99 protein-coding genes and 1 tRNA gene (2 of these 100 running past the window's edge) are annotated in these 115,343 nt (G+C 42.6%); 46 read left to right on the top strand and 54 right to left on the bottom strand.

Annotation, left to right across the window (positions count from 1 at the left end):
* Positions 1–596: the 5' portion of an HDOD domain-containing protein gene (locus LPA49_RS06285; protein ID WP_036966295.1), read on the bottom strand. The gene continues 247 nt to the left of window position 1, outside the view; the window shows 596 of its 843 coding nt (coding positions 1–596); its start codon is at positions 594–596; its stop codon lies beyond the left edge, outside the window.
* Between the two features lie 269 nt (positions 597–865).
* Here LPA49_RS06285 and LPA49_RS06280 point away from each other — a divergent pair, with 269 nt between their 5' ends.
* Positions 866–2,569, top strand: a complete 1,704-nt coding sequence (locus LPA49_RS06280; protein WP_065979727.1) for a Zn-dependent hydrolase — start codon at positions 866–868, stop codon at positions 2,567–2,569.
* A gap of 83 nt (positions 2,570–2,652) precedes the next feature.
* Here LPA49_RS06280 and LPA49_RS06275 read toward each other — a convergent pair whose 3' ends face one another.
* A complete protein-coding gene (locus LPA49_RS06275; RefSeq protein ID WP_180311056.1) occupies positions 2,653–3,432 on the bottom strand; it encodes an ABC transporter substrate-binding protein in 780 nt (259 codons plus the stop codon).
* Positions 3,433–3,464: 32 nt separating this feature from the next.
* Positions 3,465–3,869, bottom strand: a complete 405-nt coding sequence (locus tag LPA49_RS06270; RefSeq protein ID WP_036966288.1) for an HIT domain-containing protein — start codon at positions 3,867–3,869, stop codon at positions 3,465–3,467.
* Between the two features lie 112 nt (positions 3,870–3,981).
* On the opposite strand from LPA49_RS06270, the gene LPA49_RS06265 reads away from it, so the two are divergent.
* Together LPA49_RS06265 and LPA49_RS06260 are read left to right on the top strand one after the other, a co-directional pair.
* Positions 3,982–6,207 (top strand): S9 family peptidase, encoded by a 2,226-nt coding sequence (locus LPA49_RS06265; RefSeq protein ID WP_036966286.1) that lies wholly within the window; start codon positions 3,982–3,984, stop codon positions 6,205–6,207.
* 150 nt (positions 6,208–6,357) lie between these two features.
* Positions 6,358–7,995 (top strand): methyl-accepting chemotaxis protein, encoded by a 1,638-nt coding sequence (locus LPA49_RS06260; protein WP_036966284.1) that lies wholly within the window; start codon positions 6,358–6,360, stop codon positions 7,993–7,995.
* A 62-nt stretch (positions 7,996–8,057) separates the two neighbouring features.
* On the opposite strand, the gene LPA49_RS06255 is transcribed toward LPA49_RS06260, so the two are convergent.
* From LPA49_RS06255 to LPA49_RS06240, 4 genes are all read right to left on the bottom strand, one after another.
* The gene (locus tag LPA49_RS06255) at positions 8,058–9,581 is read right to left on the bottom strand and encodes a leucyl aminopeptidase family protein (protein ID WP_180311057.1); all 1,524 of its coding nucleotides are present in this window, start codon (positions 9,579–9,581) and stop codon (positions 8,058–8,060) included.
* 95 nt (positions 9,582–9,676) lie between these two features.
* On the bottom strand, positions 9,677–11,359 hold the full coding sequence (locus tag LPA49_RS06250) for a carbon starvation protein A (protein ID WP_036966280.1): 1,683 nt from the start codon (positions 11,357–11,359) through the stop codon (positions 9,677–9,679).
* 108 nt (positions 11,360–11,467) lie between these two features.
* Entirely contained in the window at positions 11,468–12,520 is a 1,053-nt protein-coding gene (gene dinB / locus LPA49_RS06245) for a DNA polymerase IV (protein ID WP_036966279.1), read from the bottom strand.
* 70 nt (positions 12,521–12,590) lie between these two features.
* A complete protein-coding gene (locus tag LPA49_RS06240; protein ID WP_075594054.1) occupies positions 12,591–12,797 on the bottom strand; it encodes a hypothetical protein in 207 nt (68 codons plus the stop codon).
* Positions 12,798–12,948: 151 nt separating this feature from the next.
* On the opposite strand from LPA49_RS06240, the gene LPA49_RS06235 reads away from it, so the two are divergent.
* From LPA49_RS06235 to LPA49_RS06225, 3 genes are all read left to right on the top strand, one after another.
* Positions 12,949–13,377 carry a thioesterase family protein gene (locus LPA49_RS06235; RefSeq protein WP_036966275.1) on the top strand — a complete coding sequence of 143 codons (429 nt, stop codon included), beginning with the start codon at positions 12,949–12,951 and terminating at the stop codon, positions 13,375–13,377.
* 12 nt (positions 13,378–13,389) lie between these two features.
* Positions 13,390–14,442, top strand: coding sequence for an aldo/keto reductase (locus tag LPA49_RS06230; RefSeq protein ID WP_036966273.1), 1,053 nt, complete (start codon positions 13,390–13,392; stop codon positions 14,440–14,442).
* Between the two features lie 136 nt (positions 14,443–14,578).
* Complete coding sequence (locus LPA49_RS06225) at positions 14,579–15,493, top strand: hypothetical protein (protein WP_051501720.1); 915 nt, start codon at positions 14,579–14,581, stop codon at positions 15,491–15,493.
* Here LPA49_RS06225 and LPA49_RS06220 read toward each other — a convergent pair.
* Positions 15,456–16,067 (bottom strand): fumarylacetoacetate hydrolase family protein, encoded by a 612-nt coding sequence (locus tag LPA49_RS06220; protein ID WP_036966270.1) that lies wholly within the window; start codon positions 16,065–16,067, stop codon positions 15,456–15,458. The genes LPA49_RS06225 and LPA49_RS06220 overlap by 38 nt on opposite strands.
* Before the next feature lie 317 nt (positions 16,068–16,384).
* On the opposite strand from LPA49_RS06220, the gene LPA49_RS06215 reads away from it, so the two are divergent.
* From LPA49_RS06215 to LPA49_RS06200, 4 genes are all read left to right on the top strand, one after another.
* Positions 16,385–19,333, top strand: a complete 2,949-nt coding sequence (locus LPA49_RS06215; protein WP_036966267.1) for a TonB-dependent receptor — start codon at positions 16,385–16,387, stop codon at positions 19,331–19,333.
* A gap of 90 nt (positions 19,334–19,423) precedes the next feature.
* Positions 19,424–20,965, top strand: coding sequence for a tryptophan halogenase family protein (locus LPA49_RS06210; protein ID WP_180311058.1), 1,542 nt, complete (start codon positions 19,424–19,426; stop codon positions 20,963–20,965).
* A gap of 20 nt (positions 20,966–20,985) precedes the next feature.
* The gene (locus LPA49_RS06205) at positions 20,986–21,711 is read left to right on the top strand and encodes a SapC family protein (RefSeq protein WP_180311059.1); all 726 of its coding nucleotides are present in this window, start codon (positions 20,986–20,988) and stop codon (positions 21,709–21,711) included.
* Complete coding sequence (locus tag LPA49_RS06200; protein WP_065979718.1) at positions 21,711–22,721, top strand: cupin-like domain-containing protein; 1,011 nt, start codon at positions 21,711–21,713, stop codon at positions 22,719–22,721. Before LPA49_RS06205 ends, LPA49_RS06200 begins: the two co-directional genes overlap by 1 nt.
* Positions 22,722–22,786: 65 nt before the next feature.
* Here LPA49_RS06200 and LPA49_RS06195 read toward each other — a convergent pair whose 3' ends face one another.
* Genes LPA49_RS06195 through LPA49_RS06185 form a run of 3 tightly spaced genes read right to left on the bottom strand, consistent with a single transcriptional unit; the run spans position 22,787 to position 27,602 of the window.
* Positions 22,787–23,818: a family 16 glycosylhydrolase gene (locus tag LPA49_RS06195; protein ID WP_075594049.1), complete on the bottom strand. Its 1,032-nt coding sequence runs from the start codon at positions 23,816–23,818 to the stop codon at positions 22,787–22,789.
* Positions 23,809–26,325: an exo 1,3/1,4-beta-D-glucan glucohydrolase gene (locus tag LPA49_RS06190; protein WP_180311060.1), complete on the bottom strand. Its 2,517-nt coding sequence runs from the start codon at positions 26,323–26,325 to the stop codon at positions 23,809–23,811. The genes LPA49_RS06195 and LPA49_RS06190 overlap by 10 nt, the downstream gene beginning before the upstream one ends.
* Before the next feature lie 11 nt (positions 26,326–26,336).
* The gene (locus LPA49_RS06185) at positions 26,337–27,602 is read right to left on the bottom strand and encodes a sugar MFS transporter (RefSeq protein WP_074988914.1); all 1,266 of its coding nucleotides are present in this window, start codon (positions 27,600–27,602) and stop codon (positions 26,337–26,339) included.
* A gap of 234 nt (positions 27,603–27,836) precedes the next feature.
* On the opposite strand from LPA49_RS06185, the gene LPA49_RS06180 reads away from it, so the two are divergent.
* Genes LPA49_RS06180 through LPA49_RS06170 form a run of 3 tightly spaced genes read left to right on the top strand, consistent with a single transcriptional unit; the run spans position 27,837 to position 31,549 of the window.
* Positions 27,837–29,171 carry a GH1 family beta-glucosidase gene (locus LPA49_RS06180; RefSeq protein WP_118844594.1) on the top strand — a complete coding sequence of 445 codons (1,335 nt, stop codon included), beginning with the start codon at positions 27,837–27,839 and terminating at the stop codon, positions 29,169–29,171.
* A gap of 18 nt (positions 29,172–29,189) precedes the next feature.
* Complete coding sequence (locus LPA49_RS06175; RefSeq protein WP_036966243.1) at positions 29,190–30,521, top strand: glycoside-pentoside-hexuronide (GPH):cation symporter; 1,332 nt, start codon at positions 29,190–29,192, stop codon at positions 30,519–30,521.
* A 23-nt stretch (positions 30,522–30,544) separates the two neighbouring features.
* Positions 30,545–31,549, top strand: a complete 1,005-nt coding sequence (locus LPA49_RS06170) for a LacI family DNA-binding transcriptional regulator (protein ID WP_036966238.1) — start codon at positions 30,545–30,547, stop codon at positions 31,547–31,549.
* Here the strand turns inward: LPA49_RS06170 and LPA49_RS06165 are convergent.
* Genes LPA49_RS06165 through LPA49_RS06145 form a run of 5 tightly spaced genes read right to left on the bottom strand, consistent with a single transcriptional unit; the run spans position 31,536 to position 37,041 of the window.
* Complete coding sequence (locus LPA49_RS06165) at positions 31,536–33,503, bottom strand: response regulator (protein ID WP_180311062.1); 1,968 nt, start codon at positions 33,501–33,503, stop codon at positions 31,536–31,538. The two genes, LPA49_RS06170 and LPA49_RS06165, sit on opposite strands and share 14 nt — an antisense overlap.
* Positions 33,504–33,513: 10 nt before the next feature.
* Positions 33,514–33,975 (bottom strand): response regulator, encoded by a 462-nt coding sequence (locus LPA49_RS06160; RefSeq protein ID WP_036966232.1) that lies wholly within the window; start codon positions 33,973–33,975, stop codon positions 33,514–33,516.
* On the bottom strand, positions 33,976–35,454 hold the full coding sequence (locus tag LPA49_RS06155) for an ATP-binding protein (RefSeq protein WP_036966226.1): 1,479 nt from the start codon (positions 35,452–35,454) through the stop codon (positions 33,976–33,978).
* Positions 35,455–35,476: 22 nt separating this feature from the next.
* A complete protein-coding gene (locus tag LPA49_RS06150) occupies positions 35,477–35,686 on the bottom strand; it encodes a histidine kinase (protein ID WP_036966223.1) in 210 nt (69 codons plus the stop codon).
* Positions 35,687–35,700: 14 nt separating this feature from the next.
* Complete coding sequence (locus LPA49_RS06145) at positions 35,701–37,041, bottom strand: sigma-54 dependent transcriptional regulator (RefSeq protein WP_036966220.1); 1,341 nt, start codon at positions 37,039–37,041, stop codon at positions 35,701–35,703.
* Between the two features lie 220 nt (positions 37,042–37,261).
* Here LPA49_RS06145 and LPA49_RS06140 point away from each other — a divergent pair, with 220 nt between their 5' ends.
* Positions 37,262–37,774, top strand: a complete 513-nt coding sequence (locus LPA49_RS06140) for an NUDIX hydrolase (RefSeq protein WP_036966217.1) — start codon at positions 37,262–37,264, stop codon at positions 37,772–37,774.
* A 60-nt stretch (positions 37,775–37,834) separates the two neighbouring features.
* Here LPA49_RS06140 and LPA49_RS06135 read toward each other — a convergent pair whose 3' ends face one another.
* Genes LPA49_RS06135 through LPA49_RS06125 form a run of 3 tightly spaced genes read right to left on the bottom strand, consistent with a single transcriptional unit; the run spans position 37,835 to position 39,979 of the window.
* Positions 37,835–38,329 (bottom strand): YgjV family protein, encoded by a 495-nt coding sequence (locus LPA49_RS06135; protein ID WP_180311063.1) that lies wholly within the window; start codon positions 38,327–38,329, stop codon positions 37,835–37,837.
* A gap of 49 nt (positions 38,330–38,378) precedes the next feature.
* Positions 38,379–38,954 (bottom strand): Crp/Fnr family transcriptional regulator, encoded by a 576-nt coding sequence (locus LPA49_RS06130; protein ID WP_230235944.1) that lies wholly within the window; start codon positions 38,952–38,954, stop codon positions 38,379–38,381.
* Positions 38,942–39,979 carry a nitronate monooxygenase family protein gene (locus LPA49_RS06125; protein ID WP_036966208.1) on the bottom strand — a complete coding sequence of 346 codons (1,038 nt, stop codon included), beginning with the start codon at positions 39,977–39,979 and terminating at the stop codon, positions 38,942–38,944. Before LPA49_RS06125 ends, LPA49_RS06130 begins: the two co-directional genes overlap by 13 nt.
* Positions 39,980–40,147: 168 nt before the next feature.
* Here LPA49_RS06125 and LPA49_RS06120 point away from each other — a divergent pair, with 168 nt between their 5' ends.
* Positions 40,148–41,524, top strand: coding sequence for an NAD-dependent succinate-semialdehyde dehydrogenase (locus LPA49_RS06120; RefSeq protein ID WP_180311650.1), 1,377 nt, complete (start codon positions 40,148–40,150; stop codon positions 41,522–41,524).
* 31 nt (positions 41,525–41,555) lie between these two features.
* Here LPA49_RS06120 and LPA49_RS06115 read toward each other — a convergent pair whose 3' ends face one another.
* From LPA49_RS06115 to LPA49_RS06105, 3 genes are all read right to left on the bottom strand, one after another.
* Positions 41,556–42,629: an endonuclease/exonuclease/phosphatase family protein gene (locus tag LPA49_RS06115; RefSeq protein ID WP_180311065.1), complete on the bottom strand. Its 1,074-nt coding sequence runs from the start codon at positions 42,627–42,629 to the stop codon at positions 41,556–41,558.
* A gap of 18 nt (positions 42,630–42,647) precedes the next feature.
* A complete protein-coding gene (locus LPA49_RS06110; RefSeq protein WP_036966198.1) occupies positions 42,648–42,968 on the bottom strand; it encodes a hypothetical protein in 321 nt (106 codons plus the stop codon).
* Positions 42,969–43,066: 98 nt separating this feature from the next.
* Positions 43,067–43,501 (bottom strand): hypothetical protein, encoded by a 435-nt coding sequence (locus tag LPA49_RS06105; RefSeq protein WP_036966195.1) that lies wholly within the window; start codon positions 43,499–43,501, stop codon positions 43,067–43,069.
* Between the two features lie 260 nt (positions 43,502–43,761).
* On the opposite strand from LPA49_RS06105, the gene rhlP reads away from it, so the two are divergent.
* The 3 genes from rhlP to LPA49_RS06090 all read left to right on the top strand — a co-directional run bounded on the left by rhlP (position 43,762) and on the right by LPA49_RS06090 (position 48,046).
* Positions 43,762–44,580 carry a rhombotarget lipoprotein gene (gene rhlP, locus LPA49_RS06100; protein WP_180311067.1) on the top strand — a complete coding sequence of 273 codons (819 nt, stop codon included), beginning with the start codon at positions 43,762–43,764 and terminating at the stop codon, positions 44,578–44,580.
* 76 nt (positions 44,581–44,656) lie between these two features.
* Positions 44,657–46,717, top strand: coding sequence for a TonB-dependent receptor (locus LPA49_RS06095; RefSeq protein ID WP_180311068.1), 2,061 nt, complete (start codon positions 44,657–44,659; stop codon positions 46,715–46,717).
* A 96-nt stretch (positions 46,718–46,813) separates the two neighbouring features.
* The gene (locus tag LPA49_RS06090) at positions 46,814–48,046 is read left to right on the top strand and encodes an MFS transporter (RefSeq protein WP_051501717.1); all 1,233 of its coding nucleotides are present in this window, start codon (positions 46,814–46,816) and stop codon (positions 48,044–48,046) included.
* A gap of 9 nt (positions 48,047–48,055) precedes the next feature.
* On the opposite strand, the gene LPA49_RS06085 is transcribed toward LPA49_RS06090, so the two are convergent.
* The 5 genes from LPA49_RS06085 to LPA49_RS06065 all read right to left on the bottom strand — a co-directional run bounded on the left by LPA49_RS06085 (position 48,056) and on the right by LPA49_RS06065 (position 54,130).
* Positions 48,056–48,472 (bottom strand): GFA family protein, encoded by a 417-nt coding sequence (locus LPA49_RS06085; RefSeq protein ID WP_180311069.1) that lies wholly within the window; start codon positions 48,470–48,472, stop codon positions 48,056–48,058.
* A 1-nt stretch (position 48,473) separates the two neighbouring features.
* Entirely contained in the window at positions 48,474–49,481 is a 1,008-nt protein-coding gene (locus tag LPA49_RS06080) for a fatty acid desaturase (protein WP_036966182.1), read from the bottom strand.
* 46 nt (positions 49,482–49,527) lie between these two features.
* A complete protein-coding gene (locus LPA49_RS06075; RefSeq protein ID WP_036966180.1) occupies positions 49,528–51,699 on the bottom strand; it encodes a bifunctional diguanylate cyclase/phosphodiesterase in 2,172 nt (723 codons plus the stop codon).
* A 517-nt stretch (positions 51,700–52,216) separates the two neighbouring features.
* Positions 52,217–52,301, bottom strand: a tRNA-Leu gene (locus LPA49_RS06070).
* A gap of 170 nt (positions 52,302–52,471) precedes the next feature.
* Positions 52,472–54,130, bottom strand: coding sequence for an acyl-CoA dehydrogenase family protein (locus LPA49_RS06065; protein ID WP_180311070.1), 1,659 nt, complete (start codon positions 54,128–54,130; stop codon positions 52,472–52,474).
* 140 nt (positions 54,131–54,270) lie between these two features.
* Between LPA49_RS06065 and LPA49_RS06060 the strand changes: the two genes are divergently transcribed.
* Entirely contained in the window at positions 54,271–54,771 is a 501-nt protein-coding gene (locus LPA49_RS06060; RefSeq protein WP_036966174.1) for an RDD family protein, read from the top strand.
* Positions 54,772–54,885: 114 nt separating this feature from the next.
* On the opposite strand, the gene lptG is transcribed toward LPA49_RS06060, so the two are convergent.
* Both lptG and lptF read right to left on the bottom strand, forming a co-directional pair.
* Positions 54,886–55,953 carry an LPS export ABC transporter permease LptG gene (gene lptG, locus LPA49_RS06055; protein ID WP_036966171.1) on the bottom strand — a complete coding sequence of 356 codons (1,068 nt, stop codon included), beginning with the start codon at positions 55,951–55,953 and terminating at the stop codon, positions 54,886–54,888.
* Complete coding sequence (gene lptF, locus LPA49_RS06050) at positions 55,950–57,062, bottom strand: LPS export ABC transporter permease LptF (protein ID WP_180311071.1); 1,113 nt, start codon at positions 57,060–57,062, stop codon at positions 55,950–55,952. Before lptF ends, lptG begins: the two co-directional genes overlap by 4 nt.
* 322 nt (positions 57,063–57,384) lie before the next feature.
* On the opposite strand from lptF, the gene pepA reads away from it, so the two are divergent.
* From pepA to LPA49_RS06035, 3 genes are all read left to right on the top strand, one after another.
* Positions 57,385–58,899, top strand: a complete 1,515-nt coding sequence (gene pepA / locus LPA49_RS06045; RefSeq protein WP_036966165.1) for a leucyl aminopeptidase — start codon at positions 57,385–57,387, stop codon at positions 58,897–58,899.
* A 126-nt stretch (positions 58,900–59,025) separates the two neighbouring features.
* Complete coding sequence (locus tag LPA49_RS06040) at positions 59,026–59,472, top strand: DNA polymerase III subunit chi (RefSeq protein WP_036966161.1); 447 nt, start codon at positions 59,026–59,028, stop codon at positions 59,470–59,472.
* A gap of 23 nt (positions 59,473–59,495) precedes the next feature.
* Complete coding sequence (locus LPA49_RS06035) at positions 59,496–62,351, top strand: valine--tRNA ligase (RefSeq protein WP_065979700.1); 2,856 nt, start codon at positions 59,496–59,498, stop codon at positions 62,349–62,351.
* Between the two features lie 127 nt (positions 62,352–62,478).
* On the opposite strand, the gene LPA49_RS06030 is transcribed toward LPA49_RS06035, so the two are convergent.
* Positions 62,479–63,756: an outer membrane protein transport protein gene (locus tag LPA49_RS06030; protein WP_036966153.1), complete on the bottom strand. Its 1,278-nt coding sequence runs from the start codon at positions 63,754–63,756 to the stop codon at positions 62,479–62,481.
* Positions 63,757–64,090: 334 nt separating this feature from the next.
* On the opposite strand from LPA49_RS06030, the gene LPA49_RS06025 reads away from it, so the two are divergent.
* Positions 64,091–64,414 carry a hypothetical protein gene (locus LPA49_RS06025; protein ID WP_036966150.1) on the top strand — a complete coding sequence of 108 codons (324 nt, stop codon included), beginning with the start codon at positions 64,091–64,093 and terminating at the stop codon, positions 64,412–64,414.
* Here the strand turns inward: LPA49_RS06025 and LPA49_RS06020 are convergent.
* The 10 genes from LPA49_RS06020 to LPA49_RS05975 all read right to left on the bottom strand — a co-directional run bounded on the left by LPA49_RS06020 (position 64,374) and on the right by LPA49_RS05975 (position 74,840).
* Entirely contained in the window at positions 64,374–65,591 is a 1,218-nt protein-coding gene (locus LPA49_RS06020; protein WP_074988927.1) for an HD-GYP domain-containing protein, read from the bottom strand. The genes LPA49_RS06025 and LPA49_RS06020 overlap by 41 nt on opposite strands.
* Positions 65,592–65,849: 258 nt before the next feature.
* A complete protein-coding gene (gene rraB / locus LPA49_RS06015) occupies positions 65,850–66,185 on the bottom strand; it encodes a ribonuclease E inhibitor RraB (protein ID WP_036966145.1) in 336 nt (111 codons plus the stop codon).
* Complete coding sequence (locus LPA49_RS06010) at positions 66,185–66,898, bottom strand: 1-acylglycerol-3-phosphate O-acyltransferase (RefSeq protein ID WP_036966142.1); 714 nt, start codon at positions 66,896–66,898, stop codon at positions 66,185–66,187. The genes rraB and LPA49_RS06010 overlap by 1 nt, the downstream gene beginning before the upstream one ends.
* Positions 66,899–67,038: 140 nt before the next feature.
* Complete coding sequence (gene parC / locus LPA49_RS06005; RefSeq protein WP_036966139.1) at positions 67,039–69,336, bottom strand: DNA topoisomerase IV subunit A; 2,298 nt, start codon at positions 69,334–69,336, stop codon at positions 67,039–67,041.
* A 10-nt stretch (positions 69,337–69,346) separates the two neighbouring features.
* Positions 69,347–70,447 (bottom strand): sorbosone dehydrogenase family protein, encoded by a 1,101-nt coding sequence (locus tag LPA49_RS06000; protein ID WP_036966136.1) that lies wholly within the window; start codon positions 70,445–70,447, stop codon positions 69,347–69,349.
* 49 nt (positions 70,448–70,496) lie between these two features.
* Entirely contained in the window at positions 70,497–72,386 is a 1,890-nt protein-coding gene (gene parE / locus LPA49_RS05995) for a DNA topoisomerase IV subunit B (RefSeq protein WP_036966132.1), read from the bottom strand.
* 33 nt (positions 72,387–72,419) lie between these two features.
* Positions 72,420–72,980 (bottom strand): YqiA/YcfP family alpha/beta fold hydrolase, encoded by a 561-nt coding sequence (locus LPA49_RS05990; protein ID WP_036966129.1) that lies wholly within the window; start codon positions 72,978–72,980, stop codon positions 72,420–72,422.
* Complete coding sequence (locus tag LPA49_RS05985) at positions 72,965–73,747, bottom strand: metallophosphoesterase (RefSeq protein ID WP_036966125.1); 783 nt, start codon at positions 73,745–73,747, stop codon at positions 72,965–72,967. Before LPA49_RS05985 ends, LPA49_RS05990 begins: the two co-directional genes overlap by 16 nt.
* Complete coding sequence (locus LPA49_RS05980; protein WP_036966122.1) at positions 73,734–74,192, bottom strand: DUF1249 domain-containing protein; 459 nt, start codon at positions 74,190–74,192, stop codon at positions 73,734–73,736. Before LPA49_RS05980 ends, LPA49_RS05985 begins: the two co-directional genes overlap by 14 nt.
* A gap of 15 nt (positions 74,193–74,207) precedes the next feature.
* A complete protein-coding gene (locus LPA49_RS05975) occupies positions 74,208–74,840 on the bottom strand; it encodes an NUDIX domain-containing protein (protein WP_036966119.1) in 633 nt (210 codons plus the stop codon).
* Positions 74,841–74,991: 151 nt separating this feature from the next.
* On the opposite strand from LPA49_RS05975, the gene tolC reads away from it, so the two are divergent.
* The 3 genes from tolC (at position 74,992) to LPA49_RS05960 (ending at position 78,001) form a co-directional block, all read left to right on the top strand.
* Entirely contained in the window at positions 74,992–76,332 is a 1,341-nt protein-coding gene (tolC, locus tag LPA49_RS05970; RefSeq protein WP_036966116.1) for an outer membrane channel protein TolC, read from the top strand.
* A gap of 107 nt (positions 76,333–76,439) precedes the next feature.
* Positions 76,440–77,366 (top strand): LpxL/LpxP family Kdo(2)-lipid IV(A) lauroyl/palmitoleoyl acyltransferase, encoded by a 927-nt coding sequence (gene lpxL, locus LPA49_RS05965; protein ID WP_180311072.1) that lies wholly within the window; start codon positions 76,440–76,442, stop codon positions 77,364–77,366.
* Between the two features lie 59 nt (positions 77,367–77,425).
* The gene (locus LPA49_RS05960) at positions 77,426–78,001 is read left to right on the top strand and encodes a TcpQ domain-containing protein (protein ID WP_180311073.1); all 576 of its coding nucleotides are present in this window, start codon (positions 77,426–77,428) and stop codon (positions 77,999–78,001) included.
* Here LPA49_RS05960 and glnE read toward each other — a convergent pair.
* A complete protein-coding gene (glnE, locus tag LPA49_RS05955) occupies positions 77,990–80,782 on the bottom strand; it encodes a bifunctional [glutamate--ammonia ligase]-adenylyl-L-tyrosine phosphorylase/[glutamate--ammonia-ligase] adenylyltransferase (protein WP_180311074.1) in 2,793 nt (930 codons plus the stop codon). The genes LPA49_RS05960 and glnE overlap by 12 nt on opposite strands.
* Before the next feature lie 73 nt (positions 80,783–80,855).
* On the opposite strand from glnE, the gene LPA49_RS05950 reads away from it, so the two are divergent.
* From LPA49_RS05950 to ruvX, 6 genes are all read left to right on the top strand, one after another.
* Entirely contained in the window at positions 80,856–81,749 is an 894-nt protein-coding gene (locus LPA49_RS05950; RefSeq protein WP_036966104.1) for a hypothetical protein, read from the top strand.
* A gap of 28 nt (positions 81,750–81,777) precedes the next feature.
* Positions 81,778–82,242, top strand: a complete 465-nt coding sequence (locus tag LPA49_RS05945; RefSeq protein ID WP_036966101.1) for a hypothetical protein — start codon at positions 81,778–81,780, stop codon at positions 82,240–82,242.
* Positions 82,243–82,301: 59 nt separating this feature from the next.
* The gene (rsmE, locus tag LPA49_RS05940) at positions 82,302–83,036 is read left to right on the top strand and encodes a 16S rRNA (uracil(1498)-N(3))-methyltransferase (RefSeq protein WP_036966098.1); all 735 of its coding nucleotides are present in this window, start codon (positions 82,302–82,304) and stop codon (positions 83,034–83,036) included.
* Between the two features lie 69 nt (positions 83,037–83,105).
* A complete protein-coding gene (gshB, locus tag LPA49_RS05935) occupies positions 83,106–84,059 on the top strand; it encodes a glutathione synthase (protein WP_075594030.1) in 954 nt (317 codons plus the stop codon).
* Between the two features lie 25 nt (positions 84,060–84,084).
* Positions 84,085–84,642: a YqgE/AlgH family protein gene (locus LPA49_RS05930; RefSeq protein ID WP_036966093.1), complete on the top strand. Its 558-nt coding sequence runs from the start codon at positions 84,085–84,087 to the stop codon at positions 84,640–84,642.
* A gap of 27 nt (positions 84,643–84,669) precedes the next feature.
* Entirely contained in the window at positions 84,670–85,119 is a 450-nt protein-coding gene (ruvX, locus tag LPA49_RS05925; protein WP_075594029.1) for a Holliday junction resolvase RuvX, read from the top strand.
* On the opposite strand, the gene LPA49_RS05920 is transcribed toward ruvX, so the two are convergent.
* From LPA49_RS05920 to LPA49_RS05910, 3 genes are read right to left on the bottom strand one after another with little or no spacing between them, the layout of a single operon-like run.
* On the bottom strand, positions 85,116–85,982 hold the full coding sequence (locus LPA49_RS05920; protein WP_230235942.1) for a hypothetical protein: 867 nt from the start codon (positions 85,980–85,982) through the stop codon (positions 85,116–85,118). The genes ruvX and LPA49_RS05920 overlap by 4 nt on opposite strands.
* Positions 85,983–85,987: 5 nt before the next feature.
* Positions 85,988–87,121 carry a PilT/PilU family type 4a pilus ATPase gene (locus LPA49_RS05915; RefSeq protein WP_036966084.1) on the bottom strand — a complete coding sequence of 378 codons (1,134 nt, stop codon included), beginning with the start codon at positions 87,119–87,121 and terminating at the stop codon, positions 85,988–85,990.
* Positions 87,122–87,135: 14 nt separating this feature from the next.
* Positions 87,136–88,176: a type IV pilus twitching motility protein PilT gene (locus tag LPA49_RS05910; protein ID WP_036966081.1), complete on the bottom strand. Its 1,041-nt coding sequence runs from the start codon at positions 88,174–88,176 to the stop codon at positions 87,136–87,138.
* A gap of 2 nt (positions 88,177–88,178) precedes the next feature.
* Here LPA49_RS05910 and LPA49_RS05905 point away from each other — a divergent pair, with 2 nt between their 5' ends.
* The 9 genes from LPA49_RS05905 to LPA49_RS05865 all read left to right on the top strand — a co-directional run bounded on the left by LPA49_RS05905 (position 88,179) and on the right by LPA49_RS05865 (position 96,449).
* The gene (locus tag LPA49_RS05905; protein ID WP_065979691.1) at positions 88,179–88,892 is read left to right on the top strand and encodes a YggS family pyridoxal phosphate-dependent enzyme; all 714 of its coding nucleotides are present in this window, start codon (positions 88,179–88,181) and stop codon (positions 88,890–88,892) included.
* 17 nt (positions 88,893–88,909) lie between these two features.
* On the top strand, positions 88,910–89,731 hold the full coding sequence (gene proC, locus LPA49_RS05900; RefSeq protein ID WP_036966075.1) for a pyrroline-5-carboxylate reductase: 822 nt from the start codon (positions 88,910–88,912) through the stop codon (positions 89,729–89,731).
* Positions 89,732–89,755: 24 nt separating this feature from the next.
* A complete protein-coding gene (locus LPA49_RS05895) occupies positions 89,756–90,289 on the top strand; it encodes a YggT family protein (RefSeq protein ID WP_036966072.1) in 534 nt (177 codons plus the stop codon).
* A 56-nt stretch (positions 90,290–90,345) separates the two neighbouring features.
* On the top strand, positions 90,346–90,786 hold the full coding sequence (locus LPA49_RS05890) for a DUF4426 domain-containing protein (RefSeq protein WP_065979690.1): 441 nt from the start codon (positions 90,346–90,348) through the stop codon (positions 90,784–90,786).
* Between the two features lie 7 nt (positions 90,787–90,793).
* Positions 90,794–91,393, top strand: a complete 600-nt coding sequence (locus tag LPA49_RS05885) for an XTP/dITP diphosphatase (RefSeq protein ID WP_065979689.1) — start codon at positions 90,794–90,796, stop codon at positions 91,391–91,393.
* On the top strand, positions 91,390–92,526 hold the full coding sequence (gene hemW, locus LPA49_RS05880) for a radical SAM family heme chaperone HemW (RefSeq protein ID WP_036966064.1): 1,137 nt from the start codon (positions 91,390–91,392) through the stop codon (positions 92,524–92,526). Before LPA49_RS05885 ends, hemW begins: the two co-directional genes overlap by 4 nt.
* 43 nt (positions 92,527–92,569) lie before the next feature.
* Positions 92,570–94,405 carry a DUF885 family protein gene (locus LPA49_RS05875; RefSeq protein ID WP_036966060.1) on the top strand — a complete coding sequence of 612 codons (1,836 nt, stop codon included), beginning with the start codon at positions 92,570–92,572 and terminating at the stop codon, positions 94,403–94,405.
* Positions 94,406–94,504: 99 nt separating this feature from the next.
* Positions 94,505–95,191: a hypothetical protein gene (locus LPA49_RS05870; RefSeq protein WP_036966057.1), complete on the top strand. Its 687-nt coding sequence runs from the start codon at positions 94,505–94,507 to the stop codon at positions 95,189–95,191.
* A 1-nt stretch (position 95,192) separates the two neighbouring features.
* Positions 95,193–96,449 (top strand): lipopolysaccharide biosynthesis protein, encoded by a 1,257-nt coding sequence (locus LPA49_RS05865; protein ID WP_180311075.1) that lies wholly within the window; start codon positions 95,193–95,195, stop codon positions 96,447–96,449.
* Here the strand turns inward: LPA49_RS05865 and LPA49_RS05860 are convergent.
* On the bottom strand, positions 96,438–97,154 hold the full coding sequence (locus tag LPA49_RS05860) for an SIMPL domain-containing protein (RefSeq protein WP_036966051.1): 717 nt from the start codon (positions 97,152–97,154) through the stop codon (positions 96,438–96,440). The genes LPA49_RS05865 and LPA49_RS05860 overlap by 12 nt on opposite strands.
* Positions 97,155–97,300: 146 nt before the next feature.
* Between LPA49_RS05860 and LPA49_RS05855 the strand changes: the two genes are divergently transcribed.
* Both LPA49_RS05855 and LPA49_RS05850 read left to right on the top strand, forming a co-directional pair.
* Positions 97,301–99,970, top strand: a complete 2,670-nt coding sequence (locus LPA49_RS05855) for a bifunctional acetate--CoA ligase family protein/GNAT family N-acetyltransferase (protein ID WP_230235940.1) — start codon at positions 97,301–97,303, stop codon at positions 99,968–99,970.
* A gap of 15 nt (positions 99,971–99,985) precedes the next feature.
* Complete coding sequence (locus LPA49_RS05850) at positions 99,986–100,933, top strand: ion transporter (protein WP_036966045.1); 948 nt, start codon at positions 99,986–99,988, stop codon at positions 100,931–100,933.
* A gap of 35 nt (positions 100,934–100,968) precedes the next feature.
* On the opposite strand, the gene LPA49_RS05845 is transcribed toward LPA49_RS05850, so the two are convergent.
* Genes LPA49_RS05845 through LPA49_RS05835 form a run of 3 tightly spaced genes read right to left on the bottom strand, consistent with a single transcriptional unit; the run spans position 100,969 to position 106,118 of the window.
* Positions 100,969–105,474 carry an EAL domain-containing protein gene (locus tag LPA49_RS05845; protein ID WP_180311076.1) on the bottom strand — a complete coding sequence of 1,502 codons (4,506 nt, stop codon included), beginning with the start codon at positions 105,472–105,474 and terminating at the stop codon, positions 100,969–100,971.
* Positions 105,475–105,489: 15 nt separating this feature from the next.
* Positions 105,490–105,915 carry a GNAT family N-acetyltransferase gene (locus LPA49_RS05840; protein WP_036966040.1) on the bottom strand — a complete coding sequence of 142 codons (426 nt, stop codon included), beginning with the start codon at positions 105,913–105,915 and terminating at the stop codon, positions 105,490–105,492.
* A gap of 2 nt (positions 105,916–105,917) precedes the next feature.
* On the bottom strand, positions 105,918–106,118 hold the full coding sequence (locus LPA49_RS05835; RefSeq protein WP_036966037.1) for a DUF3283 family protein: 201 nt from the start codon (positions 106,116–106,118) through the stop codon (positions 105,918–105,920).
* Between the two features lie 134 nt (positions 106,119–106,252).
* Here LPA49_RS05835 and LPA49_RS05830 point away from each other — a divergent pair, with 134 nt between their 5' ends.
* A complete protein-coding gene (locus LPA49_RS05830) occupies positions 106,253–106,954 on the top strand; it encodes a transporter substrate-binding domain-containing protein (protein WP_230235931.1) in 702 nt (233 codons plus the stop codon).
* On the opposite strand, the gene LPA49_RS05825 is transcribed toward LPA49_RS05830, so the two are convergent.
* The 4 genes from LPA49_RS05825 to zntR all read right to left on the bottom strand — a co-directional run bounded on the left by LPA49_RS05825 (position 106,951) and on the right by zntR (position 110,326).
* Positions 106,951–107,196: a DUF1289 domain-containing protein gene (locus tag LPA49_RS05825; protein ID WP_036966031.1), complete on the bottom strand. Its 246-nt coding sequence runs from the start codon at positions 107,194–107,196 to the stop codon at positions 106,951–106,953. The genes LPA49_RS05830 and LPA49_RS05825 overlap by 4 nt on opposite strands.
* Positions 107,197–107,358: 162 nt before the next feature.
* Positions 107,359–108,489: a 1-acyl-sn-glycerol-3-phosphate acyltransferase gene (locus LPA49_RS05820; RefSeq protein ID WP_180311077.1), complete on the bottom strand. Its 1,131-nt coding sequence runs from the start codon at positions 108,487–108,489 to the stop codon at positions 107,359–107,361.
* A gap of 153 nt (positions 108,490–108,642) precedes the next feature.
* Positions 108,643–109,929 (bottom strand): SO_0444 family Cu/Zn efflux transporter, encoded by a 1,287-nt coding sequence (locus LPA49_RS05815; RefSeq protein ID WP_230235929.1) that lies wholly within the window; start codon positions 109,927–109,929, stop codon positions 108,643–108,645.
* Entirely contained in the window at positions 109,913–110,326 is a 414-nt protein-coding gene (gene zntR, locus LPA49_RS05810) for a Zn(2+)-responsive transcriptional regulator (RefSeq protein WP_083202809.1), read from the bottom strand. The genes LPA49_RS05815 and zntR overlap by 17 nt, the downstream gene beginning before the upstream one ends.
* A 92-nt stretch (positions 110,327–110,418) precedes the next feature.
* On the opposite strand from zntR, the gene LPA49_RS05805 reads away from it, so the two are divergent.
* Together LPA49_RS05805 and LPA49_RS05800 are read left to right on the top strand one after the other, a co-directional pair.
* Positions 110,419–111,363, top strand: a complete 945-nt coding sequence (locus LPA49_RS05805; protein WP_036966023.1) for a D-2-hydroxyacid dehydrogenase — start codon at positions 110,419–110,421, stop codon at positions 111,361–111,363.
* A 160-nt stretch (positions 111,364–111,523) separates the two neighbouring features.
* Positions 111,524–111,907 carry a DUF3192 domain-containing protein gene (locus LPA49_RS05800; RefSeq protein WP_036966020.1) on the top strand — a complete coding sequence of 128 codons (384 nt, stop codon included), beginning with the start codon at positions 111,524–111,526 and terminating at the stop codon, positions 111,905–111,907.
* 36 nt (positions 111,908–111,943) lie between these two features.
* Here LPA49_RS05800 and LPA49_RS05795 read toward each other — a convergent pair whose 3' ends face one another.
* On the bottom strand, positions 111,944–112,861 hold the full coding sequence (locus tag LPA49_RS05795; protein WP_036966017.1) for a diguanylate cyclase: 918 nt from the start codon (positions 112,859–112,861) through the stop codon (positions 111,944–111,946).
* On the bottom strand, positions 112,830–115,343 hold the 3' portion of the coding sequence (locus tag LPA49_RS05790) for a PAS domain-containing hybrid sensor histidine kinase/response regulator (protein ID WP_180311079.1). Its footprint extends 927 nt past the window's final position; the window shows 2,514 of its 3,441 coding nt (coding positions 928–3,441); its start codon lies off the right edge, out of view; it ends in the stop codon at positions 112,830–112,832. The genes LPA49_RS05795 and LPA49_RS05790 overlap by 32 nt, the downstream gene beginning before the upstream one ends.

Raw genomic sequence — 115,343 nt, 5'->3', positions numbered from 1 at the left:
CACGCTCGCATAATAGCTCCCCCTACTTTGCCTCCCAATTTTTGAATTGCATGCGCAAGAAAGCTCGGGTTCGCAAATACTTCGGGGTGTTTTTCGGCTTCCGTTAAAATGGGTAACACGCCAATGTTATACACTAAAGCCGCTAGCGTAATGGTGTCGCGATTTAATGACGTCTTCTTATTATCACGTAGGAAAAAATCCATTAAGGTAATTGAGTGGCAAGCCACCTTCAGCGTTTTTTGCCACGCTTTATCCATGTAGCCTTTAATCAACTCATTGTGCGATACAAACAGTTGCTCCATTGCCATGGCCGTTGCAATGTTTTTAATTTGCCGTAAACCTATCCGCGTTACAGCTTGGTGTAGGTTTGTCACCTTAACCGAGCGCCCCATAAAGGCACTGTTCGCCACCTTAATCATGCGGGCAGAAAGCGCGGGGTCGTGTGAAATCACATCGGCCATTTGCATCAAATTGACATTAGGATTGTCTGCAGCTTGTCTGACTTTTACAGCCACTTCAGGTAAAGTAGGCAACACTAGGGTGTCATTATTAATTCGGTCGACCAAAATGGTCAGTAGTGCATTTTCTGTTGACATATCTTTGCCATCCTCTTGAATTAGCTTGCTTTTATAAAACCAAACTAATGACTGACATTGTTAGATTAATTATTGTTTTAGTATTGTCTAAGTTAGCGCTAAAGTTAAGAAATTCACAGTAATAATCTACTTTTATATTTTAAGACACCGATTTAATTGCTTAAAATCATATACTGCGCAGTAAACTTGCCATTTATATGTTAGGTTTGCTTTAATGCTTACACATTTATTTTCAAAGCAACGACTCTCTCTTTTTAACGGGCAAAAAAATGACATTAAATAAAATTAGCCACGCACTTATCTTATCTGGTGCAGTTTTTCTAGGTGCATGTTCTGACCAACAAGCGACCCCTTCTCAAACAAAGCCTGCTGCAGAGCAAACGACTCAAAATACTGAAGAAAATAATCCGCAACTAATCAATGCAGACAGAAACCGCTTAGATATCTATACAGACTTTACATTAACCTCAGACTTAAGCCACTTAAGCGATAACCAAAAGCAAATGGTTGGCAAACTTATTGACGCATCAAAAATCATGGATGCATTATTTTGGCGTCAAGCATTTGGTGAAAACAAAGAAGCATTTTTGGCAAAAATTAATGACGAAAAAGTGCAAAAATTTGCAGATATCAACTACGGCCCATGGGACCGTTTAAACGGCGATCAGGTGTTCTTATCTGGCTATGAAGAAAAGCCACTTGGCGCAGAGTTTTACCCAAGCGATATCACTAAAGAAGAGTTAAACAACGCAACAGTTGAAGATAAAACAGGCCTTTATTCAGTTATTAAACGTGATGAAAATGGCAAACTATACAGCGTGGCTTACTCAGTAGAATACGCACAGGAACTAGAAAAAGCGGCAAACTTACTCCGTGAAGCAAGTAAACTTGCCGATGACAAAGAATTTGCAAACTACTTAAGCATGCGTGCTGATGCACTTGTTAGTGATAACTTCCAACCCTCTGACTTCGCATGGATGGACATGAAAAACAACCCAATTGATGTTGTTATTGGTCCAATCGAAACCTACGAAGATCAACTCTTTGGTTACCGTGCCGCTTACGAGTCTTACGTGTTAATTAAAGACCTTGCGTGGAGTGAGCGTTTAGCTAAGTTTGCAGCTTTCTTACCAGAGCTACAAAAAGGCTTACCCGTAGACGATAAGTACAAGCAAGAAGTACCGGGTTCAGACGCTGACCTTAATGCATATGATGTTGTTTACTATGCGGGCCACTCAAATGCCGGCAGCAAAACAATTGCTATTAACTTGCCCAATGATGAGCAAGTACAGCTTGAAAAAGGCACCCGCCGTTTACAGCTTAAAAACGCGATGCGCGCTAAATTCGACAAAATCTTAGTGCCAATTTCAGAGCAATTAATTGTGCCTGAGCAGCGTAAACACATCACCTTTGATGCGTTTTTTGCAAACACCATGTTCCACGAAGTCGCACATGGCTTAGGAATTAAAAACACTATCACCAACAAAGGGACTGTGCGTCAATCACTGCAAGAGCATGCCAGCGCGCTTGAAGAAGGTAAAGCAGATATCCTTGGTCTTTACATGGTTGAGCAGTTACTTAAAAAAGGTGAAATCACTGACGGTACGCTAGAAGATTACTACATCACCTTTATGGCTGGTATATTCCGCTCAGTGCGTTTTGGTGCATCAAGTGCACATGGTAAAGCAAACATGATCCGTTTTAACTTTTTTGCCGAAGAAGGTGCATTTTCTAAAAATGCAGATGGCTTATACAGCGTAAATATGGAAAAAATGAGCTTAGCGATGGCAAAACTATCGCGCCTTATCTTAACGATTCAAGGTGACGGCGATTATCAAAAAGTCGACCAATTAATCGCGACTCATGGTGAAATTAAAGCCGAGCTTGCTAAAGATTTAGAAAAGCTAAGCCAAGCAAACATCCCTGTTGATGTGACCTTTAAACAAGGTAAAGAGGTATTAGGTTTAAACTAAACGCACTCTCATCTGAGTAATAACGAGTTTAAACAAAAAACGCTGCTTTCGAGCAGCGTTTTTTTATGCTTAAACAACAGTCATTAATGCGCCACAAAGCTCAGCCCATATTTATTGTTTAGTTTTACGATTTCCCCATTTAGCAACATTTTTTGAAACTCAGCATTAAACTCATCAATAAATTGCGCTAAATCTCGCTGCTTAGTAAAACCAAAATAGCCTTGATTAACCGTTAAAATAGGAGAAAGTATGATCACCTTATCGGCAATACCCAAACTTTCTATCACCGGCCTTGCTGCGCGGGGGTGAGTTAGAATTAAATCAACCCTGTCATACATTAATTGTAAAAAACTTGCCCGCACATTGGCGACTTCCGATAACAGTAAACTCGATTCATGGCGCTTAAATTCAACCCCATAATCCCAGCCACGAATAACCCCTATTACATCTTTTTTTAAACTGGCGAAGTTTCCTCGCCAAGTAACTTCATTATTCGGTTTGGTATAAAAAACAATAGGGTCTTCATAAAAGGGTAATGCACTAAAGAGCATGTATTGGTTACGCTGAAACGATTTATAAGGGCCAATAATGGCATCGGCATCACCTTGCTCAACCATTTTTAAAGCCCGTTTAAGCGGCATAATATCAATCACAATAGTATGCCCCAATCGCTTGCCTATTTCATAAACGATGTCAGCCCCGAGTCCTGTTGGAGAACCGTGCTGATCCTGTTCTAAAATGGCAGGAAAATGACTTCCTACAAAATAATAACTTTTTGCCACACTCTCAAAGGCACTCAAAGATAACATCGTCACAAAAAAACAACGTGTTATTATTGCCGCGCTAACGTGCCACTTTTTCATATTTGCTGGACTATATTTTCGATATTCACCGTTTAAAAATACGCTTTAAGCGAAGTAATCTGCTCATCAGAATACGGAACCGCCGGTAACTTACCCCACACAGGTGCAGGCCAAGCAGCATCTGTTTTAAAGCGTGCGATATGATGAATATGCAGTTGTGGCACCATATTTCCCAAAGCAGCCACATTGAGCTTGTCTGGATTAAAAACCTGCTGTAATAATTTACTTAGTTTGGCCGACTCGCGTAAAAGTGTCACTTGCTGCGCTTCACAAAGGTCGATAATTTCTTTTAAACCCGCTTCTCTCGGGACTAAAATAAACCACGGATATTGGCTGTCATTCATTAGCAATACTTTACACAGTGGCCAATCTGCTAATTCAATACAATCACGCTGTAATTCAGGTGCCAAGGAAAATGGCATATCAGCATTTTTCATCAATAAGTCCTTAAATCTAAGTTGTACCCCTGCTACTTTATAGCATTTAGTTGCAGTTGCCTAAGCTTACCATTAACATCGTGGCAGTTTTTATTCGAGCGAAGGTACCCCTGTGCTAAAAAAAATTAAATCTCTCTCACTTGCCTTACCAATAGTGGCAACAGCACTGAGTGTGAATGCTGAACCACTATCACTAGAGCGTATTTTTGACGATCCTAGTTTAGCAGGTAAAGCACCTGTACAACTTAAATTCTCACCCGATGGTAGCCGCGTTACCTACTTACAAGGTAAAACCGACGACTACAACCGTTATGACTTGTGGGAATACAATTTAAAAGATAACAAAAACCGCTTATTAGTTGACTCTGCGGCACTATTCTCAGGCCCAGAAAACCTATCAGATGAAGAAAAAGCACGACGTGAGCGTCAGCGTATCTTTGGTAAAGGGATTTTAGAGTATAAATGGTCAAAAGATGGTAAAGCACTGCTTTTCCCACTGAATGGCGACCTTTATTACTACGAACTTGCCTCAGCTAAAAGCCGCAAACTGACCGATACCGAAGCATTCGAAACCGATGCACGTTTTTCACCGAAAGGTCATTTTGTATCGTTTATTCGCGAGCAAAACCTTTACGCACTGAACTTAAAAACGGGTCAAGAAATCCAGTTAAGTAAAGACGGCGGTGGCGTTATTAAAAACGGCATGGCTGAATTCGTGGCTCAAGAAGAAATGGGCCGCATGACGGGCTACTGGTGGTCAGGTGATGAAACAAAAATTGCCTATACGCGTGTCGATGAAAGCCCTGTAAAAGAAGCGATTCGAAACGAAATTTACGCTGATGAAGTAAAGCTTTTCAACCAGCGTTACCCGTTCACGGGTACAGACAACGTTAAAATTAAACTCGGTGTTGTTAGCATTAACAACCAACAAACTGATTGGGTTGATTTAGGCGAAGACGAAGATATCTACATTGCTCGCGCCAACTGGTTAAAAGATAACAAAACGCTATCTTATCAATGGCAAGACCGCTCACAGCAAACGTTAGAGCTGCGTTTTTACAACAGTGAAACGAAAAAGCAAAAGGTCGCCCTAACAGAAAAAAGCGATACATGGATTAACTTACACTTTGATCTACAGTTCCTAAACGATAAAAAACACTTCGTGTGGGCCTCTGAACGTGACGGCTTTAAACACCTTTATTTGTACCGCACAAATGGCGAGATGATCCGCCAAATCACGCAAGGTGACTGGGTGGTTGATAGCTTAAAAGGAATCGATGAGAAAAAAGGCATTGTGTATTTTGCAGCGCGTAAAGACACCGCTCTTGAAAGCCATTTATACAGTGCACCGTTATTCAAAAAAGGGGATATTAAGCGCATAACAGAGCTTGGTGCTTATCATAATGTGGTTATCGCCAAAGATAATAAAACCTTTATCGACAACAGCTCATCGGTTAATAAACCAGGTTCAGCCGCACTTCGTAAAATTAACGGCGAGTTTATTACCTGGCTTGAAGAAAACAAACTCGATAAGTCGCATCCACTTACACCGTACTTAGACGATTTAATCACTCCTGAATACGGTACATTAACAGCTGAAGACGGCCAAATAATGCATTACCGTTTATTCAAGCCGACTAACTATCAAGATGGTAAAAAGCACCCTGTTATTGTAAACGTATACGGCGGCCCACATGCCCAACGAGTGACAAATAGCTGGCGCAGCAAAAACTTGTATTTCCAATACATGGCACAGCAAGGCTACGTTATTTTTCAACTCGATAACCGTGGCTCTTACAACCGTGGTAAAAAGTTTGAAGACGTTATCTATAAACACTTAGGGGTTGCTGAAGTCGCTGACCAAATTAAAGGGGTTGAGTTCTTACGCACTCTTGATTACGTTGATCCTGAGCGCATAGGTATTTACGGTCACAGTTACGGTGGCTATATGGCACTGATGACCATGTTTAAAGCCGGTGATTATTTCAAAGCGGGTGTATCGGGCGCGCCAGTGACCGACTGGGCACTTTACGACACACACTACACAGAACGCTACGTAGGCCACCCTGCAACAAATGCAAAAGGCTACGAAGCAAGTGCCGTTTTCCCTTATGCTGAAGGCTTAAAAGGACCGCTAATGATTTACCACGGCATGGCTGATGACAACGTGTTATTTACTCACGCCACGAAGTTATTTAAACAACTGCAAGATCAAGAAAAGCAGTTTGAGATGATGACGTACCCAGGTTCTAAGCACAGTTTACGTGGTAAGAGTGTGCAAACACACTTGCACCAAACTATCACAAGCTTTTTCAACCGTCACTTTAACGTACAATAGTTAAATTTAAATTCGGTAACTTAGACTAAAGGCTGATTGTCCAATCAGCCTTTTTTTTGTCTCAATGTATTCCATCCACAACTAGATTTAATACCTGTTTTAACTACACTTAACATATTGCTTTTAGACAAGCATGACCAAGGAATACACATGAACTACTTACGCCGTTTTACAATCTTACAACGCCTTGCCATGTTGGTTAGTGTAGTGGTGGTTGGATTGATCTTTTTAAGTATCTCAAGCTTAATGAAGCAATATGATTCTTTAGAACAAGAACAATACACCAAAACTCAAAACCTAGTGGAGTCAGCCCACAGCATTATTGAACACAATTATGCTTTATTCCAACAAGGTAAACTCAGTGAACAACAAGCAAAACAAGCTGCGCTGGATACTATCGCTGCACTTCGCTATGACAAAAGCAATTACTTTTGGATAAACGACTATCAACCTGCGATGGTTATGCACCCATTCAAACCAGAGCTTGAAGGTAAATCACTTGCCAACAATAAAGACCCCGACGGGGTACACCTGTTTGTTGACATGGTGAACGTGGTTAAACGACAAGGCGAAGGGTTTGTTCCATACAAATGGCCTAAGCCTGGAAAGGATCAACCCGTTGACAAAATTGCCTATGTTAAGGGTTTCACACCATGGCAATGGATTATTGGTTCGGGTGTCTACATTGACACCATTGAAGATGCATTTGCTTCACTACGAAATCACGTCATTATCACTGCGGTGGTTATTATTGGTCTGTTAATTGCGCTCAGTTATTTAATTGCAAATAGTATATTACGACCAACTCAATTGGCTGCTGATATGATGAAAGACATTTCGCAAGGTGAAGGTGATTTAACCCAACAACTTGATGAAAACGGCAATGATGAGGTCTCTCGGCTATCGCGTTACTTCAACCTATACACTGCAAAAATGCGAGAGTCACTCAAGCAAGTCGCGCAAAATGCTCAACAGGTCAATCAGTACGCCCACAATGTGGATGATGCCACTAAAACCAATCATTCTTTTATTGAACTGCAAAATGACAGCTCAACACAAGTTGCCACCGCAATGGAAGAAATGACTCATCAAATTCATGATGTTAGCCAAAATGCAGATCAAGCTGAGCATGCAGCAAACGACGCGGCGCAAAATGCTTCAACCGGTAAACAGGTGCTCAACAAAACCATTACCGCTATTGAAACTCTGTCGCATAATATTGAGCAGGTTAGTAAGGTAACCACTGACCTTGCAGCAGAGAGTAACAATATAGGCTCTGTACTGGATGTTATTCGCAGCATAGCAGAGCAAACAAACTTACTTGCGCTTAATGCCGCGATTGAAGCGGCGCGCGCGGGAGAGCAAGGGCGCGGCTTTGCTGTCGTAGCCGATGAAGTGCGTACACTGGCTAGCCGTACCGGTAAAAGTACTGATGAAATTCAGGCCATGATCAGTAAGTTACAAGCAGGTGCTAAAGCTGCGGTTGATGCGGTATCTGCCAGTCAACAACTGTCGAGCGAAACCGTCTTACAAGCAGGTGAAGCAAGCAGCTCACTCAGTGAAATTGAGCGTTTGGTCACAATTATTAAAGATATGAATAGCCAAATAGCCCGCGCCACAGAACAACAAACGAGTGCGGCAGATGAAGTTAACTTACGTATCAATGAGCTGTCACAATCAACCGAACAGTCACTATCTAATACCCAAGGGCTATCAGATGCCAGTGAAAGCTTAAAGCAAAGCTCACAAGCACTGAGCGATGTGGTAAATCGCTTTAGACTTGATTAAGCTAAATTTTAACGAAAAAAAGCCCCGCTTCATTTTTGCGGGGCTTTTTTAATGCTTAAATATTACAAGCAATAACGTGCAAATAAACTGCTGACAGCTGCTGCGGTTGGCTTACCATGTTGCCAATCACCGCCTTCTACACCACTGCCCGCGATGTCCATATGAACATACGGTAATGGGTGTGCTGATTCAGTGCCATGCTTATCTAAACCACCTACAATCGCTAAGAATGCCATTGGGAACTGGTGTCCACGTGCAGTCACAGCTGACGGTGCATTGTTACTCGAAAGTACATCATCGGCTAATGTACGAGGCTTAACAAAGTCGTAGTCTTCACGACGGCTGCGAGAGACCTCTGCGCCATCAGCCCATAAATCACCTAAATCAGCAATTTTACGTGAAACCTGCGCTTGACGAGCGGGTCCATTTTCAACATAAGCGCTGTAAGGACCCATCGCACGTGCTGCGTGACCTGTTAGCGTTGCAACAGTGAATAGCTCTGGATTTACTTCATTTAATGCGCGGTCTTTCATTTCACTGAGTAAATCACCCATTGCTAAACGCCCCTCTGCGTCGGTATTACCGATGCGTACACGAACGCCTTCACGGCACGTAATGATTTCGTCAGGCACGAAACAATCAGAACCAATTGAGTTTCGAACCACGGCTAAGTAAGCAATCACCTTGACACCTTTAGGTGCATAATCAGCCACTGACTTCATAAAACCAGCGACCGATGCTGCGCCACCTTTATCGCGGCTCATACCCGCCATAAAGCCACCCACTTTAAGGTCGGCACCACCGGTATCATAAACAAGCCCCTTACCAACGAACATTAACGTACGCTCAATGTCACCCTCAGGAACATATTCAAGCTTAACAACACGTGGATGATGACGCTCAACAGCGTATGATGCACGCGCTACAGTGCTCATCATTGGGTAATCTTTATCGATAGTGTCGATATCTGAAATCACATCAACAGACACTTTACTGCCCGCAAATAACTCAACACAATAATCGGCAAAACGTGGCGGTGCCATGCGCTCAGGCTCTGTACCGCATAAGTCACGCGCAGCATATTGGCCTGCGGCAATTGCATTCAATGCTTTAACCATGGCCTCATCAGCACCCACTAAGCTAATTTGACTGATTGGCTCAATCGCTTGGCCATGAAACTCACGCGCTTCAAGTGGCTGCCATAATGCTTGGCAAGCACCTAAAAAGGCAACTTCAAGTGCATGTTTGTAACGCGCATCGTGGTGTGCACTCGCAAGTAAAATAGCAGGCTTGGTGCTGCCCGAAGCTTTTGCTTCTAGCACGGCTAATTTAGCAGCATCAAAATAACGACGTACATCGTCATAATCGCGATTAAGCGGACCTGTAGGCGCTAAAATAACGCGCTTTGAGTCAATCACAAGTAATGTGACTTGCTTAGAGATACGTGCATCAATGGCTTGTTGAGCACTGATAGCGTGGCTTAAGCTTGCATCGGCTAAAGACGAAAAATTATCACCGATAATAATCAATGCATCGTGATCTGCATCAGCTAATTGAGAGGCGACAACTGCATGAGGGTATGCCATAAAAAAAGGTCCTGCTGTTAGAAACATAGGACCTTATTATCATTGATTTAACGCGCTATTGCCAGCCGTGCAAATGAGCGGCTGGCAAGCAAAGTTTACTGCTCTGACACAGATTGGTTGTCTTTGCGATGTTTCACAATGACAGACCATGCTTCTAGCATCACCAGCACACTGATCACCAGTACCAGTAAATCGAGTGTTACAAGTAACCAGTTGCCTTGTTGGTAATATTCACCTAGCTTAATCACACCCGCGAAAAATGCCATTACCAGTACAAAGCTCATCGGTATTAACGTGTACTTCGCTGGACGATTCGCTTTGATTAACATTACCGAAATAACCAGTAACGTTAAACTTGCAAGGATTTGGTTGGTAGAGCCAAACAGCGGCCAAATGATCATTCCGCCGCTGCCATCGGCACCACCTGCACCAAAGGCAAGTAGCAAGCAGCACAGCACAGCGACGAGCGTTGCGACAATCCCATTGCGAATAATACTGATATTATAAATATCACCCCACTCTTGAATAATGTAGCGTTGTAAACGAACGCCAGAGTCCATTGTCGTGCCTGCAAATAGCACCACCATTACCGCAAGTAAGGTCGACGCGACTTCTTGTGAAATACCCCAACCACTTTCGATTAAGTTTGCACCCCCGTTGATAAAGGCACTCACGCTCCCCGCTCCTAAGTGGCTGTAAATTTCATGCCATTCTTCAGGTGATACAGCCAATGCGACACCACTTACCGCTACCAGCGTAATAAGTGCAAGCATGCCTTCGCCCACAGCACCTAAATACCCAACAAAGCGACCGTCAGTTTCTTTGTTTAACTGTTTAGAGCTGGTACCTGATGACACGATTCCATGGAAACCCGATACTGCACCACAGGCTATGGTGACAAACAACAGCGGAATAATACTCGGCGTATCCACTGCCGTTTGCGTATTAAATGCAGGTGCGGTGATATCTGGCATTGAAATAAAGACCGCGCCATATAAAAGCACTAAACCAACCAGCAACTGCATACCATTAATAAAATCGCGAGGTTGTAATAACATCCACACAGGCAGTAAAGAAGCAATTGCAGCGTAGATGAACAAGATAATGATCCAGTTTGCGTTTGCACTTAAGCCAAACATCTCATCTGGCAACGCAATGGGCATACTACTGCCAAGATAAATGGTGTAATAAAGGATACCGACACCAATTAAACACAGAGGAATTAAAGAAACTTTACGGCGCAGTAACTGGCCTATAACAAGGGCCACAACAATGGCTGACCAAGCAGGAAAAACCGCATTTGGCTGGGATACAAATGATTTAGCAATAACAACCCCAAACACCGCATTCACCATCAGTAGCACTAAAAATACCACAATCATAAATAACGCACGGGTACGCTTACCGATGACGCTTTCAGACAAAGCCCCCATCGACTTACCTTTGTTGCGAGCACTGGCCCAAAGAGCCCCCATATCATGGACGCCAGCAAAAAAGATTGTTCCAAATACGACCCATAACACGGCAGGCACCCAGCCCCAATAAACAGCAATAGCAGGACCGACTATCGGTGCCGCACCTGCTACAGACGTGAAATGGTGGCCCCACAACACGACCTTATTGGTGGGTACATAATCCACACCATCCTCAAGCTCATGAGCAGGTGTGACGAAGTTATCATCCATTTTAAAGATTTTTTCGGCGATGAATTTCGAATAAACAAACCATCCGAATAACATACCGACTATTCCGAGCAGCACGATCACGACCGATTGCATAGTCATCTCTCTTATGTAGTTATAATGTTGTCTAGAGGCCGTGAACACAAATGGTTCAACACCCCACACTAAACACTAACAAACTTTAAACAACCTAGGTGTTAACCTTTAGTCTAATATACTTAACTGAAAATGCTCGTGGGCTTCACTCTTTATTCCCACACCAATGCCCAAGAGTCTGACGGGTTTATTATTTCCGCGTTCATACGCTTTACTCATTAACTCTGTAAAAATGCTGTCATCTAACTGATGATGACTTTGGTCGGCACTGGTCACTGTGAAATTTGCGAACTTCACTTTAACTGATAATTTGTTGATTCTGTTACTCAGTTGCTGCCTTTCTAAACGGCGTACTAACTCTGTCATTAAACGGGGTAACTCAGATAAACACTCAGCTAAGCTATTTTTGTTGAATTCATAAGTGTGTTCTACACTCAGCGATTTACGTACGCGTTCCGTAGACACTTTACCTACGTATTCTCCTGCGCATTTTTGATAAAGCGAAACACCAAAGTTCCCCACGTGTTGCTGCATCCAATTAACCCCTTTTTCGCGAACATCAGCTCCCGTGTATAAGCCTTTAAGTTGCAATTTTTCAAGCGTCACCTTCCCTACACCTGGGATCTTGCCTAGCGGCAACTTGGCTAAAAAGCTATCCACTTGCTCAGGCAGTACCACGCACTGACCATTGGGTTTATTCTCATCACTGGCTATTTTGGCAATAAATTTAATCGGTGCGATACCCGCCGATGCAGTTAGGCCTGTTGTGGTAAAAATTTCTTGTCGAATTTGCTCAGCCATTAGAGTCGCACTGCCTCTGCATGCACTGCTTTGGGTAACATCTAAATAAGCTTCATCAAGCGATAAGGGTTCAATCAGGTCAGTGTATTTAGCGAAAATTTCACGGATTTGTTGAGAGACTTCTTTGTATACATGCATTCGTCCGGGCACAATGACTAGATCAGGACACAATTGTTTAGCATGGTAGTTAGACATAGCTGAACGAACGCCATATTGGCGCGCAATATAGTTGGCCGTAGAAAGCACACCACGGCGACTGTTCCCACCAATCGCAAGAGGCACACTGGCAAGTGCAGGATTGTCACGCATCTCTACTGCAGCAAAAAAGCAATCCATATCAATATGAATGAATTTTTTCATCAGGCATACAACAACTGTTCATTTATACAGTTATTATTGTTTAATCTACCTGATAGTGCAAGCGAACATACTAAGAGGTTTGACGTGTTTGCTCGCGTGTTTTTTTGCGATTAAACAGCCGTGCTCCAAATAACCAAAAGGCGGCTTCGAGAAAAAGTCCCAAGACAATTAGTACGATAAACCCAGACATTGTGCCCATACTGTAGCACAGTAGAGCCAGAGCCAGTAAGATGAATAATACTGCCCACTTTATCATTTTCGCTGTTAGTTGCTGCATAACTAGGTCCTTCATGTGTGTTCGATTTACTCACACTTTACGTAAGCGTGAACTTATAAAGTTAGCACAATATACTTAGTTTTCTAATTTTCTTGAGCTAAAAGCAGCATGTTGCTAACCTAGCTTTTCTCACAATTAACCTGGATTTGCTATGCAATCGTTTATAGAACAACACCCTATCAGAACAAAAATTAATGTAGCATGGGGTGAAATGGACGCCCTTCAGCATGTGAATAATGTGGTCTATTTTCGTTACTTTGAAACCGCTCGTATCGACTTTTTTACACAATTAGGCTTTCTTAAAGATTTACAAGCAACAGGCGTGGGTCCGGTGATCAGCGAAAACAATGCTCGCTATAAACGCCCCGTGACGTTTCCAGATTCCGTGCATGTTGGTGTAACCATAAGTGACATTGAAAAAGATCGCTTTATGATGCACTACACCGTATTCAGTGAGAGCCAAAAGGCAGTTACCACTGTTGGCTCATCACACGTTGTCATGTTTAACTTTACTACGGGTAAAAAAGCAGAACTAAGCGATGAGCTTTTAGCTGCACTTAAAGCCCACTCTAACGATTAACAAGGAACTAATATGCTTTATAGCCCACTTGGCCGAAGTGGTATTGACGTCTCCCGTGTTTGCTTAGGAAGCATGACATGGGGTATGCAAAATAACCAAGCTGATGCCGATGAACAAATTGCCTATGCGTTAGATAAAGGCGTTAATTTTATCGACACGGCAGAAATGTATGCCGTACCGCCCTCGCCCGACACCTATGGTAAGACCGAAGAGATTATTGGTCATTGGCTTGCACGTAATAAAGATAAACGTGAAAACCTCGTTATTGCGACTAAAATTGCCGGTAATGGTTTACCTTGGGTTCGTGAAGGCGAAGATATCACTCGTCAAGCGGTGGTTAACGCCGTTGATGCCTCATTAAAACGATTACACACTGATGTTATCGACTTATATCAGCTTCATTGGCCTAACCGCACCTCGCCGCATTTTGGTAAACAATGGCCCGGCATTGTGCGTTTTTCAGATGCCGACACCGAGCAAAATATTGCAGGTATGCTCGATATTCTTGAAGGCCTGAATGACTGTGTTAAAGCCGGTAAAATTAAACACTGTGGTCTTTCTGATGATAGTCCATGGGGTATTAGCCAATACTTGCGTTTAAGTGAGCAACATAATTTGCCGCGCATGGTGTCTATTCAAAACGAATTTAGTCTACTGCATGCCAAAGACTGGCCTTACTTAATCGAGCAATGTATTCACGAAGATATTGCGTATTTACCTTGGTCACCCCTTGGTGGTGGTATGTTAAGTGGTAAATACCTTAATGGTGCGCGCCCTGAAGGTAGCCGCTGGACACTGGTACAACGCAATGGCCTATTTAGAGACACGCCTCAGTCGCAACAAGCTATCGCAGAGTATGTAGAGATAGCGAATGCCTTTAATCTAACCCCTTCACAACTTGCGCTTGCATGGTGTGATCAGGTCGATGGTGTCAGTTCAACCATCATCGGTGCCACGTCAATGTCGCAGTTAAAAGAAAATATTGATGCTTTCTCAGTGACGCTCACCGATGAGGCACTTGAAAAAATAGCACAGGTATTTAATCGCTACCCAATGCCATTTTAATGCTGTAAAGCCTATCGTTTGATAGGCTTTAATCCCGCCAAAACCAATACTATATAACCATTTTTAATTGCTGTTTATTTTATTTTCAATACTTTGGTGTATAGTTAATCATCGTTATTGAGTTGTAAGGTAAACGATGAGAAAACATCTAAAAAAAGCATTCTATGTTATTTCTAGCTTATTACTTGGCTCGTATGTGCATGCTTCTGAACAACTATCAATTACATGGCTCGAAAACGATAGCGGGCCTTTTTATATCGAAAAAAATGAAACAACTCCTCACGCGGGTTTATGTAACGAAATAACCGATTTACTCATCACCGCCCTGCCACACATAAAACATACCAAGGTGACAATCCCACAAAAGCGAGCAAGTAAATATTTAGATGAAGGCCACATGGCTTGTTATGCGTGTATGATTCATCGTGAACAAAAAACACATCGCGTTACTTACTCTATTCCGACCACGGTTTACCCACCGTTTACTATCTTAAGTAATAGCGAGCAAGCTGAAAAAATTTATAAAGCTCACGGTAATCCCGTGTCATTAATTTCGCTGTTAACGGATGCACACTTTATGTATGGTCAAAATGATGCACGCAAGTTTGGCAACACACTGGATAACATTGCAAAAAACATTAAGCTTTATGACTATGCAGCACTGAGCAGTACCGGCAGTCAAGCAAGTTATGCACTACTCACGCAGCTTGAGCACGGCTATATTGACTACACCATTGATTACCCATTTGTGGCAGACTATTACAATAATAAATACCAGCAAGATATAAAAAAACTCGCCATCGGTGACCCTGAACAGCATGTTGTGCTGGGTGCGATTGGCTGCTCAACCAGCGCCCCCAATAATTATGCACAACGCGTGTTAGTCGACATTAATAACGCGCTTAAAAACACCGTATTACCAAGTGAAAAATATCAACAAAACCAACGAGCTTGGTTAGAGGAAAGTTTTCCTGATTTTTTAAATTACTACCAACGATTTATCTTAGCGCCACTTAAATCGCCTGCCATTGATGGGTTAGAACTTGAGTAGAGCCATCTTTTAGCGCCACATTAAAAGTGGCACCTGAAATAACTTTACCCACTCCCTCAGGGGTGCCTGTCATAATGATGTCACCATCCTGTAAACTCATAAATTCATTGATCTCAGCTAAAATCTGCTGAGCAGTGTGGATCATCAACTGAGTGTCGCCAAGCTGGGCTAATTTACCATCAATGTGTAGACTAAATTGATACTGCCCTGACTCATTGACTGGCACAAACTCTGTAAAAAGTGCAGCTCCATCAAAGGCTTTAGCACGCTCCCAGGGTAAGCTTTTTTGTTTTAGCTGAGTTTGTAAATCGCGTTTGGTTAAGTCAAGTCCAAGGCCAACACCAGCAAGCTGTTTATTTTTAACTAAAAAACACAACTCTGCTTCGTAATGTAATTGCTCAGAACCGTGCTTAGCATACAGCGACTGCGTTAATGCGCTGTTCGGTTTTACAAATAACACCATACTGGTCGGTGTTTCGTTATTGAGCTCTGCGATATGAGCGGCATAGTTTCGACCAACACACACCACTTTACTTGGTGTCACTATTTCGTTAACAAATTTGACTGAGTGCATTGTGGGTTCCTTATAATCTACAACACCTTTTGTACTATATTAACATTAATTGAATTATCTAATTTTACCTAAAACAGCTGCAAAACCCGTTAAAAAGCCAAAAAGTTACACTTAATTATTCCTTATAATAACATGAACATACATATTAATTGCCAACTAAAAAGTGATTTATATTGACCATTGTTTAACTTTCTAATAACTTATTGTAAGCGGTTACATTTATAAAAATCGGGTTCGGCGATTTTTTTTGCAATAGAATGTAAGCGCTTACATTTAGACAACAAACACGAAAAATAAAACCAAATCTGGAGATTTGCATGAACCACACACTATTCAAGAAAAAGCAGCTTGCCATTAGCCTTTCCATGGCAATGGGATTAAGCGCGCTAGTTCCTCACTCAGCTGCTGCCGAAGAAAAATCCGAGAAAGCGAGTGATATTGAAGTAATACAAGTATCGGGGATCCGCGGTAGCCTTGTAAAATCAATGGATATCAAACGTCAATCTGCAGGTGTTGTTGATGCAATCACGTCAGAAGATATCGGTAAGTTTCCAGACACAAACTTAGCAGAATCTCTGCAACGTATTACAGGTGTGTCTATAGACCGCAGTAACGGTGAAGGCAGTAAAATCACTGTACGTGGCTTTGGTCCTGAGTTTAACTTAGTCACGTTAAACAACCGCCAAATGCCAACAACGGGCGGCCGCTCATTTGATTTTGGTGATATCGCGACTGAAAGCGTCAGCGGTGTTGAAGTATACAAAACAGCTCGTTCAGACATACCTAGTGGTGGTATCGGTGCAACCGTTAATATCACTACAGCAAAACCATTATCGAACCCTGGTCTTAAGGCATCAATTGGTGCAAAAGCGGTTCATGATACATCAAACGAAACTGGCGATAATATTACACCTGAAGTTTCTGGCATTTACAGCAACACTTTCAATGATGACCGTTTTGGTGTTTTAATTTCAGGTTCAGTGCAAGAGCGTAACAACCGCGAGCAAGCAATGGCGGTTGATAACTGGATCCCGAATGTTGATATTTCGTCATCTCCAGATTTAGCATTAACAGACAACAATCAACGTGCCGATGGGGCAACATGGTATCCACAAAATGCCGGTTATGCCTTCTCGGACAACACACGTAAACGTACTAACGGTCAACTTGTATTGCAATACGCGCCAACAGACCGTATTACAGCAACACTCGATTACACCTACTCAAAACTTGAATTTGAAAAAGACGGTCGTAGTTTCGGTGTGTGGTTCAATAATGGTGGTAACGTAAGTTCAGCGAACATCAACGAAAATGGCACTTACACAAAAGTTACTGAAATTGGTGGTGATTATTCGACAAACCTTAACCGTGGTGCCACAGAAAACGAAAACAAATCACTGGGTTTAAACATTGATTGGCAAGTAACTGATAACTTAAACATCGAGTTTGATGCTCACAACTCATCAGCAGAAAGTGCTGGGGTTGGTCTTGGCCATGATGCATTTATGATCATTGGTAATACATCGTGTTCATGGTGTGAAAACCCAACAGTGAATATTGATGAGAAAATGGCTGACTTCAGCCAAGGAGAAATCCCACTGATCGATATGACATTGACCAACGGTCAAGCAGAGCTATTACCAAGCGATATGGGAACCCTATTCGCTGGTGTTAATAAAGACACGAACACTAACGATCTAGACCAGTACCAGTTAAAAGGTACTTGGTACAATGAAAACACAGGCGCGCTTTCAAGCATTAACTTTGGTGTATCACATACAAAAGTTGATTTCCGTACTACCACGGCTTATTCAGGTCAGTTAGCGGCTGGTTGGTGGCTAAATTCTGCTGATTGGTATGATGACAGCATGTTTACGCGTGTTGACAGCTCTGGTTTACTTGATGGCTTCTCTGGTGGCGGTAGCGACAAGCTATTAAACTACTACTACGATGCTGACTTTGATGAAATCGTTGCAATCGCCGAAAGCATTGACTGTGACCACCCTGATGGCGGCATTGGTGCATGTAGTTGGCCAGCGGATGTAAACGGCAAGGTGCAAGCGGGTCCAATTGATGATGACCACCGTGTTAGCGAAGAAACGACGGCATTTTATGCACAAGCTAACTTCGAAACAGAATTCAACGGCATGCCAATTAACATTACCGCAGGCTTACGTTACGAATCAACAGATGTTACAGCAAACAGCCTAGAGCGCCCTGCTGTTGCAATGGAATGGGTAAACGGCAACGAATGGTCATACATTTATGCTGATGAGCGTACATTCTCAAACGGTGAAGGCAGCACGAAAGAATTTTTACCAAATATCGATATGAACATCGAAGTGGTTGAAGATGTGATTGCTCGTTTCTCATATAGTCGTACCCTAGCTCGCCCACCTGTTGGCGCACTGCGTTCAACAACGTCTTTCTTGGGTAACCCCAAAGTGGGTCAACGTAAAGTTGCGGTAGGTAACCCGAACTTAAAACCTTATACAGCCGATAACATCGACTTATCACTTGAGTACTACTACGGTGAAGGCAGCTATGTTTCTGCTGGTTACTACCGTAAGCAAGTTGATAACTTCTTAGTGAACATCACCACAGAAGAAACAATTGACGGCATCACAGACCCATTCATTGGTGACCGTGCTGAGCAAGCGCGTGAAGACCTAGCTGCGGCAGGTGAGCAACCGTCTGACCAAGCAATTCACGATAAAATCAACGAAAACCAAGGCACTGAAGAAGGCACACCGATTGTGGGCAATAGCACTGACCCACTGGCAAACTTCTTTGTATCTCGCGATAACAACGTTGAGACCGCTAACCTTTGGGGTTGGGAGCTTGCTGCACAGCACATGTTTGGTGAAACTGGATTTGGTATCGCAGCCAACGCAACGTTTGTATTTGGTGATGTTGAAGCAGACAGAGATGCTATCGGTTATCAATTTGCCTTACCGGGCTTAAGTGATTCAGCAAACTTCTCAGCTATTTATGATTTAAACGGCTTATCGGCGCGTATTTCATATAACTGGCGCGATGAATTCTTAACAGGCTTTGATCAACACTCATCACCTGTTTTTACTGAGTCTTATGGCCAGTGGGATATCAACGTGAACTACGCCGTGAACGAAAAGCTAACGGTGTTTGTTGAAGGTCTAAACCTGACAGATGAAACGCAACGTACCTACGTTCGTTACTCTGAGCAGCTGTTACGTGCAAACCAGTACGGTGCGCGCTACAACATCGGCTTCCGCTACTCGTTCTAGCATTTTGTTGTCAAAAAAGCCGCTCAACAGCGGCTTTTTTTTTCACAAATATGCTAGTTTGTCTTTATAGCGTTTAAGGTAGCTTTGAACATGCAACAGAATAATGTAAAAAAAGTGGTCATTTTAGGAGGGGGAACTGCCGGTTGGTTAACCGCGGGTTTAATTGCCGCACAGCCACATTTAACCCATAACGCACAGATCACCCTCATTGAATCCCCTTATATTGCCACCATTGGTGTTGGTGAAGGTACCTGGCCGACAATGCGCCAAACACTGAAAACCATCGGCATTAGTGAAAGTGACTTTATTCAAACCTGCGATGCTTCATTTAAACAAGGTTCACGCTTTGATGGCTGGTGCGAAGATGATGGCAGCACCCATTATTACCACCCGTTTAGTTTGCCTGTTGCCTATCAGCAGCTAAACATTGCTCCCTATTGGTTCGCCAATAAAGAGGCCGTAAGTTTTAGCCATGCCGTCGCAAGTCAAACCTACTTATGCGATCACCACAAAGCCCCAAAAAACCACCTACACAGCGCCTACCAAGGCGAAGCAAACTATGGTTATCATTTAGATGCTGGAAAGTTTGCGATGTTATTGCAAACTCACTGCACCACTCAACTTAATGTCGAGCATATTGTAAGCCATGTTGAAAGCATTAATAACGATGATGAAGGCTACATCAGCTCATTAGAAACACGCGATCATGGAATAATTACCGGCGACTTGTTTATTGACTGCTCGGGGACACACGCAAAGCTCTTACATCAACATTACGGCGTTGAATTAATCGAGCAACAAGATGTGCTATTTAACGACCGCGCAGTGGCAGTGCAAGTACCTTATGCAAGTCCACAACAAGACATTTTGTCTTATACCAAAGCCACCGCTCAAGATGCGGGCTGGATTTGGGATATTGGCCTACAAAGTCGTCGTGGGCTTGGTATGGTTTACTCAAGTCGTTTTGCCAACAGTGATGATGCCAAACAAGCGCTTGGCCGCTACATTGAAAGCACCCAGCCAGGCACAGACCAAAGCCAATTAACATTTCGCGAGATTCGTTTTACACCCGGCTACAGGCGCACTTTTTGGCATAAAAACTGTTTAGCAATCGGAATGTCAGCAGGCTTTATTGAACCGCTAGAAGCCTCTGCACTCGTGATGGTGGAGCTTGGTCTTAATAATTTACTGGCTAATTTCCCCACACACCGTGCAGCGATGCCTACGCTTGCCAAACGCTTTGATGACCAATGCCATTATCGCTGGCAGCGCATAATCGAATTTTTAAAACTGCATTACGTGTTATCAAAACGGACCAGTCCATACTGGCAAGCACATAAAGAAGCCGCAAGTGTACCGGCGCAACTGCAAGAGAATTTAGCGCTGTGGCAGTATCAAAGTCCATGGCTCAACGATTTTGATCGTGCCCAAGAGGTATTCTCTGCGGCCAGTTATCAGTATGTGCTCTATGGCATGAAACAGCTGCCTAAATTTCCAATCATGGCAATGCCTGCTGCAATTGTTGAGCACTTTACTGCTAATCAACAACATGCCAAACATGCTTTACAGCAGCTACCAACAAATCGTGAGCTGCTAAACCATATTCAGCAATTTGGTATTCAACCTATTTAATATCAGCATTAGGAGGCCCAATGGCCAATCACGTTTTACTTGATAATATTAGCCATAAAGACCTGAAAGTGATCACCGCACGCGGTGCCGACTGGGGCGATCAAATTAGCTGCGCCACTATTTTCCCAAGTGAGTTTGCAAAAGTACAAGCAAACCAACCTATCGTATTTCGTAAGCAACCACAAACAGGCCAGTTTGAAGCATTGGCATTATTTGGTTTTGAAAATAGTGAAAACCTACTGCTTGATGAAAAAGGCGAATTAAAACTAAGTTACTTACCGCTTAGCATGCAGCGCCAACCGTTTTTAATAGGCCAACAGACGCAATATAACAATGGAATTCCTGAGCAATCATTAGTGGTGCATATTGATTTAGACAGCCCTCGTGTTAGTACAAGTCAGGGGGAAGCCATTTTCCTTGAGCATGGCGGTAACAGTGATTACTTAAATCACATTGCTCAAGTACTGAATACCCTGCATCAAGAGCATCAAACAATTAATGGTTTTTTTGAGCGCCTACTTGCCGCCAACCTGCTGGAAGCATTCAGTATCGAATATGCCCAAAAGAATGGCGAAAAAGTTACAGTGACAGGTTTTTATACCATTAATCAACACGCACTAAATGATTTAACACCGCAACAGTTAAAACAGTTGCAACAGCAAGGCGACTTACAAGCCATTTATATGGTACTTGCATCAATGGAACAGATCCCACACTTACTGAATAAGAAGTGGGCGCAGCAGTAATGTTTAGCGCAGCGCCAATTAATGAGTGCAATGCCTCAGAGATTACCAACCTTAAAGCGTTTTTAGCCGACTTAACTGAGCCTTTGGTGATAAGAGAGCTGTGTGCTCACTGGCCTCAGGTTGCAGCAGCCAAAAAAGGCGAAAAACAGGCATTAAGCTACCTTTTAGAGCTGGCCAATAATGCGCCTGTTCGCAGTTTTAGTGCCGATGCTATGCATCAAGGCCGCTATTTTTATAATGCTGATTTATCGGGACTTAATTTTTCACAACACGCCGACTCACTTAAAAGCGTGCTAGACAAGTTAGTCGATAAATTAGCGCACACACAGGCTGACTCGTTGTATATGGGGTCAACCGCTGTGGAATACTGCGCGCCGGGCTTTAGCCTCGACAACCCATTAGAGGTGACCGATTATAACTGCCTAACAAGTCTCTGGGTCGGAAATCACAGTCATATTGCGGCTCATTACGACAATGCCGATAACTTGGCGTGTGTTGCTGCGGGTAAGCGCACCTTTACCCTACTACCCACTGAGCAGGTAAATAATTTATATGTTGGGCCTCTTGAGTTTACACCCGCGGGTCAGGCTATTAGCTTAGTCGATTTTAATAACCCTGATTTCACGCGTTTTCCACGTTTCAAAGAGGCAGCAGAAAAGGCGCAAACAGCGACATTAACACCTGGGGATGCTATTTATATTCCTGCACTTTGGTGGCACCAAGTCAGTGCAACACAGCCATTTAATGTGTTAGTTAATTATTGGTGGCGACAAGCTCCGGAGTATTTGGCCAACCCCTTTGATGCTATGTTGCATAGCATGTTGGCGATAAAGGACTTACCAAAAGAGCATAAACAAAAATGGCAGCAATTGTTTAATCACTATGTATTTGCTGATGAGCTCGATTTAACCAGCCATATTGCACAGCCTGCACACGGTATTTTGGCTGATATTGATGAATTAACCGCAAGAAAAATAAGACAATTATTACTGCAAAAACTCAACCGATAGAATGAGCCAAAAGCCAGCAGATGCAACGAGTTCGGCGAAACACCTGCAGGCTCTTGGCTCATAATTCACTGACGTTTGCCTTTTATGTGCACTGCTGATGGCTGCACAGAAGCGCACCCCTTGCCCGTTTCACTGTTTTGACTACACTGAAAAACACGCACATAATCCACTAGCATTTGCTTTGGATAACCACTCATATCAACCCCTTTGTCATTGACATTGGCGGGCCAATTACCCCCAACTGCAAAGTTGAGTAATAAATGAAAACGCTGATCAAAAGGGGCAAAACCGCTGTTTTCTACAAATGAGCCATCGGCTTGCTGTGATGTTGAATACCACTGGTCATGGCGAAACGTTGCATAGTGCACATTATCAACATACCAACGAATTTCATCTTGCTGCCATTCAAGCGCATAAACATGAAAATTATCAGCGGGGTTATCTGCATCACTAAAACGATAAGGCGTGCCACTGTAAACATTTTCAGGAGCAGGTCCACCGTAATGCAAGGTGCCATGCACGCGTGTTTCTAAGCTACCAGCTGGGGCTGTTTTATCATCAGTTTGAGTGTTTAAATTAACCGCTTCCATAATGTCAATTTCGCCTGATGACGCCCAGCGACCATAGTGCCAATCCGTAGGCAGCATCCAAATAGCAGGCCACGCCCCTTGTCCTGCTGGCAATTTAGCGCGAACTTCAAAGCGTCCATAACGCCAATCACCTAAGTGCTTAGTACGAAGCCGTGCCGATGTAAATGGCTGAGTAGCCACCAACGCTCTTTCAGCATCGCGAGTAACTTCATCTGCGTTATGTAAAGGCCCAGTGTATTGCTCTTTACGCGCAACAATATGCAACAAGCCAGATTCAACAAAGCTGTTTTCGCTTCGGGCGGTATAGCATTGCTGCTCATCATTACCACCACCACGGCAATTAACTTCGTGCTGCCACTTAGTTGGGTCAATGGTGTTTTGTTCAAACTCATCGTGCCAAACAAGCTGCCAGCCTTCACCTAGGCTGGCTTTAATGGGTTCTGCTGTTTGCTGACAGGCACTCAATGCGCCTGTTAGCAAAATAACAGCATAGGTTTTTACTGACATGAAATTGTTGAGTCCTGTGCGTGTGAACTGCTCACACTAAGTTTAGCAACAGATACATGCCACGCACCGTCAGTTGCAAGCTGCCACGGTGAGAATATTTGTCCAAGGTTAACGCCTTGCTCAACAAAACAGTTCAAATCAACCGTGAGTGTTTGCCACTCAGACGTGCGTGTTAGCTGTTTGCTAATATCAAATTGACCGTCACAATTTTCACCACACTGCATCCCTAACATCAATGGTGCATCTGCTGCTTGGTCTATCTTAATTTGCATTTCAAGCTGACCCGCTTTTTCAACATATGAACGCAAATCTGACGGGAACGCAGCCATTAAACGTACCGCAGCAAGCTCTTTACCATTAAAGGTAATCGCACGCGCGTCTTCTTGTACGTCTTTATCAAAGGTTTTTACGCTTACCGCATTGAGTGATGCACGGCTACTTGTCATTGTTTGTTGCTCATTACCACTTTGCAGTTGCAATGACCAAGGGGCTTTTACTGCGCGTTCAAATAACACTAAATCTTCTAATTTAGTGGCCACGTCAGATACCTCGTTTAGTTCATCAGTTAAGGTATTGGCATCTTGGTAGGTTAAGCCAAAGCCATACGGCAGCAGAGGTGCGTAGTTTTTATCGCCACGATTATAATTTTCTACCGGATTATTTGGCCAAGAGAACGATAATTTCCCTTTAAAATCATGATTAATTGAACCGTCAGCCTGTTTAAAGATAACATCGCTAATGGCATCACCTTCACTGCCTACAAGCCAAGTTGCTACAAACGCATCACTGGCATTAAGCTCAGCATTCACCCACATTGGGCGACCACTAATAAACAGAGATACCACTGGAATTCCGGCTTGTTTCAACTTTTTAAGTAAGGCTAAATCTGATTTATTACCACGCTGATATTCAAGGTTATCTAGGTCACCATTGCCTTCTGCATATGGTTGTTCACCAAACACCACAATGGCCACATCAGGTTTTGTTGTATATTCACCATTTAAATCGTATTGAACCTGTCCACCGGCTTGCTCAACCGTGTGTTTAATACCATCGTAAATTGATGATCCACCCGGAAAATCACTGTTTTCATTACCAGTGCCTTGCCACGTAATTGTCCAGCCACCCGACTGCATACCAATGTTGTCAGCACCCAGACCTGCGACAAGTACATTTGCTTTAGGCGATAATGGCAACAGCTGTTGCTTATTCTTTAATAACACTAACGATTCACGCACCGCTTGCTTGGCAATTGCACGATGCTCCGCACTGCCAATGATGTCTGTTTTGCCTGAAAGCGGACGGTTTGCCGGGCTTGGTTTATCGAATAAACCGGCACGCATTTTAACGCGCAGAATACGCGTTACTGCATCATCAATTCGGCTTTGGGCAATGTCGCCACTGTTAACTTGTTTGATTAAATTTTCATACAATGGCTTCCACGCATCTGTTGGTACCATGTAAACATCAAGACCCGCATTCGCAGCTTGTGCACAATTACCATTTGTACAACCCGGAATTTGACCGTGACCATTCCAGTCTCCAACAACAAAGCCATCAAAGCCCATTTTACCTTTTAACACATCGGTAAGTAGGTACTTACTGCCATGAATTTTCTCTCCATGCCAGCTATTAAACGACGCCATCACGGTTTGTGCGCCGGCACCTAGCCCACCGACATAGCCTTGGGCATGAATATCAAATAACTCTTGCTCAGATGCCGTGTTATTACCTTGATCGTCACCCCCTTCAGTCCCTCCATCACCTAAGAAGTGCTTAACGGTACTGATCACGCGCTTATCCGATAAAAAGTCTTCATCAACTGCGCCTTGTAACCCTTTTACAATTGCTGCTGAGTAAGCTTTAACGATTTCAGGGTCTTCAGAATAGCCTTCATATGTACGTCCCCAGCGATCATCACGAACCACGGCAACGGTCGGTGCAAACACCCAGTCGATACCCGTTACCATCACTTCTTGTGCGGTTGCCGCTGCAATTTTCTCAATTAAGGCGGGGTTGTTTGTCGCCCCTAAGCCAATGTTGTGTGGGAATAAGGTCGCCCCAATTACGTTATTGTGACCATGCACAGCATCGGTGCCCCACATAGTAGGGATTTTGCTGCCATCAAGTGAATCGTCAATTGATGCTTGATACATTTTTTCAGCTAAGTCTATCCAATCAGCGGCGCTGGCGTGTTTATCATTATTAGGGAATGCGCCTCCACCATTTAGGTAAGAACCAAACCCGTATTTACGCATATCTTCAACCGTAATATCTCGAATTTCAGGTTGAATCATCTGCGCCACTTTTTGCTCAAGCGTCATGTCTGCCAAAAGAGCAGCTATTTGCGCTTCCATTTCTGGGTCTGCGTTAATGCCCGTTTCGATACGAGGCCAGATTTCATTCTCAGCGTTCATTTTTGCCACCTTATCTTGCCCTGTACAGCCAAGAATGCTGATGCTGGCAATCATTATCGAACACAGCGTTAATGGTTTTTTTATTGTCATAGTCTGCACCTTTAAGAATGACGGTTCTGAGACACTACTTTTGAGCCAGAAAGCGCAAAGTAAGTAATATATAAATAACAAGCGATTGGCAGTAGTAACGCGAGCTGTACACCGATTGAATCAGCCAGCATACCTTGCATAAGCGGTATAATGGCGCCGCCAACAATCGCTAAACATAAAATACCTGACCCTTTTGAAGTGTATTTACCCAGACCATGCAGTGCCAAGCTAAAAATGGTTGGGAACATAATTGAATTACATAATCCAACCAGTAAAATCGCCCACATTGCAAGGCTGCCCTCGCCGGTCATTGCAACAATAATCAATACAACAGCCAGTAATCCATGACACGCAAGCACTTTACCTGCATTGAACTTTTGCATTACCAGCGCGCCGATAAAGCGGCCGATCATGGCGCCAGCAAAATAGTAGCTAATGTAATGAGCGGCTTCTTTATCAGTTAAGCCTGCAATGTTATCAAGAGTTAAAAAGCCAACTAAAAAGCTGCCAATGGCGACTTCAGCACCGACATAAACAAAAATACCCACAGCACCAAGAATCAAATGGCGATACTGCCAAACGCTGCCTAAATCAACAAAGTCTTCAAGGTCTTGATGCTCCGCTTCGTTATCAGCTTCTCTGCCTAACTTAGGTAATTTTAAGAATGCAAAAATGAGGGCAAGAACCAGCAAACTGGCAGACAACATTAAATAAGGAAACTTCACTTGTTCCGCAGTCGCATGACTCACTTCCGTTAAAATTAACCACCCACCAAAAATAGGTGCAACCGTGGTGCCTAGCGAGTTGAATGCCTGGGTCATTGTTAAACGTGAAGACGCGGTTTTTTGTGGTCCAAGTACACTGACATACGGATTAGCAGAGACTTGTAAAATAGTGATGCCTGATGCAAGCACAAACAAGGCAAGTAAAAACAACTCATACACATGTGCGACAGCCGCAGGGTAAAACAGTGCGCATCCAATTGCTGCTACAACCAGCCCTACAACAATACCAAACTGATAACCAATACGACTTACAAGCTTACCGGCGGGAATAGACATCACAAAGTACGCGCCAAAAAAGCAAAACTGAATCAGCATCGCTTGCGTGTAGTTAAGTGAAAACATGCCTTTTAGATACGGGATCAGAATATCGTTTAAACACGTGATGAATCCCCACATAAAAAACAAAGTGGTTAATGATGCCAGTGCAAAAGTTTGCTTGGGCATCGCCACTTGACTTGATGTTGCCGCAACAGGCGTTGAAACATGAGCCATAATTTTATTCTCTAGTTATTTATATTTATCAGTTTGTTACAGCAAATATAGTGCTTTTTCATGGTTAAAGAAAAAACAAAAAAGTGTTGCAACATAAAATGTAAGCGCTTACATTTATAACATATAAATCATATTAAGCAATTTATTTGCAGAAAAACTGTAAGCGCTTACAACTGACTACTATGCTGTATGCCAGCCGCCTTACACAATCAATGCGAAGGAAGACTATCCACTGTGTTTAAAACTATTTCTCTTTTGCCCGACTCGTATTTACTCAAGCCCGAGTTTACCTTTGGTGTTGCTACTGCCTCATTTCAAATTGAAGGCGCACGGGATACACGCTTAGCGTGTATTTGGGACACTTTTTGCGAAAAACCTTCCGCCATTGCCGATAACAGTAACGGTGATATAGCGTGCGATCATGTTACACATTGGCGACACGATATTGAGATGATTGCTGATTTAGCCGTTGATGCCTATCGTTTATCTATTTCATGGCCTCGGGTAATCAACGAGGATGGCTCTGTAAACTCACAAGGCATGGCATTTTATACTGAGTTACTCAGCGCACTAAAAGCACGCAATATCAAAACATATGTCACCTTATACCACTGGGATTTACCCCAGCACCTTGAAGACAAAGGGGGCTGGCTGAATCGCGAAACAGCCTACAAGTTCCAAGACTATGCCGACAAAGTCAGTCGTCACTTAGGTGACTTGGTTGATTCTTTTGCCACGTTGAACGAACCGTTTTGTAGTGCGTATTTAGGCTACGAAATTGGTGTGCATGCACCGGGCATAAAAAGCCAGCAAGCAGGTCGTCAAGCGGCTCATCATCTATTACTGGCTCATGGTTTGGCTATGCAAGTATTACGCAAAAACTGCCCTAATACCGAGGCAGGTATCGTATTAAACTTCAGTCCAACCTACCCACTGACAGAGAATGATTGCAACGCAGCAAAGCTTGCTGACCAATACCATAATCAGTGGTACATTAAAGCGGTTTTAGAGGGATGCTATCCCCCGCTTTTTGATGACTTAGCGGCGGATGTAAAACCCATTATCGAAGCCGATGATATGGCAATTATTAGTCAATCTGTCGACTTTATTGGCGTTAATTACTATACCCGCATACACTACAAAAACACGCCTGATGGCTGGTTTGAAGAAGCCCCGCTGACCGATGTGCGTGTCACCGATATGGGCTGGGAAGTTTACCCAGAAGGCCTGACTGAGCTGCTTGTTTCATTACATCAGCACTATAATTTACCCAAAATGTATATCACCGAAAATGGTGCAGCTATGGCTGATAGTTTAGTAGATGGTGAAGTATACGATATTGAACGCGTTGATTATTATCACACTCATTTAAATGCTGTGTGTAATGCAATTCGCCAAGGCGTTAATATTCAAGGCTATTTTGCATGGAGCTTAATGGATAACTTTGAATGGGCATATGGTTATGAAAAACGTTTTGGGTTAGTTTATATCGACTATCAAAGCCAACAACGCATTTTAAAAGAAAGTGCAAAGCAGTATCGCGCACTGTTAAAGCAGCGAAAAAAATAATAACAAACGAGAACACACATGCTGACAACAAAAGAAAAGATAGCTTATGGCTTAGGAGATACAGCGAGTAACATTATCTTTCAAACGGTGATGTTATTTTTAACTTTTTTCTATACCGATATTTTTGGTATCTCGCCAGCAGTTGTCGGCACCTTGTTCTTAGTGGTAAGAGTCGTTGATGCGATTACCGATCCACTTATGGGCGCATTAACCGACTCGACACGCACTAAATATGGCAGTTACCGGCCTTATTTGCTGTGGCTGGCTGTGCCATTTGGGGTGATTAGTATGATCACCTTCACAACCCCCGATTTACCCGAGTCGGGCAAGGTCATTTACGCCTTTATCACCTACACACTCCTTATGCTTGTGTATACCGCTATCAATATCCCTTACTCTGCTTTAGGGGGCGTATTAAGCCCAGACCCTAAGCAACGCGTATCTATACAGTCTTATCGCTTTGTATTCGGTATGTTAGGAGGATTGATTGTCAGTGCCTGTACTTTACCGCTGGTAAATTGGTTAGGTAAAGGTGACAACGCCCTAGGTTATCAGCTTACTATGGCACTGATGAGTGGCTTGGGTGTGGTGTTATTTTTAATCTGTTTTCGCTTTACCAAAGAGCGTGTTATAGCCGAGCATAACAGCTCTCTGAGCTGGAAAAGCCGCATGAGCACCTTATTGCAAAACGGCCCGTTTAAGGTACTTTGTTTTGCCGCCGTTATGCTTTTAACCAGTATGGTACTTCGTACTACCTTGGCAATTTATTACGTCAAGTATGTTCTTGGCGAAGCTGAACTGGTCACTTACTTTATTACAATTGGCATGATAGGTAATATTTTAGGCTGTGCTTGTGCGCAACCACTCAGTAAACGTGTCGATAAAAAAACGGCCTATATTCGCTTACAATACATCTCGGCCATCATTAGTTGCGTGGCATTTTGGTTACCGAGCGAACAGTTAGCACTTGCCTTTATTATTTACTTTTTATGGTGCTTTTTCACCCAAATGGCCACCCCGTTACTGTGGGCCAAAATGGCCGACACAATTGACTATGGTCAATGGAAAACCGGTGAGCGATTAACCGGCCTAGTGTATGCCAGTGTGGTGTTTTTCATTAAGCTTGGCCTTGCTTTGGGTGGGGCTATTGCTGGCTGGTTACTCGCATTTTACGGTTACGAAGCAAACACAACGCTGAGTAATCAAACACTGTCGGGAATTTTGATTTCATTTACGCTATACCCTGCAATTGGCAGCGTGCTTGTCGCCTTAATCATGAAAAGGTATATTCTCGATAATAAAACAGTTGAGCAGATCAGTGCTGACTTGTCACTGAAAAATCATCCATAATTTGGGTTTTAAAAAGGAATAACATGGCCACCATTTACGAGGTGTCGAAACTAGCGGGTGTATCACTTGCGACTGTTTCAAGAGTAATGAATAACAACGCTAATGTTAGTGATGCCACTCGCAAAAAAGTCACCGCAGCGATGGATGAACTTGGTTATAGACCTAACTCAATCGCCCAATCATTAGCGTCGAATTGCTCAAACAGTGTTGGCCTTTTGGTATCTGAATTACATGGTCCCTTTTATGGACCGATGATGAGCGGTATAGAAAATACTTTTCGCAATCAAAAAAAGCACTTAATTATCGCCGCAGGCCACAGTAATGAAGAGCGTGAAAAACAAGGCATTGAATTCCTTATTAGTCGTAATTGTGACGGGCTTATTTTACATGTTGAAGCCGTAAGTGATGACTACCTTATAAAACTCAGTAAAAGCCAAGTACCCTTTGTGCTAATCAATCGCTTTATTAGTGAATTAAGCGATCGGTGCATTATTTTAAACAATATTAAAGGTGGCTACCTTGCAACGAAACATGTGCTTGAACAAGGCCATAAACAGATTGCATATATTAGTGGTCCACTTTGGAAAAAAGACGCGCAAGACCGTCTTGAAGGCCATAAAAAAGCACTCGCAGAGTATGGGTTACCCTTTGATGAACAATTACTTTATCAAGGTGACTTTATGGAAGCCAGCGGGTTTACAGGCCTAAAAACGCTTTATCAACACGCTAAGCCGTTTAGTGCGGTTATTTGTGCCAATGACGAGATGGCAACCGGTGCTATGGCGAGCGCCAGAGAGCTCGGTCTCACACTCCCTGATCAACTTTCTATAATGGGTTACGATAATGTGTTTTTTACACGCCATGTTTACCCCCCTCTCAGTACCATAAACTACCCTATTAACGAAATGGGCAAAATGGCGGCAGATTGGGTGTTGAGCCACGTTTATCAAAAGCAAACGGCTCCTTTGCAAACCGTATTTGAACCTGAGCTGGTTGTAAGGCAGTCGATAACAACTAACCCTCAATAAGCTGGGTTAACAAGCCTAAGTTAATCGGCTTTAACAGCACTTGATCAATATCTAACTGTTCAATTTTTTCTGGTTCTGGCTCAGCCCCACTGACAATAACTAACGTTAAGTTGGGGTAAAGCTGTTTAACTTCGCGTGCTAAATCAAGTCCTTCACCATCAGGTAGGTGCATATCAAGTAACACTTTATCGAAGTGTTGGTCCGTGTGTAAGGTTTGTAGGCACGCCTTATAACTGGCTGCAATCACCGTTTCGACACCCAAGCTTTCTAACAATAGCTGCGTAATTTGCGCGGCATCACTATCATCTTCCACCAGCAAGTAGCGCGTACTTTGTTGTGTTATGGCGGGGCAATCATCACGTGCCACGACGGGGTCGGTTTTTCCTTGGCAAATATAATGGTTAAGCACATGGTAAAGTAGACCTGAATCAAGGGGTTTCGCTATCATGTCATTAAAGCCAAGCGCGGTAAGTTCGCTTTTAACGCCTTTCATTGTGGCGGCTGTTAACGCAATAATAGGACCTTGGTAACCCATTTTTCTGAGCTCTATGGTTGCTTCTTTGCCGCCCATAACAGGCATGTGCAAATCGATAAAAACAATATCAAACGTCTTACCATTTTTTTCAGCAGCGGCCACTTTTTCAATCGCTTGTTTGCCGTTTTCAGCGTATTCAACATCAGCCCCTGTGCTGGCGATCATATGGCCCACTAAAATACGCAAATCTTTTAAATCATCTACAACTAACACACGGCCATGGGTGGTCAAGGTCGTTAACTTTTGTTGGTAATCTGGATTCGAATCAAAGCGAAGTCGTTGGCGTTCAACATCGCGAATATTGCCAGGGTAAATCGACAAGGTGAACTCAGACCCGACTCCCTGAGTTGACTCCAAACTGATTGACCCCTGCATACGCGTTAACAGCTCAGAACAAATAGCAAGGCCTAGGCCTGCTCCGCCCACATCGCGTGATTCAACATCGGCAATTTGTTCAAACGGTTTAAAGATAATAGCTTGCTTTTCTGGTGCAATACCCAGCCCTGTATCTTTAATACTAAAAAACAGCATTTCGCGCTCATTAACCCACGCAGTCCATGCACGCACGACAATTTCACCGTGGTTCGTAAACTTAATCGCGTTATTAATAATATTAATTAAAATCTGTCGTAAGCGCGTGGCGTCTGAATTAATGATCAAAGGCAGGGCTTGCTGCGATTCAAATCGCAATGATAACCCCTTATCAATCGCAGATACCCGCATCAGCGTGTACACATCAGCCATCAAGCTATCAAGGTTTACATCACTGCAGTTCAACTCAAGTTTATCTGCAGCAATTTTAGACAAATCAAGTACATCGTTTAACAAACTCAAAAGGTGCTTACCGTTTCTGTAAATCACCCCGAGCTCATTCTGCGCATGCTGGTTTTTTTCACTTTGCATTAATAGCTCAGTGTAGCCAAGAATTGACGACAAAGGGGTGCGTAACTCATGACTTAAGTGCGCCAAAAAACGGTCTTTCGAGCGGTTTTCAGCTTCGGCTTTTAAACGCTCAACACGTTCATCTTCGACTTCTCGTCGCGCTAGTGCGTAACGTATCGCGCGCGCAAAACGCCCTGAGCTCATTTCGCTTTTGACTAAGTAGTCAACAGCTCCCGCATCGAGCGCAGCGGAATCAAGCGTTTCGTCAGACTGCCCCGTAAGCATGATTATCGGGCCGCGAAAACCATTCGCAACAGCCCGTTTTAGCACTTCTAATCCGTCCGATGCCCCTAAGCGATAATCTAACAAACAAATATCATGTTTGTTCTCACTCAGTACACCAATCGCCTGCTCAGGGCAGCTTAACCATTCAACATCAAATGTATGGGAACCCAGTTGCTCTAAGTAATCACAGGTCAGAATATAATCATCTTCATCGTCTTCTACTAACAGTAATCGGGTTACCTTATCTAACATTGCTTATCCTTTAATCATTATTTGATGGCGGTAGTTCAACAAACTCGACCCAGTATTTTCCTAAGGTTTTCATGAGCTCGACTAATCCATCAAAAGTAACCGGTTTGGTGATATAAGAGGCTGCACCTAAGTCGTAGCCTTTGATCATATCTTCCTCTTGCTTTGATGTAGTAAGAATAACAACCGGAATCCCTTTTAAATTAGGGTTAGACTTAATCGCTTGTAACGCTTCACGTCCATCCATGCGAGGCATATTTAAATCAAGTAATATGAGCCCTGGACGCGGCGAGTTTTCTTTCTCACTGAACTTGCCTTTTCGTTCAAGGTATTCAAGTAGCTCAACACCATCTTCAACAAAAAACAGCTCATTGAGTACGCGACTTTCAGCTAAAGCGTCTTGGGTTAATAAACGATCGTCTTCATCGTCATCTGCCATTAAAATGGTTATGGGTTTTACTTTATTAAGTGGCATCTAAGCCTCTCCTTGCAATGTGAAAAGTGATGTTTCCACAGGTAGTTTAATAGTGAAGCTTGCACCCTCACCCACTTGACTGGTTGCTGTAATTTCACCACCGTGGCGTTCTACGATTCGTCGGCATACAGACAAGCCAATTCCAGTGCCTTTGTATTGCGAACGACCATGAAGGCGCTGAAATGGAACAAATATTTTTTCTAGGTACTCTTCAGAGAAGCCAATACCGTTATCTGAAATAGTAATAATTTCCCACGCAACATCGCTGTTGTGTGCAGGGCTAAACTCTTCAGTTCGTTGATAGGAGATGGTAATGATAGGTGGCACATTTTCACGTCTAAATTTAACGGCATTAGAAAGAATATTTAAAAACAGTTGCAGCATCTGACTCGGATCAGCTTGAATATGCGGTAACGTATCTAAGTTTACCGTTGCCTCTGACTCTTTAATGGCAATCTCAAGGTCATCTAACACTTCATGAACGACCTCGTTAAGGTCTGTATCAATAAAGTCTTTGCCACGGGTTGTAACTCGCGAAAACTCTAATAAGTCATTAATCAAATTAGACATGCGCTGCGCCGCATTTTTCATACGATTAATATAATCGAGGCCTTTTTCACCCAAATCGTCTTTGAACATACTTTCGAGCCGATCACTAAACGCCTGAATTTTCCTCAGAGGCTCTTGTAAATCATGGCTGGCGACAAACGCAAACTCTTCTAGCTCTCGGTTCGAGCGACTTAATTCGTCTGAATAAATGGTTAACTCTTGGGTACGTTCTGACACTTTAGCGGCCAATGTTTCATTTTGCACTTCTAAATCTGCACGGTATTTTGCTGCATTAAGTGAGTTGATCCGCGTCAAAATAAACATGCCAATGATCAATAGCGTACTGGTCACCGCAGTGATCACAAAAGTCAGTTTCGCGTCGTTTTTGATTTGCGATAATTTAGCGAACTGTTCGACTTTAAAATTAAGTTCGCGCATATGAATTTCATCAACAGCAGCGCGAATGTCTTTGTAAAGTTCGCGCCCTTTATCTGTTAAAAGCAAACGCCGAGCTTTCACGTTTTTATCGGCCAAAGCAAGATCCGTAATTTGGCTCATTATTGCGATTTTGTCATTCACTAAAAAAATAAACCGCGCAATACGCTCAGCCTGACCGGGTATCTCAGAATGTAAACTTTTAACCAGCATAATTTGCGCTTGCATAGACGCAATCGCATCATTGTATGGCAGCAAATAATCTTCACGGTCTGTCAGTAAGTAACCTCGTTGACCCGACTCAGCTTGCACCACCGATAAATGTAATCGTTCAATGGCAGTATTTAGCGAATTGGTGTTATCAAGACTATTTTGTGTCTCTGTCAGTGAGCGAATCGTGTTTACTGCCAAAATGGCATTGGCTATCACAATACACAGAACAATCGCTATAAAGCCTGCCCAATTTAATGTGATTTTTCCCTTTTGTTTATGCATTTTCTTCCCAATGGCTTATTCGTTAATCGCTGGTATGCGTATCACTAATTTGCTGAAGTTGCTCACTACATTGCTGGCAATTGGCGATAATCTTATCAAGCGCGGCCAATGCTTTTTCTTTAGGCATATCGTTTTCTAATACGAGCTTAACTAACTCTGCATTCATTGAAATACGGTTAAGTGGTGCGCGAGCATCGTGTACCAACTGACGTAAAGACTCGTGATTATTCATTTTTTATCCTTTTTTTATTTGTATTCTCCGATGCCGCCATAAGCATTTAAACGGTTATAGAGTGTTTTAGTACTGATCCCCAGCATTTGTGCTGCGATGGTTTTATTACCTTGTACTTTATCCAAGGTTGCGTGGATCAGCTCTTTTTCGACTTCTTCTATGGTTTGTCCGGCCATAACCTGGCTGGTCTGTGTTTCTTTATTGACGCGAGAAAATGGTGATTCGAGCGATTCAGGTAAAGTAATAGCACTGCCTTTAGGGTCGCTCATTATAAAAGCACGGTGAATAGCATGGCGAAGCTCTCGCACATTACCGGGCCAATCATGACTTTCAAGTTCTTTTAGCTGACTTGCTTGCCATTTAAAGTCTGTGCCATTTTCTTCGTTTAGTTGCTCTAAAAATGCGTTCGCAAGTAGCGGGATATCTTCTTTGCGCTCACGTAGCGCAGGAATATCAATCGGAAAAACAGCTAAGCGAAAATAGATATCTTCACGGATCACGTTATTCTGCGCAAGGTCATCCAACGTCCTGTTGGTTGCTGAAATCACACGGCAGTTCACCGCTTGCTCTTTTGTCCCCCCGACACGGGTCACTCGTTTATTTTCGAGGACACGCAATAAATTTGGTTGCATATCAATGGGCATTTCGGTGACTTCGTCTAAAAATAACGTACCACCAGCAGCTTGCTCAAACACCCCTTCTTTGCGTGCAACAGCCCCTGTGAAAGCGCCTTTTTCGTGGCCAAATAATTCGCTGCCAATCAACTCTTTAGAAAATGCACCGCAGTTTGTAGCAACAAGCGGGCCATCGCAGGCTGTCGCATTGTGAATCGCTTGTGCGACGACTTCTTTACCAGCACCACTTTCCCCCATGAGCATGACATTGGCAGAGGTTGCTGCGACACGTTCAATCATGGTGTAAAGCTTATGCATAACATCAGATTCACCAATGAGCGTGCCAAAATGACGTTTAATACTCGGTGCTGACTTTTTCTTTGTATTTGCTTTTTTAGGGTTGAGAACCCTTTCGATGTCTTCGCGCTGAAGGGGTTTAACTAAGTGCCCTACATTCGCCTCACACATTTCTGCTAATTTCCCCTTCACCGAAGGGTGGCCAGAAATGAGAGTCACTCGCGGGGATTGACCAATTTTTTTAAGGTGTTCAAGTAGGTGCAGACCACTGCCATCTGGTAACATAAAATCTAAAAAGACGTGGTCGAATGTATTGTTTTCGAACCATTGCTCTGCTTCTGCAAGGTTTGCAGCTGTATTTATATTATGCCCGAGGAATTCTACAATGTGACACACGACATCACTAAACTCACTGTCATCATCAACTAAAAGCACATTTAACATATTCTTTCCCTAAGCCTTTTTTTACCATTCTACGCACAGTTTTTCCGAAAATAAAACAACGAGCGTTAGGTAGCTAAGTTATTATTAATTACAACTATATTATCGCAATAAGTTTCAATTTGGGGTAATTATAATGAATTAAATATTCATAACACGTTATCATAACTCACCAAATATTAAGCTAAGCTGTACTTTAGCGAAGTTGCTACGTTGTAATTAAATGAAATTATTAAGAAAAGTTATTCATCCAAGCCTAAGTAATGATTATGGTTCGGTATTTATTCGCAACACCGCGCGTGCAATCGTGCTAAAAGGTGAACACATACTGCTTTTATACACCGCACGCTATGATGACTATAGTCTACCGGGTGGTGGGGTCGATAACGGTGAAAGTATTGAACAAGGCCTGTACAGAGAGCTTTCAGAAGAAACCGGTGCACAACAGATAAACATAACGCACCCACTAGGCTTATACGAAGAAATTAGGCCGTGGTATAAAGATGATTTTGATTGTGTGCATATTAAATCTTACTGCTACTTTTGCGAGATCAACGGTGAGCTAGCCGCGCCCAAAATGGAGCACTACGAAGTACAAAATGGCATGCAACCAAAGTGGATTAATATTTATGACGCCATCGCTCATAACGAGACCACCTTGGCTATGAGCGAAAAACAAGGTTTATCTATTCAACGAGAAACCTACTTACTCAAGCTGATTGCTAACACGCTTTGAGGTTTTTTCGATGGAAAAGCACGGTATGCCTATAATGCCGTGCTAATACCTTACTGATACTCATACAGCTTTAGGCGGCGCATAATAGCGCCATATTCCGACTAAATTACTCAATAAAAATACCGTTTCCATCACCACTGCGACTGGCGAAAACAAGAGCGCGTTATGTGTTATCCAACATAGCGTACCTACCACCATCATCAGCCGTAATGATAAGTCTTTACTTTGGAACGAAGCATAAGTCTGAATTAAGGTTGCGGCGAGGGCTATAACACTCACCCAGTTATACCAAGTCAGGCTTACAGCAGCCATACTCAGCAACATGAAAACAACCATCATCCTGGTTTTACGGGCAAAAATACAATATACGTAGCGCACTGCGGCTATGAGCATTAAGCTTGCGGCACTTAAATTATCAAGTAGCAAAAAGTGCACAGAAGTGAGCAACACAGAACTAAACAAACAGGCTAAAATAAACTGCCTTTGCTTAAATTGAAATGACGCTAAATCGAGTAATGTGGCAATCGCGACCAAGCATTGCGATAAAATAAACATACCAACTCCTGAAAAATCAGCAGTGTAATGTTCCTTAAAATCGCGCACATTAACTTAAGTTAAGGCGCCCTCTAATTCGCGATAATGAAATAGCTGAAATACCTAAATACATTGCGACCTCATTTAAACTCAATTGTGCGAGCCAATGCGGTTTGTTATCCAGCAAATATTTATACCTTTGCTCTGGCGTATTCAGTAATAAAAAGGCTTCTTTTGCCTCTTTAAATAATAGCTGTTGAGTGATTAATTTATGCTTCATTGCTTGCCAATCTGGGTTATCAAATAAAGTCAGTGGCACCTTGATAAGCTCAGCGTCCCGCATTACTTTAAGTTGGTAAAACGCATTAGTTTCGGTTAGCCAGTTGCCATAAAGCAGTGCAAACTCATCCTGAAAGTAAAACTCTTTGCACTTTTGAGCGCCCTGCTCTGATACATGTAATGCGCTAAGTACTCCAGATACAATTAAATACCCCGCTTGTTGTTGCTCACCTTGCTGTAGCAGCACATGCTCTTTAGCGTACCGCTTGAGTGCAATCATGCCCGCAAGCTTATTACGAAACTCATTAGCAAGGTAATGGTAACTATCACCCAAGGGCAGTAACTGAGTATCCGTCAAGATTGCCACCCTTGCATTAATAGCGCGGTTATTTGTTTGGCGTTAATGCCTTCTCTGGCTTTAAAATGCTCACCACACCACAGCGGTGAAAAACCACTGCTTCCTTGTGCTTCTGCTCTCGAGCGCAGTGCTGTTAAGGCTATCGAGGCATAAGGAAAAGCAGGCGCTTGCATTGGCATTGCGCCAAGCTCTTGCATAATTCTGTTTCGTATCCCACGCGCAGGACGACCCGAGAAAAGAGTGGTGAGCTCAGTATTATTTGCCGCTGTCGTTTTTAATGCTTCACGGTGTAATGCGCTTGTCGTTGCTTCTTCACATAACAAGTAGGCACTGCCAACTTGTACTGCCGCCACGTTGAGCTCTTTAAACATTTTTACCTGTTCTGGCGTACTAATGCCCCCAGCCGCAATTATCGGTATATCCAAACATAAACAATCATGAACGAGCTGTTCGGTGCTGGGCTGTAACGATAAATCCATCGATAAAAAGCATCCTCGGTGTCCACCCGCTTCTTTGCCCTGTGCAATGATTGCATCAACACCACGCTCTTTTAACCAACGAGCTTCGTCTAAAGTCGTTGCTGATGACAAAACCTTGCCACCCCATGCTTTGATTTGCGCGATAATTTCTTGATTAGGTAAGCCAAAATGAAAACTAACCACGGGAGGTTTATAAGTCGCAATTGTATCAATTACCTGCTGATCAACGGGCTGTCGTGAGGCTTTGCGACTGAATTGCGATGCATCTATTTCAAACTCAGCAAAATATGGGCTTAATAGTTCATGCCACTGCTGTTGCTCAGCTTCGCTGTACGGGCTGACTTGATGACAAAAGAAGTTTAAATTATATGGCTTATTAGTATGGTGCGTTAAATAGTCTAACTCGTTAATCAGTTGCTCTTTCGAGAGCATGGCACAAGGTAACGACCCCAAACCTCCCGCTTCACACACCGCAACCGCCAGTTGTGCATTTTGCACCCCTGCCATGGGCGCTTGGATAATCGCAAGCTCTGTATTAAACAATGTATTACTCATAGCCTATCCTTGTAAGTTTTGCAGCCTCTTGCAGTTTTTACATATTTCCACACACACAGAAACCAGATAAAAACAAATAAAAGCCAATAAAAACAAAAGCCTAAAAAGCATTTAAAAAGCTGGTGTTAGCTTTGCACAAGGTCATGTACATTTTGTAAGGAGATAATGATGACTGATACAGTAACTACAATCAATCCAACAAACGAGCAAACTTTAAATACCTACACTCTCTTGTCTTTACAAGAAGCTAAGGCTGAAATAGATAAATGCCATAAAACCTTTTTATCATGGCGCGAGACATCTTTAGTAGAGCGAGCTAAATACCTTAATCAACTTGCAAAATTGATTGACGATAATAAACATGAATTAGCACAGTTAATGACTGACGAAATGGGCAAGCTTTATCAACAAGGCTTACAAGAAACGGAACTTTGTGCTGCTATATGTCGCTACACAGCCGACCAAGGCCCTGAGGTCCTCGCCGAAGAAAAACGCGATATGCAAGGTGGCCGCGCCATCATTAGCTACCAACCTATCGGTGTTATCTTAGGTATTCAACCTTGGAACTTCCCTCTTTATCAGGTTATTCGTTATGCCTGTGCTAATGTTATGGCTGGTAACACGACCGTGCTAAAACACGCCGGTAACGTATTTGGAATGGCTGAAAAAATTGAGCAGTTATTTAACGAAGCTGGTTTTCCAACCCATTGCTTTAAAAACTTATTAATCGACGGTAAAACAGCCAGCGAATTAATTGAGCATACCGCTATTCGCGGTGTCACATTTACTGGCAGTGACAGCACGGGTAAAAAAGTGGCAGAGCGTGCCGGTAAGCATGTCAAGAAAACCGTGCTTGAGCTTGGCAGTAATGATGCTTACGTTGTCCTTGATGATGCCGACCTTAATACCGCCATTGAAGCATGTACCCAAGGTCGTCTTATCAATAATGGCCAAACATGTGTCGCGGCGAAACGCTTTGTGGTGGTTGACGCAGTATATAATGACTTTAAAGCACGTATTAAAGAACAGTTTGAGCAAGTAAAACTGGGTGACCCTAATGATGAAAACACAGGGCTTGGGCCAATGGCACGTGAAGATTTACGCGCACAGCTTCACCAACAAGTACGTGACTCTATTGATGCTGGAGCGAAGGCGATTGTCGGTGGCAGCATGCCAACAGGCACTGGTTTTTACTACCCAGCGACCTTACTTGAAAATGTAAAACCAGGAATGCCAGCCTACGATGATGAGCTATTTGGCCCCGTGGCCTCTCTGATCCGCGCCAAAGATAATGACGACGCAATGCGTATAGCCAATGACTCGCGCTATGGATTAGGAGGAGGTATTTTTTCTAGCAACGAGAAACAGGCTGTTGAACTGGCTAGGCTGCATTTTGATACAGGAATGGTAAATATAAATGGCTATGGACTCGCTCAGCCAAACTTGCCGTTTGGTGGAGTGAAAGACAGTGGCTATGGCCGAGAGCATGGTGGTTTTGGCTTACGCGAATTTGTAAATATTAAAACCATTATGATCAACCAATAATACACACTAAAAGGGCTCATTGAGCCCTTTCTCATTCATCAAAGGTCGGAACTTGCTGCTTTGATGCCATAGGCATTTTTAACTCTTTAATCGCCTTATCTTTATCAATATCCTCATGTTGTTTTTGATTTGAAGCAGCGGGGTCATAAGTCAATTCGGTTAATAGTGCAAAATGATCAGAGCCATACTTAGCAAGGCGTTCAATTCGTTTTACACTGAATTCATCACTGTGGAATAAGTGATCAAGCGGCCAACGCATAAAAAAGTAACCCGCATGAAATGTATTAAAAAAGCCGCGTCCTTTACGCGGGTCTAACAACTTAGAAACTCGCATAAACAAACGCGTGCTCCGTGACCAAGCAACATCATTCAGATCGCCTGCAACGATGCAAGGGCGCGTTCTATTTTTAAGGGCTTTGGCCAGAATAATAAGCTCGGTATCACGAGGACGCGAGGTGTCTTTTTCGGTGGGACTAGGAGGAGCTGGGTGAATAAAGTGCGCCTCGACTTCTGTGTTATTGGCATCTACAAATACGATATGAATCGAGGGAATATCCGCTTCGATTAATTCACATACCTGTTGGTGTTTAATTTCAAACTTACTGTATAAATGCATACCGTAACGATTATCTTTAGGGCAATAGATACGATATGGGTAATCTGCTTCTAGACAACTGAGCTGCTGTTGCCACGTTTCATTAGATTCAAGCGTGATGAGTAAATCTGGTTGGTGGTTTTTTACCAGTTTAATAAGTTTGCCGTAGTGCGTATTCGACATCAGCACATTCGCAGACATTATGCGAATACTGTGAGCATCATCTTTACTACTTGAGACAACTTCTTTCTTAGCGAACCATGTGTAGGGGTAAATCCAGTTCGCTTGCAGTAGCAAAACCACAAAGCTTATAACAATACAACCGAGTAAATAATGGCTGTTGGAGAGGTAAAATAACACGCTTGCTCCCAGCAAACATGCAACTGCAAGATACGCTACTTGCAGCCGCACAAAATCACAACTTCGAATTAAATAATGCTGGGAGTACGAAAATGGCAATAGTGAGACAATAAGCAAAAGTACAGACAGTACACTCAATGCATGGCTCATATAACTCATTGGCACAATTTATCGGCTCAGAATCGAGACTATTTCGCGGGTATCCTCTACCAAACGAACAATGGTGCCATCAACCTGAATTGAAATTAACCCGTCGTTATTACGCGATTTAATCACCTTACCTCGACGATAAATATCGCGGTCAAGTATGTCACCTTTTCGGTATTTCTTTTGCCAACCAGGCGGAAGATCTCCACCATTTTCAAGTTTTTTCTCTAGACCAGGCGGTAAGCTTTTTCCTTTGTCTTTGTCCTTATCTTTGTCTTTTGCTAAAGCGCCTGTCGCAACAATACTAAGCCCTAAAACAGCCACTGTTAAAAATGTTTTCATACGAACTCTCCTTTTTATGTATTCTACTAAGCGTAGCAACTATTTCTGAACTGGGAATGAAAGAGTATAAAAAAGCCGCAAAGCGGCTTTAAACAGGATTAACGATGACGCGACACGATGGATAAAATTTCTCGTGTGTCATGTACTAAGTGTATTAAGCGGTCATCAATTTCAATGGCAATAATGCCATTTCTATCGCGACGCTTTATTACTCGGCCGTGGCGATAAATATCTCTGTCGAGAATATCACCATGATGATACCGTTTGTACCAACCTGGCGGTAATCCACCGCCATAACCTACTTTTTTGTATAAACCGGGTGGTAAATCACGGTAGCTATAGCGGTCATACCTATCGTGATGACAATCACGGTCATGGCGATGATGCTTATGATGCTTTTTATGTTTATGGTGCTTTTTACGTTCGTGTTTGTACTCGTATCTGTCATGGTCACGATCATGTTTAGCACTCGCTTCTATAGGCACCAAACTCAAACCTAGCACGGCTAACGAGATAGTAATTATTTTATTCATAATAGAGACCCTCTGCATTTGCTCTTGTTGAAAAGCCTATCAAGCAAGCCTGAATCATAGATGAAGGGTTACAATTAAAAATAACAAGTTCATAAATAACAATACGTTATAAAAACAATCTTTACATTTCTTTAAACTTCTTTGGCACTTTTCATGACTTTCTCTGTCTGAATGAAAGCTTCAATTAGGAACAATGACTGTGATTAAAAAACCAAAATTACACCCATTGTTTTCGAACACGTTATAAAAAAGGATCGTTTATGAATTCATTAAAGTGGTGTTTGATCATTGTGATATTTACGCTAACTGGCTGCAGTACCATGTTGAGTCAACACGGTAATCAGCAAACTCAATCTAGCTCATTGGTTGACTATTTATACCCAGATCAACAACAACGAGCAGCCGAACAAATCAGTGTGCCCACTCTAAACTTACCCGCCACAGTGGGTATTGCCTTTATTCCTAACAAATACAACAACGGCCTCCATCATAGTGACGAAATAGCACTACTCAACAAAGTAAAAAAACAATTTATGCAGTATGACTATATTGACCGTATCGAAGTCATCCCAAGTACCTATTTAAAGGGAGGCGAGGGGTTTACTACTTTAGAGCAGGTATCACGCTTATACGATGTGGACATTATGGCGCTGGTGTCGTATGACCAAGTGTCACAAAGTTTAGAAAATAATGCAGCCTTCTTATACCTCACCATTGTTGGTCTCTATGTCATTCCGGGTAATGAAAACACGGTGCAAACATTCGTCGATACCGCGGTATTTGATATTAAAAGCCGAAAAATGTTGTTCCGTGCGCCAGGCATCCATAAAGCAGAGAAACGAAGTACAGCAATTGGTATCGATGAAGTCGCGAAACAGCAATCGCTAGCAAGTTTTAATGCTGCTGTTGACGACATGATAGGAAATCTAGATACCGAATTAGGTCAATTTAAAATTCGCGTTAAAGACGAGAAAATTGCCAATGTCAGCCATAAAAAGGGGCACAGTGGCAGTAGCCTATTTTGGCTTATCGCTTTACTTTTGGGGACTGTGTGTCTGCGACGAAAAGCAATTCATTAATCGCGAAAGCTTTTACACACCGTTAAAAGCAGTTACCCTTTGATTCTCGTTGTCGTTGTTTAATCAAAGGGTTTTCATGAAGTTGTCATTAATCTCAGCGCTTATTGGCTCTCTTTCAATTAGCTGCCATACATTTGCCGCAACAAATGAACTTGAGCATATCACTACCACCGCCTCTCGTACTGAAGTGCTTGCTGATCCACTTCCTGTGGTTGTAAGCAGTATTTCTAAACAACAATTATCACTCATTGCACCCACGCATATTCAACAAGCCCTTAAACAGGTTGCAGGTGCAAACTTACAACATGGTAATGGACAAGAGTACTTACCCGCTCTTCGCTCGCCAGTGCTATCGGGCGCTGGGGCCTGCGGTGGGATACTCACAGCAGAAGATGGTATTCCCCTACGTGCCGCTGGTTTTTGTAATATCAACGAATTATTTGAAGCGCACACAGAAATGGCTGAGCGCATTGAGGTATTAAAAGGCCCAGGCTCAGCTCTTTATGGTTCCAATGCAGTCCATGGGGTTATTAACGTTATTACGCCCGATACAACCTATGATCACACCACACTTGGTTTAGACTACGGTTCTTTTGGCTATAGCCGCTATAAATTGGGGCAAGGTCACGACTTTGGCAAACAAGGCCTTGGTATTAATGTGAGTATCACTCGCGACACAGGCTACCGTGATGATGAAGGGGTTGACCAAGAAAAAGTGACCATGCGTCATCGTTATGATGCTGACAATTTCACGCTCAATAGCGGCCTTACTTATACGCACTTAGATCAACAAACCGCAGGCTATATTGAAGGCTTTGAAAGCTACAAAGATGAAGACATTGCACAGTCAAATCCAAACCCCGATGCCTTTAGAAAAGCACAATCGATGCGTGTGTGGTCCAAGTTAAATTGGACAAAAGACGACAACAATAGTTTCACGCTAACCCCTTACCTGCGCGACCAAAGCATGACCTTTTTTAAACACTTTTTACCCGGCACACCTTTGGAAGAAAACGCGCAACAAGGCGTAGGTATACAATCAATGTGGCAGCACCAATTTGCAAACGCAAGTACGCTTACCGTGGGCTTTGATGGTGAGCTTACCGATGCCGATTTTTTACAATACCAAGATAAGCCAACAGAGGGGTCTGCTTTTTTGGTTGCAACAGTCCCTCAGGGTAAACATTATGACTATCAGGTTACGAGTCGCTTACTGGCACCATTTATAAACCTAGACTGGCAACATGATGAACTATTAGTCACTGTAGGGGGCCGATACGAACACATGCGTTATGATTACACGAACCATATGCTCGCAGGACGCACGAAAGAAGATGGCACCCCGTGCGGAATGGGTGGCTGTCGCTATTCTCGCCCAGAAAGCGGTATTAATAGCTTTGCTAATTTCTCACCTAAACTTGGCATAAGCTACCAATTTACCAATAATCACTTTATTTATGCCAATGCGTCTGAAGGCTTTCGAGCGCCGCAAGCGGCTGAGCTTTATCAGCTTCAGCGTGAACAAAGCGTTGCTGAGTTAAAATCAGAAATTGCAAAAAATCTAGAATTTGGCTTCAAAGGTCAGCAAGCACAACTCCATTACGTGATAAGTGCTTATGCTATGAATAAAGAAAATACGATTTTCCGCGACAGTGACTTTTTCTATGTCAATGATGGGCAAACTCAGCATCGCGGCATTGAGCTTGAACTCGCCTACGCCATTACGCCCACTATCTCAATGCAATTAGCTGCAACGCACGCTAAACATACCTACAGCTATGACCAACTATTAGGTGAGGTTAATATCAATGGCAATGAGGTCGATACCGCCCCGCGTAATATCGCTAATTTACAATTACTTTGGCAGGCTAATGATATGACACGAATAGCGCTTGAGCTCTACAACACCAGCGGCTATTTTACCGACCCTGAAAATCTTCATCGTTACGAAGGCCACTCGCTGGTTAATTTAACAGCAGCTTGGCAGCTTACCCCTACGTTTGCTGTCACTCTGCGCGTGAACAACTTAACCGATGAGCACTATGCTGAACGAGCAGACTACACGAGCTTTAACGGCGATCGCTATTTTCCAGGAAGACCCCGTAACGCAATGTTATCAGCACGTTATCAGTTTTAAGTGACCGCATTATTTGGTGAGCTATCTCATAGTTCACCCACGCTGTTTAGTATTTAGGTATGATAGTTTTATCTCTTACTTAAGTGTCTAAACAGCGTGCCATCTTCTCAAAACGCAATTCGCACCCTTTTATTAGTGCTTGGCATTTTTCTTATTGCAGCCAGCTTACGCGCGCCCATCACAGGCATTGCGCCAGTACTAGAACAGATTATTGAGCAATTTAAGCTCACAGCATCGCAAGCCGGTATGTTGACCACTTTACCCCTGATAGCCTTTGCCATTGCCTCCCCCATGGCAGCAAGCCTGGCTAAAAAATATGGTCTGGAACTGTCGTTGTTTATCGCTCTGCTCCTGATTGGAGTGGGTGTTTTGTCTCGCCTGATTGATTCTGCAAGTGTTTTATTTATTGGCACCGCCGTGATTGGCGTTGGTATTGCGATTGGTAATGTATTATTGCCAAGTCTTATTAAGCGTGATTTTTCGCATAAAGTGGCGGTAATGACGTCAAGCTACGTACTTGCAATGGGCATATTTGGCGGGAGTTATTCAGCACTGATCACTCCCCTTGCAGAATACAAAGAAATAGGCTGGCAAGTGGCTTTAGCCAGTTACTCATTACTGGTGTTACTGGCCATTGTTGTTTGGCTTCCTCAGTTAAAACAGCATACGATGCCTGGCAAAGCACAGGTATCGCACACCACTCAGGCGAAAGTTTGGCATTCCCCTTTAGCGTGGCAAATAACACTATTACTCGGTTTTAACTCATTTTTTACTTACATTATGCTTGGTTGGCTGCCGAGTATTTTGATTGAGTTTGGTCATACAGCTGAACACGCTGGAGCCTTGCAAGGTGCGTTTCAAGTTGCCTCAGCATTACCCGGTATCGTGCTTATACCCTTATTAGCAAAACTAAATGATCAGCGAATACTCACTTTTAGTTTGGCCTTATTAGGTGCGCTATGTTCATTTGGATTATTGTACGCCCCAAGCTTCGCTATGCTTTGGTCTGTCACCTTAGGATTTTGCTCAGGTGCTTGTTTTATTTTAGGTTTATCGTTTGTGAGTTTACGTACTCATAATGCGCAGCAAGCTGCTGCTTTATCAGGTATGGCGCAATGTATCGGCTATTTACTGGCCGCAACAGGGCCAATCTTGGCCGGTACATTACATAGCTTTTTTAATAATTGGGCTGGCGCGCTATGGCTATGTATTGTATCAAGCCTGTTATGCGCGCTATTTGGTTACTTGAGTGGCCGAAACGTGACTATCAATGACGTGACTATCAATGACGTGACTATCAACAATGACGTAACTATCAACAATAAATAGTACAGCCCCTTATTGACTGGCTGCCGTGATTTCAAATGTGCTCATATCCGCTAAGTTATCAAGCCATGGTTTATGAGAACGATACCAAATATGTGTGTTTGGGATAAGCTCAGCGGCTTGCTCAACAGCCCCTAAACGTAAGCCATAAATGCGCTCGCCTTCACCGACTGAGGTCGCGTACAAAGCAGTACCACAATTAGCACAAAACCCCTGTGCTCTTTGATTACCGCTTTCAGCGATTTTTATATATTCTTTTGGTGTAGCACCCGTGAATGTAACAGCATCGGGCATTGACATAACAACGGTACGAAATGGTGCCCCTGAAATTATTTGACAGTCGGTACAATGACAGTTAAATACTTTATTTTCATCAACTTGCGCTTGGTAAGTTACCTCACCACAGTGACAACGACCCGTGATTTGCATATTAAACTCCTTCTTGTTTAGTTTCGTATAGATTCGCACGCTTGATACTGCGTAAGTCATTAAATCTTACCCCGTGCTGCGCCATAATAGGCAGTATTTTTTGACTAATAAGTTGGCGAATATAAAACGGCTGATTTGGCACAAAATGATGAATAGTATGGGTACGACCAAAGTCAAAACAAAATAATTGAAAAGGTATAAACCAGCGACTATTAATCACGTGAGTTTGCTCAATCACATTGTTTACACCACCGTAGTAATGCATCGATGAAGTAATAAAATTGAGCGATGATGAACGAATAATATTTGGTATTATTAACACTACCATCAAAAACTCAGCAACCGCCAGCACATCTAACCCCCAACTAGGTAACATAGATTCTAACGGCATAAATAACTGCAGTAAGTAGTACGCGATTACCCCATATAAAATAACGAAATAGGCGGTCGCAATTGGAAACCCCGCGTTAAATACGGTCAAAAACTTAAAGCCTTTAATTTCTTTATTAAAGCGCTTACTGTTGATTACTAATCCCAACAAACCATCAACAATCACCACAGCCCTAACAAACGGGTTTTTTATGCCATTACCGACCAAACGTTCTTCTAAGTCTTGATTGGTTCCTGAGACCTTATGATGGTGCAAATGAATTTTACGTCGATACCACGGGTTCACCGTATTTGGTCGCATTAACCACACAACCAGCATCATAAAATTATGAAGCCAAGGACGCTTACTAAAATATTGCTTATGAATAAGGTCATGTTCAAGTTCGTGAGAAATAGACGTAATCACAGCCGCTAAAATAATACACAACCACGCGGGAATGAGGCTCATATAATAAAGTGACGCGACACCAATTAATGACAATAGTGACAACAACAAAATAACCAAAGCAATACTATTTTGTTGATTAAGAACAGGGTATTTCGCTCTCAGTGCTTGTTCTTCTGTTTTAATAGCACTGACAATCGCCTGAATATTTTGCTTAGCGGTTAATTTTGGCATAGTTACGTTTGCTCGTTTGTGTATACCAAAATCATACCGCGAATACTCAGCGGTCTCTAGCAAATTGCTCTAAAAAAGGAAGTATCTCACTGGGTGGCAAAGGTTTTGAAAAGTAATAACCTTGAATATAGTCACAACCAGCATCCGTTAACACTTCAAGTTGAGCGTATTCTTCAACCCCTTCAGCAACCACTTTAATACCCAGTACACGACTCATTTGAATGATTGACCTAACTAAGGCTTCGTCAGCTAAATCAACATGTATTTCATCAATAAACGACTTGTCGAGCTTGAGCACATCAACCGGAAAACGACGCAGGTAACTTAACGATGAGTAACCAGTACCAAAGTCGTCTAACGAAATTAAACACCCTGCTGCTTTAAGTTGAGTAAGCACGTCGAGGTGATTGGTATTTTCGGGGGCAAGTACACTTTCAGTTAATTCAAACGATATTTGCGAAGGCTTAACACCTTGACTCTTTATGATGTCAATCCACACATTGCGTTCAGGGTTGTACTCTGCAAACTCAAATAATGAACGGTTAACATTAAATACCAGCTGATCATACCCTTGTGCTTCAAGTGCCTTAATTTGCTGACACGTTTTTATTAACACCAATTCACCGAGTGGAATTATGACACGCGACTCTTCAGCTAATGGTATAAACTCTACAGGCGACACCCACTGCCCTTGGTTTTGCCACCTGACTAAACTCTCAAATTTAGCAACTGTGTTATTTTCAATATCAATAATTGGTTGAAAATAAACCTCTATCTCGTTGTTCTTAACAGCCTGTGTCAGTTGCTCTACCAGTAAATTGTGTTTTTTAACTTTGTCGTCCATTTCAGTACAAAAGTGTAAATATGGATCCGCTGTTTGTTTTGCGTTTAAGCTAGCCAGCTCAGCTTGCCTAATAAGACGACGGGCTATTTTTTCAATTTTAACCTGCGATGTCAGTACATTATTATATTCATAATGACTGATACCCAGTGTCACTGTTACATTTTGACGAATACCGCCAATAGAAAAAGGCTCAATCAATAAAGCATTAATTTGTTTACAGACAAGTTCAAGCTCATGGCTATCCTGATAGGTCTGTAATATTGCAAAGCTGTCTCCATCGATGCGTGAAAATGCACACTCTTTAAAGGTATATGCCAGCCGATTTGCTATTTCACATAGCAGTTTATCCCCGAAGGTTAAGCCATATACGGTGTTAATGTCTTGAAATCGATCAACATCAAAATAAATCACTGCCAAGTGCGTATTAACATCATTTTGATACGACGGTGCCGAAATTAAATCACAAATACGTTCTTTAAAATAAAAGCGATTTGTGAGGCCCGTCAGTTGGTCATGATTTGCATGAAAATAAATTTTCCGCTCAGCTTCTTTTTTCTCTGTGATATCGAGAATGAAGGCGACGTAACACACCTCACCATTGTTAACCATTTTAGTAATTGATAAAAACTGGGTGTATAAGTCCCCTTGCTTGTTCTTATTCATGATCTCACCAGACCATTTACCTTCGGTATCAATGTGATGCCACATGGCACGATAAAAATGCGATGCATGCTTATTCGAACTCAATATTTTAGGATTTTTTCCTATAATCTCGTCGAACGAATAGCCAGTCATATTCGTAAATGCAGTATTTGCGTATATGATCTCGACATTTTCATTGCAGATAAAAATAGCTTCGTGACTTTGTTCTATCAATTGATTGGCAAAATCTAACTTGGCAATAAAGCGATCTTTTTCAATCTCTCGTTGAATAAGGCCTGTAAATAAGGAAAAGAAAGACTCAATTTGCATGGCATCACTGATCGCATGCTGAAAAAGTGCAACGAGAATGGTATCTGTTTTGCCAGACATACTCTGCAAGGGCACCCCGACATACGCTTCAATACCCATATCAACGAGTAATTTATCGTCTGGAAATAATTGCTGTACGTCTGAGCTATAGCTCGAGATACCGCCGCAACTTACATCGTTGCAAGGCGTGCAGCGAATATCATAACTAATGTTTTCGACGATTTCGTCATTGGCCACCAACGTTAGCGTTGTTGCCTGCATGGTGTCTTCATCAACATGAGCTAAAAAAACGTGTGACGCCCCCACCACTTCTGACAAAGAGAGGCATATAGCATTATAAAAGTTTTCACTTTTAAGATTAGATATACTTTCAACAATACGTTTTAGGTCGAATGTACCCACGCTTCCCGCCTTATCTTATATGCACTAAGTGTTTGACTTAACTTAAAGTTAAGGTTTCAAATTGTATTACATGAAGCCTATAAATACCATGCTACTCTAGTCCATTATGATTAATTTTCAATCAAGTAGACACACAAAATCAGGGGTTATTTAATTACTCAACATTGTTTGAACACCTGTGATTAATAATAGAACAAAAAGGATTTTATAGGGGCAATCAGAGCATGCCAGAAGAAAATGAATGAAAGGTTAGCCATGGAATTATACTGAAAGCTGTCTTTATCCCTCCTCTTGCAAAAGGCACGAATCTTTAAAGTTACGATGGTTAAAAGATACGATGGTTAAAAGATGCAGTGGTTAAAAGGTACGGTGACAAAAAGACACGGTGCGCAGACTTTACTTGCCTAATTGCCACGCCCCGTGTGTTACTCAAAAACGCGAACACACAACATAAGACACATAACTGATTTATTTCAGGCATAAAAAAACCCCAGCAAAAGGTGCTGAGGTTAAAAAGTGGTACCAGTGGGCGGACTTGAACCGCCACGCCCGAAGGCAACGGATTTTGAATCCGTCATGTCTACCAATTCCATCACACTGGCTTCATTTTTCTTTAACCTTCTAAACACGAGAAGATAAAGAAAAACCACTTTAGAGCAATAAGCTTTTTAACTGCTTTTGTCTCTATGCCAAGCATTATACAAAGAATGGGTGAGGCAGCAAGCGTTTTATGCGGCCTGATGAATCAACCGCACAATTATTAAACAAGTTGTTAACCAGTGTGCTTTGGCATCATTCGAGAAACAATGGCCTGACAGTCTATTTCATGGCTTAAACAACCATACTGCGAAAAGTGAGGACCTTTCAAACGGCTTGTTACAAATGCGTGTGCGATAATGGGTTCACCAAACTGCAAGAACGTTGCGGCTTGCCAAAGCTGTGCTAAGCGCTCAATGATCCGCCGAGCCTGTATTTCTAAATGTGACGTATCGGTTAGTAATGCCTGCAATTCATCAAGCTTATCGGCGTAATCACTGTTTAGTGCACGTGCTTTTTCAAGCTCCTTCATAAGCGCCGTTAACGATTCTGGCTCGCGGTTAAACACGCGCATTAGATCTAAGCATTGCACGTTACCTGACCCTTCCCAAATTGAATTAACAGGGGCTTCTTTATAAAGGCGACTGGCAATATTGTCTTGCACATAACCTACTCCACCAATGCATTCCATCGCCTCGAAGGTGTGCTGAACTGCACGCTTGCAAATCCAGTACTTTCCAATCGCAGTCGCACTGCGAACGAGTGCAGCTTCGCTATCATCGTCTTGTTTATCAAGTGCGTGGGCAATCCGCATCGAGATTGCCAACGCGGCCTCTGCTTCCAAGGCTAAATCAGCTAAGACATTCAGCATTAATGGCTGTTGATGCAGTTTTTTTCCAAAAACAGCGCGCTCTGATGTGTGCCATACCGCTTCTTTTACTGCTTGCATCATCAATGAACTTGAGCCGAGCATACAGTCATACCGTGTGAGTGCGACCATTTGAATAATCGTCTTAATACCACTGCCTGGTTCGCCCAACATCCAGCCATGCGCTGATCTAAACTCGATTTCAGAACTGGCATTTGACTGATTTCCTAATTTATTTTTTAAACGCTGAATATAGACGGCATTTTTTTCACCACTTTCAAGCCAGCGCGGCACTAAAAAGCACGACAATTGTGAATTAGGGGCATAGGCGAGCACTAAAAAAGCATCGCTCATGGGGGCTGAACAAAACCATTTGTGTCCTTCAAGCACGTAAAGCTGCCCTGCACCGCCTTCATTTAGTGGTGTTGCTTTGGTGGTATTTGCTCGTACATCGGTGCCTCCTTGCTTTTCGGTCATGGCCATACCAATCGTAACACCTTGTTTTTCAAACCACGGCTTGTTGTCGCCATCATAATGATTGGCCAGTATTTTTGGCAGCCAAACTTCAGCGATATTGGCTTGACTGGCAATAGCGGGCACACTCGCAAAGGTCATCGTTAGCGGGCAACCTGACCCTGGGTCAGCATGATTATGTAGTACAGCCATCACCGCGCGTACAACATGACTGCCTTGCTTTTTTTGCTGCCAAGGTAAGGCACAGTGTCCTTGCGCTATGGCATGCTGCATAAGCTGATGATAACTTGGATGGTAATCAACATGGTCAATACGCTCACCAAAGCGGTTATGTGTATTAAGTTCAGGCAAATGCTTATTTGCCAAGAACCCAGCTTGTAACAGTTCCCCTCCCACCTGTTGCCCAAAAGCAGAAAGATGCGCTGTTCCCCATTGTCCCGCAAAACAATTTTGCCAATACTGCAACACGTCGTCAGCCTCGTACGCGTTATAGTTTTCAAGCGGTTTGGGTTGATTAAATACCACGTGGGTTTCACTCGAAGAAACAGACATAGAAGGGCTCTCTTTTTTATTATTTTTTCAACTATAGCAGGTCAGACCTGTTTGTCGACAAGCGAAACCCTCGCTAAGTATTTCTTGTTTGCTAAGGACTTTGCTAAACTACAGCGCAATTTAATAGGATGAGAGTGTTTATGTCAGCTGAGTTTCCTCGTGCCGGTTTTTGGCGCCGTTTTGCCTCGTTAATTTACGACACCTTGGTTGTGATTGCCTTTGCAATGCTCACAACTGTGCTATACCTACTGGCTGTTCAGGGACTTATTTCACTTGATGTGTTGAGTATTGGCAATGCTGAGGATGTCTCAGCGTATATTCAAAACTCCCCTTTGCTTTATGGCATCCGTAGTGGATTACTGGTGTTAGTGAGCGTGGCATTTTTTAGTTACTTTTGGGCTAAAAGCGGGCAAACCATAGGCATGCGCGCATGGCGCTTAAAAGTACAAACCCTCGATGGTAAGCTGATTAGCTGGCAACAAGGTGCGCTAAGAGCAATATGTGCTTTATTAGGTTTGGGTAATTTAGTGGTGCTGATTGATTTTAAAAACAAACGTGCACTGCAAGATTACATAGCTAAAACAGAAGTAATTACGCTCACAAAAGAAGAAAATAAACGCATTTATCGCTCATTGGATTAGGCGCAGTTCGCTTAATTAAGCTTATTGGTGTAATCACTGATTGGTAAAGCGAGACAGTAGATACAAAAAAGCGTGACTAAATGGTCACGCTTTTTTTGTAATTAAGTACGTTTACTACACACGCTTATTTAGCAAGTAGGTCGCAAAACCAATAAATAGAATGCTTGGCAACACCGCACCGACAACCGCTGGAATTTGATATACCATCACCACAGGGCCAAATATTTCATTGGTTAAGTGGAAGGTAATGCCGGTTATAACCCCCATAATGATTCGAGCGCCCATTGTAACGGTTCGCAGTGGGCCAAATATAAACGACAACGCCACTAATAACATCACCGCGATAGACACAGGCTGCATTACTTTGCGCCACAGTGCTAACTCATAGGTGCTGGTATCTTGTTCATTTTGTTTTAGGTAACTCAAATATGACCAAAGCCCAGTAAACGATAACGCTTCTGGTTTTACCGATACAACCCCTAATTTTTCTGCTGTTAACTGTGAATCGTAAAACTCTTCAGTTTGCTGTTCAGTGCTAATCTGTTCTGGCGTGATTTTAACTTTATTAACGCCACGCAACAGCCAACCATCTTTTCGGTTTACGGCTTCTTTTGCTTTCGTTATTTGAGTTAATTGCAATGACTTATCAAAATGATACATATGTACACCACGCAATACGCCTTGCTGATCAACATCTTCTATATTTATAAAGTTGCTGCCATCTTTTGCCCATACACCTTGTTTGGCATTAAAGACATCGCCCCCGTTAATAGCGTGGTTGCGTATTTCTTTCGCTTTAAGCTGTGCTTCGGGCGCTCCCCACTCACCAAGCGCCATCATACAGATAGCCATAAACATGGCAGTTTTCATTACCGAGGCAATAATCTGTAAACGCGACATGCCCGCGGCCTGCATCACCACCAACTCACTGTTTGATGCTAAAGCACCGAGTCCCGTTAAGCCACCAATGAGCGCTGCCATCGGAAAGAAAATAACCAAGTCTCCCGGCATGCTGTACACAGTGTAAATCAGTGCTGTCGCAATATCATAACTGCCACGCCCTACCGATTTTAACTGTTCAATAAATTTAATAAGGGTACTGATACCAACCAGCACCATTAATGCAAATCCTGTAGTTTGAATAATGCTGCGGCCTAAATACCAGTCGAGTGTTTTCATCATGCGCTTAACTCCCGCTTAGTCACCACTGCTTTTAACCATGCGCCGAGCGGGCGGCCTTTAATAATCAATAAACCACCAATAAACAAGGCAGATAAATGAATCCACCACAGCCCAATTGAAGGTGGTATTTTACCATCTTCAACAGCAAATTTAGCGGCATTAAGAAGGATGAAATACCCTAAATACAAGCTGATTGCAGGCACTAATTTAGCAAATTTACCTTGTCGTGGGTTAACCACACTAAGCGGAACGGCCAGTAAAGTAAGCAGTGGAATCGAAAGCGGTATTGCAATACGCCACTGCCACTGAGCAACCGCTTCTACACTTTTCATTTTAAATAAATCAAACGTTGGTACGGCTTCTAATTTACGGCGTTGATGTTCAATTTCTTGGTCTTGGATTTGTACGCTATAACCATCAAACTCTGTCAGGTTAAGCGCCGCAGATTCACCGTCTGTTTCATAACGCTTACCATCATTCAAAATAAGTTGTTGCTCACCGTTATCTTGTTCAATCACGACACCACGCTCTGCGTAGACTAACCGTGCCAAATCACCTTTCTCACGGTCAGGTAACTGGGCAACAAAAACTTTGTGAAGTTCTTTACCACCGTTTTCAATATTATGAATAAAGACAACGGCTTTTTCGTTGCCTGTTTGCTGAAAACGACCCGCTCGAAGCGTAGACAAACCAGCATCGGCTTTTGCTTGTTCTTTTAATTGATACTCTTGCTCACTCGCCCAAGGTGCAATGTACAGTGTTAAGGCACCCGCAAGAATGGCCATCGCTGTACTTGAAATAAGCGTGACGCGCACAACATACCATTCACTGACGCCACAGGCTCTAAACACCGTCATTTCGCTATCGGCATAAATACGACTATAGGCCAAAATAATGCCTAAAAAGATACTCAAAGGGAGAATAAGCGACGCAAGCTGCGGTAGTTTTAACGCGATCATCGAAAGCACAAGCTTTGCAGGAAGTCCTCCATCTGAGGCATCACCTAAAATCACCACAAACTTTTGCGACACAAAAATGGTCATTAAAGTTAAAAATACGGCGACCTGCGACTTTAAGACTTCAGTGGTCAAATAACGGAAAATTAGCAATGCTCGCCCCTGTTAAACATCGTGTTTCACTGGAATAGTAAGAAATTTTGAGTAAACTAGTTATTTTACTCACTTTATTATATGCCATCACAATTAAATATCATACCTAGCAAGAACATATAATCTTGCATTTATAGTACAGATGGCATCTATTATGTGATATTGATATTCACAATAAGATAAAGTTCAAAAACACGTAAATAGAGTCATAGTTTATGAGCTAATATTAGTGTTAATAAACTAAAAAATGTAAGAAAGGACTCGAAAATGAATTTCTTACCCTTATTTACTAAGGTTATACGACTCAAAATCAGGAGTGACAATGGAATTTAGCGTAAAAAGTGGTAGTCCAGAAAAACAACGTAGCGCATGTATTGTAGTTGGCGTTTATGAGCCACGTCGTTTATCGCCCATTGGTGAACAGCTAGATAAAATCAGCGATGGTTATATTTCAAATTTACTGCGCCGTGGCGACCTTGAAGGTAAGCCTGGTCAAGTATTGTTGTTGCATCATGTACCCAATGTACTGAGCGAACGCGTTTTACTTGTAGGCTGTGGTAAAGAGCGAGAGTTGGACGACAAACAATATAAACAAATCATCTCTAAAACCATTAACACGCTGAACGAGACAGGCTCTATGGAAGCGGTATGCTTTTTAACAGAGCAGCACGTTAAAAGCCGTGATACTTATTGGAAAGTACGTCAAGCCGTTGAAACGACACAAGATTGTTTATACACATTTAATCAGCTTAAAAGTAAAAAAAGCGACCCTCGTCGACCATTACGCAAAATTGTCTTCAATGTACCGACACGCCGTGAACTCACGATTGGCGAAAGTGCAATTGAGCATGGTTTAGCTATCGCAGCCGGTAGTAAATTATGTAAAGACGTTGCCAATATGCCACCTAATATCTGTAACCCAGCGTATTTAGGTGAGCAAGCACAAGAGCTTGCCGACAACTTTGACAATGTCACGGTTGAAATTATTGGTGAAGAAAAAATGGCTGAGCTTGGCATGAATTCATACCTTGCTGTCGGCCGTGGTAGTGCGAACGAGTCTGTGATGTCGGTAATTAAATACCAAGGTGCCGACAAAGACCAAGCCCCTATCGTACTCGTTGGTAAAGGTTTAACCTTTGATTCTGGCGGTATTTCAATCAAACCAGGCGAAGCCATGGATGAAATGAAATACGACATGGGCGGTGCCGCTGGGGTTATTGGCACAATGCGCGCATTGGCTCAAATGCAGTTACCTATTAATGTGGTTGGTGTGCTTGCTGGTTGTGAAAACATGCCTGGTTCAAATGCTTATCGTCCGGGTGATATTTTAACGACAATGTCAGGTCAAACTGTTGAAGTATTAAATACGGATGCAGAAGGCCGTTTAGTGCTGTGTGATGCACTCACCTATGTTGAGCGCTTTGAACCCGATACCGTGGTCGATGTAGCCACCTTAACGGGTGCCTGTATTATTGCGCTTGGTTCGCATGCAACGGGGTTACTTTCAAATCATAACCCGCTTGCCCATGACTTACTTAAAGCATCTGAGCAAAGTGGCGACCGCGCATGGCAGTTGCCACTGTGGGATGATTATCAAGAACAACTTGAAAGCCCATTTGCTGATTTCACCAACTTAGGTGGCCGTGCAGCTGGGACAATTACTGCTGCGTGTTTCTTGTCTAAATTCACCAAAAAATACAATTGGGCGCATTTAGATATCGCTGGTACAGCATGGCGCAGTGGTGGTAAAAACAAAGGTGCAACGGGTCGTCCGGTGCCAATGTTGACACAGTATTTACTAAACCGTGCTGGCATTAGCGAAGCAAGCCACGACTAAGCACGTTATTTACAGAGTAAGTAACGCTAAATAAGGCGCCAAATGGCGCCTTATTAATTGAAGCAATACGCGTTCTATGTCAAAATCTCTGCTTTGATCTGTGTATCTGTGGGGACGCCCGTCACAATGAGCATGAACGCACAATTTTACGTTCTAAAACAAGATGATAACAGCCAACAAGCTGATAAAGCGTGTTTTGATCTTGCCGCTAAAATCGCTGCGGATCAGTATCGTCTTGGTCATCGCGTATTTATTTACGCCGATAACATCGACACGGCCCACACAATCGACGACATCATTTGGTCATTTGAACCAGATAGTTTCATACCACACAACCTACAAGGTGAAGGCCCTAAAGGCGGCGCTCCAGTAGAAATTGGTATGACGCCACCTGTCGGCAACAGAAAGATATTAATCAACTTAGCTGAACACCTGCCGGATTTTATTCGCCGTTTTCAGCAAGTTTTTGACTTTGTTCCCGTTGAGCCAACCGCTAAACAAGCTGCCCGTGAGCGGTTTAAAAAGCTTCGCCAACTGGGCGCCCATATTGCAACGCAAGAAATTGACATTTAAGCATTTATTTAAGGTTCTGTGTAATGGATAAAACCTACAATCCGCAAGATATTGAACAGTCTTTATATCAAGACTGGGAAGAAAAAGGCTACTTTAAACCATCTGGCCAAGGTGACGCATACTCAATCATGATCCCGCCACCAAACGTCACGGGTAGCTTACACATGGGCCACGCATTCCAAGACACTATCATGGATACGCTAACACGTTTAAAGCGTATGCAAGGCAACAACACATTATGGCAAGTAGGTACCGACCACGCAGGTATCGCAACACAAATGCTGGTTGAGCGTAAGCTTGCTGCTGAAGAAGGTAAAACACGCCATGACTTAGGTCGTGATGCATTTATCGACAAAATTTGGGAGTGGAAAAATCACTCTGGCGGCACAATTACCAAACAATTACGTCGCTTAGGTGCGTCAGTCGATTGGGACCGTGAACGTTTCACTATGGACGAAGGTCTATCTGAAGCCGTAAAAGAAGTGTTCGTACGTCTTCATAAAGACGATTTAATCTACCGTGGTAAGCGTCTAGTAAACTGGGATCCTAAGTTACACACAGCCATCTCAGATCTTGAAGTTGAAAATAAAGACAAGCAAGGCCATATGTGGAACCTTCGCTATCCACTCGCTGATGGCGTAAAAACACAAGACGGTAAAGACTACATCATCGTAGCAACAACGCGTCCAGAAACCATGTTAGGTGATACTGGCGTGGCTGTTAACCCTGATGATGAGCGTTACCAAGACCTGATCGGCAAAGAAATTTTATTGCCTATCGTCAATCGTCGTATTCCTATTGTTGCCGATGAACATGCCGACATGGAAAAAGGCACGGGGTGTGTGAAAATCACGCCAGCGCACGACTTTAACGATAACGAAGTAGGCAAACGTCATCAACTGCCTATGATCAACATCTTCAACAAAGATGCGGCAGTATTAAGCCAAGGCGAAAGCTATACTTTCGACGGTAAAGAGCTGGCGCTTGATGCACCTATTCCTGAACGCTTGCACGGTCTTGACCGTTTTGATGCGCGCAAGGCAATTGTGAGCGAATTTGAAGAACTGGGTTTATTAGAAAAAATTGAAGACCACAGCCTAACGGTTCCTTACGGTGACCGCTCTGGTGTGGTAATTGAGCCTCTACTAACAGACCAATGGTACGTGCGTGTAGCACCGCTTGCAGAACCAGCCAAAGAAGCCGTTAAAAACGGTGACATTAAATTTGTACCACAACAATATGAGAACATGTACTTCTCGTGGATGAACGACGTACAAGACTGGTGTATTTCACGTCAACTTTGGTGGGGTCATCGTATTCCAGCTTGGTACGACAACGAAGGTAACGTGTATGTTGGCCGTGACGAAGCAGAAGTTCGCCGCGACAATAACATTGCTGATAACGTGGCGCTTAAACAAGACGAAGACGTACTTGATACATGGTTTTCATCAGCACTGTGGACCTTCTCAACACAGGGTTGGCCTGCAAACACAGATGATTTAAAAACCTTCCACCCTTCAGATGTATTGGTAACCGGTTTCGACATTATCTTCTTCTGGGTTGCGCGTATGATCATGATGACCATGCACTTCATCAAAGATGAAGACGGCAAGCCACAAGTTCCATTTAAAACCGTTTATGTCACCGGTCTTATCCGTGATGAAAACGGCGACAAAATGTCTAAATCAAAAGGTAACGTACTTGACCCAATCGATATGATTGACGGTATCGACCTTGAAAGTCTCGTTGAAAAGCGCACTGGCAACATGATGCAGCCACAGCTTGCGAAGAAGATTGAAAAGAATACCCGTAAAACATTCGAAAATGGTATTGAAGCACACGGTACAGATGCCCTACGTTTCACATTAGCGGCAATGGCTTCAACAGGCCGTGATATAAACTGGGATATGAACCGCCTTGAAGGTTATCGTAACTTCTGTAATAAACTATGGAATGCGAGCCGTTACGTATTAATGAATACGGAAGAGCAAGATTGTGGTTTTAATACTGAGGCTGAAAAGCAGTATTCACTGGCTGACCGTTGGATTTTAGGTCAATTTGAAGCCACGGTTAAAACCTACACAGAGCACCTAGAAAACTACCGTTTTGACCTTGCTGCAAACACTATCTACGAGTTCACATGGAACCAATTCTGTGATTGGTATTTAGAGCTTACTAAGCCGGTATTATTCAAAGGCAACGAAGCACAACAACGTGGTACGCGTCATACTCTTATCACGGTATTAGAAAGCTTACTGCGCTTAATGCACCCAATGATGCCTTATATCACAGAAACAATCTGGCAACGTGTTGCTCCGCTGGCGGGTATTGAAACTGCAAACACCAGTATTATGGTGCAAGCTTTCCCTGTATACACAGCTGCAAACGTCGACAGCCAAGCAATGGACGACCTAGAGTGGGTTAAACAGTTCATTCTAGCTATCCGTAATATCCGTGGTGAAATGGATATTAGCCCAAGTAAACCATTGTCGGTTTTACTGGCTAATGCATCAGATGAAGACACGCGCCGTTTAGCTGATAACGAAGCATTCTTAGCATCACTTGCTAAGCTTGAAGCGTTCACGCTGCTTGAAAATAAAGACGATGCGCCAGCGTGTGCAACATCGTATGTTGGCAACTTGGAAATCATGATCCCAATGGCTGGCTTAATTGATGTTGAAGCTGAGCTTGGTCGTATTGCTAAGCAGCTAGAAAAAGCTGAAAAAGGCTTAGCGCAAGTACAAAATAAACTTGCCAACGAAAAGTTTGTGAACAACGCACCTGAAGCAGTTCTTGCTAAAGAGCACGCTAAGCTTGCTGAGTTTACAGATGCAAAAGACAAACTATTAGCGCAAAAGGCGAAAATAGAGAGCCTATAACGCCATACACTAAGCGCGATTAATTCGCGCTTACAAAAAAGCCGCATCATGGTATTTCATGATGCGGCTTTTTTAATTTCTAATAAGTATCAGCGATTTTTACACAGTATAAAAATCGCCTTAAATATTAAAATGTGTAGTTATACTGAGCACCTAATAGTACAGCATGACCTTTTGATTCATATTCCCATGAAACATTTTGGCCAAGTGACGCTGCTAAACTATCTTTTTCAGTGAAGTTTTGTGTTTTACCACGAAGAATACTCACACCTAAGTCGATATTTGAGTTTTCGCTAAATGCGTAATTACCACCGAACGAGAACCAGAAACGGTCTGTATCAGGAATAGAGATTGAAAGGTGTGATTGATCAGCTGGCGATTCATCGTAGGCAATACCTGCACGAAGTAATAACGCATCGCTGTACTGATAGTCAGTACCAATTGAGTAACGCATTGAATCAGAGAAATTCTCTTCTTTAGAGAAAACAGGCGTTTCACGGCTTGGTGTATACGCTTCTAATTTCTGGAAGCTATCCCAACCAGTCCATAAAATGCTGTAGTGTACGCCTAGCTTTTTGTCTAATTGGTGTGAACCAGAGAACTCAGCAATCGCTGGTAATGTTAATTTTAGCTCGCCAGGTACAGTCATGCCCGCTAAACCACCCACAGCTGCAGGTAATTGGTTTGAGTACTCACCTTCAAAATCGATATCTGTTTCGCTGCGGTAGCTAAAGCCAAAGCGGTTATTTTCATCAAGTTGGTACATTGCACCCACGTTCCAACCAAAACCGTAATCGTCACCTTCAAGGTGAGCAATTTGCGTATTCGCAGGGATACCAAATGGGTTAGCACCGGCATTACGAACTACTTTTGCATCAGCGTAAACATAGTTTAAGCCAAGACCTACGCTGAACTGCTCGTTGATTTTGTACGATGCACTGGCATTCATGTTAACAGTTACGATTTCAGTTTCACCCGCAATCGAGCCTGCCGCATAGTCGTCATTAAACTCAGTTGAAAGACCAAAGTTAGAAAAAGCACCAAAACCTAACGACACTTTGTCATTTAATGGCATGGTGAAGTAACCCGCAGGAATAAATGCAGATGGAGCGATGCTATCATCATCAATTGAGTTTGCATCTAAACCATATGCAGCGCTCTGGCCTTTTAAGCTTACGTCTGGAATAACAGCAATGCCTGCCACTGAAATTTGCTTGTCTTTGAATAAAGACATAAGTGCAGGGTTACGAGCTACAACTGAAGCATCATCAGCAACGGCTGCTTCACCTGCGTATGCACGGCCTAAACCCGATACATTTTGCTCTGCTAATTGGAAAGCTGCAGCAAAGCTGTCAGCAGAAACAACAGCAAGTGATGCTGCAATTAATGTTTTAGTGAACTTCATAAATCTGTGTCCTCTTGCAATCTAATGCGTTAGCGATACCAATTTATAGTGCAACCAGCTAGTTAGCTTTTAAAGTTAGCGCTACATGTTGGTATTAGATGTTTTATTCTAATAATTACAAACTTTCGAACATTACCTTAATTAAGATCAAAAAACTGTAATTTTTCGTTAGAAATAGGTAAAAAACCCACATTTTAACAACAAGATAACAACCTATTAAAACTCATCAGATCTCTAGTAACAAACAGCAATTGATATCAATTATCATTTGCATTGACATCTTTTTAGCATCGCTTTAGACTAAAAACAGTGTGTTAATGGATTAGGCGTGGTTATGGAAATCGCTTTTATTTTTACTGCATTGCTCTTATGTGGAGTCAGTGTTTACTACTTCTGTAAAGCAAACTACTGTGCTTGTACCAAAGCCGGTGAGTGCGATAACCCCGTTAATCAGTATTGGTTAGGTGCGATGTGCAGCGCGGTTCTGTCGTTATTGTTGTGTTGTGTTGCTTTGCATGTCGAAAAAGGCACATTATTGTGGTTGGTATTAATGGTAAGTTGTTTTAGTGGTGCATTTATTTCAGCTAAACGTAATGCCAAAAAGCGCTGCACTAAAGCTAAACAAGCAAATGCTCTTTTAACAAACGAGCCAAATTAAGCTGGTAATCAAGCGGTTTGATACTAGCAACAATCTTTAATTCATGGTTTTCGCTTAAATTAACATCTTTAGCGGTAATATGGTGCTTGTGTTTAGCATTATAGAATATTTTTACTTTAGGCTTTATAGGGTTCTCGTGATTCCCTTCCATCACTAACGCAAGGCGTTCATTGTTAAGCTTAACAATTGTGCCAACTGGATGTACTCCCAAGCACTTAATAAACCGCTGTACAAGTTCTGAGTCAAACAGGTGCTTATTAGCCAACAAGTAACGTAATGCCGAGATAGGCTCTTCGCCTAATTGATGAGGGCGGTCTGCTGTCATTGCATCATACACATCGACTATAGCCATCATTCGCGCTGGCCGACTCAGCTTTTCAGCGCCAATGCCACGCGGGTAGCCACTGCCATCTAAGCGTTCATGATGATTAACGACCATATCAAGCATTAACGGGCTAATTCCCTTTTCACCTTTAATCACACCTAAGCTTTGTGCGACATGTTTTCTAACAACCTGCATTTCTGTGTCATTCAATGCACTGGGCTTTGATAGCACTCCTTGCGGCATTTTTGCTTGCCCTATATCATGCAAAAGCGCTCCCATAGCAAGTTCTTTTATCGTTTTTTCTTTGTAGCCTAGATACTTAGCAAACACACTGACTAAAATTGCGGTATTAATCATATGACGCCAATTATAGATATGCTTGTCTTTAAGACGCGTTAATATCGTCAGCGCATTGTGATTCCGAAACACAGAGCCGACAATATCAACCGCAATATCATCTAATAAACTCATATTCATTTTCAGACCCGCGGTGATGTCTGAGTAAAGTGCTTGTAATTTACGGCTGTACTGTTCGTAGTGAACACTCGCCTTAAGAAACTCCTGCTCAACCGTTACAGCGTGCGACTTAGTATTAAGGGCGTCAGTTTGCTCTACAATGGGTTTGCTTGGTTCTGCAACTGGTTGGTATTTTTTAGGAAGCGCAACATCACTCTGAGCAAAATCGATAAGGAGTTCTTCAACGCCCTCAGAAATTAAACGCTTAATAATGGTTTTATCACGCACTAAACCACGCGTTTTTATTTTAATGCTGTTTATGTGTTCTTGTTGCTTACTGACACTGTCAACAAACATCCCTGGTACAAGTTCGGCAATCGGTAAGGTGATTAACATAAAAAGGTTAGTGCATAAAAAATCGAGTTTTCATTATCGCCCAACCGAAAAAAATGTCTATAGATCAAGTCTCGAATACGAAATAGGTATGAGTTAATTTTAGAAGTTAGAAGTTAGAAGTTAGAAGTTAGAAGTTAGAAGTTAGAAGTTAGAAGTTAAAGGTTAGAGGTTAGAGGTTAGAGGTTAGGAAATTATAAGCGCGATTGTATATCGCGCCATAATTCAAACAGTAACGCGGGGTAAACCCGCTGCTACATTTTATTCCTGAAAGTATGTGCCCCAACCGTCATACTCAACGTCACATTGCTGTGCAAGGGCTTCTAATTTATCAACATCTTCCATTATGACTTCAACGTCAAGCTCAGCTTCAACAACGACGTCAAAGCTCCATACTTTTTGGCCATCTTCTAGCTCAAGTTCTGCAGGTTCTTCAACATCGTAGCCAAGTTTAAATGCGGCTAGCGCAGCTTGCTCTAATTTTTCGAAGTTTTCACTTACGAAGTGATGTTCAACTTCATACAGTACTTCAGGATCTGAGCCATCTTCAAGGAGTGAAGTAACAATGTCTTCACTAATTTCGCGCCAATTTTCCATTATTTATTTCTCACTTGAGCATCTAATTCAGTTATTTTAGCAGCCATAATATTATGAACATGCGACGCATGCTCACGTGCAGTTACGTCTTTATCAAGATAAATCGGCGCTAACATTTCAAGGTAAATTGTACCATTGTCTAAGCGGTTTAGCTTAATAGTTTTATGCGTGGTACTCATACAAACAGGCACAATGGGGACATCGGCACTCATTGCGGTATGAAATGCCCCCGTTTTAAAAGGCAGTAAACCGCGACCATAACTCCGAGTTCCCTCTGGGAACATCCACACAGACAGACCTTTTTGCTTTATTTTTTCGGCTGATTTAGAAATGGTACCCGCTGCTTTTGAGCGGTTTGCACGGTCAATTAAAATATTACCTGAAAGCCAGTATAGCTGACCAAAAAACGGAATCCACTTTAAGCTTTTCTTACCAAGGCTGACACAATTTTCTGGCACCATCGCGGGTAAGGTGAATATGTCGTAGTTGTTTTGATGATTTGCTACATACACTGCTGGACCCACATTTTTAGCGTCAGGGTGATAAGTCAGCTCAAGCTTAACGCCTAGCAACACCGCCATTTTACTAAACCAACCTGAAACAATGTGCACATTATTATTGTGAAATGGTTTAAAAATGCATAAAAGCAAACCAAACACACAGCTTAAAACAATAAATAACGCCATGATAATAATACGAAAAACAGCTAACAAACGGATTCTCCTCGAGTAAATCAGCGCGCATTATAACGTGAAATATGTCATTACCATAGCTTTTGGCGTACATGTGTGCGCTAAGATATTAATCTCTTTTCGTTGCAATAAAAAAGGCCTGCTTAGCAGGCCTTCTTAATTTATTCACTCAAATCTGTTGAGGATTCGTCTGGTTCATCGGTGTGTGTTATTTCTACCACCGCTTCATCTACACGCTGTAACCCTCGTGGTAGCTTATTACCTCGACGACCGCGCTCACCATGATAATGCTCAAGATCACTTGGTTTTAAGGTTAATTTACGCTTGCCTGCATGAAGTGTCACACTGCTGCCCTCAGGCACCACCGCAAGTACTTTTACAAACTCTTCACGGGCTTGTACTTTTGCACTAGGAATAGAAATAATCTTGTTTCCCTTGCCTTTGCTTAGCTTAGGTAAATCACGTAATGGGAATAACAGCATACGGCCTTCATTTGAAATCGCCATACAGTAATCTGTCGCAACATCACTCACACGGATAGGAGCAAGTAGCTCTCCGCCTTTAGGCACGCTAACCAGCGCTTTACCATTCTTGTTCTTACTAACAAGATCTTTAAAGTCGCTAATAAAGCCATAACCTGCATCTGAAGCCATCAATAATACTTGATTGTCTTCTGCCATCACCACATGTTCAAAGTTAGCCCCAGAGCTTAAATTAAAGCGCCCTGTCATTGGCTCACCTTGGCTTCGCGCTGACGGTAAGCTGTGCGCATCCGTGGCAAATGCTCGACCACTTGAGTCAAGGAACACCGCAGGCTGGTTGCTCTTACCACGCGCCGATGCTTTATAGTTATCGCCTGATTTATAACTGAGTCCTTCCACATCTAAATCATGGCCTTTACCGACACGTGCCCAGCCTTTTTCAGACAGCACAACAGTGACTGATTCTGATGGAATAAGATCTTTCTCGCTCAATGCTTTTGCTTCAACACGCTCAACAACAGGTGAACGACGATCGTCTCCGTACATTTCAGCAGCTTCTTGAATTTCTTTCTTCATTAACGTCGACATACGACGATCTGAGCCTAGCGTTTGCTCTAATTTATCACGCTCTTTGGCAAGCTCATCCTGCTCGCCTTTAATTTTAAACTCTTCAAGTTTCGCTAAGTGACGTAGTTTTAATTCTAAAATCGCTTCGGCTTGCGTGTCTGTTATTGCGAAACGCTCCATCAGCACTGGCTTTGGCTTATCTTCAGTACGGATGATTTCAATCACTTCATCAATATTTAAGAAAGCAGTTAATAAACCTTCTAAAATATGTAAGCGCGCAAGTACTTTATCTAAACGGTACTGTAAACGACGACGTACTGTTTCACGGCGGAACGTTAACCATTCAGTTAAAATGCTGAGTAAATCTTTTACTTGTGGGCGTCCATCTAAACCCAGCATATTTAAGTTTACGCGGTAGTTCTTTTCTAAATCGGTTGTCGCAAATAAGTGGGCCATTAATGGCTCTGCTTTAATGCGATTTGAGCGCGGTACAATAACGATACGCGTTGGGTTTTCGTGATCAGATTCATCACGTAAATCTGCCACCATTGGCAGCTTTTTCGCATTCATTTGCGCCGCTATTTGTTCAAGTACCTTAGCACCTGAACATTGATGCGGTAGCGCCGTAATAACAATATCACCGTGTTCTTCGGTGTAGATTGCCCGCATTTTAATTGAACCACGACCAGTTTGATAAATTTTACGAATATCGTCTTTTGGTGTGATGATCTCAGCTTCTGTTGGGTAATCAGGCGCATGCACTAATTCCAGCAGTTCTTCGATTTCAGTTTTTGGTTTATCGAGTAATAAACAACATGCACTCGCCACTTCACGCACATTGTGTGGTGGAATATCGGTTGCCATCCCCACCGCAATACCCGTCACACCATTAAGTAAAATATGCGGTAAACGAGCAGGCAGCACCATCGGCTCATCTAATGTGCCATCAAAGTTAGCCGTCCAATCAACAGTTCCCTGCCCAAGCTCTTTAAGTAAAACTTCTGAGAACTTTGATAAACGTGCTTCGGTATAACGCATTGCAGCAAATGACTTAGGATCATCCGCGGCCCCCCAGTTACCTTGCCCATCCACCAGCGGATAACGGTAAGAAAACGGCTGCGCCATTAAGACCATGGCTTCGTAACATGCGCTGTCACCATGTGGATGGTATTTACCTAAAACATCACCCACGGTACGCGCTGATTTTTTATATTTTGCTTGTGCCGATAAGCCCAGCTCACTCATCGCATAAATAATACGGCGCTGTACAGGTTTTAGACCATCGCCTACATGCGGTAAGGCGCGGTCCATAATGACGTACATCGAATAATTTAAATAGGCGTCTTCAGTAAAGCGCCCCATTGTTTGTTGTTCTATGCCCTGCATCAGCAAGGTATCTGTATCACTCATTAACGCTTACCTATTTTTTCTTAGCGCTAACGCGGTAAATCGCATTAGCGTAATCGTCTGAGATCAATAAGCTGCCATCTGCAAGTTCTGCAAATGCAACTGGGCGACCAAATGTTTCTTCATTTTGCATAAAGCCAGTAATGAATGGGGTGTACTTTGTAATACGGCCTTGTTCAACATTGGCTAGCATGACTCTATAACCCGACTTTTTCGAACGATTCCACGAACCATGCTCAGCAACAAATAACTGTTCTTTGTAGTTGGCCGGAAATTGCTTACCGTTGTAGAAATGAATACCGAGTGGTGCAACATGCGCCCCCAGCGCCAGTGCAGGTGATTTGTAATCAGCAATACGCTTACCTTTGCCAAATTCAGGGTCTAAAATAGCCCCTGCATGCACATAAGGGAAACCGTAATGAGCGCCTTCTTCTCCTTCACCTACTCGGTTAATCTCGCATGGAGGCATGTCATCGCCCATCATGTCACGGCCATTGTCACTGAACCAAAAAGCATGGGTAGTTGGGTGATAATCAAAGCCCACTGAATTACGTACACCTTTGGCAATCGTTTTAATTTCTTTGGTATCAACATCCAAAGAGAAAATACGGCCGTACTTGTCATCTTCTGCACAAATATTACACGGTACACCAACAGGAACAATTAACTCCCCCGTTGGCGCAAAGCTAATAAACTTCCAGCCATGGTGACGATCGGTTGGGAACTTATCGTAAACCACCTCAAATTTGGGTGCTTTTAAATGTTTATCAATTTCTTTAAAACGAATAATACGTGACACTTCAGCAACGTATAAATCGCCGTCTTTTATTGCTAAACCCGACGGCATTTCGAGCCCTTTGGCTATCACAATTTTCTTATCTGCTACACCATCACTGTTATGATCGATAAGCGCATAAACATTGCCCGCTTTTCGCGAGCCGACATACACAATGCCTTTTTTAGAAACGGCAATTTGACGCGCATTCTCAACATCATCTGCAAATAAACTAACGTTGAAGCCATCTGCAACCGTTAGTTTATCTAAAATATCTTTTGCCATCACTGGCGCTGACAACAAGCTCAGTGATAATAATGAAGTCAGTATTTTTTTCATTTTTCTTGCCTTTTAATTCATTTTCAGCAACTAAGTTGCAGCTCTATATTTAAACTTGTGCACGATTACCGTGATCTTCTAGCCACTGACGACGGTCTGAAGAACGCTTTTTAGCAAGCAACATGTCCATCATTTCCATGGTTTGCTCTTCTTCATCAAGTGTTAGCTGCACTAAGCGACGTGTATTAGGATCCATGGTGGTTTCGCGTAATTGCAGCGGATTCATCTCACCAAGACCTTTGAAGCGTTGTACATTAACTTTACCGCGTTTTTTCTCTGCTTCTATCCGGGCTAAAATGCCATTTTTTTCGTCTTCATCAAGGGCGTAATACACATCCTTACCAATGTCGATTCGAAATAAGGGGGGCATTGCCACGTACACATGGCCTTTTTTGATAAGCGCAGGAAAGTGACGCACAAACAATGCACACAACAAGGTGGCAATGTGTAATCCATCCGAGTCAGCATCCGCTAAGATACAGATTTTATTGTAGCGCAGACCTGATAGGTCACTTGAATCAGGGTCAATGCCGAGTGCCACCGAAATATCATGCACTTCTTGCGATGCCAAAATTTGCCCAGACTCAACTTCCCACGTATTTAAGATTTTACCTCGCAGCGGCATAATCGCTTGGAACTCGCGATCACGTGCTTGTTTAGCCGAACCACCCGCCGAGTCACCCTCAACTAAAAATAGTTCAGTGCGGTCATTATCTTGCGCGCTGCAATCGGTTAATTTACCAGGTAATGCGGGGCCAGAGGTAATGCGTTTACGCACTACTTTTTTGGCTGCACGTAAACGACGTTGCGCATTAGAGATACATAAATCGGCAAGTAACTCGGCAGTTTCGGTGTGCTCGTTTAACCATAAACTAAATGAGTCTTTCACCACACCAGACACAAATGCAGCACATGAACGCGAAGACAGCTTTTCTTTTGTTTGACCTGCAAATTGCGGGTCTTGCATTTTAACTGACAGCACATAACTACAACGCTCCCAAATATCATCTGGGGTCAGTTTTACACCACGTGGCAGTAAGTTTCTAAACTCACAAAACTCACGCATCGCCTCTAAAAGCCCTTGGCGCAAGCCGTTTACATGGGTTCCGCCCTGTGCGGTTGGAATTAAGTTTACATAGCTCTCGGCAATCGATTCACCACCATCAGGTAACCACACAACTGCCCAATCAGCGCCTTCTGTTGAGCTGGCAAACTCACCTATAAACGGCTCTTTAGGCAAGACATCAAAGCCTTTTACAGCCTCATTTAAATAGTCTTTTAGGCCTGTTTCGTAGTACCACTCGAGTGTTTCTTTAGTTTGCTTATTGGTAAACTTGATGCGCAAACCTGGGCATAATACGGCTTTGGCTTTTAATAAGTGATTAAGCTTGGTGATCGAAAAGTTCGCTGAGTCAAAATAGCTGGCATCAGGCCAAAAACGAACCGTTGTCCCGGTGTTACGCTTACCAACCGTGCCAATTACGTTTAAGTCTTCGACTTTATCGCCGTGTTCAAAGGCCATTCTAAATTGCTGCGCATCGCGGCGAACAGTCACTTCAACACGAGTAGATAGCGCATTCACAACCGAAATACCTACGCCGTGCAAACCACCTGAGAATTGATAGTTCTTATTTGAGAACTTACCACCTGCATGTAGCTTGGTAAAAATAAGCTCTACCCCGGGAATTCCTTCTTCAGGGTGAATATCGATTGGCATCCCTCGGCCATCATCAATGACTTCTAATGAGTTATCTTCATGAAGAATGACATCTATTTTTGTTGCATGGCCTGCCATTGCTTCATCGACACTGTTATCGATAACCTCTTGGCCTAAGTGATTAGGACGCACCGTGTCGGTATACATACCAGGGCGGCGTTTAACAGGTTCTAACCCGTTTAAGACTTCAATTGCTTCGGCGTTATAATTTTGCTGACTCATAGTTTTTATATCTTTTATGCGCTTAGCTATGTTTTACGTGATTTTAAGAAAATCTACAATACTTGCAAAGGTTTGTTCGAAGCCGATAAAACTATGATCGCCTCCAAATTCAACGCGTTGCTTACACTGAGAATAATATTTAACCGCCTCTTGATAAGGCAGTACTTCGTCGCCTGTTTGCTGTAACAAATAGAGTAATGACGGCGTTTTTATTTGCGCTAAATACAAGCTGCGCAATGCATCCATATGCCGCTTATCAAGCTCATAATGAACATTTTGATACGGGTTATAGTTTGGTCCCAAGAGATTATCAAGCAGCTCAAAAGGACGAACCGCGGGATTAATGACAACAGCAGGGAGGCCATAACGCTGCGACAAATACGTCGCATAAAACCCACCAAGCGAACTGCCTAACAACACGGTATCTGCCGTGATGAGCTGCTCTAGCTGTAGCATGGCATGCAATGGCTCATGGGTTAAACGAGGCACTTGATAGTCAACATCAAATTGCGCCATATGCTCACCAAAACGCACCGCTTTATAAGACTTTTCAGAGCTGTTAAAGCCATGAATATAAATTACCCGTTTAGCCATACTACATCCGTTGTTAACTGCACGCTATGCGTATCATCAAAGTTTAGGGTAATTAAACGAAAAGCAGGCCCTAAATCCTCTTGCTGCCACTGTGTAGTTTGCTTGGTAAACTGGATGGAGCTTGCGGGTGTTGCGTATATATTCAAGCCGCGAAATGCATACTTATAATCATGATGAACGTGACCATGAAACAACGCGATGCAGTGATGAGTGTTCACCAACGCATTTAACAATTGCGGGCCATTTTCAAGGAGGTGTTTATCGAGATAACCGTTTATAGGTAATGGGTTATGATGACAAAACACCACACTAGGTGTGTCATCCACTCCCTTACTAAGCTCCTCTAAATGCGCCTGCTTTACCCACCCCGCAGGTGTTGCACCTTTCGAGTTAGCCAACAATAATTGCCCACCCTGAAAAGTAATTCGCTTATGGCTTAAAATGTGAGAACCCGCAATCGCATGGTATTCCTGTAACTCATCGTGATTACCCGGCAACCAAAATACGGGACACAACAACGGTGAATCCGCAATTAGTTTAGCGAATAACTGGTATGAATCGCTGCTATGATCTTGCGTTAAGTCACCACCAAATACAACGCAGTCGACTTGATGTTCTGCAATTGCGGCTAAACAACGTGCAAAATACTCTGCGGTATTAACCCCAAAGTACTCGCCACTTTGATCTTTAAATAAGTGACAATCTGTAATATGGGCAACCGTTAACTGCGATTTTTCAAAATGGTAAGCGTCGCTAAACCAAGCCATTGTTAACATCCCAATTTAATACTGCGCGACCATTTTCAACACAAGCCACTAACCAGTCATATAAAAAAGCATTCAGCTGATATTTCTCGTCTTTTTGATGCATATTTGGATTAGGATAAGCATACGAAGGTTTAATGCGCTGATGAAAATCATGATGAATTATTTCGGCGACTTTCGCATCATGGTACATACGAACGGTTAAATACAGCGGTTTAACCGAATGTACGTGTCCCGCTTCCTGACTAATCGAGATATCCATGGTGTACTTTGCTGTATTGTCAATTTTGACCACAAAGGTACTACTTCCCAACTGAACTTTGCGTTCTTGGTCAACTTGACGCTCTTGAGGAAGTAACTTTAATGCACGCACATAATTGTGCTCACACAAAGTTAAGTACTTAGGTAAGCTCTGAATGTAACGTTGTTCAGCCGTGACGTACGTCAAAATGCCCCCTACTCGTTAGTCGTTTTGCAAATCAGACACTATACGTTGCCTGTTCAGTGCTAACCATTGAAGCGAAATAACCGTTGCAGCATTGTCTATTTCACCTTGCTCCAATCGCAGCATGGCTTCATCATATGACATTATATGTGTTTTGATGTCTTCATCTTCGTTATCAAGACCAAAAATACCACCTTGGTATTGAGATAGGTCAGTATAGGCTAAATACAAGAACAAACGCTCTGTTGTTCCACCCGGACTTGAAAGATACGACATCATGAATTCAAGTTTATCAAGCTCAATCCCCGCCTCTTCAAACGCTTCGCGTTTGGCGACTTCTTCATAGTCAGTACTGCCATCAGCCATACCCGCTATGCATTCAAGTAACCAAGGAGAGTGTTTTGAGGCCAATGCCCCAATGCGTATTTGCTCAATTAACAGCACCTGATCAGTCACCGGATCATAAGGAAGTACGGCAACCGCATGGCCTCGTTCTAATATTTCACGCTTTACTTCGACAGACTGTCCACCGGCAAACAGTGCATGACGAAAGCAATATAAATTTATCTTAAAAAAACCATCATAAACACGTTCAATAGGCTTTAACTCTATGTCGTCATGGCTAAATTGTGAGATTGCGGTTATTTTCATTCTCTATTTCCTATACATTATGCGTAAAAAATACGGCCAATTATATTCTGTTACACTTGGACATGCAGATTTACGTATTTTTTTTTTGGTTATTCATTAAAAAAGAGTACCATGGTGACAGTACGAAAATTGTCTAAGGACTGAACGAACAATGAAAAAAACACTACTCGCTGCGCTTATCGGTTTTTCAAGCGCATTGACTGCAACAGCAAGTTACGCTGAAGACCTACTTCAAGTTTACGAGATTGCAACAGCAAACGATCCTACCGTACTTAAAGCAAAAGCCCAAGCAGATGCGCAAGCTTATGAGAGCGATCGCGCGTTAAGTGCACTATTACCGCAAATTGGTCTTAGCCTTGGCTATGAATCAACAGATTCAACCTTATACGAAGGCACTGATGCGACAGGTTATGCTGAGTTTAGTCGCGATACAGATGTATTCAGCCGTGGCATCAGCTTAAGCCAAACATTATTTGATTTAGGTGCTTGGAATACCCTAGGTATTGCTGATAAACAGGCTTTACAAGCATCTGCACAATACGACTTTGCAAAACAAGATCTTATCGTGCGTGTGGCTGAAGGCTATTTCAATGTATTGAGCGCGATTGATAACTTAGAGTTTGTGCAAGCTGAGAAACGTGCCATTGAGCGCCAACTTCAACAAACAAAAGAGCGCTATGCAGTGGGTTTAACCGCGATAACTGACGTTCATGAAGCCCAAGCTCAGTTTGATAACTCAGTCGCAAAAGAAATTGTTGCTAAGAACAGTGTCGAAACAGCGCGTGAGCAACTTCGTGAAATCACGGGTAAATATCATGCTAAGTTAGACATGTTGAACACGGACACTTTTTCAACGGTTGCACCTAGTAAACAATCAACTGATTACATAAAAATCGCTGAAGAGAAAAACTTAAATCTGCAAGTGTCAAAAGTGACTGTCGATATTGCAAAAGATCAAATCGACTTAGCAAAAGCAGGACACTACCCTAAGCTGACACTCAACGCATCGTACAGTGACGGCCTAGAGGATTTAAATAAAAACTCACATGAGCCACGCACAGATACGGCCAGAGTGGGCGTTAATTTCAGTGTACCAATTTACTCTGGCGGAGCAACCGTAGCTGCGACAGATCAAGCGCGTGCATTCTACGTTGCAGCAAGCGAAGATTTAGAAGCAAGTTTACGTGCAGTTACACGTTCTGTTATTACGTCTTATAACCAAGTGGTTTCAGATATCGCTACATACAAAGCACTTCAACAAGCGGTTGTGTCAGCCGAAAGTGCATTAAAAGCGACTGAAGCAGGTTTTGAAGTTGGTACACGTACCATTGTTGACGTACTGATCAGCACGCAAAATCTTTATAACGCGAAAAGTAACCTTGCCAACGTACGTTACCGTTATGTTGTTTCTACATTACGCTTGAAGCAAGCTGCGGGTACATTAACAGGTGAAGACCTCGTCGCGATTAATCAAGGATTAAAAGAAATCTAAGTATTTCTTATCATTCTTGACAATTCTATAAGCCAGCTATTGCTGGCTTTTTGTATTTTTAAACACTTACAGTTAAACTAGCTTTTTTATTTTTAGAGATAATTTTTGTGGTTAGTTCATCTCCCTTTAAAGCGTCTTTTTTAGGCCCTCGTTATTGGCTTACTTGGGTTGGCGTGTTTTTTCTGTATTTAATTTCTTGGTTACCACATAAATTCCAATTATTTCTCGGCAAACTCATCGGCCGTTTAGTGCATCGCTTTATGAAGCGCCGCCGCCATATTGCAGAAGTAAATATTCGGTTATGTTTTCCTAATATGCCTGAACACGAGCAACGTGAGTTGGTACTAAAAAACATGGAAAACACCGGCATAGCCATGATGGAAACAGGCATGGCTTGGTGGTGGCCAGAGTGGCGAATTAAAAAAGTGTTTGGTTCAGTAACAGGACTTGAACACTTTGAAAAAGCGCAGCAATCGGGTAAAGGAGTTTTGTTACTGGTTCCACATTTTTTGCATTTAGAAATGGCCAGCCGAATCATGGGAATAAAGCACCAAGGCATAGGCTTTTATCGCCCACACAATAACCCATTGATGGAATACTTCACCACCAACGGGCGGTTGCGTTCTAACGAATACCTAATTGGCAAACGCGATGTAAAAGGCTTACTACAAGCGCTTAAAAACAAAAAAGTATGCTATTACTTACCTGATCAAGATTATGGCCGTAACCGTTGTGAGTTTGCGCCCTTTTATGCTGTTCAAGATGCAGCAACCACCACGGGAACATTACTTTTTTCAAGCAGTAAATACTGTGAAACGGTGAGCTTGACCAGTCGCAGAGATGAGCAAGGGCGTTATCATTTAACGGTACTGCCGGCTCTTGAAAATTTTCCATCTGGCGATAACCTGACAGATGTGACGCGTGTTAACCAACGTATGGAACAGGCAATCGACTTAGCGCCCGAACAATACATGTGGTTACACCGCCGTTTTAAAACACGCCCTGATGAGAATGCCCCTTCTTATTATAAGTAGAGTGACAATTTTTAATTTGTATGGTTTTATTAAACGAGTAAACAACAAGAGAATTAGAAATGTGGTTTTGGGTTAAGCATTTATCATTAGCTGTAATTTTAATTGCTGCTGCGATTTATTTTTTATTTGGCAGCGGGCCAGTTCTTGATATCAAGGATACTCAGAATGCTGCAGCACAGGGACTATCCCGTTTTTACGCTGCCCTTAGAAATCAAGTGAACAGTAAAGACAACGAGCGTGATAAATACGTGCTCAAGTTGCCCGCACCTGAAACAAGCCTTGATATGGCGTTGTTTGAACGAGAAAAAGTCGTTGAGCCCTCTTCACCTAACTGGACGGGTGATGTGCAACCGCGTCGCTTTGAAAACGGCACAACCCTCAAGGATGTGTTGTCCGATTACGCACGTAACGAAGACATTGTGTTGTATTGGTATTTAAGCAAAGATTACGTTGTTAAAGATCACTTTCGTGTTGATAGTAATTTTGTCTCTGCCCTGTACCAAGTAGGCAGGGCAATTAACGACGACTTTGAAAACGAGGTGTATACATTTTTCTGCTTTAAGCAAAGAGCAGCGGTGATCACTGAACTGCCCTCTGCTTATGTACGTGAAAACTGCCGTCGTTTAAAAAGCTAATACTTGCTGCCACACCTGCTTTACAAGTGCTATGTGCTGAGTTAGCTCAGCACGAGGGGCACAACGGCCTTGCTGATTTAAACTCATCATATGATAACGCGAGCGATACTCAATGTATGCAGCGACTAAATCGCGCTGCATACGTTCTGAAATACACCCAAAACGAGCGGCATCAGCCAAAATGCGCACATTATCAGACCAATATGTCAGCGCACGGTGCTGATGCGCATTTTTGAGCACAACATATTGAGTGATAAATTCAATATCGGTTATACCGCCTTGGTCTTGCTTTAAATCAAATAACTCTTCGGTCCCCTTGGCAAGATGGGCACGCATTTTTTCGCGCATTTCAACCACGTCTTTTTGTAATTTGTCTGCTTCACGCGCTTGGCACAATACATCTTGACGAATTTCTGCAAAACGTTCACTCAACGATGCCTGACCGTAGATCATACGCGAGCGTACAAGGGCTTGATGCTCCCATGTCCATGCCTGCGTTTGCTGGTAGTGGTAGTAGCTTTCAAGATTAATTGCGAGTAACCCCGACGCCCCTTCAGGGCGCAGACGCGTATCCAGCTCATACAATATGCCTGATGCTGTACGAGTATTAAATAAGTGCATTAATCGCTGAGCGAGTTTTAAATAAAATTGACGCGAATCAATCGACTTGTCGCCATCGGTGTAGCTGCTGCCATCGTGGTTGTGAACAAACACTAAATCGAGATCAGAGTCGTAGCCCACTTCAAATCCCCCCGTTTTTCCATAAGCAATGACTGCAAATCCTTTTTCTTGCTCCGAGGTATTTGTTGGTCGGCCAAAACGCTCAACACAAGCATGCCATGCAATATTAACCGCTTGCTCTACAATCGCTTCTGCAAGCGCAGTTAAGTGATCGCTTACTTTCATGACATCAAGAACACCTGTGGCATCGGCCGCGGCAATCCGCAATTGATGAGTTTGCTTAAACTGGCGTAAAGCTTCCATTTGCAACTCAAGATCGCCATGCTCAATGCGTAGAAAATACTGCCTAATTTCATCTTTGTAAGCAGATAACGGCGTTGGTTTGTAAAGCACCTGGGGATCAATTAATTCATCAAGCAAAATTGGATAACGAGAAATATGTTCGCCAATCCATTTACTATGACAACACAGTGCAACCAATTGATTAAGTGCACCTGGGTTTTCATATAAAAGCTCTAGGTAAGCCGTTCGCGAGATAATTTTATTCAGCACTTGGCAAATCATGGTAAAGGCATCGCTACTCGCTTTCGTTACCGTAAGTTGCTTAAGCAATAGTGGCATGAGTTTATCGAGAATATCACGACCACGGGTGCCTATTTTGGCTTTTGTTAAGCGTGCTTTAAAATCATCAAGCGCAGTCTGCCAATCTAGATTAGGCTCGCACATCAAACTGACGTCGGTCATTTCCCATGCACTGATAAATTCACTTTCACATGGGTCTGCACTGTCACTTTCAAAGCCTATCACCTGCTCAAACTCACCGTGCACGTCGGCCATTATTTTATTAATAGCCACAAGACAGCTATCAAAATCGGGCTGCTTAAGTAAGTAGCATAAACGCTGCTGATTTTGCGCGTCATCTGGCAATGTTTGTGTTTGTTTGTCTGCGAAAATTTGTAAGTACTGTTCAATACGACGAAGCGCTAAGTAATTATGCTTAAGTAAATCAGCTTCTTTTTTCTCAATCACTTGATTATTAACAAGCTCTTGCAAAGCTAATAAGAGCGACTGAGTTTGCAAGTTAGCTTCGCGCCCGCCGCGAACCATTTGCAGTGCTTGCACCACAAATTCCACCTCACGAATTCCGCCTGCGCCAAGTTTTATGTTATTAGTTAAACGTTTTCGGCGTACTTCTTGTGCGATCATTTGTTTCATTTTTCGTAAAGATTCAATCACCGAAAAATCGATATAACGTCGGTATACGAAGGGCCTTAGTAGCTCATAAAACTCTTTCCAGTAACCATTTTCAGCGCCAATTAAACGCCCTTTAAGCATGGCGTAACGCTCCCATTCACGCCCTTGTTCTTGGTAATAATCTTCAAGTGCTTGAAAGCTCATGACCAGAGGGCCACTTTCGCCAAATGGGCGCAGACGCATATCAACACGAAAAACTTGGCCATTAACGGTGGTTTGATTTAGCGCCATAATAAGCTTTTGGGCAACCTTTGTGTAAAAGACCTGTGCTTCGACAGAGCGACGTCCACCTTGGGTTGCGACATCTCGCGGGTATGAAAAAATCAAGTCAATATCAGACGAATAATTAAGCTCTTTGCCCCCTAATTTCCCCATGCCAAGTACCATCATAGGAATGGCCTCTCCAGCACTGTTCAGCGGTGTGCCACTCACGTTTGCTACTTGTGCAAATGCCCACTGATTCGCACTGTCGATAAGTTGATCTGAAAGCTCGGAGATATAAGCAATGCTGTCATCAATCGGGTTTTGGCAACATAAGTCTAAATAGGCGACTTTTAGCCAATATTTTTCTCGGTATACACGCAATTTTGCCATTGCCGCCGCATCATCAAGGGTTGAGAGTTCATTGCTATTGAGGGGCGGTTCTGTGGTGCGATTAGCAAGTTCATCGGTATCTAACAACCACGCTTTTAATGTTGGTTGCGATTGTAAGCAGCTCCAGGCAAAGTCACTTAAAGACAATAAGTTAACAATACTTGGTTCAACATCTTGGCCTGGATACAAATCAGCAAAGCGTGTCTGACCTAGCTGCTGAAGCGCTTCTGGAAGCGGGTGTAAATTACTCATTAAATACTCTCTTTTAACTTACCTGTAACCGTACTAGAATGATTATCAAAGAATCTTTTTAGCAGGGATCTGCATGCAATATTTATCACTATCTAACACTAGTTTACTTGCGATTGCCATTAGTTTCGCTGTAATTTGCATCACCATCGTGCTCCTACGCATCCTAACGCAAATCAAAGCAAAACAAGCGCTTAAGGAAGAACTAGCCCAGCATGATAACTTTGCAATGGGGATCAGCTTTGCCAGTGAAATCTTAGTAGTGATCGCGACTATCGCGTACATTTTTGATGAAATTAGTTTAAGTGCAGCCCAGTCTAACCCACTCAAGGTGGTTATTTTAATCGCGTTATTATTTGCCTTTATTAAAGTCGGCCACTTAATTCATCGCAAATGGATTCTACATCGCTTTAACGAAGAGGCCGCCATTCTCAAGCAAAACGTGTGTGCCGCGCTTGTTGACTCCGGTATGTTAATCGCAAACTGTATTATCAGTTTAGGACTTTACAACTGGTGCCATACTCAAGGATACAGTAGTTTATTAATCGCAACGGTCAGCTTTTTTGTATTACAAGGGATGTTTGCGCTGGACAGTAAAATTCGTGAATACCGCTTTGCTAAAGCAAATCAAGGTGCCTCATTACAAAGTAACTTTAATCTAGAAAACACCTCTATTGGTATTCGCTATGCGGGTAAGTCTATTGGCCTTGCATTGGCGGGTTACGCTGGTCTTGCCAGTGCTTCATTTATTAGTGGTAAGATGGTTGAAAACTTATTTACTTTAGTGTCTCACTGTGGTGCGATGTGGGTATTGTTATATGTGCTAAGCTACATAATTAAATATATTTCACTACCCAATATAGATACATCATTAGAAGTGGATCACCAAGATAACATAGGTATTGCATGCATAGAGTTTGCCGTTTTCGGCGCGATAGGCTATTTACTAATTAGTATGTTTTCAATTTGATACGGAAGTACGTACATCGTGAGGCACCATGCCATTTAAAGTAAACAATTACTTACTTGTTGATGTAGACAGTGACTTTAGTCGCGCATTTACGCAACATTACTTTGCCAACGCACAAGGGTCTACCCTTGTAGTAGCAGGTGCGAATAGCCGTCATATGGTCAAACTGATGTTTGAACAACTCATCAAAGATTATTGCTACTGTGATTTTAGTAATGAAATAAGTGTCTCTGAGCTTGCCAGCTATTTACATGAACACCATAACATTCAAGGTGTTTTAATTAATCAAACCGATTACCAATTAGCAGACGACGCGCAAAAATTTATTTATAACTCACTGCATAAAGTACGCTTTTTAGTAAACCAAGACGAGCAAGGCTTTGATTTCATTCCCTGCCCTGATCCCGCACATATTAACCACCTATCTTGCCAAACAGATATTGCCGAAACACGCGCTGAAATCCTCACTTTAAGCGAAGATTTAAATAAATAATTGCACCTAAGCCGCTGCTTACTTACCATATCGCTAAATTATTTTATAAGTGACAGCCCATGCGAGTTCCTCATATTTATCAACCTTCTGTTATCACATTAGATAACCCCGTCACCCTTGATGAAGATGCTGCTGGCCATATTGGTCGCGTACTTCGTATGAAAGTCGGTGAGCAGGTGTCAATATTTAATGGTGAAGGTGGCGAATACCTCAGTGAAATCATTGAAGTAAGTAAAAAGAACGTCGTTGTACAACCACTCGAGTTTATTGATCATGACGTAGAGTCTCCACTTAAAATCCACCTAGGTCAGGGGGTTTCACGAGGTGACAAAATGGACTTTACTATTCAAAAATCAGTGGAGCTGGGGATCACTGAAATCACTCCTATTTTTAGTCAACGATGTGGTGTCAAACTCAGCGGTGAACGTTTAGCTAAAAAACACCAACAATGGCAAAAAATAGCCATCGCAGCTGCTGAGCAGTCTGGACGAAATTTTGTCCCTGTGGTGCACCCTCCAATTGATATCAAAGAGTGGTTAGAACAAAGCAGCGATGCCATAAAGTTAACCTTGCACCCACGTGCAGAGCACAGCATTAAGACCATTCAAGTTCCTTCGTCAGGCGTGCGGTTCTTAGTGGGCCCTGAAGGAGGATTTACCGATGAAGAGCTTGAGATTGCGAAACAACAAGCGTTCGTTGATATTCGTTTAGGCCCACGTGTACTGCGCACCGAAACCGCGGCATTAACGGTACTGAGTGCATTGCAATTACAGTTTGGTGATTTAGCGAATTGAAAATCGTAAAAACACCCATATATCAAGATCACTAACCACAGTATGGCAATACCATTGAAAGGCAAAAACATGGCAATTAAGTTAGGCATAATCTCTGATCCTATTAGTGGCTTTAATATTAAAAAAGACACTGGCTTCGCAATGATGATAGAAGCACAAAAACGCGGTTACGAACTTTACTACATGGAAATGGACGACCTGTCACTGCGCCAAGGTCAAGGCTATGCCACAGCAGCAAAAGCCCGTGTATTTGATGATGTAAATCATTGGTATGAGCTTGAAGAAAAAGCCTCCATTGCCCTTGCTGATTTAGACGTAATTTTAATGCGTAAAGATCCTCCTTTCGATACCGAATATATTTACGCAACTTATATTTTAGAGCGTGCAGAACAAGCAGGCACTTTGGTTATCAACAAACCACAGAGTTTACGTGATGCCAATGAAAAACTGTTCACCGCTTGGTTTAGTGAGCACACTCCAGATACGCTCGTAACACGAAGCCAAGCCGATATTCGTGCATTTTTAGCTGAGCATAAAGACATTATCTTAAAGCCATTGGACGGTATGGGGGGAGCGTCAATTTTCCGCGTTAAAGAAGATGACGCGAATATTGGTGTTATTTGCGAAACGTTGACTGAACATGGTAGCCGTTTTGCCATGGCACAAAACTATATTCCAGAAATAAAACAAGGCGATAAACGCGTATTAGTCGTTGATGGTGAAGTCATGCCATACTGCCTTGCTCGCATTCCTCAAAATGGCGAAACGCGCGGCAATCTTGCGGCTGGCGGGCGTGGCGAAGCACGTCCTATTAGTGATTCAGACCGTAAAATTGCTGAAGCTGTCGCACCGACACTAAAAGCGAAAGGGCTTATTTTTGTTGGTTTAGATATTATTGGCGACCGCCTAACAGAAATCAATGTGACGGCACCAACCTGTGTCAAAGAAATTGAAGCCGCTTACGACATTTCAATTACTGGTCACTTATTTGATGCCATTGAGAGAAAACTGAGCCATACTTAATTAAACCTAACAAAAGGGGCGACCTATGCAGTCATTAGAGAACCATTTCTTAATCGCGATGCCAAGCATGCAAGACCCTTTTTTCAAGCGTGCTGTTACTTATATTTGTGAGCATAATCAAGATGGTGCGATGGGCTTGGTGATTAACCAGCCTATCAATATCACGGTGGGTGAGTTACTCGATAAAATCGAGATTGATAACGACAAGACGCAACAAGCCGCAGGCCGCGCAGTGTTCGCCGGCGGCCCCGTGAAAACGGATCGCGGCTTTGTACTGCACTCGCCTAAGCCGGGCTACACGGCGAGTCAAAAGCTCAGTAGTGATATTATGATCACCACCTCAAAAGATGTGCTCGCAACTCTCACCACAGCGCAAGCACCCGAGCAGTTTATTATCACCTTAGGTTATGCCGGGTGGGATCAAGGACAACTTGAACAAGAACTACTTGAAAATGCGTGGCTAATCATTAAAGCTGACCCTGAGATTATTTTTAATACCCCCGTAGAAAAACGCTGGGAAAAAGCGGTTTCTATGCTGGGTTTTGATGTCAGTCAACTAAGCTCTGAAGCCGGTCACGCTTAACCTAAACGCACTAATTAAACGGCAACTATGACAAAACGCACTTTTAAGCCCATCGGTGAACGCACTGTAATGGGCTTTGACTTTGGTACCAAAAGCATTGGTATCGCCATAGGTCAAGAGTTAACAGGGACAGCCTCTAGCTTACAAGCAGTGAAAGCAAAAGACGGCATCCCAGACTGGCAACTTATTAAAAAACAGGTCGATGAGTGGCAACCTGATTTGATGGTTGTTGGCTTGCCACTCAATATGGATGGCACCACGCAAGATGTCACATTCAAAGCCAAAAAGTTTGCAAACCGACTACACAATCACTTTGCGATTCCGGTTGAAACCCAGGATGAAAGACTCACCACGGCAGATGCCAAAGCGCGCTTATTTGAACAAGGCGGTTACAAAAATCTAGGTAAGGGTAACGTGGATAATATGTCTGCGGTGATTATTCTTGAAAGTTTCTTTGAACAGTTTTATGGCGACTAAGGTTGTTTATTAATAACCGTATAGTGTGTTAAATCAGGAATAAAGCCTGCCTCGCGGTAGGCTTTTTCTATTGCACCCGCCTCGCGTAATTGCTGCAAGCCTTTTTGCAAAGCCGTATACGCTGCTTTGCCATCGGGGTGTTTCTTCGAAATAATAAAATGACGACTATCATTTAGCTGCAGTAGCACATCAGGCACCGCGACAAGGTTAATATCTTCCAGAATATAGCGATTATTTAAACTTGGCATTAAGGGCATCATCACAAAATCAACCCATTGCATTGATACCATTCGGACTTGGCTCAGCCACTCATCTTCGCGCAGTAATTCTTTTAGCGGTAACGCAGACAGTGTCTGCCAATCGGTTTGCCAGCGTGGTGTAGAAACCGCCGTTAACTGAGAAAAGTCAGACAGCTGGTTTATCTTAAATACTTTTTCATTACGAGGCGAAGTATATACCCCCGCAAAATACTCCCCTTCGCGGATCACCGGGGCTGACACATACACATCCCGTGTCAACTTATTTGCATCGAGTGACCACACACTGTCAAAACTAATAAGCAACTTACCATTTTCTAACAGTTTGGTGTTTCGGTAATTGATATTGCCTTTGTGATATCGAAAAGGCTTGGTAAATCCCCCCAATATCAAAGCTTGCTGGGCAATGATCATATCAACCACATCACGACGAATATACGCGCCGCTAAAGTCTTTTACTTCAATAGGCTCTCGCCCTTTTAAAAACCGGCTGTAATCATCAAACACATCATCGCGAATAAATATAACCACTTCATTTGCATCAATACTGTGCGCGGGCAGCGCACAACTCAACAGCAATAACACAGCGATTAAATTTATTCGCAACAACATCAGTCCTCACTCTTACCATCAAGGCCATCAATGGTGACGCCCTGTAAGAATCCAGCGCCCTTTTGTTCATTATTTTGCAGCTTAATCATCAAGCGTAAGTCGTTTGGTGAATCAGCATGATGCAAGGCATCGGCATAATTGATGCGATGTTGCTTGTAAAGTTCGAACAAAGCTTGGTCGAAGGTCTGCATTCCCATTTCTTTCGATTTTGCCATGGTCTCTTTTATTGAGCCAATATCGCCGCGCTTAATAAGCTCCGCAACCATAGGAGAATTAAGTAAAATTTCAATGGCAGCAACGCGCCCTTCCCCATCAGAGGTCGGCACTAATTGCTGCGCGACGATGGCACGTAAGTTAAGTGCTAAGTCATACTTAAGCTTATCGTGCTTTTCTTTTGGCACTAAATGCATGATACGGTCAATGGCTTGGTTAGCATTATTAGCATGCAGTGTTGCCACACATAAATGCCCTGTTTCAGCAAAGCTTAATGCGTACTCCATGGTTTCTTGCGAGCGAATCTCACCAATCAAAATGACATCTGGCGCCTGACGCAGTGAGCTTTTCAACGCCGATTCGAAACTCTCGGTATCAAGGCCCACTTCACGTTGAGTAATGATACTTTTACGATGTTCATGGACAAATTCAATCGGGTCTTCAATAGTTAAAATGTGCCCGCGCTGGTTTCGATTACGATAACCTAGCAGTGCCGCAAGCGAGGTTGACTTACCCGTTCCCGTGCCACCTACAAACAGAACTAAACCCCGTTTCGCCATGATCACATCGGTAAGAATAGAGGGTAAGCCTAAATCAGTAACATCAGGGATGGTGGTCACGATTCGACGAATAACCATGCCAGCCCGATCGCGCTGCCAAAATGCCGAAACACGGAAACGGCCTTCATCGTTAGCAATCGCAAAGTTACACTCTTTGGTGTCGTGAAACTCTTTGCGCTGCTTCTCGTTCATCGCTGACTCAACCATAGCAAGTGCGCTTTCATCAGAAAGTTTCTCGTCACTTAACGGGATGAGTTCACCATTAATTTTCGCACTTACTGGCAGCTCACTTGAAACAAATAAGTCAGAGCCGTTTTTAGTAATCATCACTTTTAAGTAATGATTTAAAGGTAAAGACATGTCAACTTTCTCCGTTAGCCACCAAATTGGGTTTTATCTTGCGCCTTCGCGCGCGCATCCGCGTTTGTAACAATCCCATAGTTCACTAGATTTGCTAAACATTGATCCATGGTTTGCATACCATGAGATGCTCCCGTTTGAATCGATGAGTACATCTGCGCAATTTTATCTTCACGGATCAGGTTTCGTATTGCAGGCACACCAATCATGATTTCATGTGCAGCCACTCGCCCGCCCCCTACTTTTTTAAGCAGTGTTTGCGAGATAACAGCCCGTAATGATTCAGACAACATTGAGCGCACCATGTCTTTTTCTTCACCTGGGAAAACGTCAATAATACGGTCGATTGTTTTTGGTGCCGAGGTCGTATGCAAGGTGCCAAAAACCAAGTGACCCGTTTCGGCCGCGGTCATAGCAAGACGGATAGTTTCTAAGTCACGTAGCTCACCAACCAAGATAACATCTGGGTCTTCACGCAACGCACTGCGCAGCGCATTCGAGAAACTGTGAGTATCACGGTGCACTTCACGTTGGTTAATCAGACTCAGTTTGTTATCGTGAACAAATTCGATAGGATCTTCAATCGTGAGAATATGATGATGCTTAGTTTGATTAATGTAATCAACCATTGCCGCTAAGGTAGTTGATTTACCCGAACCCGTAGGCCCAGTAACCAACACTAAACCACGCGGGTTATCGGAAATGGTTTTAAAAATATCTGGCGCACCTAAATCATCAAGCGTTAATACTTCGCTGGGGATAGTACGGAATACCGCCGCAGGACCACGGTTTGAATTAAATGCATTAACACGAAAACGCGCAAGATTAGGGACTTCAAATGAAAAATCCACTTCTAGGTTTTGTTCATAGTCCTTACGCTGATTATCGTTCATAATATCGTAAACCAGACTATTTACATCTTTTTGTTCTAATGCTGGAATATTTATACGACGCACATCGCCATCAACGCGTATCATAGGTGACACACCCGATGATAAGTGTAAATCCGAGGCTTTGTGTTGCACACTAAAGGCCAATAATTCGGTAATATCCATTTATGACTCCACAACCAACTGATAATTATATGGTTACAATAGCAGAACGACTCAAATCCGCCTACGCAAGAATTGCCCTAGCTGCAAAAAATAATCAACGCGATGAACACGCTATTAGCTTGTTAGCAGTTTCAAAGACTAAACCAGTCGAAGATATTGTGGCTGCCTACCAGCACGGCCAACGCCAATTTGGTGAGTCTTACGTGCAAGAAGCCGTGACAAAAGTCACTGAACTTGCCCACTTAACAGACATAGTTTGGCACTTTATTGGCCCCATTCAGTCCAATAAAAGCGCCCAAGTGGCCACACATTTTGACTGGGTACAAAGTGTCGACCGTACAAAAATAGCCAAACGTCTTAGCGAGCAAAGACCAAAAGACAAAACACCACTGAACGTATTAATCCAAGTTAATATCAGTTTAGAAGAGGCTAAGTCAGGCTGCCACCCTGATGAGCTAATGTCACTGGCAGAATTTATTAGTGGCTGCGATAATTTATGTTTGCGTGGCGTGATGGCTATCCCAGCCAAAACCGACGATGCACAGCAACAATTACAATATTTTGAGCAATTAAGCGCTTGCTTTGATAAACTAAAGGCCCAATATCCCCAAGTAGACACCTTGTCGATGGGTATGAGTAACGATGTTGAAGCAGCAATTGCAGCTGGTTCAACCATGGTACGCATTGGCACGGATATATTTGGCCAACGAAATTAAAAGGTGATAACAGACATATGTCAGATAAAAAAATCGCATTTATAGGCACGGGTAACATGAGCTACGCCATTATTGGCGGCATGGTAAAGAACGGTTTTGCAGCAAAAAACATCATTGCAACCAATCGCAACCAAGAGAAATTAGCTAAGGTTGCTGCTGATTTCGGGGTGCAAACCACCGCGGATAACAACGCGGCACTTCGTGATGCAGATGTGATTGTATTGTCTGTTAAACCACAAATGATGGGCGATTTATGCCAATCATTCCAAGATTCAGGCGTTGATTTTAGCGACAAGCTATTTATCTCTGTCGCGGCAGGTTTAACCGTAAATCGTTTACGTGAAATGCTGGGCCAAAAGGTAAAAATGGTTCGTTGTATGCCAAATACACCATCATTACTTGGTCGTGGCGTGTCGGGTCTATTTGGCGCTGACGAAACCGCAGAAGAGCATGAGTTTGTACAGCAAGTATTTGAATGTACAGGTATTGTTGTCTGGGTCGAGCAAGAGTCGCAAATAAACGATATCATCGCCGTTACCGGCTCTTCGCCCGCTTACTTTTTCTTATTTATGGAAGCCATCGAAGAAAAGGCAAAAGCACTTGGCTTTAGTGATGAAGATGCACGCCGCTTAGTACAACAAACGGCGCTAGGTGCAGCTGAAATGGCGCTTTCTCAGCAAGACATTAGTATTTCACAGCTGCGTGCAAACGTCACATCAAAAGGCGGTACAACTCACGCAGCCGTTGAGCACCTGAAAGCACAAGGCCTTGTTGGTACCGTTGCCGATGCAATGGATGCCTGTATTGCCCGCGCAGAAGAAATGGAAAAAGAACTTTAAGCTTACTTTGTTGAAGGTAAAACTATGCAAGCCATGCAATTCCTCGTTGAGATTATTTTTGATCTCTTTTTAATGGTGGTCCTTTTACGCTTTTGGTTACAAGCGGCAAAAGCTGACTTTTATAATCCAATTAGCCAGTTTGTGGTAAAAGCTACATCGTTTGCAGTAAACCCATTACGTAAAATCATTCCAGGGTTGGGTGGCTTTGACATCGCGTCGTTAGTCCTTGCGTATTTAGTCGCAGTGGCAAAGCTTAGTGCCGTCTTTTTACTGTTTTATGGTGGTTGGGCTGCCGCGCCTGTCTTTGTGACTGCGTTAATCACGGTAATAAAAGAAGGGTTAAACTTACTATTTTGGGTGTTAATTATTCGTGCTTTATTAAGCTGGGTAAGCCAAGGCTACAACCCTATTGAAGCGGTTTTCCACCAGCTAACTGAACCTATGTTACGCCCTATTCGTAAAGTTATACCACCACTGGGTGGTTTAGACTTGTCAATTTTAGTACTGATCATTGCCTTGCAGTTCTTACAATTTTTATTAATTGATTTGATTGGCTAAACATTGAGTATCTAATTTAGAGGCCGTAAGGCCTCTTTTATTAAGTGAGAAATACCATGAAACAGATTATTCTTTTTACCTTACTTGCCCTCAGTTTATTCACAACAGCAGCGAAGGCTGAACAACAAGCCGGCGCACAATATAAAATACTTGGTCCATTTGAAGTACATTACATCGCTTTTCCTTCAACCTTTATACAACCCGACATTGCCAAAAACTACGATTTAGTGCGCAGCCCAAGCAAAGGAATTATTAATATTTCGGTGCTAAAAAACAGCGATAAAACGGCGCAAACTGCCACACTAACAGGCACGGCACGTAACCTACTCGGCAATAGTAAACAACTTGAATTTAAAGAAGTTGTTGAAGGCGATGCGATTTATTACCTTGCACAAATCGACTACAGCAATGAAGAAATTTACCGTTTTAATATCGAGATTAATAAAAACGGCAAAGTACAAACACTGACATTTCAGCAAAAATTTTACGTAGATTAATGCCCCTATGAACAACACTTTAGTTTTAGCCACGGGTAACCCTGGCAAAGTAAAAGAGCTGGCGAGCATGCTTAGCCCGCTTAACATTAATGTGGTTCCGCAAAGCGATTTTCAGGTTCCTGACGTGCCAGAAACAGGCACTACATTTGTTGAAAATGCGATAATAAAAGCGCGTCATGCAGCAAAGATTACTGGGCTGCCTGCAATTGCAGATGATTCTGGCCTCGAAGTCGATGGCTTACATGGCGCACCAGGTGTTTATTCTGCACGTTTTGCTGGCGAAAATGCCAGTGACCAAGACAACATTGATAAACTTTTAAGCGAGCTGGCTGATAACCCTGTACGTAGCGCTCGTTTTTGGTGTGTTCTGGTTTTAATGCGCCATGCTGATGACCCGACACCGCTTATTTGCAGTGCGAGCTGGGAAGGTGAAATCACGCACAGCCAAGATGGCCAAGGCGGTTTTGGTTATGACCCCATCTTTTATGTGCCTTCAGAACAATGCACCAGCGCACAGCTGACAAAAGAGCAAAAAAATGCCCTGAGCCACCGCGGCCAAGCACTTAAGCAACTACTTGCGCAATTGCAGCAAAAAGGCGGCCTGTGAGTTTACCCCCGTTAAGTTTATATGTGCACGTACCGTGGTGCGTGCAAAAGTGTCCGTACTGCGACTTTAACAGCCATGGTCAAAAAGGTACGATCCCCGAGAAAGAGTATGTTCAACACCTAATTGATGACTTAAAAGCGGATTTACATTTAGTACAAGGGCGTAAAATCCACAGTATTTTTATAGGTGGCGGCACGCCAAGTTTACTCACAGGTGAGGCATACACCCGCTTACTTGGCGAGGTCGATAGATTAATTGGCCTGAGTGAAAACTGCGAAATCACTTTAGAGGCCAACCCAGGCACTGTAGAAACAGGCCGCTTTAAAGAGTACGTCGCGGCTGGCATAAACCGAATTTCGATTGGTGTGCAAAGCATGCAGAACGACAAGCTGAAAGCCCTCGGTCGTATACATGGCGCGGATGAAGCAAGCTATGCAGCAAAACAAGCACACCAAGCTGGGCTCAACAGTTTTAATTTAGATTTAATGCATGGTTTACCAGGGCAATCTCTTGAAGATGCACTTAGTGACCTTGAAAAAATCATCGCATTAAATCCCCCGCATATTTCGTGGTATCAATTAACAATTGAACCTAATACTCAGTTTGCCTCAAAACCCCCCACGTTACCGCACGACGATATATTGTGGGATATTCAAGAACAGGGACAAGCACTCCTTGCAGATGCAGGTTATCAGCAATACGAGATTTCTGGCTATGCGAAACCCGGCTACCAATGTCAACATAACTTAAATTATTGGCGATTTGGCGATTATCTCGGTATTGGCTGTGGGGCCCATGGTAAGGTGACTGACGCAAATACGAAGATCATCACGCGTACAGTAAAAGTAAAACATCCGCGTGGTTATATGGATCTCGCAAAGCCTTATTTGTACGAACAATGGCAGGTTGCTGACGATGATTTAGCGTTTGAATTTTTTATGAATCGTTTTCGTTTAGTTGAGCCTTGCCCAAAAGGTGATTTATCTTTGCTTACAAATTTGTCACTGCAAAGCCAAGAACAAGCCTTGAACGAAGCAATTAAAAAAGGCTTACTAACAGATAATAAAAACAATTGGCAAGTCAGTGCAAAAGGCCAGCGCTTTTTAAATGACCTGCTAGAATTGTTCGTTTAAGAATTCTATTAATAATTAAATTTCTAACAAGAAAGGAACGATAATGCGTAAACTGACCTTCATCGCTGCAGCGGTAAGTGTTGCATTACTTGGCGGTTGCCAACAAATGCAAGAACAACCAACCCCAGCGCCCACTGTACAAACCCAACCTGTACAAAGTGAAATCGATAAAGCGAATGCGTTTTTTGAAGACACGTTTAACCGTGATGTAATGAAAAGCCCTGTTTATCAAACATACATGGGTATCAAAAAAGATTACGATAAATGGGATGATGGTAGCGAAGAACGCGTTCTTGCAGACTTTGAGCAAACCAAAGCTGATCTTGTCGCTTTAAAAGCAATTAACCGCGAACTATTAGATGACGCGACAAAAGTAAGCTACGACCTAAAAAAACAAGCACTTGAAAATGAAATTGCAGATTTTAAATGGCGTCATTACAACTACCCTGTAAATCAAATGTTTGGTGTTCATTCGATGATCCCTGCATTTTTAATTAACCAACATCAAATTGCTGATGTCTCAGATGCGAAAGCGTATATCTCTCGCTTAAACGGCGTAACGATGGTTATTGATCAGCTAATCAAAGACCTCGACGTGCGTGCTGATAAAGGTATCATCGCACCTAAATTTGTATTCCCACATGTCATTGATTCAAGCAAGAACATTCTACATGGTGCACCATTTGATACAGGTGAAGACTCAACTCTTTTAGCTGACTTTAAACGTAAAGTTGCCGCATTAGAGATTAGTGAAAGCGAAAAATCAGCGCTTATCAACGATGCAGAAAAAGCACTAAAAGCGGCTGTTAAGCCTTCTTACACGAAGCTAATTAACTATTTAGCGCAGTTAGAAAAACGCGCTGACGAGCGTGATGGTGCGTGGAAATTCCCAGATGGTGAAACGTTCTACAACAATGCCCTTGCACGCACAACAACAACCGATTTAACAGCAAAAGAAATCCACTCAATTGGTTTAGCTGAGGTTGCACGTATTCACGACGAAATGCGCGCGATTAAAGAAAAAGTAGGCTTTGACGGTGACTTAAAAGCATTCATGCAATTCATGAAAACTGATAAGCAGTTCTACTACCCAAATACAGCTGAAGGTAAACAGCGCTACCTTGATGAAGCGACAGCCCTCATTGATAACATGAAATCTCGCTTAGATGAGCTTTTCATTGTTAAACCAAAAGCCGATTTAAAAGTAAAAGCTGTTGAAGCATTCCGCGAAAAAGCAGCAGGTAAAGCGTTCTATCAACAACCTGCGCCAGATGGCTCTCGCCCAGGTATTTACTACGCAAACCTTTACGATATGGAAGCAATGCCAACTTACCAAATGGAAGCACTTGCTTATCACGAAGGTATTCCGGGCCACCACATGCAAATCGCCATCGCACAAGAACTTGAAGGCGTGCCTAAGTTCCGTAAGTTTGGTGGTTACACTGCGTATGTTGAAGGCTGGGGCTTATACTCTGAGCTAGTACCAAAAGAAATGGGCTTATATGAAGACCCATATTCAGACTTCGGTCGCCTTGCAATGGAATTATGGCGTGCGTGTCGCTTAGTTGTTGATACCGGTATCCATGCGATGAAATGGACACGCCAACAGGGTATTGACTATTACGTTAATAACACACCAAACGCAACGTCTGATGGCGTTAAAATGGTGGAGCGTCACATTGTAATGCCGTCTCAAGCAACCGCTTACAAAGTGGGTATGTTAAAGATATTAGAGCTGCGTGAAGCTGCAAAAGAACAGCTGGGTGATAAATTCGATATTCGTGAGTTCCACGATGTTGTACTTAAAAATGGTGCAGTACCATTAAATGTACTTGAGAAATTTGTTGACCAGTGGGTTGCAAAAAAACAAGCTGCTTAAACTAAATAGACTTTAAAAAGGCCGCTCAGCGGCCTTTTTTATTTATTTAAACAAGTCGTTGAGCTATAAATGTATAAATAATAAAAAACGAGTATTTTCATGCAAAGCGCTATTGATCAATTGAACAGCCGACTTCAGCATCATCAATTAAAAGAACTGCTTAGCGATTACCAACGTTTATCGGGGGTTTTGCAGGCAGCGCAATTACAACACCTCTATCAACTAGCGTGCAGTAGTGAAGTAAAATACCTGTTTTTACAAAATGTTGCAGCGCACTTACTTGAGGCAAGCCCTTTGCCTCGCGAAGCGGTGAGCTTTATAGATGATATTGATAAGCTTAGCTTTTTCACACCCGGTCTGAAATTTCAAAACGCGTTTAGTATCACCGATCAGCAAGGCAATACCCTGTTACATCACCTTTTTAGTCAATGTAGAGCAGACGCGCTACCATTTAACTACCTGCGCTCACTCATGCTCTTTGAAAGTAACGAAAGTTTAGCTGATGCTCTAACAACCCTAAACCATGATCAGTTAACGCCAATTGGCTGCTTTATCGCGTGTAATAAAAATACCCAGATGCTGGCAAAGCATGAGTTTTCAGCTCTGCTGGCCATGATGGAAGTTGACCAACGCCACAGTCCTTCCGCCGTAAATGCATTAATCTCTCAACTAAAAGCGTTTTACGCGCCGCATTTGCCAACAAATGCAGACTGTAAAGTTTTGCTGTGTGCAGCCTATTTACAAGTATCAACGAGTCAATTAATCACGGCACTTAAACAGTCGTAATATGAACAAAGATGTCGTCAAAGGCTTTTTGTCTTTAAGTAGTTTTACGGCCCTTAACCATGGCAGCCGTATCATTCTTACCTTGTGCTTGGCACGGTTACTTACCACTGATGAATTTGGTACTTTTGCTGCTTTATTAGCGCTGTGTGAAATTCTTCTACTGCCAGCCAGTATGGGTTTTTCCTCATCATTAATGCGCATTAGCTACCCGCTATACACACACCAACAACATGACTTATTACGTGGTTTAAGGCATGTTTATTTAGCTGCGTCGGCTATTTTTGGAGTGCTTTTTGTGGCCTCTATCGTTATTAGCTTTCAAGCAATTTCACCGCATCAAAGTGCCAAAGAACACGTTATTTATTTACTGCTACTAGTCCCGATTGGTGCCATTATGCAAAGTCAGTCTGCTTTTTTAGTGGCTTTAAATAAACCTAAAATCGGCCTTATCACCCAGCAATGCATTTTTGAACTGCTCAGCGCGCTTTTATGTCTTTTGCTTTATTTTAGCTATGGCGAATTATCACTAGTCAGTATTTGTGTGTTGTTGTTTTGCAGTATGCTCTGCGTAGTGTGTTATCAATACTGGCTCATCAAAGGCATAATTGAACCACGTATCGCACACTATCAAACGAAACAGTGGTGTAAAGATTCCTTAATCATGTTAGCAAGCGGTGCTGGCACAGTGCTGGTTGCCAAGCTCGATGTGCTTCTTGTTCATCATTGGTTTGGCGCGCAGGGCGTGAGTGTGTTTTTTCCTGCGGTTGTGATTGCAGGCTTGCTGACTATTTTAGGCAATGCCGCCAACCAGTATTTAAAACCGATATTAATGGCCGAAAACGATAATTCAAAAGCCGTTAGTGAATTAATGAGTGTACTGTGGCGATTTAATTTTGGCGCAATCATTATCCTAGCACTATTAGCAAAGCCACTGCTGAGCCTGTATGGCGAAACACAATTACAACAAGGTTTTTGGGTGCTTATGCTCATGTTACTCGGGCAACTTTTTCTGCCTGCACGCATACTCGCAAGCAGTCTTATAAAATTAAAAGGCAATCCGCTGATTAATTTATACGTATTATTAGCGGCGACCAGCGTGACAATTTTAATGGCATTCATTTTAAAAGATCAGTGGGGTTTGCTGGGAGTTGCCATCGCATTTAGTGGCGGGTTTATATTAGGTGCACTGAGTCGCATGGTGATAGTGTGCACTCACATGCGACTGCCTCTTGCTGTTGTATTTGGCTTAGTCAGATAAATAATATTCAATACTGGTCACCACGCGTACTTTTTTAAGTTGTGGTGTGTTTGAATCTCTATCATTAATCGAAAACTGGCCTTGATGCGCCGTTTTTATTTTGCCCAATTTAGACTGTGAGTCTTTGGCAAATTTCATGGCGACTTCACGTGCTTTCTCGGTCGCTTCTTGGACCATTTTTGGTTTAATTTCGTTTAAACCATTAAACAAATATTGAATGCGTGTTTCGTAATTATCTTGTACCACGGCAATGCCCTGCTTGGCTAATTGACTAACTTGGCCCAAAGCATGCTGAACTTTTTCAATATCGCTAGAATATACAATCACATTTGAGCGAGCAATGTAGCGAAATTGCTGATTTTCTCCCCCATACTCTCGGGCTTGTTTATCAATAATTGATTGGCTGCCATTGCTAATTTCTTCGTCATTAAAGCCGTGTAATTTTAAAAATGCCACCACCGCATCATTTTTATTCTCAATGCGTGCAACAAGCTTCTCTAGGTTATTATCGGCATCTGAAAATTGTAATGGCCAAATTACGGTGTCTGCAGCCACTTCCATTTCAGCAAGCCCTTTAACATTGACGGTGCGCTCCATTGCTTTGACATCAAGTGCCGCACTTTTCAATATAAAGCCAAGTCCCAGTAAACCTATTGCCAATGCCACAGCAGCAATAACAATATTAAATGGCTGTGCTTTACTCATGCCTTTCTCCTTGATATAGGTCACTGTTTTCGACTCGAAAAGTCACAGTAAACAGGTTATCTTATATGTATAAAAGGGTTATCTTATGTATATAAACTTAACAGACCCTGAAATGTTTACAACAATGCGCAAGCAAAGGACACAGCATGAGCGTTAAACGCATTAGCCAATTCTTTAATCCAACGTCAGTCGCTGTTATTGGCGCCTCTAATTCCCCTAACCGAGCCGGTTTTGTGGTAATGCGTAACCTTTTGCAAGGAGGCTTTAAAGGTCCAATCATGCCCGTGAGTCTAAATCACACGGCGGTGCATGGTGTACTTGCCTACCCAAGTATTGCCGAGTTACCAAAAATACCAGACCTTGCTGTTATTTGTACTAACAAAAATACCTTAATAAATATTATTAATGAGCTGGGTGAAATAGGCTGTAAACACGCGGTGGTGATTGCTGCGGGGCTTAACCCTGAGCAAAAGCTGGCTCTAAAAGAAGCCGCTTTAACGGCAAATGTATCTTTACTTGGGCCTAATTGCCTTGGCTTATTAATTCCGCATATTGGCTTAAATGCAAGCTTTTCGCACACAATTGCAAGCCCAGGTAAGCTCGCTTTTGTTTCGCAATCAGCCGCGGTGTGTTCAACCATACTTGATTGGGCTAAAAACAAAGAAATTGGCTTTTCGTATTTTGTCTCTGTTGGTGACTGTCTGGATATTGACTTTGATGAGCTGCTCGACTTTTTAGGCCGTGATGCTAAAACCAAAGCCATTCTTTTATATATTGATAACATTGAAGATATTCGCAATTTTATTTCAGCAGCCCGTGCTGCAGCATTCAGCAAACCTGTTATTGCCATAAAAACAGGTAAAACTAGCGCAGGGGCACTGGCCGCCGAAATCCACACCGGTGGAACACAAAGTTCAGATGCTGTGTATGATGCACTCTTTCAACGTGCGGGGATGCTTCGCGTTAACGATTTGCGGGAGCTATTTGCAGCCACACAAACGCTGGCAATGCACCCAAAACTTCTAAAAGTTGAGCAACTCACTATTCTCACCAATGGCGGTGGGCCTGGTGTGATGGCCGTTGATACCTTATTACAAAGTTCAGGTAAGTTAGCAGAGCTTAGCGATGAAACACGCGCAGCGCTTAATAAAGTTATTCCACAATCAGAGATGACCTCAAACCCAGTGGATATTTTTGGCGATTCAGCACCTAAACGTTATCAACAAGCTCTAGAGATATTGCTGCAAGCAAAAGAAGTTAAAAATCTTTTGATTATTCATACTCCTTCGGCCCTTGCCCCTAGCGAAGATTACGCTGAAATTATTGTTGAAACACTGCAAAAAATTCCCAAAATGGCGCGCCCTTATGTGATGACCAATTTTATGGGAGAAGATGCTGCTTACGCTGCGCGTCGAGTGTGTGCCAATAATGCGATTCCTACGTACCGTACTCCTGAAGGCGCGGTGGGGGCATTTATGCACTTAGTAAGTTATCGTCGAAATCAAAAACATTTAACACAGACACCCGAATCAAATACAGATGATGCGAAAATAAATAAAGAAGCTGCCAAGGCGTTGGTCAATGAGTTTCTGCTCGATGAGCAAAGCTACTTATCAACACATCAGGCAAGCCAAATTTTAACCCACTATGGTATTGACTGTATTCAAACCGAAGTTGCTTACACGCCTACAGAGGCGAAAGAACAAGCCATTGAGCTTGGTTTTCCAGTGGCGTTAAAACTAATTAGCCCCAATATTCCGTCTAAATCAGAAGTAGGCGGTGTGGTACTTAACTTAAACGATGCACAAGAAGTAGAGCAAACCGCCTTTGCGATGCTGCTTAGAATTAAAAACACCTATCCTGATGCGCATATAGAAGGATTTTCACTGCAAAAAATGGCCCCCCGTGCCGGCGCAAATGAACTGCGTATCGCCATTAAAACAGAGCCAAACTTTGGCCCTGTTATTTTACTTGGCGAAGCAGGCACAGGCCTTGAGTTTGGGCAAGCGGCGGTCGCGCTTCCTCCTCTTAATATGAATCTTGCGAAATATTTAATTGCAGCAGCCCACGACAAAGGCGTGTTAAAAGACCGCGTATTACCGGAAAAAGTCGATAAATACCGTTTATGTGCCCTACTCACTCGTATCTCACAATTGGTAATAGACCAGCCTGATATTACCAGCGTAGAGCTCAACCCTATCCTTGCTAGCAACGGGCAATTTTTAGTTCTTGATGCCACAATAAGCTTAAGCCGCTACAAAGCAAAAGCAAACCGCAAGCGCTTGTGTATACGCCCTTATCCCATTGAGTTGGTCAAAGAAGTAACTTTAAAAAACAATACTCAAGCTCAACTTAGACCAATAAAACCCGAAGATGAACAGGCGCACCTTGAGTTTGATCAATCGTTAACAAAAGAAGATCGCTACAAACGCTTTTTTGGCGAACTGCCACAGTTTAATCACGACCAACTGGCAAAAATGACACAAATTGATTACGACCGTGAAATGGCGTTCATTGTTAGCCAAGAGCAAAATGGCTCTGCATGCACGCTAGGCGTGTCTCGCGTATTAATGGATCCTGATAAACAAGAAGCCGAATTTGCAATTGTGGTACGCTCTGACTGTCAAGGTTTAGGGCTTGGCACTATACTCATGAATGCCGCTATTGAACATTGCAAAAGCCAAGGGGTTAAACGCATTGCCGGAATAACATTACCCGAAAACACCGGCATGATCGAACTTGCGCGTAAACTGGGCTTTAAAATTACCCGCGACTTTGAAGAAGGCAGCATCAATATGCTGTTAAATTTAACTTAAAAACGGATTAGAACGTTGCATCGCTTAAGAACTTATACCGCCCGTGTTTTTGAAGGAAACGGCAAGTACCGACGCCTAGGACGAGCACTCGATGTGTTCTTAATGTCACTTATCATGATCAATGTGGTGGCCATTGTTTTAGAGTCTGTAAGTCACCTCGCTAAACAGTATAAGCATGAGTTTTTAATGCTCGAGCTTATTTCTGTCGGTATTTTTACGCTCGAATACATTTTGCGCCTTTGGTCATGTGTCGATAAAAGTGCCCACAAAGAGAGCCCGCTAACCAACTCAAAAATTCGTATTAAATACTTTTTTTCTCCCTTAGCACTCATCGACCTTATTGCCATTTTACCGACCTTGCTAATGGTTTTCGTCAGTGTTGATTTGCGCTTTTTGCGGGTATTACGTTTAATGCGTATCTTTAAACTCACCCGCTATTCTCGAGCTATGCAGCTGTTGTTACAGTCATTTCGCGATGAAAGTAGCTCTTTGCTTGCCGCTTTTTTCATTATGGCGGTTGTGCTGATCATTGCATCATGCGGAATTTATTTAATTGAGCACGATGTGCAACCCGACAAGTTTGGCTCTATTCCATCGGCTATGTGGTGGGCCATGGTCACTCTGACGACTGTAGGTTATGGGGATGTGGTGCCTGTTACTCCGCTTGGACGATTATTTGGGGGTGCCATTACCTTAGTCAGTATGGGAATGGTGGCAATTCCTACCGGTTTATTAGCATCCAGCTTTTCTGAGCAACTTCGTAAGCGCCGTTTGTTGTTTACTGATGCGGTGCATGAAGCGATGGAAGATGGTCATTTATCAGCGATTCAAGAAGAACACCTTGAGAATCTGCGTTACAAGCTCGGTTTAAGTAAGCAAGAAGCAAACAAGGCGATTCATAACGAACTTAAAAATCGTCACAGTAATCTTTATTGCCGTCACTGCGGTAAACGCCAAGATTAACAGTAAAACAGATAAAGCCCGCGGCTTTATCTGTTTTAGTCATCAAATTCTGCATGCCACTGCGCATTTAACAAGGGGCTTACTTCATCCCCCGGAACAGCTTTACTAAACAAATAACCTTGTAAGTATTCACAACCACGAGCGTGTAAGAAGCGAAGCTGGGTGGTATTTTCAACCCCTTCAGCAACACACTCCTTGCCTAGGCTTTTCGCCAATGTGAGTGTTGAATTAATAATAGCTTCGTCATCTTTATCAACCCCGATATCGTGCACAAAGCTTTTATCTATTTTTAAAACATCAACCGGGAACCGTTTTAAATACGTTAGAGAAGCGTAGCCCGTGCCAAAGTCATCCATATAAATTTTACAGCCTAATGCTTTTAATTTATTCATGCTTAATTGGGCTTTCTCTGAATCTCGCATCATCACTGATTCAGTAATTTCGAATACAACAGCACTGGCGGGTACATGGCTGAGTGTTAAAGCTTGATGAATATTTTCGACTAAATGAGTACTTTCAAAATCAAATGCCGATAAGTTAATAGAGATATATAAATCGGGGTGCGACACGCGCCATTGTCGTAACTCGATTAATGCACGCGATAAAGTTTGCAGCATAATTTTGGTGATAAGCCCTGAGCTTTCAGCAGCATTGGCAAAGTCTTCAGGCTGATAATCATCATTACTAGGCCAGCGTAATAACACCTCTAACCCTACAACTTGACGTGTTTTTGAACTAACAATGGGTTGATAGTAATTACAAAATTCATGCTCTTGATACGCTTTGCTTAATTGTGACTCTAAATGCAGAGTCCGCTGCACTTGTAAATTCATCTCTTGCTTATAGAACTGATAACGTCCCTCCACAGACCGCTTAGCATGGTAGAGGGCAACATTCGCCGCTTTTAACAGCGCTTTTGTATCGAGGGCGTCGTCGGGATACACAGCAACCCCAACACTTAAGTTCACTTTTACCGCTTGTTGATTAAGCTCAATATGGCTTTCAACACAATCCATAACTTTCGCGCATAGCGATAATAGCTCATCGACCTGTTTGAGATCTTCAGCGAGGATCACAAACTCATCACCTTCAAACCTTGCCAAACTATCTTGCGGGCGCAGCACTTGTTTCAATCGCTTTGCAACTCGCTTGATAAGCTCATCAGACTCTTCGTGACCCAATGAATCATTAAAGTATTTAAATCGCTTAATATTTACATTTAACAAGGCTGCTTTCGTTTGATGGTAATCAGCTTGCTCGATAGCATGGCTTACACGGTCACTGAATAATGTTTTGTTCGGCAATCCGGTGAGCGTGTCGTAATTGGCTAATAAGTGCAGTTCATTCTCAGCCAGCTTTTGCGCGCTGATATCAGTGACAATAATCACATAACTGTCGAGTTGACGATTACTCCCCGCAACAGCACTTATTTTAATGAGCACTTGACGCTTTTCGCCGTTGGCAACTTCAACAACATCTTCTGCTGAAAAGTGTTCACCTGATTGCAGTTTTTGCATTACTCGTAAATAGTGAATACGTGCCGGAATAGACAACCCGAGAGTTAAAGAACGACTCGAACGCGGATCAGCAGGAAAGCCAAAGGCACTTTGGAACGACTGATTAGTAGCACGAATACGCAAGTTTTTATCCATAATAAACACCCAGTCTCGGGTTTGTTCAAACGCCGCACCAAATAAACGGGCGTTTTCTTCAAATACCAGTTCTCGGGTCATATTCGTGTAGGTGCCAGCCACTTTCTCAGGCGTGTTGTCTTGCCATTCAACCACCTTGCCGAAATCTTTATACCAACGCCATTGACCATCGGCGTGTCGTAAACGATACGTGCAGTTAAAATAGCCTTTTTGAGTAGATAAAAACTCCAGCCACTCTAAGCGAAAGGTTTGTTTATCATGTGGGTGAATCTTTGCCAAATAGTCATCTAGATTAACACTGTCACTGTCATAGCCCAGTTCATTTTTCAGCCTAGGCTGATAAATAATCGGGCTTTGCGACGACCAATCCCAAACACCAGAATGACTTCCCTCTAATGCAAGTTTTAGTCGCGCCTCACTTTCTTTACTTTCTTTGTGTGCGGCAAGCAAAATTTGCTGCATACGATTACGTCTAAAGAGCCAAGCAGCTACAAGTAGCGCCGCTAATATAAGGTAAAGCAAAATAAAATGTGGCGCACGCCATGGTGGGTATTTTACTTCGATGTTTAATGTTGCCGGCGGGGTTAAATCTCCCGTTAAGGGGTCTTTTGCCCACACTTTAAGGTGGTACTTGCCTGCACTTAATTTTGGAAAAAGAACACGGTTATTATTTCGCGTGTAGGTTTTTTGCCCATCGCCAAGTTGATACTCATAAATAACACGCTCTTGGTAATTGAACGCCATGGCTGAGAAAGCAACCTCGAGACCGATGTCATCATGCTCAAGTACCACACTGTCTATTGGCTGTTTAAGCTCAGCAGGTAAGTCACGAGACATTAAATCCAAGTTGGTGATATTAACGTGATCAATCAAAGCTTGCTGATAGTGGTTATCCATCGGGTAAAAATAGGTAAAGCCTTTAAGGGTGCCATAAACAATTTGCCCAGACTTTAATTTGGTAAATGCGCCACTATTAAACTCGGTAGAAAAAAGCCCCTCTGAACCAGTAAACTGTTGAAAGTGCATATTATCGGGGTTGAGTCGCCACAGCCCTTTATGACTACTCATCCAAATCATTCCGGCTTCATCAAGCACCATATCGTACAATAAAGTGCCTAGCTTATTTTTTTCAAGATCAATGGTGTAGATATGCTCGTACGTTGTGGCATCTAGGCCAATCAAGCCAAAATTCGATAACGATAACCACAAGACATTATTGTTATCAATAATGTAAGACATCACATTCACAGCAACATTTTCATGCTGCTCGGGCACCGTATAAATGGTGGTCAGTTCATAACTGTGAGGATCAACCTGATATAAGATCCCCGCATTATAAAATAACGGTGCATCGGGCTTGCTTGATAAGGCCGGCAAGAACCCATAGGCTAAGAAAGGCTCAAATTCATCAAATTTACCACCTAAACGTGTCACCTCTTGGCTATCAATATTGTAAACAAACATACCGAAATCGGGGTGAACGTAATACAAATCGCCCGACGGCATTAATAGAACCCCATGCACCCAATCGTTAATGAGTTCTTGCTGCTTAGGGTCTGCCGTATTAACGGGAGTTACTTCACCCGTCTTTGGATTAAAGCTAAAAATTCCCCGATTCGTGTGCAACCAAAGTTGCGCTTTATAAGGCATTATTTGGTAAACAGTGAATTCGGTCGTGATTAAATCTATTTGGTAGTCTTTTAAAAAGACTTCGCTTTCATACGTGTCTAAGTCAACGGCCGTTAGACCATTGTGGGTCGCAAGCCACAGCCTGCCCTGAAACTCTGCAATACCCCAAATTGAATGATGCGATAAGCCGTCACCTTTAATCGAATTGGCCACCACATTTACAAAGTTATAATTATCATACGAGAGATAAAAAGCGCCATCGTTCTTGGTGGCTAACCACATGCCTCCGGAGCGATCTTTTACGATATCAATGATACTTGTATCAGCAAGGGTGTAACCGTTGTCTTTTAAGCGTGTACTTTTAACCAAGTCGCCGGTTGCCCGGGTAAAGTTAAATAAGCCTTTATCGGTTCCCAAGGTAATCGTTGAATTTTGTGGAATAATTTCCCAAATATTTAAGTCGCTAATTAGGGTCTTATTTTTAAACTGAACCTCAGGCGTGTTAAACATCTCTGGTAAGTTGCTAATATCGACTTCGTATAAACCCCGAACAGCCCCGACCAACAAAGTATGCTCATCTATTACGGCAAACGACTTCACATAGTTTTGATACATGTGTGTTGGCGCTTGGCTTAGATGCTCAAGCTTTCTTACCTGGCCCGATGCGATTTCATAAACAAATGCCCCATTACTCGTGCCCATAAATATGTAACCTTGATAAGGATACAACTCACGAATAACGCTGCTTTTTACACGATCGGGTATTTCAAAAATAGACGTGACTTGCTGCGTTTCTAAGTCGAGTTTTGCAAAATCCCAGCCTCGGCCTAGCCAGAGCGTTTTGTCATCAACCGCAACCATACTAAACACAGATTCTATAAAAATTTGCTCTTCGGTGGTGGGCTTTGCAATAAATTGTTGGTAGCTGTCAGTACTCGGATCATAACGGAATAGCCCTGCTTGCAAAGATGCTATCCAAATATAACCTTGGGGGTCTTGATAAATGCGGTCAATGATGGCGTCTTCAAGCTCTCCATTAGGGCCTTTGATATGCACAACCTCATAGCCATCATAACGATTTAAACCGCCCTCAGTGGATAACCATAAATAGCCACTGTTATCGATAAGCATCGTATTGACATAACTTTGCGACAACCCTTCGCTGGTTGACAAGCGTTTCACTTGCGCAAAACTGGAATGACTAAACAAACCACAAATCACAATAATGAGTAGAGCTGATAAAGAAAAGAACTTAGTCATTGACGTTCCAAATTACTAACTTGGCGCGGTGTCACACGTAAAGTGCATCGCGACGATATTGCGATGCGCATATACCTCAAACAACGATTGCAAAGAATTGGGTAATGTTAATGTATAGTTAAACCCATTTACTAGATAGAAATCAATCAGATTTTCATAGGCAAAGGTAAAAACTGTCCCTTTTTGTTCAGCAATAAGCGTGGTGAGTAACTGTGAGGCTACTTTTTTACCTCGCCATGCAGCATCAACATACAGAGTTGATAAAAATAAAAAGCCCGCTTTATTTTGAACCCGACATGCCGCAACGATATTCAAACCATGGTACGCCACCCACACTTGATCAGCTTTAGTGGCACGCCCCCGCGCATTGTGTTTATCGTAAAACTTATTTACCAACGGGGTTTTGATTGCGTCAAGTAAACAAAATTTCAGCTCCGTCATGATTAACTCATTAAGGATAAATAATGCTCAAACTGTTGTTTTAAAAAGGCTTGCTCTGACATAGGACGATTATTAATTGCTGTATACACCCCTTCGCGGGTATTTTTTCCACGCTTAATCTGGTAGGCCCAAAAAGAGGCTTCGTAGTCTAATTGAATTTGATATTTTTGCTCTCGAGGCAATTTACATAAATTAAAGCTCATACTTTCTCAGCAACAGTGTATTGATTTATGAAGTATAACAAAGTTGCTTCAAATTAATCGCCTATTTTAAACCTTGATTTTGGAAACACATAACAGTAAATTAACGCCGAATACATGCTCGCAAGGAACGCACGTTGCCAAAATTTCTGATACCTAGTTTGACCATTATTCTGCTGTTTTTTTGCTTTCCTAGCAGCGCAAATTCTCATATTTTAATTTTTAATCGCCCAGCCGACACACCGCAAGCACGTTATGTGGTTGACTTATTGAGCACCGCTTATAAAGAGATAGGTTATGAGCTTCACGTTATTGATTTTAATCATCAAGGTTCGTTAGCAGCTGCAAACCAAGGTGTGCTTGATGGACAGTTAGGGCGTATTGATTTTGTTACCCGCGATTATCCAAATTTATTAAAGGTCGACTTTCCCCTGTTCGAATTTAACCTTGTGTTATTAAAAAACTGCAAGCAATGCAATTATCGTGATCTTAAGTCACTCGCTATTCAGTCAAGTTATCCCGCAGCACAGAGCTACATAGAAGAAAATCCCATTAAAGGTGATGTGATAAAGGTAAGAAACGTCACGGCTCAATTGAATTTATTGACTCAAAAACGCGTTGAAGGCACCATTTTATTAGACTTTTTACTCTCTACAAAACACCCTGACTTTAACCAAGCGGCTTTTAATAAAGAGATCTTAATGTCGATGCAAAGCTTTCACTTTGTTCATAAACGCCACGCAGCACTTATTCCGCAACTGACAAATATTCTTAAAAAGCTTGAAGCCGATGGCACGGTGCGCACGCTAAAAACGAAATACAATCTCACCGAGTTTTAAAAATCAAATCCGCCTTGCTCAGGTGTCGGTTGGTTATTTTCTGCCAACTGTTTTTTCTGTAAATAACGCTTATAACGCTGCTGACATAAGCTGATTACTTTGCGTTTTTCAGCATTACTCAGCTGATTCCAGTAAAACCGTTCATCGCGACTGCGATAACAGCCTTTACAATAGCCCCGATTATTAACCTGACAAATCCCTTTACAAGGGCTTGGGATCTCAAATATTTCAATTTGTTGCATCACAATTGCCAGTTAATTAATCATCTTAGAAGTATAGCCCGAAAATTAATCATAAAAAAAGCCACTTCAATAAGTGGCTCATTTAACGAATCAAAACATTGCTTAAAAAAGTAATTAGCACATTGATTTAAATGCGAACGCATTCTATCAACTTTAGATTATTTAATCTGATTCGCTCGTAGAAAGTTCTGCTTTGCGATGAAAAGGTTTCGCGTACATTGCTAAAACCAGTGGCTTTAACTCTTCAGGTACTTTAGCTAAACGCGCATTAAACGCTTCAGCATCTTTTTTATCAATCACGGCCTGCTTACCCCCCCCCGCAATATAGTTACCTGGGTGTAAGAAAAACGAATCAACAATTTGCTGGTCAATCGTTTTTGCAAGCTCTTCTGGTGACTCGCAGCCAGATTCAATTGGCTCACCAAACGCTAAATGTACATGCCCTTTTGCTGTGCTAAAGCCCTCAACAATGCTGGCAATGTCTTCACCTTGTTGCTTTACATATTGGCCGTGATGCTGTTTGTGATAAAGCTCTTTCGCTTTCGCAATCGCACATGGTTCATATTGATACGAGATAGAGACTGGCACTATTTTTAATTCGCGAACGTAATCAGCAAATTCTTTTTTCTGTTTACGACCTTGTAGCTGCAACATTTTAAGCAGTGCAGGATCCGTTTGATCAAAACCATCTTTTGCACGCCCTTCTTTTTGTGCAATCCAAATTGAATGGCCCTCTGACAATGAATCATAAATATAGGCTGAGAGTTGTGATAACGCTTTGAGCATTTCTTTGGGTGCTTTTGCTGAACGTTTCACTATAAAGCTTTTATTTAAGCGCATTAACTCTGTGATATACGGAATTTGCAGCAAATTATCACCAATGGCGATGCGCACTGTCGGCATATTGTGTTTAAACAAACCCCAGTTAACTAACGCTGGATCCAAGACAATATCGCGGTGATTTGAAATGAACAAATACGCTTGTTTTGGATCCAGTTTATCAAGACCCGAAAATGTCACTTCAGATGTGGTACGGGTGATCAGTTTATTTAAATAGCTGGCCACCTCTTGTTGAACTTGCTCAACAGATTGCGTATTTCCCCACTTTTTTCTTAATTGCTGGCGCACTAATGGGCGAGTTATAAATGGAAAATAAGATAAAAAGCGCGGCAGATTATACTTGGCGATAACATCCACAAAGGCATTATCAGCAATTAATCGGGCGACTGAATCAGCGACTTCGTCATCATTGTAAGGTCTAATATCGGCGTATTTATCCACACATTCACTCATAAAAACTGCTTAAGTTAAAAAACGGCACGCATGGCGTACCGTTTAAATAGTTGGCGGATTATAACTCAGGCAATTTTAAATGCGAACCGAGACGCGATAGTTAACCTAAATATTTCCCTATATTGATAAAATTTTTATTTTTACAACAATTAATTAGGCAATGCTCTTACCAGTATCAACGAACTTTTTTAATGCCATTTTGAACACTAATCTCAGCATTAAAATAGCCAAAATGATACCCGAAGCAAGGCTTAACCAATGCGGTAGAACCTCGTGTTCAGTGCCCATCATGGGAGCCACTACAAAGCCAAATTCATCCACTAAATAATCCGTTAAAAAGCCAAACAGTAAAGCCATTCCGATTACCCCAGTTAAATAAGCAAACACCGCGCGTTTACCTAACTCCTTTCCCACCACTCCCAAGGTGGCAATATTCGTCGCAGGACCTGCAAGCATAAACACCAATACCGCACCTGGGGATACGCCACTTAACAGTAACCCTGCTGCTATCGGGGTCGAGGCAGTCGCACAAATGTACATTGGTATACTAATCAGTATCACCACCAGCATCGCAAAAATACCGCTTCCCCATTGACTTAAATAAGACTCAGGAACATACGTTTGCACTAGCGCCGCGAAAAAGAGACCAATCACCAGCCACACCATGGTGTCTTCTAACAGTTTATTGCAGCTAAAACGAATAGCGCGTTTAAATTTAGCAACACGGCTCTCTATCGAAAGACTGGGCTTTTCGCTTTTACAGCAACGGTCTGTTTTTATCGATGCAGAATCTTCAGTGCTAAAGCCGCTCGACTCTTTTTTAACTTCAGCTGAGGTATTACTGCTGCAACAGCTCGGCTCTTTTTTAACTTCAGCTGCGGTATTACGGCTGCAACAGCTCGACTCTTTTTTAACTTCAGCTGCGGTATTACTGCTGCAACAGCTTGACTCTTTTTTAACTTCAGCCGAAGTATTGCTGCTGCAACAGCCTGCACTATTATCATCTGCAGTGGCGGCTTGATGCTTATGCTGTGAATGAATTTCATGGTCTTTCCCAACCAAGACACCCGCAGCTATCGCACTGCACACCGCTGCGATTGGGCGTATAATGGCCATAAATGGCCCCAATAAAACATACGAGACTGACACTGAATCAACGCCCGTTTCGGGTGTTGAAACTAAGAATGCCGTCGTCGCGCTTTTCGATGCTCCCGCTCTTCTAAGCCCAATTGCTGCTGGAATAACACCACACGAACACAATGGCATAGGCGCACCAATAAAAGCCGCCTTAATGGTTGTCCAAAGCCCCTCTTTTCCTAAGTGACGATTGAGAAAATTGGCCGGTAAATACACATTTAATAAACCAGCAATCAATAAACCTAACATTAGCCATGGGGCAGATAATAAGAATAACTGCCAAAAATTATTGAGTAAGTCCATCAATATCCTCCAGTGTCGTCAGTATCGAGCAGTTCTCAGCGGGCTCTTCACCACCACAACATTTATCTGCTAATAATGAAAGAGAGTCATAAAAACGCGTGAGTTCAGCAATGCGTGCGGCCACTAAGTCACGTTTTTGTAATGTCATTGCTTTAACCTCATGACATGAATGCTGATTTTTATGAAACTTAATTTGCAATAACTCTTTTATTTCAGACAGACTAAAACCAACGTTTTTTGCCCGCAAAATGAACGACATTTGCTTGTAATCTGCATCAGAGTAAAACCGATATCCCACCTCAGAACGCGAACTTGGCGTTAACAAACCATGTTTTTCGTAGTACCTTAACGTATCTGTTGAGACGCCTAATTGACGGGCAAACTCACCTATTTTCATCACTGTCTCCATTGTGAAGCGTTTATTTATTATGCTCACTATAAACCTTGGAGTACACCCTAAGGTCAAGCAAAAATTAATAAGGAAAGTATATGAATATCGTCGTCCTTGATGCCGCCACATTAGCAGACACTTCGTTAGATGAGCTGGCACAATTAGGTTCACTCACTTGCTATAACCTAACTAATCAGCACGAATTAATTGAACGCTGCCAAGACGCTGATGTAGTAGTAACGAATAAAGTAGTTATAAATCAACAAGCAATGGCGCAGTTACCTCATTTAAAATTAATTTGCGTTGCTGCAACTGGCACCAATAATATTGATTTACCAGCAGCAAAAGCCCATAACATCGCCGTGACCAATGTGGCTGGATATTCAACACCTTCAGTGGTTCAACACACGTTTACATTGATCACCAATCTGCTTGGTAACACACACAAGTACATTCGTGATTGCCAGCAAGGTTTATGGCAGCAGAGTCCGATGTTTTGTCGCTTAGATTACAGCTTTAATGAAATTGCTGGGAAAACCTTAGCAATTATTGGCTACGGCTCGTTGGGCAAAGCGGTTGCTGAAGTTGCAACCGCATTTGGTGCCCATGTAATTATCAGTGAACGTAAAGGACATACACCGCGTGAAGGTCGCGTTAGTTTTGAGCAAGCATTAAAAACGGCTGATATAATCAGTGTTCACTGCCCGTTAACAGAAGAAACTCGCGATCAAATTGCGGCTCATGAGCTGAACATGATGAAACCCTCTGCCATCCTTATTAATACTGCCCGTGGAGGGATTATTAATGAGGCTGATTTAGCATCTGCGCTTGCTAATAATGTGATTGCTGGCGCGGGTGTTGATGTACTCAGTAAAGAACCCGCCGAGGCAGATAACCCACTTGCCCGATACACTGGCGACAATTTATTACTTACGCCGCACATTGCCTGGGCAAGTAAAGAGTCTATTATTCGCTTAGTGAAAGAAATCGCGTTAAATATCAAAGCATTTAACCAAGGAAATGAGCGCAATAGGTTGGTCTAAATTGCAATTTTTTGGTCAATTGAGCGAACTGGTTTGCAAAAAAGCTCCTAGCCAATTGACCAATTAAAATCTAATTACTTGATTTAATTTACTTTTTAAAATGTGGCAAGCTGATTGCTAATTAAGAGCAACGTAAACATTAAATTCTAGGGATAAAAAAATGAAAAAAGCACTTTTAATTGCAGCGCTTACTGCACCATTTTTAACTGGCTGTGTCATTGCAGTATCTGATGGTGAAGCTGAAACACATTGGGCAGGTGATTCATCGACGAGCTGGCAAAAGCAGCACAAAAATAACCGCGAAATCATTTCGACTCTTGCGCTTGATACTAACTACCAAGTGGTACTTAATAAACTTCACACCCCTAACTTCACTGAATTACTAAAACAAGGTGACGATGTTTACCAAGTATTGTTTTATGCAACTCATAGCATTCACTCTGATGGTAAAATGACAAAAGATGAGTGCACACCACTGGTATTTAAAAACGATAAGCTAATTGGCGTTGGTGATACCATTTATAAATCACTGAGCAATGGCTAATTAGCCAAAAATGGCAGAGTAGGCCTTGCCTACTCTTTACCCACTCACATTCACTAATCGCGAAACAACTTGGTCACGTCCGCCATCTTTAGCCTGATATAACCCTAAGTCAGCTTCTTCAAGCAGCGTTTGTTCAGCGTATACTTGGCCTGTTTCTGTGGTCGCAATGCCGATACTAATTGTCACATGATCCGAATTTAACGAAGCGGTATGGGGAATACCTAAATTACTCACTGCATGTCGTAATTTATTAGCAAATGCGATTGCTTGTGTTGCCGTTGTATTAGGCAAAACAGCCGCAAACTCTTCCCCCCCATAGCGCGCCACAAAGTCACTGCCTCGCTCGCAGGCCCCAACAAGCGCATGAGCAATTCGTTTTAAGCAATCATCACCCGCTCGGTGGCCATAGCAATCATTAAACCGTTTAAAATGATCCACATCCATGAGTAATACAGACAAAGGGGTTTGATCGCGACGACAGCGACGCCATTCTCGGGCAAGATTTTCATCTAGATAACGTCTATTAGGAATTTCAGTCAGGCCATCGATTGACGCTAACATTTCGAGCAAGTCATTTTTTTGTTTGATTAATAACTGATTACGCACACGCGCACGAACAATCGCAGCACTAAAGGGTTTAGTTATATAATCCATCGCCCCCAACTCGAGGCCTTTTGCTTCGTCGTCATGGCTCGAATTAGCAGAAATAAAAATAACAGGCAGCATATTTGTGACGGTATTTTCTTTTATTTTGCTCAGTACCTCATACCCATCAATACCGGGCATAACAATATCCAGAATCAATAAATCAACGGACTGTGTTTTTAAAAACGTCAGTGCCTTTTCACCACTTTCAACACAAAAAACATCATAATCTTGCTGTAATGTTTTTTCTAATACCAAACGGTTCAACGGATCGTCATCAACAATCAGTACCTTGGCTCTTTTTAGCATCTGTAGATCCTTGTTCGATGATAAATGCAATGACTTGTTTGATCTGCCACTGCAACTCATCGTTTAATAACTCAGGGAGTTCGCCTTGTGCTTTAAGCTTAGCCTCACATTGCTGAGCGCAGGCTGACAAACGTTTAAAGCCTAGATTACCGGCCGACCCTTTCACATTATGGACAACTCTGATCAACTCATCGGTGGTCTTTAATGTTGAAATTTGTAATAGCTGTTGTGCTGCCATGGTCGCAAACTTTGACAGCATAGTTAATACTAATTCTGTATTATTTGAAAACTGAGTGAGAACAAACGTTCGGTCAAAAAAAGCCTGTTTCTGTAATTCAAGTTCACTCATCGCCAAAAACAGTGTACTGGCAACAATGGGTTTAGTGAGGTGTTTATTCATGCCCGCCGCAACGGATTGCTCTATGTCAGCCGCTTCGCTGTGTGCTGTTAATGCATAAATCGGCATTTGCTCTTTCGTGAATGACTGGCGAATTATACGCGTAGCTTGGCAGCCATCCATCTGGGGCATTTGAATATCCATAAAGATCAGGTCGGGTCTGAGACAATTAGCAAGCTCAATGCCCTTTTCACCACTGTCTGCACACACAACGGTGATATCGGCTTGCTCTAAAATACTTTTAATAATGCTTAGATTAAGTGGGTTGTCATCTACGGCTAACACTAATAGACCCGATAAATCGGCACTTGAAGGGAGGGATACAACCGCCTTTTTCGCCGGTTCGCTGGTTTTATCTAGCTGTAAGCAGAAACTAAATTCACTGCCTTTGCCTCGTTGACTTGCTAGTTTTATTTCGCCACCCATTAACGCCACTTCGTACTTTACAATTGCAAGCCCAAGCCCAACGCCTTGATGTGAACGTGTAAGTGACTCATCACCTTGTGTAAAGGCATCAAATAAGCGACTTTGATCCGCATCGCTAATCCCAATACCGGTGTCTTTTACAGCAAAGCAAATTAGTTGTTGTTCAGAGGTTTGTTCGACTAAGTTTAAACTTAATTTAACGCTTCCTTGCTCTGTGAATTTAGCGGCATTAGTCAGTAAATTACCTAACACCTGTTGTAAACAGATTTGATCGCCCCTTAGGTTAGAATTGATCTTTTCATCGCACTCAACGCTGAATTCTAACCCCTTCGTTTTACACAGTGGCGCGACGATTCCTTCGCAATAATTAATTAAATCAGACAAGCTAAAGGGGGCTTTAGTTAATTTAACTTGCGAACTTTCGGCTCGGGCAAAATCGAGCATACGGTTTAATAAAGACAATAAGCTGTTGGCTGCTGACTTCGCTTGCTCAGCATGTGTGCGCTGCTCCAACGACAAGCCTTGCAACGCAATCACATCTATTAGGCCCAGTACGGCATTAAGTGGGGTGCGTATCTCATGACTTAAATTGGCAATAAAGCGGCTTTTAGCTAATGTGGCACGCTCGGCGTCATTTTTAGCTTGTATTAAGTCAGTGATATCTTGGACATGGACAACAAAGTAATCTGGATTTTTTTCACCATTCCATACCAATGAAACACTAATTTGTAGCCAACATTTTTGTTCTTGCTGGGGCAAACTAAAGTGATACACTTTTTTCTTTTCGCTGAGCAATTCAAGTAAGGTACCTTTTAACGTGTCTAGTGATTGCTCGCCAAACAAATCATCCAACCTATATTGGCTGCTCAAGGTGTCACTGCGTTCTAGTGAAAATATTTTACGCGCCGCTTTATTCATTTGCAGTACGCGGTAATCAAGAGACAGTAATATAACCCCATTTGCAGCGTACTCCATTGCACTGCGTAATTTGGCTTCAGAGCTTTGTAATGCGTTTAATGCCGCGTGCTGCTCAGTAATATCACGGCCTATCGCCATGGTTCCCAATAATTGTTGATGCTCGTTATAAAAAGGCGCAATACTCAAATGATAGGTTTTATCATTGGTTACTAAACGTTTTTGATACACTTGGCGGTCTTGTAATACTTGTCGCTCAAGTTCACTTAGCTCGCCGTTATCGTCACTGATATCACATAACTGCTGGCCAACGAGTTTCTCTTGCGGTAAACCGATATAACTCTCATACGCCTTGTTACAGCCTAAAAATGAACCATCAATATTTTTAAAATAAATAAGATCTGGCACATTATTAAGCATGGTGTTCAGTAAGGCTAAATGACGTTCTTTGGCATCAATACTGCGGCGCAATTGTTTTGATTTAACTTGCACTTGTGAATCAAGCGCTTTGTTCGCCTCTTGCAATGATTGAACAAGCTCTTCATTACGGGTAAAAACCCGCTTAACTCGGCTAAACCAAGGTTGCCAATCAGCAGGAATACGATAATTTACCAGTGTATGTTGGCCTTCATCATGTTTTTCTAGGTAATTCATCAAGTGAGTCATTGGCTTTACAAATATGCGCTGACTCAACCAAAATACCGCGCTGAACATCATGACTAAAAAAACACTTAAGAACACAAA

This window comes from Pseudoalteromonas sp. MB41 (assembly GCF_020966275.1).
GTDB lineage: Bacteria > Pseudomonadota > Gammaproteobacteria > Enterobacterales > Alteromonadaceae > Pseudoalteromonas > Pseudoalteromonas lipolytica.
This window is presented reverse-complemented; position numbering and strand designations above follow the sequence as displayed.

What these genes read in the sequence shown, in the direction of transcription:
- LPA49_RS05885 (WP_065979689.1), top strand. Translation starts at nt 90,794, where the DNA reads ATGAACAACACTTTAGTTTTAGCCACGGGTAACCCTGGCAAAGTAAAA.
- LPA49_RS06205 (WP_180311059.1), top strand. Translation starts at nt 20,986, where the DNA reads ATGGCCAATCACGTTTTACTTGATAATATTAGCCATAAAGACCTGAAA.
- LPA49_RS06040 (WP_036966161.1), top strand. Translation starts at nt 59,026, where the DNA reads ATGAGCATGAACGCACAATTTTACGTTCTAAAACAAGATGATAACAGC.
- LPA49_RS06175 (WP_036966243.1), top strand. Translation starts at nt 29,190, where the DNA reads ATGCTGACAACAAAAGAAAAGATAGCTTATGGCTTAGGAGATACAGCG.
- LPA49_RS06200 (WP_065979718.1), top strand. Translation starts at nt 21,711, where the DNA reads ATGTTTAGCGCAGCGCCAATTAATGAGTGCAATGCCTCAGAGATTACC.
- LPA49_RS05930 (WP_036966093.1), top strand. Translation starts at nt 84,085, where the DNA reads ATGCAGTCATTAGAGAACCATTTCTTAATCGCGATGCCAAGCATGCAA.
- LPA49_RS05975 (WP_036966119.1), bottom strand. Translation starts at nt 74,840, where the DNA reads ATGAAAATAACCGCAATCTCACAATTTAGCCATGACGACATAGAGTTA.
- LPA49_RS05865 (WP_180311075.1), top strand. Translation starts at nt 95,193, where the DNA reads ATGAACAAAGATGTCGTCAAAGGCTTTTTGTCTTTAAGTAGTTTTACG.
- pepA (WP_036966165.1), top strand. Translation starts at nt 57,385, where the DNA reads ATGGAATTTAGCGTAAAAAGTGGTAGTCCAGAAAAACAACGTAGCGCA.
- LPA49_RS06250 (WP_036966280.1), bottom strand. Translation starts at nt 11,359, where the DNA reads ATGCAATCGGTCGTGATCGTGCTGCTCGGAATAGTCGGTATGTTATTC.
- LPA49_RS05945 (WP_036966101.1), top strand. Translation starts at nt 81,778, where the DNA reads ATGCCATTTAAAGTAAACAATTACTTACTTGTTGATGTAGACAGTGAC.
- parC (WP_036966139.1), bottom strand. Translation starts at nt 69,336, where the DNA reads ATGAGTGATACAGATACCTTGCTGATGCAGGGCATAGAACAACAAACA.
- LPA49_RS06060 (WP_036966174.1), top strand. Translation starts at nt 54,271, where the DNA reads ATGTCAGCTGAGTTTCCTCGTGCCGGTTTTTGGCGCCGTTTTGCCTCG.
- LPA49_RS05825 (WP_036966031.1), bottom strand. Translation starts at nt 107,196, where the DNA reads ATGCAACAAATTGAAATATTTGAGATCCCAAGCCCTTGTAAAGGGATT.
- LPA49_RS05835 (WP_036966037.1), bottom strand. Translation starts at nt 106,118, where the DNA reads ATGAGCTTTAATTTATGTAAATTGCCTCGAGAGCAAAAATATCAAATT.
- LPA49_RS06080 (WP_036966182.1), bottom strand. Translation starts at nt 49,481, where the DNA reads ATGCCAAAATTAACCGCTAAGCAAAATATTCAGGCGATTGTCAGTGCT.
- tolC (WP_036966116.1), top strand. Translation starts at nt 74,992, where the DNA reads ATGAAAAAAACACTACTCGCTGCGCTTATCGGTTTTTCAAGCGCATTG.
- LPA49_RS06190 (WP_180311060.1), bottom strand. Translation starts at nt 26,325, where the DNA reads ATGACAATAAAAAAACCATTAACGCTGTGTTCGATAATGATTGCCAGC.
- LPA49_RS05960 (WP_180311073.1), top strand. Translation starts at nt 77,426, where the DNA reads ATGTGGTTTTGGGTTAAGCATTTATCATTAGCTGTAATTTTAATTGCT.
- LPA49_RS05910 (WP_036966081.1), bottom strand. Translation starts at nt 88,176, where the DNA reads ATGGATATTACCGAATTATTGGCCTTTAGTGTGCAACACAAAGCCTCG.
- LPA49_RS05795 (WP_036966017.1), bottom strand. Translation starts at nt 112,861, where the DNA reads ATGCTAAAAAGAGCCAAGGTACTGATTGTTGATGACGATCCGTTGAAC.
- LPA49_RS05855 (WP_230235940.1), top strand. Translation starts at nt 97,301, where the DNA reads ATGAGCGTTAAACGCATTAGCCAATTCTTTAATCCAACGTCAGTCGCT.
- LPA49_RS06270 (WP_036966288.1), bottom strand. Translation starts at nt 3,869, where the DNA reads ATGAAAAATGCTGATATGCCATTTTCCTTGGCACCTGAATTACAGCGT.
- LPA49_RS06165 (WP_180311062.1), bottom strand. Translation starts at nt 33,503, where the DNA reads ATGTTAGATAAGGTAACCCGATTACTGTTAGTAGAAGACGATGAAGAT.
- LPA49_RS06035 (WP_065979700.1), top strand. Translation starts at nt 59,496, where the DNA reads ATGGATAAAACCTACAATCCGCAAGATATTGAACAGTCTTTATATCAA.
- LPA49_RS06115 (WP_180311065.1), bottom strand. Translation starts at nt 42,629, where the DNA reads ATGAGCCATGCATTGAGTGTACTGTCTGTACTTTTGCTTATTGTCTCA.
- LPA49_RS05845 (WP_180311076.1), bottom strand. Translation starts at nt 105,474, where the DNA reads ATGACTAAGTTCTTTTCTTTATCAGCTCTACTCATTATTGTGATTTGT.
- LPA49_RS05990 (WP_036966129.1), bottom strand. Translation starts at nt 72,980, where the DNA reads ATGGCTAAACGGGTAATTTATATTCATGGCTTTAACAGCTCTGAAAAG.
- proC (WP_036966075.1), top strand. Translation starts at nt 88,910, where the DNA reads ATGTCAGATAAAAAAATCGCATTTATAGGCACGGGTAACATGAGCTAC.
- LPA49_RS05915 (WP_036966084.1), bottom strand. Translation starts at nt 87,121, where the DNA reads ATGTCTTTACCTTTAAATCATTACTTAAAAGTGATGATTACTAAAAAC.
- LPA49_RS06255 (WP_180311057.1), bottom strand. Translation starts at nt 9,581, where the DNA reads ATGGCATACCCTCATGCAGTTGTCGCCTCTCAATTAGCTGATGCAGAT.
- LPA49_RS06110 (WP_036966198.1), bottom strand. Translation starts at nt 42,968, where the DNA reads ATGAAAACATTTTTAACAGTGGCTGTTTTAGGGCTTAGTATTGTTGCG.
- LPA49_RS06025 (WP_036966150.1), top strand. Translation starts at nt 64,091, where the DNA reads ATGGAAATCGCTTTTATTTTTACTGCATTGCTCTTATGTGGAGTCAGT.
- LPA49_RS06135 (WP_180311063.1), bottom strand. Translation starts at nt 38,329, where the DNA reads ATGTTTATTTTATCGCAATGCTTGGTCGCGATTGCCACATTACTCGAT.
- LPA49_RS06260 (WP_036966284.1), top strand. Translation starts at nt 6,358, where the DNA reads ATGAACTACTTACGCCGTTTTACAATCTTACAACGCCTTGCCATGTTG.
- LPA49_RS05890 (WP_065979690.1), top strand. Translation starts at nt 90,346, where the DNA reads ATGAAACAGATTATTCTTTTTACCTTACTTGCCCTCAGTTTATTCACA.
- LPA49_RS06280 (WP_065979727.1), top strand. Translation starts at nt 866, where the DNA reads ATGACATTAAATAAAATTAGCCACGCACTTATCTTATCTGGTGCAGTT.
- dinB (WP_036966279.1), bottom strand. Translation starts at nt 12,520, where the DNA reads ATGAAAAAATTCATTCATATTGATATGGATTGCTTTTTTGCTGCAGTA.
- rsmE (WP_036966098.1), top strand. Translation starts at nt 82,302, where the DNA reads ATGCGAGTTCCTCATATTTATCAACCTTCTGTTATCACATTAGATAAC.
- LPA49_RS05815 (WP_230235929.1), bottom strand. Translation starts at nt 109,929, where the DNA reads ATGGACTTACTCAATAATTTTTGGCAGTTATTCTTATTATCTGCCCCA.
- LPA49_RS05950 (WP_036966104.1), top strand. Translation starts at nt 80,856, where the DNA reads ATGCAATATTTATCACTATCTAACACTAGTTTACTTGCGATTGCCATT.
- LPA49_RS06125 (WP_036966208.1), bottom strand. Translation starts at nt 39,979, where the DNA reads ATGAGTAATACATTGTTTAATACAGAGCTTGCGATTATCCAAGCGCCC.
- rraB (WP_036966145.1), bottom strand. Translation starts at nt 66,185, where the DNA reads ATGGAAAATTGGCGCGAAATTAGTGAAGACATTGTTACTTCACTCCTT.
- LPA49_RS05905 (WP_065979691.1), top strand. Translation starts at nt 88,179, where the DNA reads ATGACTCCACAACCAACTGATAATTATATGGTTACAATAGCAGAACGA.
- LPA49_RS06065 (WP_180311070.1), bottom strand. Translation starts at nt 54,130, where the DNA reads ATGTCTGTTTCTTCGAGTGAAACCCACGTGGTATTTAATCAACCCAAA.
- LPA49_RS06170 (WP_036966238.1), top strand. Translation starts at nt 30,545, where the DNA reads ATGGCCACCATTTACGAGGTGTCGAAACTAGCGGGTGTATCACTTGCG.
- LPA49_RS05820 (WP_180311077.1), bottom strand. Translation starts at nt 108,489, where the DNA reads ATGAGTGAATGTGTGGATAAATACGCCGATATTAGACCTTACAATGAT.
- rhlP (WP_180311067.1), top strand. Translation starts at nt 43,762, where the DNA reads ATGAATTCATTAAAGTGGTGTTTGATCATTGTGATATTTACGCTAACT.
- LPA49_RS06220 (WP_036966270.1), bottom strand. Translation starts at nt 16,067, where the DNA reads ATGCACTCAGTCAAATTTGTTAACGAAATAGTGACACCAAGTAAAGTG.
- LPA49_RS06150 (WP_036966223.1), bottom strand. Translation starts at nt 35,686, where the DNA reads ATGAATAATCACGAGTCTTTACGTCAGTTGGTACACGATGCTCGCGCA.
- LPA49_RS05895 (WP_036966072.1), top strand. Translation starts at nt 89,756, where the DNA reads ATGCAAGCCATGCAATTCCTCGTTGAGATTATTTTTGATCTCTTTTTA.
- LPA49_RS06155 (WP_036966226.1), bottom strand. Translation starts at nt 35,454, where the DNA reads ATGCATAAACAAAAGGGAAAAATCACATTAAATTGGGCAGGCTTTATA.
- LPA49_RS05875 (WP_036966060.1), top strand. Translation starts at nt 92,570, where the DNA reads ATGCGTAAACTGACCTTCATCGCTGCAGCGGTAAGTGTTGCATTACTT.
- LPA49_RS06195 (WP_075594049.1), bottom strand. Translation starts at nt 23,818, where the DNA reads ATGTCAGTAAAAACCTATGCTGTTATTTTGCTAACAGGCGCATTGAGT.
- LPA49_RS06160 (WP_036966232.1), bottom strand. Translation starts at nt 33,975, where the DNA reads ATGCCACTTAATAAAGTAAAACCCATAACCATTTTAATGGCAGATGAC.
- ruvX (WP_075594029.1), top strand. Translation starts at nt 84,670, where the DNA reads ATGACAAAACGCACTTTTAAGCCCATCGGTGAACGCACTGTAATGGGC.
- LPA49_RS06215 (WP_036966267.1), top strand. Translation starts at nt 16,385, where the DNA reads ATGAACCACACACTATTCAAGAAAAAGCAGCTTGCCATTAGCCTTTCC.
- LPA49_RS06030 (WP_036966153.1), bottom strand. Translation starts at nt 63,756, where the DNA reads ATGAAGTTCACTAAAACATTAATTGCAGCATCACTTGCTGTTGTTTCT.
- parE (WP_036966132.1), bottom strand. Translation starts at nt 72,386, where the DNA reads ATGAGTCAGCAAAATTATAACGCCGAAGCAATTGAAGTCTTAAACGGG.
- LPA49_RS06085 (WP_180311069.1), bottom strand. Translation starts at nt 48,472, where the DNA reads ATGCAAATCACGGGTCGTTGTCACTGTGGTGAGGTAACTTACCAAGCG.
- LPA49_RS05860 (WP_036966051.1), bottom strand. Translation starts at nt 97,154, where the DNA reads ATGAGTAAAGCACAGCCATTTAATATTGTTATTGCTGCTGTGGCATTG.
- LPA49_RS06230 (WP_036966273.1), top strand. Translation starts at nt 13,390, where the DNA reads ATGCTTTATAGCCCACTTGGCCGAAGTGGTATTGACGTCTCCCGTGTT.
- LPA49_RS06140 (WP_036966217.1), top strand. Translation starts at nt 37,262, where the DNA reads ATGAAATTATTAAGAAAAGTTATTCATCCAAGCCTAAGTAATGATTAT.
- LPA49_RS06225 (WP_051501720.1), top strand. Translation starts at nt 14,579, where the DNA reads ATGAGAAAACATCTAAAAAAAGCATTCTATGTTATTTCTAGCTTATTA.
- LPA49_RS06210 (WP_180311058.1), top strand. Translation starts at nt 19,424, where the DNA reads ATGCAACAGAATAATGTAAAAAAAGTGGTCATTTTAGGAGGGGGAACT.
- LPA49_RS06120 (WP_180311650.1), top strand. Translation starts at nt 40,148, where the DNA reads ATGACTGATACAGTAACTACAATCAATCCAACAAACGAGCAAACTTTA.
- LPA49_RS05985 (WP_036966125.1), bottom strand. Translation starts at nt 73,747, where the DNA reads ATGGCTTGGTTTAGCGACGCTTACCATTTTGAAAAATCGCAGTTAACG.
- LPA49_RS05805 (WP_036966023.1), top strand. Translation starts at nt 110,419, where the DNA reads ATGAATATCGTCGTCCTTGATGCCGCCACATTAGCAGACACTTCGTTA.
- LPA49_RS05840 (WP_036966040.1), bottom strand. Translation starts at nt 105,915, where the DNA reads ATGACGGAGCTGAAATTTTGTTTACTTGACGCAATCAAAACCCCGTTG.
- LPA49_RS06105 (WP_036966195.1), bottom strand. Translation starts at nt 43,501, where the DNA reads ATGAATAAAATAATTACTATCTCGTTAGCCGTGCTAGGTTTGAGTTTG.
- LPA49_RS05870 (WP_036966057.1), top strand. Translation starts at nt 94,505, where the DNA reads ATGCAAAGCGCTATTGATCAATTGAACAGCCGACTTCAGCATCATCAA.
- LPA49_RS06145 (WP_036966220.1), bottom strand. Translation starts at nt 37,041, where the DNA reads ATGTTAAATGTGCTTTTAGTTGATGATGACAGTGAGTTTAGTGATGTC.
- zntR (WP_083202809.1), bottom strand. Translation starts at nt 110,326, where the DNA reads ATGAAAATAGGTGAGTTTGCCCGTCAATTAGGCGTCTCAACAGATACG.
- LPA49_RS06235 (WP_036966275.1), top strand. Translation starts at nt 12,949, where the DNA reads ATGCAATCGTTTATAGAACAACACCCTATCAGAACAAAAATTAATGTA.
- lptG (WP_036966171.1), bottom strand. Translation starts at nt 55,953, where the DNA reads ATGATGAAAACACTCGACTGGTATTTAGGCCGCAGCATTATTCAAACT.
- LPA49_RS06000 (WP_036966136.1), bottom strand. Translation starts at nt 70,447, where the DNA reads ATGAAAAAAATACTGACTTCATTATTATCACTGAGCTTGTTGTCAGCG.
- LPA49_RS06275 (WP_180311056.1), bottom strand. Translation starts at nt 3,432, where the DNA reads ATGAAAAAGTGGCACGTTAGCGCGGCAATAATAACACGTTGTTTTTTT.
- LPA49_RS06095 (WP_180311068.1), top strand. Translation starts at nt 44,657, where the DNA reads ATGAAGTTGTCATTAATCTCAGCGCTTATTGGCTCTCTTTCAATTAGC.
- LPA49_RS06185 (WP_074988914.1), bottom strand. Translation starts at nt 27,602, where the DNA reads ATGGCTCATGTTTCAACGCCTGTTGCGGCAACATCAAGTCAAGTGGCG.
- LPA49_RS06020 (WP_074988927.1), bottom strand. Translation starts at nt 65,591, where the DNA reads ATGTTAATCACCTTACCGATTGCCGAACTTGTACCAGGGATGTTTGTT.
- gshB (WP_075594030.1), top strand. Translation starts at nt 83,106, where the DNA reads ATGGCAATTAAGTTAGGCATAATCTCTGATCCTATTAGTGGCTTTAAT.
- glnE (WP_180311074.1), bottom strand. Translation starts at nt 80,782, where the DNA reads ATGAGTAATTTACACCCGCTTCCAGAAGCGCTTCAGCAGCTAGGTCAG.
- LPA49_RS05800 (WP_036966020.1), top strand. Translation starts at nt 111,524, where the DNA reads ATGAAAAAAGCACTTTTAATTGCAGCGCTTACTGCACCATTTTTAACT.
- LPA49_RS06240 (WP_075594054.1), bottom strand. Translation starts at nt 12,797, where the DNA reads ATGCAGCAACTAACAGCGAAAATGATAAAGTGGGCAGTATTATTCATC.